This is a genomic window from Streptomyces musisoli (genome assembly GCF_016741855.1).
Lineage (GTDB): Bacteria > Actinomycetota > Actinomycetes > Streptomycetales > Streptomycetaceae > Streptomyces > Streptomyces musisoli.
Window position 1 is genome coordinate 1 of the sequence record NZ_JAERRH010000015.1, and the last position, 115343, is coordinate 115343.

Sequence of the window (115343 nt, forward strand, 5' to 3'; positions counted from 1 at the left end):
GAGCACCGGGCGAGGCGGGGAGCCGACCGTTCATCGGTGCTTTCCTCAGGGTGTGAGGACGACCTTCTCGCAGTGGTCCTTTTTGTTCTTGAACAGGTCGTAGCCGGTCGGTGCCTCGGTCAGGGGCAGCCGGTGGGTGATGATCCGGGTGGGGTCGATCTTGCCCTCCTCGATCAGGCCTAGCAGCGGCTTCATGTACTTGTGCACATGGCACTGCCCGGTGCGCAGGGTCAGGGACCTGTTCATCCAGGCACCCGCCGGGAACTTGTCGATCAGTCCGCCGTAGACGCCTATGACCGACACCACGCCGCCGCTGCGGCAGGACAGGATGGCCTGGCGCAGGGCGTGCGGCCGGTCGGTCTCGGAGCGGACCGCCTGCTTGGCGCGGTCGTAGAGGTGGACGTGGGAGGCGCCGTGTGTGGCCTCCATGCCGACCGCGTCGATGCACTTGTCGGGGCCCCGGCCGCCGGTGAGTTCGAGCAGTGCCGACCGTACATCGGTGTCCTCGAAGTTGATGGTGGTGTAGCCCTGGGCGGCGGCCATGTCGAGCCGGTAGGTCTCCTTGTCGATCGCGATGACCTTTTCCGCGCCCAGGACCCGGGCGCTGTCCATGGCGAACTGGCCGACCGGACCGGCGCCCCAGACGGCGACGACGTCGCCTTCCTGGATGTCGCACATGTCGGCGCCCATGTACCCGGTCGGCAGGATGTCGGACAGGAACAGCACCTGCTCGTCGCTGAGGTCCGACTCGATTTTGAGGGCGTTGGCGTCGGCGAGCACCACGCGGGCGTACTCGGCCTGGCCGCCGGCGAAGCCACCGGTGAGGTGGGAGTAGCCGTAGATCCCGGCGGTGGGATGGCCGAAGAACTTCTCCGAGATACCGGCGTTGGGGTTGGTGTTCTCGCAGCACGAGTACAGCTCCGCGCGGCAGGACGCGCAGGCGCCGCAAGCGATGGGGAAGGGCACGACGACCCTGTCTCCGACGCGCAGTTTGCCGTCGCTGATGCCGGAGCCGACCTCGATGACCTCTCCCATGAACTCGTGGCCCATGATGTCGCCCTTTTCCATGGTGGGGACGTAGCCGTCGAGCAGATGAAGGTCGGAGCCGCAGATCGCCGTGGAGGTGATCTTCACGATGGCGTCGCGGTTGTTGAGGATCGACGGATCCGGTACCTCCTGCACCTCGACCGAGTTGCGTCCCGTCCAGCAGTTCGCCTTCATGCCAGGGCCTCCTTCAGTTCTTCCTCGGTCAGCGGTCGGGCCGGGTGCTGCGGGAACTCGCCGCGGGCCCGCTTGCCGCCGGGTGCGCCCTCGGAGCGGACGACCTCGCCGGTCTCCGCGATCTGCTTGAAGCGGCGCAGGTCGTCGTCCAGCTGCTGGTGCGGTTCCTCGCCGAAGTAGCGCGCCGCGGCCTTGCCCAGCGCTCCGCCGGGCAGGTCGTAGTGCAGGGTCACCCGGATCTCCGTGCCCCGGCCGCCAGGGGCGGGCACGAAGCGGACCTCGCCGGAGTTGTCGATGTCGGCACCGTCCACCGAGCGCCAGGCGATCAGCTGGCCGGCAACCTCCTGCGTGGTTTCGGCGTCCCATTCGACCGCCTTGCCGAAGGGCGCGCTGGCCCGCCAGTGACTGGTGCGCGGGCCGGTGACGCGCACCTCCTCCAGGTGCGCCATGAAGTCCGGCAGCCGCTCCAGGTCCCTCCAGAGGGCGTAGACCTCGTCCGGGGGGTGGGCGACGGTGGTGGTCGCGGTCAGTTCCATGGGGGTGCTCCTACGGGTGCGGGTCACGGCCGCGTAGACGTCCGTGGCCGTGATGGCGGTGACCGCGGCGGTCGCGGCAATGGTGCGGCCGAGGCCACGACCGTTGTGGTTCTTCAGGGCCCGGGCCAGCATCGTCAGGTCCATGAGGTCGCCGCCGACGCGGCCCCAGAGCCAGGCCGGATGCGGCCGTCCCAGCAACCCGGTCGCCGCCGCCAGCTCGCGCACACCGACGGCGGTCGTGGCCGAACGGTGCCGGAATTCGCCGTCCACGCCCAAGGCCCGGGCGAAGCCGGCCGGAGCGGCGACCTGGGGCACGCCCAGGAGCGCACTGGCCCAGCCCAGGCCACGCACGAGCGGATCGTGTCGTAGACGGGAGGTGGAGTGGATGTCTGTCTTCATGAGTGCTCCCCACGTGCGGTGAGGTGAACGGAAGGCGGACCACTTGAGTGAGAAGGTCAAGCACGCATAGCGGATAACACGGGAGTTTCCGCGTGGCCCGCACCCAATCCTCAACTTCCGTCGCCGGACACGCGCAGCCGTCCGGTCGCGGCGCGGACGCGCGCCCTGAGCTTGACGAGTGCTTCCTGAAAGACGAAGGCGGTGTCGTCGTCCGCTGCCGCGATGTCGACCACGACGAGTGCTGGCCTCTGCGACGTGTCGGCCCCTGATCGCCTTTACGTCCTGGGCGACGCCGGGGCATCGACGCGGTTCGCCGGCCCTGGATCCTTCACCTGAAAGGGAGCGCTGGAGGGAGCGGGCAAGCGGTCCGAGTTCTTGACTCTGAGGTCAAGAATGGTGCTAGTGTTCTGATCATGGGAAGGCCCAAGCAGTTCGATCCGGATGCCGCCGTCGAGCAGGCAATGGAAGTGTTCTGGCGGAAGGGATATGCCGGAACCACGCCGCAGGACCTCGTCGACGCGCTCGGCATCGGCAAGGGCAGCCTCTACAACACCTTCGACAGCAAGCATGCTCTGTTCGAGCAAGCGCTCCGCCGCTATCGAGACAGTCAGGCCGTTGCTCTGATCGAGATGTTCGAGGGGCCCGGCACGGTCAAGGAGCGCCTGCGCAGGACGCTCGGATTTCTCGCCGAGATGGATCTCGCAGACCCGGACCGTCGGGGCTGCATGGCCGTGAACGCCGCGGCGGAACTCGCCGGGACGGACAAGGCGGCAACCGAACTCGTCCAGCGCATGTTCGCACGGACCGAAGACGCCTTCCGGGCACTGGCGGAAGAAGGTCAGCGGTCGGGAGAGATCGCACCGGAACGCGACCCCGCGGCCCTGGGCAGCCTGCTACTGAACACCGTCGTGGGCTTGCGGCTCTTGGCACGCGTTGCCGAGACTCCTGATCGCCTTCGTCGCGTCATCGACGCAACAGTCGACTCCCTCTGATCCGAACCGCAGCGCTCGCTCGGTCCGGAGCGAGCGCTACCCAAATTTTGTACCTAAAGTTCAAGAACTGGAGGGTCATGGACCTCAACCTCACTGCCAAGACGGCCGTCGTCACCGGTGCCAGCCGGGGGATCGGGCTCGCCACGGTCCGCACTCTCACCGCCGAAGGCGTCAATGTCGTCGGTGCGGCCCGCACCATCACACCTGAGCTGAAGGAAACCGGCGCGCACACAATTGCAGCCGACCTGAGCACTGCCGAAGGCGTCATTACGCTCATGGACAGCGCCCTCATCGAACTGGGGGGCATCGACCTGCTGGTGAACAACGTCGGGGCCGGAGACGACGTAGAGCCTCTGGGCTTCCTCGACACCGACGACCCCCGATGGACCCGCGTCTTCGACCTCAATCTACTCAGTGCCGTTCGCACCACCCGCGCAGCCCTGCCCAGCCTGATCGAACGCAGCGGATCGATCGTCAACGTCTCCTCCATCAACTCCCGGCTGCCCGCAGCCGGCCCGGTCGCCTACAGCGCGGCCAAGGCAGCGCTCACTGCGCTGGGCAAATCACTGGCCGAGGAGTTCGGGCCCCAAGGCGTGCGCGTGAACACCGTCTCCCCCGGAGTGGTCCGCACCTCCATCTGGGAGGATCCCGACGGCTTCGGCGGCAAGGTGGCGGCCGGAGTGGGGGCGGAGCACGCCGCATTTCTTCAGCGGATCCCGGAAGCCTTCGGCATCACCACCGGCCGGATCACCGAACCCGAAGAAGTGGCGGCCTTGATCGTATTCCTTCTCTCTGACGTCGCCGGCAACATCACCGGCACCGATCACGTCATCGACGGCGGCACGGTCAAGACGCTTTGAGCCAGAGAAAACGCCGGAAGCGCCGGACTGATTCCTATGACGGTGAATGACGGTGAGGACGAGGTCACCTCCCCCACCGCCATAGGACATGACACGATAGTGAGGCAGGATCCTCCGGCCAAGCTGTGAGAGAGCCTCAAAATCAAAGCGGTGCACGCCGAACTCATTGGGACGAGTGGGCTCCGACTCGGCTTACCGTCAGGAAGCACTCACCGGGAAGGACAGCCGCCGTGCACATCGCCATCCTCACCTTCGAGGGCTACAACGAGCTCAACTCCCCGATGCGCTCGGTGTACTCAACCGCATGTCGACGTATTCCTGTGACTGCTCCACCGAGTACGGAGATATCTGCACCAGCGTGAGGGCGGGACGGTCGGCGTCATCTCGTGGGCATGGCGGGGGTGGGGAGGTGAACCTCCAGCACGACTGCGGTGCCGGCCACGATCCGGTCCTCGTGCATGTTGATCTGCTGGCCGGTTTGGACATGCGTCCAGTGAGTGGGTGTGAGAGGAACGAGGCGGACGGTAGCCCGGCCGCCAGGCTCCAGAAAGGGCATGTCCTCGACCCAGAGCCCTGCGATGCTCACCGCAACACCCCCGGTCGGCGAGAGGTTCCCGATGTCCCACATGGGTCGCAGAACACCGTGACCGGAGATTGGTGTCCGTCGGGCCTCCGAGGATGAACGAAGCGTCAGATCCGCCCGGATCATTCCGTTTCGGATCTCGGAACACCGCCAGTGGCACCAAGCCACGCTCCGCTCAAGGCCGAGTTGCTCAGCCGCCTCGGCAAGCTGCTCCCAGAACGTCAAGGGCAGCGGTTGCCCGTCTCCGAGCTCCTCCAGCATGTTCAGCGCGATCTGCCATTCGTCGTCGGCGAGATAGTCCCAGACGTCTTGCACCGAGATGTCGTTCTCGGTAGCGACCTCTTCCGGGACGAGGAGGGAAGCCGATGCGAGCAGCTCAGTGACATCCATGCGGTCATTGTCGACCACGTTGTCAGGCTGCGTCGTCCCGCTCTCGTTCGATGGCGGCGAGGCGGTTCTTGAGCCGGTAACTGGGACCGTTGATGGAGATCACTCAGCAGTGGTGGAGGAGGCGGTCGAGGATGGCGGTGGCCAGCACCTCGTCGCCGACCACCTGTCCCCATTCGCTGAAGGTCAGGATGGTCGAGCCCTTTTCGTAGCGCTTGGCCACCCAGGCCCACGGAATCCGCTCGACGGCGTAGGCGGCTATCACCCGGTCATAGGGGACAGTGGGCGCCCATCCCCGGCACCCGACACCCCGGCCCTGCCGACGGTGGATGCCTCGAAACCGCCCGGGAGGCCACGCACGTCATTGCCGGACGTCGACCTCGCCGTGAAGTTGGAACAGCGCCTGAAGGTCTACGACGGGATCGCCAACCGGACCGGACACGAGCACACCACGGCACCGGCAACACCCCGGTACCAACCGAGCACGGCAAACCCCACGGGATACCGGTCCCACCCCCGGGCTGCCACCACAGGACCGCCGGCGAGACCACCAAGAGCTTTCAGGTTCACACCAGCGACGTAGTCGGATACAGACCTACGACCGGAAGTGGCAGCCATGGGCGAGGAGGTGACGGAAGGTAGGGGTAGGCGTCAGAGGTCACCGATGCAGAGGTTCATCTGGCGCACCCCGGTGTTCGCCGCCGGCTGTCGTCGGTGGGTTCAGTCTGAGTACGGCCGACGGGCGCGGACCCATGTCACCACAACCAAAGCTGCGGTGACGTACATGACGACGCTAGCGTTGGCCACGGACTCGACGTACTGCTCGTATCCGTTTGCGCGAAGCTGAAACGTGAGGAATCCCAGCGCCGTTGCCAGCATCGCGATAGCGGCAGACAGGGAACCGAACGGGATTTTCGCCATTGGCCTTCTTCCAAACTGCGAGACGACTGGTCGCCACCGAGTCTACGTACACGCCGTCAACTCCCAAAGGCGGCCGAGGACTACGCGCGGCGTACCCGAAGGTCAGTGCAAGCCGGCACCGGCCTGGCGCCGGCCCTCGGCCGTCCGCTGCCAGGCACCCGCAGCGACCGACCGCGGCGCCGGTGGCAGCGGTCAGGCGACGAGACCGAGCCGCGGACCGCCCCGGTCGTGCAGTCCTCTGAGAAGGTCAGCACGCCTGCATGCCGCCGGCTCAGGGGGCACTCGACCGGGCGAGACCGGCGCCCGGGAACACCTCCATCAACCGACCTATGTGCTCGGCGCTTTCGCGCTGAGCCGCTCGGCGTGGAAATGGATGATCCGCATCGTCCGCGGTCAAGATGGCGGGGTGGAAGTCACCGTAGCGGTCGACGCGTTCGCCCACGAAGTCCTGCCAGGCGCCGGGTCCCTTTTCGAGCCGGCCCTGCCGGTCACCGGGTCTGCCTGCCGTTCGACCTGGGACGGAGCTGCGAGCACGGGCACGCGTCCCGGGCGGGGGACATCCTCACCGCCGCCCGCTACCACGTGCACCTCGACCACGGCCTGCGCCACACCCCGCCCGGCATCAGCGCCGCAGCCACAAGGCCGCCGGCCGTGACCGCCCAAACTCCCCCACCCGGCCGACCCGACGCTGAACCCGTCCAGGACGTACCCGTACGTGCTCTACGACGACATCAGCTGGCAACTGCTGCCGTTGGAGCTGGGGTTCGGCTCCGGACATGCCTGCTGGCGTCGACTGCGCCGTTGGCACATGGCCGGTGTCTTCGACCAGTTGCACCGTCTCCTGCTCGCGGAGCTGCACGCGGCCGACGCCCTGGACTGGACGCGGGCCTGCGTGGATGCCTCCCACATCCGCGCGAAAAAGGGGGCGAGTAGCCACCGGCCCGTCACCGGTCGACCGCGGGAAGACGGGCAGCAAACATCACCTGATCTGCGACGGTAACGGCACCCCGTTCAAGGTCATCACCACCGCGGCCAACGTCAACGACGTCACCCAGATCCTGGCCCTGGTCGACGGCATCCCACCCGTGGCCGGCAAGCCGGGCCGTCCGCGCAAGCGCCCCGACGCCCTTCTGGGCGACAAGGGCTACGACAGCAACCCCAAACGGCGCGAGTTACGCAGGCGGCGAATCTTGCCGGTGATCTCCCGCAAGGGCTCCCCAAACATCAAGGGGCTGGGCAAACTCCGCTACGTCATCGAGCAGACCTTCTCGCTCCTGCACCACTTCAAGCGCCTGGCCGTCCGCTGGGAAAGACGCCTCGACCTGCACGACGCCCTCGTCTCACTTGCCTGCGGCCTGATTTGCTGGAGACGTCTCAAGAAGGTCCGCAGCAGGTCAGAAGGGCGGCGGCTCGGAGCTGAGTGACTCGGTGTAGCCCAGGGACCACCGTCCAGGAACGATCTCGCAGATCGCATCCAAATCGGCGCGTGTCCGGCCCCGGACGTGAAGCCAACTGTGGACGCCCAGGCCGTCTTGGCGCAGCAGCTTGCCGGGGGCAGAGAACCAACGCACGGGAAACTCTTCCGGACCGGTCCACATCGGGTAGTCCGGCAACTGGATCCGCTGAAAGTGTTCGGGCACCGCATCAAGCAGGTCTCCCGGCAGCTCGCAGGCGTTGTACAGCCGTCCCCCGCCGCCGAACAGCGCCTCGCTCAGTACGAGCTCGACGCAGGCCATGGATACCCGGTCCATGAACGGCACCCAGCCGTGCCGCGCCTGGACGAGCACTGGGGGATCGTCTTGGTCAAGGTCGGTAAGGCGCATGCCCCAGAAGGCGCAGCCCTGGTTCTCGCTGCGGAATACGAGGACACCGCCGCACTCGTCATGCACGAACATCTCGTGAGGCGGCAGCAGTGGATCCTGGTTGGCGACCAGGTCGGTCCGGGCTCCGGCGAGCGTATAGAACTCGTGCAGCGCAGTCGGCAGCGAGCAGCCGAGCACCGCCTCCGCCTGCACCAGTTCCGCCCCAGGCGTGCCGTCGTCCTCGGTCAACGGATCACCCCAAGCACCAGCAAAACTGCGGATGAATGCCCAGGTCCGCTCCCGATCGGAAATCCCGCCGTCCAGAGCCTCGGCCACGTCGAAGCTGCCACTCATGCCACGCAAGGTATCCCAAGCCTGAGCCGCAGCACCGAGAAGCCATCGGGCCACCCATGGGAGAGCGACGCTCCAGTAACGGTCGGCAGCTCACCAGAGCGGCCAGCATGGATCCGACGATCGCCATCCCTCGACGATCACTTCCAAGATCGTGATACGAGCTCTAAGAACTCCTAACAGAATGGGTTTCCCTCCGATTCGCCTGTGGTGGGCCAGGCGAGCACGAAGGAAGATCACTACTCTGCATGGGTGCTTTCCTACGATGAGTTGACTTCACCTGAGCGTGAGCTGTGGGACGCGTTCCCCGAGGGGCGAAGGGTGGACCTGCGTACGGGTACGCCGGAGGAGGACCGGGTCGCCGACGGCGGAGGCTGGGGACCCGAGCGGACGGTGCGGGCGGCGGTGATCGCCGCGTTGTTGCTGGGCGCGAACACCGGGCAACCGGGCGCGGTGGCGCGTCTGAGGCTCACAGGGGCACGGATCTCCGGACGCCTGGACCTGGCCGGCGCGCAGATCGCCCATGCCCTCTGGCTGGAGGCATGCTGGTTCGAGGAGGCGGTAAATCTCCTCGGCGCGTCGACGCAGACCCTTGTCTTCACCGACAGTCGGATACCGGGCATCGAGGCCGACTCGGCCCGCATCGAAGGCAACTTCTCCCTGCGGCACTCCGTGGTGGAGGGCGGCGCCCCCACACCCTTCAACCGCTTGAGCACCGCCCTGTCGCTCACCGACGCCCGGGTGAGTGGCGCACTGCTCCTAAACGGGGCCGAGTTGATCGCACCCGACGGGTGGGCCCTGTCGGCCGGTGGCCTGGCCATGGAAGGGGGTGTCTTCTGCCGAAACGGGTTCGTCGCATACGGGGAAGTCCGACTGATGGGGGCGCGGTTGCCGGGCACCCTGGTCATGCAGGGAGCCCGCTTGGAAGGCCCCGGCCCACGCGGCGTGGCCCTCACCCTCGACAACGCCACGGCCTCGTCGCTCAAGTTTTCCGAAGGATTCACTGCAAACGGCACGGTACGGCTGCGCGGCACCCAGGTCAGGGACAACGTGACCTTCGACGGAGCCGTCCTGAACGGCCCGCCCACCGACGACGGAAACGCCCCGGCCCTGATCGCCATGCATCTGCAAGCCGTCGACCTCGATCTCACCCTCGCCCGACCCCCGTCCGGCACCCTCGACCTGCGGGGCGCCCAGGTGTCGTACCTCCACGAGAACGAGCACAGCTGGCCGGACAGGGTGGAGCTGGACGGCTTCGTCTACGGCTCCATCAAGACGGCGGACGCGAACGACGAGCGCCACGAGGCCGTGGGCGACCGGGAGTCCGTATCCCGACGCGTGGCATGGATACGCAGCAGCCCGGGCTACAACCCGCAACCGTACGAGCAGTTGGCGGCCTGGTACCGCAAGGCCGGGCACGACGACGACGCCCGCCGCGTCCTCCTCGCCAAACAACGTCACCGGCGCCGCACACTGTCCCGGGCAGCCCGCGCATGGGGCCATCTCCTCGACATGACCGTCGGCTACGGCTACCGCCCCTGGCTGGCCGGCGTCTGGCTCCTCGCGCTGATCCTGCTGGGCACGGTGGCCTTCAGCACTGCCTCCCCCAACCCGGTCCAACGAGGACAAGGCGCTCCCTTCCAGCCCCTCGTCTACACACTCGACCTCTTGATCCCCATCGGGGGCCTGGGGCAGCGCACGACCTGGTACTGGTCGAACGACAGCCTCCAGTGGCTGGCCTACCTGCTGATCGCCTTCGGCTGGGTACTGACGACCGCCGTCATCGCGGGTGTCAGCCGCACCCTGCAGAAGAACTAGCGGGCAAGAGCTGAGCGCAGGCGTCGCCAACAGATCAGTGCGCAGCCCAGGGTGAGGAACGCTTCGTGGATGTCGTCGCGTATCTCCCAGCGGATCCGAAGGCGGCGGAACCAGTGCAGGTGAGCGAACGCGCGCTCCACGACCCAGCGGTGGGTGCCCAGGCCAGAGCCGTGCTCGGTGCCGCGGCGGGCGAACAGCGGCTTCACGCCAAGATGCCACACCAGCCGACGGTACTTGTCGTGGTCGTAGCCGCGGTCGGCCAGCACCACGTCCGGGCGGTGTCGTGGCCGGCCGCGCTTACCCTGCACTGGTTGCACCGCCTGAAGCAGTGGGATCAGCCGGGTGACGTCGTTACGGTTGCCGCCGGTCAAGGAAGCGGCGAGAGGGATGCCGGTGGCGTCGGTGATCAAGTGGTGCTTGTGACCGTCCTGCCCCGATCGACGGGGCTTCGTCCGGTCTTGGCTCCCCCTTTAACGCCCGGATGTGAGAGCCGTCGACGGCTGCCCGGGAGAAGTCCAGGGCGTTCGCGCTGCGGAGCTTACCGAGGAGGACCCGTGCAGCCGGGCCCACACCCCGGCCTTGGTCCACTCGGCCAGGCGCCGCCAGCAGGTCATGCCTGAGCCGAAGCCGAGCTCTTGCGGCAGGTGTTCCCAGGCGATCCCAGTGTGCAGGACGAACAGGATGCCCTGGACACCATCCGGTCCGGGAGCCGCTTGCGCCCGGGATGCCGGGTTCGACGCTCGACCCTGGGCAGCAGTGGCTCGATCACCGCCCACAGCTCGTCGTCGACATCCCATGGCTTGGGACGCGCCACTCCCCACTCCCAGATCACCAGGATCGGAGAGGTATCCAACCACCTCAGAGATCATTTTGTTAGGAGTTCTAACGGGCGGACGAGTTGGTGATCGTCGCGGTTCTGCCAAACGTATGAGGTATCCGCAGGGTGGGATCTGCCCCGGAGAGCAATGAACATGCTGAGCTGACATAAAGGCGTCGGGCTCAGACTCCCATCCGCACTCCCACATTCGGCCCATCTTAGGTGGCGTGCGACACCACAGCGGGATAAACATGCCCCATGGGCGAGAGCGAAGGGGAGCAAGAGCAGGGAGGGAAACCTACACTTGGTGAGCGCTTCAAAAGCTTGACCGAACGCAATCTGGCGCTGGTCGTAGTTCTCTACGTCAGTAGCGCCGTCACAGCGGTGAGTACTTTTATCACGGCGTATGTCACCGGCGGACACTGGTATCAGCAACACTTCGATTGGCAAGCTGGCGAGTACGCGAAGCTCGCCAAGCTCCACGCTGGATACACCCTCGACAAATTTACAGAGCAGCTGGGACGACCGTCCATCCAGATCGCGATCAACAAGACGAGCCTGGGGAATCTCACCCAGAGTACTTTCCAGCCTCGCGGTGAATACTGGGTTGACGCCGTGACGGATCCGCACAACCGTGTGGTCGCGTACGCTGTCACATCCTGCAACTCGGACTTCAATCCCTCCTTCACTTACTGGGATGACCAACACAATAGAAACACGACGGTTTCATTGAACAAGACGGGATTTTCATCAGCATTTTCATCGATTCGCGATGCAGGTACGGTGAAAGCCAATTACAGCGGATCCATGGGACCGAAGTACTATTTCGCGATCAAGCCATGGAATGCCTATTCCATCAACAGGTCCTACGCTTGGGGGGTCACGAACCTGTGCCCGTGGAGGGCCATCAAGCCGACTCATCGCAGTGACGCCTGGCTAAATTGGTTCAATCGCCAGGTGCAACGTTTCAATACCGGAGGATATGCCCTTACGGTGGCCGGCGAAAAGCTCGACAAGATGGGCCAGGATCTCATGTCCGAGTATGCCGTCAATACTTATGCCGAAACAGCTCCTACCGTTGATTTCAACGTCTATCCTGAGCAGATCGGCGCGAACCCCATGCTGATCCCCCCCAATTTGTCAAAGCTGCCCTGGAACGGTCCCCCCTGAGTGATCGACTCCTCGCGTCGGATCTTAATAGCAGCTACTGAGGTGGAAGGCGTGCCGTCAATGTGAGCCGGTCGCGCGGCGAGGCATCCGTCGATGATGTTGCTGGGGTACTGGATCTGCCGGAGGCCATGCCGTAGCCGACGGATGAGGTGGTCGGAGTACGAGTCAGGGCCGTGTTCCGATGGCCGGATCTGACAGAACCCTGTCATTGCGGACACGGTCCGGTCGGCGGAAGGATCGGGGTATGCCCGCACCGCGCACCGTCGTCATCGCCGCTTTCCCCGGGGTCGAGTTGCTGGAGGTGACCGGCCCGGCGGAGGTCTTCTCCGTCGCCTCCCGCCTGGTGGGAGGCGACGCGCCTGCCTACCGGGTCGAGATCGCCACCACGCAGGCCGGCCCGCTGCCCACCGCCGCCGGGATCAGCCTGGTCGCCGAGCGGTCGCTGGCCGAGGTGAGCCCTGGCGTCGACACCCTCCTCGTGGCCGGCGCCATGGAGAACGTCGACGGCAGGTACCGGGCCGTCACCGATCCTGACGTCGTCGCATGGCTGGCCACGGCGGCCCCGGCCGCACGGCGCGTCGGCGGCGTGTGCGCCGGCGTCCATCTCCTCGCCGAGGCCGGACTCCTCACCGGTCTGCCCGCCACTACCCACTGGCTCACCGCGGACCAACTGGCCGCACACCATCCAGACGTCGCGGTCGATCCCGAGCCCATCTTCATCCGCGCCGGCCGGACGTGGACCTGCGCGGGCGTGACCGCCGCCCTGGACCTCGCGCTCGCCATGGTGGCCGAGGACCACGGCCCGGCCATCGCCCTCGACGCCGCCCGCGCCATGGTCATGTACGTCAAACGCCCGGGCGGGCAGACGCAATTCAGCGTGCCGCTCTCTCTTCAGGCGAACGCCGACGACCGTATCGACGAACTCCGCCGCTGGCTCGACGACCACCTCGCCGAGCGGATCTCGGTCGAGGCCATGGCCGACCGCCTGAACCTGAGCGTGCGCCATTTCGCCCGAGTCTTCCGCGACTGCACCGGCCGCACTCCGGCCGATTACCTGGAGGCGATCCGGGTGGAGGCAGCCCGCCGCCTTCTGGAGGAGTCCGCGCACAGCCTGCCCCACGTCGCCGCCGCCAGCGGACTGGGATCGGTCGAGACTCTGCACCGGGCCTTCCGCCGTCGGCTGGGCGCAACCCCGGCCGAGTACCGCCGCCGGTTTCGGCCCCACGCAGCCGCCCGCTGAACCGCAGACCGCAACAGCGGTCGCGCCCGCACACCCCAATTATTCGTGAAGGAACACCTCCCTTGTCCCGTACCAAGGTCGTCCCGATCCCCGTCCTGGGCCGGCGAGCCGTCAACGCCTATCTCCTGCTCGGCCGGCACCCGATTCTCGTCGACGCCGGAACGCCGGGCAGCGGCCGGCGGATCACCGAGCAGGTCGCCGCCCACGGGGTAGACCCCGAGGACGTCCGCCTCGTCGTCGTCACCCACGGCCACATCGACCACTTCGGCTCCGCCGCCGAACTGCACCGCCTCACCGGCGCCCCGATCGCCGCGCACACCGCTGATCTGGGCCCCTACCGCACCGGCCGGGCCCGCGAACCGTACCTGCCCACCGGACCGATGGGACGGCTCATGGCCCGAAACCCGAAACTCCACGAAAAGGCCGAACCCTTCGAACCCGACATCCTCCTGCGGGGCGAGAGGGGCCTCGCGGACTTCGGTCTGGACGCCCGCATCATCCCCACCCCCGGGCACACCGCAGGCTCCGTCTCCGTCCTCACCGACGACGGCGACCTGGTGGCCGGCGACCTCATCGCCAACTCCTTCATGGGCCTGATCAAGGGCCGCCCCGCCAACCCGCCCTTCCACGACGACCCGCTCGCCAACCTCGGCAGCCTCCGCGCGATGCTCGCCCTCAAGCCCACCCGGCTCCACGTCGGCCACGGCACCCCCCTCGACCCGGTCCGGGCGGACCGCTGGGCGACGGCTGAACAGCGCAGGCTCGCCCGCCTCGCAGCACGGGGAAAGCTACGGGTCAGAACCCTGGAGCCGGACGACGAACCGGCTCGAGGTGCCGAGTGGCCCTAGCCTCGAGCCCAAGGCCGTGCCACAGCTCCCTCACCGTCGTGGGGGCGGCGCTGGCCGGTGGGTATCGGCGTGCAGTCGCACCGTGGCCCGGGTAGCAGGGCCGCCGGCCTCCGGGCGCACGCGCAACGGAACGCGGTCGGCAAAGGAACGGCGGAAGGAGGGAGCCGCAGCGCGTTGGCCCTTCGCAGTGTGCTGTGAAGCGCGTGGAACCCAGAGCTGGGGAAACGTTCCTCGAGTGAAGCGGGGGGGCCGGTTGGGCGAGGGATGGCGTGCGGTGCTTGCGGCACGGTTCGTCGACGCTACAACGCTGCCTGTGAACTTGACCATGCGGTACGCGTACCGGGCGAGCACTCTCGCTTCCCTCTTCACGCTCCTTCCTGCGGCGATGGCTGCGCCGGTGATGGCCGCCCACGCGGCGGCCGTGCCTGATCCGGTCGTCTTCGTACACGGCTGGAACAGCGACGGCTCGACCTGGAACACCATGGCCGAACGCTTCCGCGCCGACGGTTGGCCGACCGGCCGCCTCCACCAGTGGAGCTACCCCACCAACCAGTCCAACGCGACGACCGCCTCCCAGCTGGCGCAAGAGATCGACCGCGTACTGGCTGCCACCGGCGCAGCCAAGGTCGACCTCGTCACCCACTCCATGGGCGGCCTCTCCTCCCGCCACTACCTCAAGTACCTGGCAGGGGACGCCAAAGTCGACGCGTGGGTTTCCTTGGCAGGCCCCAACCACGGCACAGGCGCCGCCTACTTGTGCGGCGGGGCCTCCTGCACCGAGATGCGGCCCGGATCGTCGTTCCTCAACAAGCTCAACGCCGGGGACGAGACGCCCGGAACCACCCGCTACGCCACCTGGCGCTCCTCGTGCGACAGCGTCGTCACCCCCGCCGACACGGTGGCCCTCGCGGGGGCACTCAACACCATGACGTCATGCTTGCAACACAGCGCCCTCCTCACCGATGCGGCCGTCTACCAGGAGGTCAGGAACCATGTCGCACCGGGAGGCAGGTAGGCGGTCATGACACCGGTGCGCGAGGAGACGGGGGCTGCACGCCACAACGCCCCCAGCGAACCCGGTCGGCCCCAGTGCTCTGGTCGTCCCGGCCGCGCGGCCCCGGCTCGCAGCCGGGCCGGCGGGTAAGTCATCGGTAGTGCTCCGATCAATCCTGGCCCGGGCGGCACCCGGCCGGTCAGCCGGCCGCCGTCGTCCGGGCAAGGTCCACCTCGCCTCGACCCCCCGCGGCGACGACACCGCCCTGGCCCGCCCTGCGCCTTCAACCAGCCGGAGCCGACACCCCCGACGATCACACCCCGCCCGGGCGGCTGGGCTGGGCCGGCTGCCAGGGCAGCGGTTCCTGCTGCTGGAACACATCGGACGGACGTCGGGGCAGCCTCGACATCGACCGCCGTCAGAACCCAAGACCCGAAGCGGTGTCGCGTCGAGGTCCGGGGAGGCCGGCCACCCCGGACAGCACTGCGCCCCGTCCCACGGAGGGCGGGGCGCAGCAGGGGGCGGGGTGGTCAGCCGTTGGCGCAGATCGCGTACACCGAGATCCCGACGCTGCTGTACGCGTTCTGACGCCCGAGGGCGATCCAGCCGTGTCCGTCGTCCGTCGGGAACGAGCCGACGAGGATCGCATCGTTGCCCTGCGCCTCCGCGCCGCCGCCGACGGCGACCTTCCCGGCCGGGCAGTACACCGTCCGCCGCTGGAAGTTCGGCACGTTCGCGTTCGGCAGCTTCACCACCTGGTATCCGTCGACCATCGCGGCCGCCGCACGGGCCGCCTCCGGCTTGGCCGGCGCCCGGCTGTCCGACGCCTGCGCCGCCCACCCGACACCTGACACCAGGGCCACCGCCAACGCGCCCGCCCCAAGAGTCTTCAAGCCTCGCATCGTGCTCCTTCACGTCCGGTGATGCCCCGACGACCGGGACCTCATCGCGACCGCCACTCTGCCGGGCACACACCCCCCAGACCGCCGCGTACTGGACCAAACGCCCGGATGTGAGGAACAGAAGGCACCGGAGCTCGATACGCGCCCAACGCCCGCCCCCGGGCGCCCCAGCCACTACCACTACCACCCCCGAGTCGGTCAGCGCAGCGCCCCTGTTCTGCGGTGCTGGTGGCTGCCTGTCGTTGGGCCTGTTCGCGGATGCGGGACTGCCAGCAGGCGCGGATGACGTCGGCCAGGCCCTCGGCGCCGAAGGTGCGCATCGGCCAGGAGCGGCCCCCACGCGGTGCGCACCTGGTCCGCCGTCACATCGCCTTCGAGCGCGATCCCGATTCCGGCCTCTTGCAGGTGCCGTGCGTTGTGCGCCTGCTCGTCGCCCGCCGACGGCGCCAGGGGTACGGACAACGCGGACTTGCCCAGCGCGGTCAGCTCTGCCGGCGTTCCAGCACCGCTGCGAGAGATCACGACATCAGCGAGTGCCGGCACATCCGGCAGCTCCGGGCCGACGAACCCGGCCAGGTCGTATCGGCCCGCCGGCTCAGGCGACAGCCCGGCGCGGTGTCCGGGTAACAGCTCGGCCATGGGCCGGAGTCGGCAGACCGGTGGAGGTTAGGCTCGGAATGCCGGTTTGGCCGGGCCGGGGATAGGGGTGGAAGGTATGCAGCCCTTGGAGGATGACGCGGGGGTCGGCGCGGTACGGGGGGATCTGGCCGATTTCCGTGACGGCACGTTCCACGCCCCGGTTGTGGGTGTGCAGCACGTGATCAACGCCGTGCCGCGTACTCCGGTGTCGTGGCCGCATCAGGTCGGCACGATTCCCCCGCAGGCGGCGTGTTTCCAGGACCGTGCCGAGGTTGCCCGGCTGACTTCAGCACTCGCCGGCGGGGGCGCGGCGGTTGTCACCCAGGCCGCTCCGGCAGGAGTAGTGGTGGGCCTGGGCGGTGTCGGCAAGACCCAGCTCGCCGCACACTACGCCCGCACCGCCTGGCAGGTCGGCGACTTGGATGTGCTGGTGTGGACCACCGCCACGTCTGCCGATGAGATTCGCAGCGGCTACGCGAGAGCCGCTGCCGAGCTACTGGGCACAGACCCCGGCGACACCACCCGGGCCGCAGACCTTTTCCTGGCCTGGTTACAGCCCAAGGCAGGTCAGGGCACGTGCCGGTGGCTCGTCGTCCTGGACGACCTGAATGTTCCCCACGACCTGAACGGCCTGTGGCCGCCTCCCAGTCCCACCGGCCGGACCTTGATCACCACCCGTCGCCAGGACGCGGCCCTGACCACAGGCCGCCACCTCATCCCGGTCGGCGTTTTCACCCCGGCCGAGTCCCTCGCCTATCTCACCAGTGCCCTGCCCGCCCACATGGAGCAGCCCGACCGGCTTGCCGCCCTCGCCGATGACCTCGGACACCTGCCGCTGGCCTTGTCCCAGGCCGCCGCCTATCTCACGGACACCGGCGTCACCCCGGCCGACTACCGACAGATGCTTGCCGACCGGACCACCGCGTTGCGCGCGCCCGACGCTCTGCCTGACGGGCAGCAGTTGGCGGTGGCCACGACCTGGTCCGTGTCCATCGAGCGTGCCGACGAGCTGGCACCGGCCGGGCTGGCGCGCCCTCTCCTCCAGCTCGCCGCCTTCATGGATGCCAACGGCATTCCAGCCACGGTCCTGACCAGTCCGCCCGCCCGCGTCTACTTGGCCCGTCACCGCACCCGCCCCGATGTTCCCGCACCGGAGCCCGCCCGCCCGCCGAGCGTCGTGACACAAGACCAGGAAGAAGTGCCGGAGCGCGATGTCCTCACCGCCCTGAGCGCCCTTCGCCGACTCAGCCTCATCCAGCACACCCCCACCACCCCCCAAGCCGCGGTCCGCGTCCACCAGCTCGTCCAGCGCGCCACACGCGACGCCCTCACACCGGACCAGCACGACCAGACCGCCCGCATCGCGGCCGACGCCCTCCTCGCCAGCTGGCCCGAGATCGAGCGCGACACCGGACTGGGACAGGCTCTTCGCGCCAACAGTGACGCGCTCGCCGCCCACGCTGCGGACGCCCTGTACCGGCTCGATGCGCACCAGGTGCTGTTTCGAACCGGTACCAGCCTCGGCGAAGCCGGCCACGTCACGGGCGCGATCGCCTACTGGCAGAATCTGCTCGCTGCGGCCAAACGTCACTGGGGGCCGGACCATCCGGACACGTTGCGCACACGAGGGCGTGTGCTGCGGTGGCAGGCGGCCGCAGGAGACCGGTCCGGAGCCGCTGGCGCGTACGCGGTTCTACTCCGGGACATGACATGCGCATTAGGAGCCGATCACCCCGATACCCTGCGCACTCATGGAGCCCTCGTCTGGTGGCAGGGCTGGGCGGGAGACATGAGCGGCGCCGCGAGGGCCAGTGCTGCGCTGCTCCAGGACATGATCAGAGTGCTGGGGGCCGACCACCCCGACACCTTGCGCACCCATGCCACGCTGGCCTGGTGGCGCGGCCAGACAGGAGACCCTGCCGGCGCCGCGGCCACCTACACCGAGGTACTCGGCGGGCGACTGCGCATACTGGGACCGGATCACCCCGACACTCTGCGGACCCGCAGTTACCTCGCGTGGTGGCAAGGCTGGGCAGGGGACCCCGAAGGCTCCGCAGCGGCCAGCGCCGCGCTGCTTCGGGACATGACGAGAGTGCTGGGCCCCGACCACCCCGACAGTCTCCGTACCCGAAACAACCTGCACTTCATGGAAGGGAAGGCAGGAAACACAGACGATGCCGTGCGGGGTTTCGAACGACTGTTGCCCGACTTGGCAAGGGTGCTCGGAACCGACCATCCCGACACCGTTGCTGCTCGGGGCGACCTGGCCTGCTTCCAAATGCGTTGAGGAGCTGGGCCCGCCAAGGCCCGTCGTCGGGCCGGCCTGTGTGTGTCGTCGGGCATGGGACAGTGACGTGAGCACGGAGCACTGATGGGACTTCCTGGATTCGGCCAGAGCTGCTCTTCCTCCTCGGTTGATCTGGTTTTGAAGGGTGTGGGGAGATCGGGGAGTACGAGCCATGAGGGGCCGCCGGCCGTGAGGTCGGCGGCCTCTTGGGAATTGGTGCAGTGGGTGGTGGTCAGCCGTTCCGGGACGAGTCGGTGTCCGCCGTCGTGGCGTTGAGGGCGGCTGGGTCGAAGCCGGCCTCGCTCAGGACGTCGGCGGCCACTCCGCGGCCGACCTGGGCAAGGCCGATCAGCAGGTCGTCGCAGTCGATGTGCTCGGAGCCGTTCTGCTTCGACCGTGCCTCCGCGATGGCGATGGCTTTGCGGGAGTAGGGCGTCCATGCGATGCGTTCGGCTGCTTGGGAGGCGCCCATGCTCAGCCGCGTGCCGACGGACCTGTGGACCGTCTCCGGTGAGACGCCGGCGGACCGCAGGAGCTGGGTGGCGCTGTTGTCCTGTTCGGTCAGTCCCCAGAGCAGGTGCTCAGTGCCGATGTAGTTGTCGCGGTGCTGCACTGCTGCCTGTTTGACCTTTCGAAGATGCCGCCGCCGTGCTGTTCGAGGTGCAACCGGCCCATTGACGTGTCGTTACGGTCACGGGAGTTCAGGCGTAGGCATCGTCAATGACGACTCGTCGCACTGTGCGCAGCGACGCCTGGAGACTGTCCAGATCGGTCGAGCCGAGAGCTAGGCGGAGCGCCTGTGGTGTGTGCTTGGAGGTGGTGAAGGGCTCTGCGGTGCTTACCGAGATGTGCTCACGCGCGAGGGTGGCGGTCAGGCGATCGGCACGTGCGTCGTCGGGCAGCGTCAGCCATGTGAAGTAGGACGAGGGGTGGCTGATCAGTGACAGGCCTGCCAGTTCCTGTCCGGCGAGTGCTTGGCGGGCCTTGGCGTCGTCTCGTTTCTGCGCTTCCAAGTGCTCCACCGTGCCATCCTCGAGCCAGCGGCAGGCGATCGCGGTGGTGAGGGCCGGGGTGTTCCAGGTGGTCGCCCTGATCGCGCGTTCGAGCGACGGCACCCTGGACGGTGGGGCGACGACGAAGCCGACCCGGAGGCCGGTGGCGATGCTCTTGGACAGTCCCGAGACGTAGACGGTGATGTCCGGTGCACTGGCAGCCAGCGGCGGTGGGGGATCCTCGACCAGGTAGGCGTAGGCGGCGTCTTCGATGATGAGCGAACCGTGCTGCCGAGCGATCTCGATCAGACGGGTGCGGTCAGTTGCCGGCATGACCCACCCCAGAGGGTTGTGCAAGGTCGGCATGGTGTAGATCGCGCGCACAGGGCGGGTCGCGCACAGCTTCTCGAGGGCGTCGAGATCCGGCCCGTCGGTGGTTGTGGGTATGGGCTCCAGGTCGAGATGAAAGGCGTGCGCGAGCACCTTGAAACCCGGGTATGTGAGGGCGTCGACCGCGACGACGTCGCCGGCGTTGAGTGCGGCCATGACGGTGATGGCCAGGCCGTGCTGCGCACCGTTGACGATGAGGATCTGGTCCGCGTCCGGAGTGATTCCCCGACGCCTCAGGTGCCGTGCGATCGAGGCCCTGTCCTGGGGACGCCCTCGATGAGGTTGGTAGCGCAGCAGCGAGTCGAGTTCGCCGGAGGTGGCCACCTCTCGCAGTGCCTGTCGTAGGAGGTCGGCTTGGCCGGGCAGCGACGGATAGTTGAAGTTCAGGTCGACCGCGTCTGTAGCGACGACTTGCTGATCGATGCCGTGACCGGCGGGAACCGCGATGTCACGTACGAACGTGCCGCGGCCCTGTTCCCGGCTCACCAGGCCCAGCGCTTCCAGCTCGGCGTACACCCGGGTCGCGGTCACCACGGCGATGCCCTCGCGTGCGGCGAGCCCGCGGTGGGTCGGCAACCGCACGCCTGCGGCGAGCCGGCCTGCCTTGATGTCGGATGCGAGTGCGTCGACCAGGAGTTTGTACCGCGAGGCTGCCACGCACCGAATTGTATCCATGACAATTCTTTGACTGTCCTGTACGTGTGCTCTTACCGTCAGGACCCACTCACCGGGAAGGACAGCCGCCGTGCACATCGCCATCCTCACCTTCGAGGGCTACAACGAACTCGACTCCCTGATCGCGCTCGGTGTCCTCAACCGCATCAAGACCGACGACTGGCGCGTCACCATCTCCACCCCCAGCCCCAAGGTGACCTCGATGAACGGGGTCGTCATCGAACAGATGTCCACCCTTGAGGAGGCGTGCGCCGCCGACGCCGTCATCGTCGGCAGTGGCATCGCCACCCGCGAGGTCGTCGAAGACCGGGCGATCATGAACACCTTGCGCGGCCTGGACCCTTCGCGCCAACTGATCGCGGCGCAGTGCTCCGGTGCGCTCGTGCTGGCCAAGCTCGGCCTGCTCGACGGCATCCCCGCCTGCACCGACCTGACCACCAAGCCCTGGGTCGTCGCCGCCGGCGTCGAGGTGCTCAACCAGCCTTTCTACGCGAGGGACAACATCGCCACCGCCGGCGGCTGCCTCGCCTCGCACTACCTCGCCGCCTGGATCATCGCCCGCCTCGAGGGCAACGACGCCGCCGAGAGCGCACTGCACTATGTCGCCCCGGTCGGTGAAAAGGAGGAATACATCGAGCGCGCGTGGCGCAACATCACCCCCTACCTGCCCGCCCCCGCACCGGCACTCGCCTGAAACGACCAGTGGCAAGCAGCGGCAGCTCTGCCAGCGATGCCGCACCAGGGTGAGGACGAGTTAGGGGGCGGGCACGAGGGCGGCAGCGTTCGAATCGTTCATGAGCTGTGGCAGCACCGGCTGCCGGTGCTCAGTGGTGGTACGCGGCTGTCGCGATCTCGGCGAAGGACCGGATCAACGGGTTGGCGTCACCTTCGTTCCACACCGCCACCACTCGGCTCGGCGCCATGTCGACCAACGGCACCACGGTCAGCTCCGCGGGCAGGTCGTGTCCGAGCGGGGCCAGGCCGACCGTGCCGTTCCACAGCACGGCCTGAAGGCATTCCTGGACGGCGCGCACCACGGGGCCCTCGCGCGGCCTGCCGCCGTTCCAGTACGACTGCCAACTGGGGTCGGTTCCCTGCGGGAACTGAAACCAGCGGCGGTCGCTCAGCTCTGCCAGCCGCAACCGTTCGCAGCGGGCCAGCGGATCATCGGCGCGCAGAACCACGCCGACCGGATCTGCGCGCAGCGTACGCACCGTCAGGGCGGTCTCGTCGAAAGGCGCTCGGGTCAAGGCGACGTCGACCAGTCCGGCACGCAACCCGCACGTCGGGTCGGTCAGATCGGTGTCGCGGATGCGGATGTCGATGCCGGGATGGCGCCGACGGTAGGCGTCGGCCAGCCTGGTCACCCCCGGGTCGGTGCCGTCGCCCAGGAGGCCGACGGTGAGGGTCGTGGCGCCGGCCGCGGCGCACACGCGTACACGGACGCGGTCGGCATGGTCGAGCAGCGCCCGCGCCTCGTCGAGCAGCACCGTGCCCACCGGTGTGAGCGCGACACCGGCAGGCGAGCGGGTGAACAGCAGGGCCCCGACTTCGGCCTCCAACTGCTTGATCGCCCGGCTCAGCGGGGGCTGGCTCATGTGCAGTCGGGTGGCGGCCCGGCCGAAGTGAAGTTCCTCGGCGACCGCCACGAAGTAGCGCAAGGTCCGTAGCTCCACGCTGCAACGATACCCGTCAGGTATCGGCACCGCGGGATAGGTCTTGGACACTGACAAGGCCCGGGCGGTGCACTCGTGAGCATGACCGAAGAAGCCAAGACCACCCCTTCCGACCGGCGGGGCCGCGGCGCCGTTCGCCTTTCGGTGTCCGGGCCCCTCGGGCGACGGGCCGGGCCCTCTCCAGGGTTCTTCCGGCAATCGACGCAATCGACTGGGCCCCGCGAACCGGTGGCCCATGAACGCGAACTATGAACATCGCCTATTGGATCGTCGCGGGACTTCTCGCCCTCTTCTACTTCTACGCGGGCGCGATGAAGGCGGTCCGCAGCGGCGATCAACTCCGACCGATGATGGCCTGGGTCGACCGCGTACCAATGCCCGTCGTCAGGACGCTGGGTGCGGTCGAAATGCTCGGCGCGACCGGACTGATCCTGCCGCCGCTTACCGGCATCGCTGCCTCGCTGGCGCCGGCCGCGGCCACCGGCTTCCTGCTCCTTCAGATCTGTGCGGTCGCCGTCCACCTGACCGGCGACGACCGCCGGATCACACTCAACCTCGGGCTCATGGCCACCGCCGCCGCGACCATCTGGCTGGCCAGCGGGCTGTGATCGAGCACCGTTCACGACCGGTGGATGCGCCTGCCGGCAAACCAATGAAGACGACGAAAGGGAAAAAGTAGGATAGTGTCCACCGTTTTGGATCTTCTCGACCCCGGCGCCCTCATGGATCCTCATCCGATCTGCCGGGAATGGCACGGCCAGGGGCCGGTGATCTGGGACTCCACCATCGAAGCGTGGCTGGTGTCCCGGACTGCTTTCGGTCCCGGCGGGCGTCCGCGGCGGTCGGCCTGCGACCCATGAACGGTGCGGCCACGCCGTACGGGGCCCTTCGGCGGACCGGCCTCGTACGGCGCACAGTGGGCGGGACAGCCCGCTCAGTTCCTGGTCAGCCGGTGTAGGTGGCCGCCAGTACACCCCACGTGCTCGGACCCACGATCCCGTCGGCATCGAGGCGGTACTGCTTCTGGAAGACGCGCACGTAGTAGTCAGTCCGGGCACCGAACAGCCCGTCGACGAAACCAGACTTCTCCGACTCGGCCACGACATACCTGACCAGCACAACCTGGATGGCCCTGACGCAAACCCCCGAGTCGCCGCGGGCAAAGTTACGGGCCGGGATCTCATTGCCGTTCGGGGCGATGCGGCTGCCCACCTGGGCGATGCAGGTGTCGAAGTTGTACTCGGTCGCGTCGGCCGACGGAGTGGCCACCAGCAGCGCGGCCGAGGCGAGGGCCAGGGCGGCGGTGGCCTTCAGCGGGCGGTACGGACGACGTATGGACATGTGATCCCCCATGCACAGTAGTAGAGTTGAAGCGAATGCCATTCATGATCACATAAGAAGGTTCCCTGCGGGAGCTGAGGTAGACAGCCGTGGCTCGTCACCCAAGGTGATCGGTCAGAGCCAAGGACGAAGAACGCCCTCGCTTCTTCAGGCGCGGCGGCCGGCAACTCGCGTGGAACTCCAACTGCCGCTCGCCGACGAGCGCCGCCGCCATGCCTCGGGCATTGCGCAGCACCCGCACTCGATCAAGCAGGTCTTGGCACAGCCGGCCCAGCGCCACAACGGATGGCTCCCCCTGCTCGGACGGCATGACCTAATCTGTCGGAGGCGATGTGACAAGGGGGAACCGTGCAACCACTTGTTCCGGGAGATCCTGCATGGGTGGGGGGCTACCGCCTTCTCGGGCGGTTGGGTGAAGGCGGCATGGGGCGGGTCTATCTGGGTCGCGCGAAGGGCGGCAGGGCTATCGCGGTCAAGGTAGTTCAGCGCGAGTACGCTCAACTCCCCGAGTTCCGAGCTCGTTTCGCCCGTGAGGCCGAGGCTGCCCGGCAAGTCGACAGCGCCTGGACCGCGCCGGTGCTGGAGGCCGACACAGATGCCGCTGTGCCCTGGGTGGCCACGGCATATGTGCCGGGCCCGGATCTGCACACTGTGGTGACCGAGCTGGTTGGTCCTCTGCCCGAGCCGACGGTGACAGCTCTTGGGAATGGCCTGGCGCAGGCTTTGCGTGACATCCATGCGGCGGGGCTCATTCACCGTGACTTGAAGCCCTCCAACATTCTCGTCACCGTCGATGGCCCGAGCGTCATAGATTTCGGCATCGCTCGCGCCTTTGAGACGCTGGCGGATGAAAAACTGACGCGTACCGGGGCGGTGGTCGGTTCACCAGCGTTCATGTCTCCGGAACAGGTTCGCGGGCACAGGCTGACGCCTGCCTCCGACGTGTTTTCCTGGGGCTCTGTCATGGCATTTGCCGCCACCGGCCGTTCTCCATTCGGCACCTCTGACGGCGGGCTGCACGCCTTACTGTTTCGTGTTGCAGAGGAAGAGCCGAACCTGTCCGGGTTGCCCTCACCCATCCGCAGCCTGGTGGCATCGTGTCTGGCAAAGGACCCAGAGGACCGTCCTGCTGTAGGGGAACTCATCGCGCACACGGAACCAACCGCGGATCCCTGGCTTCCTGCATCCCTCCTCGCACACCTGGGACGCGAGATCGCCCGCGTTCTCCACACGGACGTCCCGAGTGGAGAACTGCAGAACAATGAAGCGCCGACCGGACGCAGTAAGACGGTCACTCCGGCAGATACGCCAACCGCGACTGCCACCCTCCCGGCTGTCCCCGCACGACGACCGCTACCACCGTCCCCCTCCGTCCCTGAGAAGTCCCGACAACGCTTCTGGGACACCTCAAGGCGGCGGAAACACCTTTACGTTTGGGTACTGGCCGCCGCCCTGACTGCGGCAGTCGTACCTGTCGTGACGTTTTTGGACGGCCTCGGAAGGCCGAGTTCGCCTTTCGCCGGCTCCTGGGAGTTGAACCAGCCGGTACTGGGCGGAACCTACCGACGACTTGAGATCAGCTCCGACAGCACGCCCGGCGGCTCACCCGTTCGCGTGCTGTTCACCAATTCGCGGGGGAACGTACTGTGCAAGGCGACAGCTCCCGTTCTTGAAAGCAGCAGCAAACGTCTGGCACTAGGGAAAGAGAAGATCACCGAGACGGTGCCTGCGCGCGCGGAGCGTGAGTGCGTAGCCGGACGCGGAGAGTCCTACACGGCGGAACGGCAAGGCAGTGTCCTCCGGCGAGAATCCACATCCACGAAAGACGACAGTGACACCGCCCTGGTCAAGGCAGCCGGCGGCAGCCGACCCATTGGTGCGGCCTTCCTGGGAAACTGGTCCGGATCCGACACGTCGTGGGACTCGTCCTACCAATGGGCCACGGTTGCCGTCCACCAAGGAGAGGTAGGTTCGATTACCGTGTCTTTCGTTCTCTCCGGAGGGGGCGACGGGAAGGCGTGCAAGGGTGAGTCCCCCCTCCTCAGCGCAAAGGATGACTCCCTCCGGCTCGGTCCCGCCGACTTCTCATCCTCTTCGGCACTCGGCTGCTCACCCGTAGGCCTGACCTCGAGCGGATCCTCTGACGAACTCACCTTGCTTCTCAGCGGCAACGCGACCATCACTCTGCATCGGACTTCCTGAACATTTCGCGCGCCGGCTTTCCGTTCGAGCCGGGCGCTGATGCCGATGCCGGCCGCCCCCCCCTGAGGGCGCGAAGGATCTTCTGGCACCAACTGCTGGTACAGCTACCTCAGCTCGTCCGGTGCCAGCACTCAACAATTCCCACCACAGCCTGGCAGCCTACCGACCCTGCCCATTGCGATGGCTTCCAAGTGATTTGGTTCGCTTATCGAACGTTTCATGGAGATCTTGGTGACCAAACACGATCCCCAGCCAATCGACCCGCTGGGGAAGTGGCTTCTGCCGCAAGGTAGACCAGTTGTACGCCGGTTTCCTTGCGAGAGTTCCTCCTGCGCACAGCGCCTTGTACGGGTCGGTAAGGGGTTCGGGCGGGGCGCGGCGCACGACCACGTCGTAGGTTCCGATCAGCAGCTCGCTCCCGTCGCGACCGGACCAGGCGGCTCGCGCCGATCGAGTTGCGGCGGACACCCCCGGGGGGTCGGCCGGTGGCGGGATTCCACAGCCGCGCCGTCCCGTCGTCCGTGCCGGTAACCAACGCCTTGCCATCGGGGCTGAGGGCAACGGCGTTGACGGTACGACGGCACCAACTGGCGGGCGACGTTCCGTTCCGGGCCACGCCGGCGGGCAGCGTGGCCGACGTCGTCGCCCGCTGTCGAGACGTGGTCAGGCGAGCGCGCGACGTTCTCGAGGGGGTGCACCGATCTGGGCACACCGGTCGCCCGACCGCGGCAAGACCGTCCATATGTCACGTCATACGAACGGCCGCCGCTTGGCGCCGCCGCCGCTTCCGTTCAGCGGGATCAGAGTTTCCAGATGGGCACCCCTGACCCAGGAACCCAACAGATCGCGGTGCAGGGCGACGATGTCCTGGCGCAGCGCCAGACCCAGCGCGGCTTTCGTGAACGCGCGGGAGGTGGTGACGAACAAGGCGACATCCGCACCGTGTTCGAGACGGGCGGTGCCGACGAACTTCTGCATGTCTTGGGAGGACACGCTCCGGTGCGGCGCATACTTCTTGCACTGGATGACCAGCTTGCGCCCGTCGGCCAGGTAGCCGATGGCATCCGCGCCCAGGTCACCGCTCTTGCCGCTGACGACGACCTCCGTGCAGCCGTCCCGCCGGCAGAGATCGGCGATGTACAACTCGAACTCCTGCCACGACAGCGCGTCGACCTCGGCCATCGACAACTCCCGCGCTCTGGCCTCCTCCTGCACCCGCCACGCGCGGTCCTGACCGACCGCGCGACGGTGCGCCCTCAACAGTGCCCAGCCTGCTCCCAGCACCACGCCGATGGCGAGCATGGCCACCAGGACAGGCCACACTGCTGACCAGTGCCCGGCCACCCACGCCACGGCGAGCACCGCCGTCGCCGCGGCCCAGCCCAGCAACTGCCTGCGCGTCCGCTTCTTCGAGCGCCGGCGCCGTCGACGTGCTGCCGCCATCACTCCCCAAGCCCCTGATCCGTAGCGTGCACCGACGGGTGTCGCCCGACGCCGAGTTCGCGGGCTCATCGGCTGGCCTGTGTAACGCCGCTCGCAAGCTGCCCCACGATGTTCAGGATCCCCGGGCCCGCCGGAGTGGGCGCGATGAGAACACCCAGCGCCAGGACGATGACGACGGTCAGCTTCTCGTCGAAACGGCTGCGGGCCTCCGTACGCCGCCGCAACCGCCACACGACGATGACTGCCAGCAGTACCGCCACGTCAATGGTCAGCAACGGTCCAGACCTCCCCCACCGACAGGCCACCACTGCCCGGGGACAGCACGACGCCGCCCCAGCCTTCTTGTCTAGCCGCGCCTGAGCGATGTTGAAGACGGGTTACCTGCGAATGGCACAAAGCCATCGGAACTGGCCGAATACCGCGGAGCAGATCGGTCGGCGACTGCACGATGCCGTACAGCTCGACTGCCAGGCAAGAAACGAGACCGGCCGGACGGGCAGGACTGACCCGGTTGAGGGCAGCGACGGCGGGTTCCTCTGCCGTAGCAGAGGAACCCATCACAAACACGGGCAGGTGTCCGCATGTTGCGTGCACGCAGAGGCGCACCGCTGTGGGGCACCATGGGCGTCCAGCCATCCATGCACCGGACGTCGTTGAGGGCCGGAAGGGACTCGGGGTGCCGGGCGACTCGAGCCCCGAAGCTGCCGTCGACTGACACCGAGGTCACGACGTCTCATCGCGGCCTTCGCGTTGGGCGATGACTGCTGCGAGATCGATTCGGATCGCCCTCGTGAGGGGGTCGTCCTCGCCCAACGCCCGAACGCAGTCGGCGAGCGTCTGCTCGTACAGGGAAATGGCATGCTCCAAGTCGCCCGCCTCCCTGTGGGACCGGGCGAGGTTCCCCTGGGTGGCGAGAGTCCCGGGGTGATCAGGGCCCTGCACGCGCACCATGTGCTCTACCAGCTCGGCGTAGGCACCTGTCGCCCCGGCTGCGTCCCCTGCCCACGCCCGCACGCCGGCGAGGTCGTTCAAGGTTGTGAGAGTGTCGGGGTGATCGGTACCCAAGAACCGCTTCTGGACGGCCAGCATCCTGGCGTAGGCATCCACGGCCTCGGCTGCGTCCTCCTGCATCCGGGCTAAGCTGGCCCGGATCGTGAGAGTGTAGGGGTGATCCACGCCCAACATCCGCGTCACGCGCTTCAGCAGGTCACGGCCAGTCTCCATGGCCCCGACGTCGTCCCCTGCTTCCCCCCTTTTCGCGGCAAGCTTGGCCTGAGTGGAAAGAGTGTGAGGGTGATCGGCGCCCAGCACCCGGGTCTGGTCGGCCAGCAGTGCGGCGTAGGCTTCCGCGGCCCCAGCCGCATCTCCCATAGCCTCCCGCCAGACGGCGAGGTTGTTCCGGGTGGTGAGGATGTCGGGGTGGTCAGGGCCCTGTACGCGTAGCCTGTGCGCCAGTAGGTCGGCGTAGGCTTCCGCGGCCCCGACCGCATCCCCTGCCCGGCCTCGCCAGTGGGCGAGATCGCGCCGGGCGGTCAGGATGTCGGGGTGGTCAGGGCCCTGTACGCGTAGCCTGTGCGCCAGTAGGTCGGCGTAGGCTTCCGCGGCCCCGACCGCATCCCCTGCCCGGCCTCGCCAGTGGGCAGCGAGGTCCCGGCTGTGAAAGGTGTCCGAGGACTCAGGGCCATTTACCCGCACACGATGTTCCCACAGGTCGGCGTAGGTTCCCGCGGCCCCGGCCGCATCCCCCGCCTGCCCCTGCCAACGGGCGAGATTGGACCTGGCTTTGAGGAAGTGGGGATGATCGGTGTCCAGCACCCGCTTCATGTGCTCCAGTAGGTCGGCGTAGGCTTCCGCGGCGCCGACCGCATCCCCCGCCCGGCCTCGCCATCGGGCGAGGTTGTTCCGGGTGGTGAGGGTGTGTGAGTGATCAGCGCCCACTACCCGGATCATGTGCTCCAACAATTCGGCATAGGCCGTCGCGGCTCCAGCCGCATCCCCTGCCTCTCCCCGCCACCGGGCGAGGTCGGCCCGGGTGATGAGGGTGTCAGGATGATCGGCCCCCAGCACCCGAGTCTGCTCGGCCAGCAGCTCGGCATAGGCTTCCGCGGCCCCAACTGCGTTCCCCGCCTTCCCTCGCCGTCGGGCGAGCCTGGCCCGGGTGCTGAGGGTGTCAGGGTGATCGGCCCCCAGCACCCGGATCTGGTCGGCCAGCAGCTCGTGGTAGAGCTGCGTGGCAGCCAAGCCGTGATCGTGCTCCAGCATGGCGGCGAGGCCCGCCCGGGTGGCGAGAGTGTCGGGGTGGTCGGCACCCAGCACCCGGATCCGGTCGGCCAGCAGCTCGCGATAGACGTGTTGGCCCCCGGCCGGACTCCATTCCCCCCACACCCGGGCGAGGTCGGCCCGGGTGGCGAGAGTGTCGGGGTGGTCGGCACCCAGCACCCGGGTCTGGTCGGCCACCAGGTCGGCGTAAGCTTTCCCGGTCGTACCCTCCGCTTCCCCTTCCCAGCGGACAAGATGGCGCCGGGCGGTGAGGGTGGCGGGGTGATCAGCGCCGAACTGTTGTAGTACGGCCTCAGTGACGTGGCGGAAGTGGTCATGGGCCGCGGTGGCTTGGCCTGTCTCGCCGAGGCTGGTGCCCATCCGGTACAGCACCGTATGCACGTCCGACTGGTACAGGACCGACCCTGCATGGTGGGCCAGGGCTTGTGCGTTGGCGCGGAGGGTCTGGGCGAAGGCGGTATCGCGTTCGGTGGTCGGCCAGGCGAAGACGAGAGCGTCGGCGGCAGCCAGGGCGGTCCGGTCGTGCTGATGGGGAGTCAGGGCATCCCGGGTGGCGCGCTGGATGAGCTGGTGCACGCGGACGGCCTGCTGAGGGCTGTCGGGGCTGTGGTCGACCAGACTGAGCCGGCGCAGGGCCATCAGGGCGCGCCTCGCGTCCTGAGGGGAGACTGCGACCGGTCCGTCGCTGGGCTCCGCGCCAGTTGAGGTGCGGTGTGCGAGGCACGCCAGCGCGGGCTGGCTGGTCAGGACATCCAGCGGGATGCCGTTGGCGTTGAGGAAGGCGGTGAGCTGGAGCATGGGGCGGGCCAGGCCGACGGGGCGCAGCGTGTCGGCGCGCTCGATGGACAGTGACCAGGCGGCGGCCAGGGGCAGGGTCTGCTCGTCGGGCAGGACGTCGGGGGCGGCGTCGATGAGTTTCTTGGTGCGGTCGGCCAGCAGTTCCCGGTAGGCAACCACGGTCTCGCCGGAGTCGACGATGTAGGCGGCGGCCTGGGCGAGGGCGAGCGGCAAGTGGCCCAGGTCTTCGGCGAGGGCGGCGAGTAGATCGACGTTCTCGGGACGATGGTGGTCGGCCAGCGCGGCGGTGAGGTAGGCGAGGGACTCTTCGGGGGTGAACAGGCCGACCTCGATCAGTCGGCGTCCGTGGCCGGAGAGGGCGCCGTCCTTGCGGCGGGTGGTGACCAGAGTGCGGCCCTGTGGGCTGACCGGCGGCCACAGTCCGTTCAGATCGGCCGGGTCGGTGACGTCGTCGAAGACGACCAGCCACCGCAAGGGTTGTTCCTGTGGTTTGGGCTGCAACCGGGCCAGGAAGGTCTGCGCCGCCTGCTGTGGATACTTCGGGTCGGCACCGCAAACCTCAATGCCGGCCTGTGCGCAACCCGAGGCGGCCGCAGTGGCGTTGTCGGCCGTGATCCACACCAACAGGTCCACCTCATCGCTCTGCCAGGCACTGCGGGCATAGTGGGCGGCCAGCTGGGTCTTCCCCACCCCGCCCATACCTGTCAGCACCCCGGCCGCAGAGCCGACGACGGTGGTCCCGCCTCCGGTCAGGGTCGCAGCCAGCCGTTCGGCCTCGGCCCGGGTCTGGAAGCAGTTGGCCTGTGGCGGGATCCTCCCGACCTGATACGGCAGCGCGGCCGGACCCTGCCCGAAGAAGTTGTTCTGAATGCCTTTGCCGAGCACCGGCCCGTGGAAGGTGCTGTGCCGAGAATCGATGTAGTCACCGTCGCCGCTACCGGGGCGGTCCTCGGTAGTACTCACCTCGACCTGCCACCGTGATCGTGCGCGGTGCCCTGGCCCGCAACCGGCCCATGGAGCGTACTGTGCCGGAAGTCGACGTGGTCCCCCGCCCCGGCTTCCGCTGCCGGTTCCCTGCCCGGCAGTCCCTCCACGAGCTGATCAAGCGCCGCAGCGAACTGCTCATCCCACTCAACGGCGTCCTCCAACGAGCCCGTCAGTCGGCGCCGTGAACGCTCCGTGAGCTCTTGCCACCCCGTCTCGGTTTCCTCTTCAGCCCGTTGCAGTGCCGGGTCCTGATCGAGTTTGCGGCGGACCAGACCGACCAGGTCGTGCACCCGGTCCATCCCCGCGTCCAGCCCCCGGCCGACCTCGGCGTCCGCCCGCCCCGCTACCCGGTGGCCCTTACCCACCAGCCACGCACACGCGTACCCGACTGGAATCTCCACGCCCGTCATCACGCCCCCGGCCCGTCTCCAGTGACAGCAGGTCCGACCGTACCTGCACTGTACGGACCGGGACCCCCCTCACGATCGAACGGTCAAACCCGAAACCGCAACGATCGCAACCCGGTGACACCTGCGAAACCGGAGTGTCCCGAGTCCGGTGGAGTCACATCACTTGGTTTACAGCGCAACACCTACGGCCCCGAACGGCGCTGACAAAGCGGAGTGGGAGGCCACGGCAAGTTCCAGGAGCGGCTGCGGGCGCACCGGCCGGAACCGCGCCCTGATGTTCGACCTGGCCGACAGCCGGAGTTCGCCGCGGCCCCGGTTGACCGGACGGTGTTGGATGCGAGTACCGCCGCCTCACTCGAGCTGCTGCCTCCGCGAGGGGCCCGTGCACACTCGATACTGCGGCCGGCCCGGGAGGTACTGGGCTTGTTCCTGTCGGCTGAGACCCCGGTGGAGAGCATGGCAGATCCGGTCGATCACTCCGGTCGGGCTGGGTACGGTCAGCTTCCACAACTGGATCGTCCCGTCTCCGCTGCCTGCGGCCAGCGTGCGCTGGTCGCTGCTCATGGCCATTGAACTCACTTGCAGCCGACGCCCCCTCAGCGTGTCGCGGACGGTGAGGGTGGATACATCCCACAGGCGCACCGTTCCGTCGTCGTGGCCGACGGCGAGGGTGCGGCCGTCGGCGCTCAGTGCGACCGATGCGGCGTTGTCGGTGAGGAGTGCGCGACTGCGGCCGGTGGCCACGTCCCAGAGCCTGATGGTTCCGGATGCGTCGGCGGATGCAAGCGTGTGCCCGTCACCGCTGAAAGCGAGTGCCGCTACGACGCCCGTATGCCCGGTGAGGACCGCACGGCGCTTGCCGGTGGCCACGTCCCACAGTCGTACGGTCGCACCGGTGTCGCCTGTGGCAAGGACGCGGCCGTCGGGATCCAGGGCCGCCGTCACAAGAGCGACGGATCGCGAGTGGCTCTGAACCGTCGTTCGGAGCATGTGGTCGGTCGCGTCCCAGACTTGCACGGTGCGGCCGTCGGCGTCGGTCAAGGCGGCTATCACATGACCGTCCGGGGGCAGGCTCACTGATGTGGCCAGGGCGCTGGAGACGACGGTGCGGGTGCCGTGGGTCCGTTGGCCGGCCGTGTCCCACGTGCTGACTCCTCCGGCGGCGTCGCCGGTCTCCAGTGCGCGGCCGTCCGTGGTGAAGACCATGGACGTAGCGGTGTCGGCGGTCTTCCAACTGGCTCGGGCCGCCCCCCGCCGGGTGTCCCACAGGCGGACCGTGCGGTCGCGGCTTCCGGTGGCCAGCACGGTTCCGTCAGGGCTGAACGAAACAGAGGTCACGCCGCCAGTGTGTCCTTTGAGGACTGCACGGCTTTCGCCGGTGGTCACGTCGTACAGCCGTGCTGTGTCGTCTGCACTGCCCGTGGCCAGCAGGCGCCCGTCGGGGCTGAACCTCACCGCGCGTACCGGACCCTTGTGACCGGTGAAGCGTGCGTGCAACGAGCCCGTCCCCGTGTCCGAGAGCTGCACATCACCCAGCTCATCGCCCGCTGCCAGCAGTTTGCCGTTCGGGCTGAAGGCAATCGACACCGGGGCACCAGGGCGCGTGAACCGGATGGTCCGGGTCGTCCCTCTGGACAGGTCACGCACCCGGATCACACCGTCGGAGCCGCCGGCCGCGAGCAGGCGGCCGTCCGGGCTGTAGGCAATCATCGTTGCCGTGTCGGTGAAACCGAGCAACGTGGCCCGGAGCGCGCCGGTGGCGACGTGCCTCAACCTGACTGTGCCGTCAGAGGAGGCAACGGCCACGGTGCGGCCGTCGGGGCTGAACGCCACCGGTCCCGTCTCGGCGTGATCCGTGACCGTCCAGACCTTCCTGCGCGTCGGGTTGCTCAAGCGCAGCGTTCCTCCGGTGTGTCCCGCAACCAGAAGGTGCCCGGCCTTGCCGTAGGCGATCGTTCTCACTCCGCGGGCGCGTGTGCGCAAAGGCGTACGCGCCGTACCCGTTCCCGTGTCCCACCGCAGAATCGTGCCGTCCGAGCCGCCGGCGGCCACGGTACGGCCATCAGGGCTGAAGGCCACCGCCTCGACGGGGCCGGCGTCTCCGGTCAAGCGCTGCCGCACCGGGAGCGCTGCCGCCGCGTAGAGACTCGAGGTGGCCTCGGCCGTAGGGCTGATCCGGTACGCCTGGACGGCCAGGAGCGAGGCGAGGTCGGGGTCGTAGCCCAGCAGAGCGGCCGACCGCGCGGCCAACTGCCGTGACAGGGCTGCCTTCTGCGCAGCGACGGCCTGCTGTCGCCGGTGTTCACTGATCCGGGTCTGGCTCCATGCGATCGCGCCTGCGGTCATCGCGACGACGAGCAGGACGGACAGCGCGGCGATGAGCTGGCGTCGGCGGCGGGTCGTTCGCACAGCCGCGCGTCGTTCCCGTTCACGAGCGGTGATGCTGCCGGTGAGGAAGTTCCGCTCCAAGCGGGTCAGCTCTTCGACGGTGTCAGGGTCTCTGAAGGCTTCCTCTGCGGCGGCGAGCCGCACCCCGCGGTACAGGGCTCCCGGGTCGCGGTCGAGGGCCTTCCATTCGCTCGCGGCTTCGGTGAGCTGACGGTGCAGGCGCAAGCGTGCGCGGGCGCCGTCGATCCACTCGTGCAGCCGGGGCCAGCCCGTGATCAGTGCCTCGTGGGCGAGATCCACGGTGCCGTCGGCGAGGGTGAGCAGCCGGGCGTTGGCCAGACGTTCCAGGACGAGGGCGATGTCGTGCCGGGAGGCGGCGCCGACGTCGAGTTCGCTGCGGTCGACGGGGCGCCCGGTGTCCTGGGAGTCCTCGCCGGGGACGATCAGCCGCAGCAGGATCAGCCGGGCCAGCTCGGCGTGGCCGGGAGAGAGCTTGGTGTAGACCTCCTCGGCGCTCTGCGCGATCGCACCGTGCACGCCGCCCGCCGCTTCGTACGCCTGCATGGTCAGCGCCCTGCCGCGGCGCCGCCGCCAGGTCTCCCGCAGGGCGTGTGAGAGCAGCGGCAGGCCGCCTGGCGTGCCGTGCACCTCCTCCACCAGGCGAGCGGTCAGGCCGCGCTCGACGATCAGTCCGGTCGTCTGTGCGGGCCTGACGACGGCTTCGCGCAACTCGGCCGGGCTCATGGGGCCCACCAGCAGGTTGGCCTCCCGCAGAGCCACGGCGAGGTCGCCGTGCTCGGCACAGCGTCCGTAGAAGTCGGCGCGTACGGCGATGACGACGCGCAGCCTGCTGTCCGGGTGCCGGGCAGCGAGCAGGGCGTCGATGAAGGCGGTGCGCTCGTGCGGGTCGCGGCCGAGGGTGAAGACCTCCTCGAACTGGTCCACGACGAGGACGGTGTCGCCGTCGGCGTCCTTGGGCTGCAATGCCTCCGCGTGAGTGCGCAGGGGGTGATCGCCCGGGGTGAGGATGCGGATCGCCGCCAGGGATGGGCCCTCGGCGCGTAGTTTGGGGATCAGCCCGGCCCGCAGCAGCGACGACTTACCGCTGCCGGACGGGCCGACGACCGCCACGAAGCGCCGGCGCAGCACCAGTTCCTGTGCATCGGCCACCAACTGGTCCCGCCCGAAGAAGCGCTCGTGGTCGTCGGGTTCGAAGCGAACCAGCCCGAGGTAGGGGGACTCGGTGACACCGTCTTCGCGGTCTCGGACCGCCGACTCCTCGGCGGTCTCGTGCCAGCGCCGCTCCCACTCCTCCACATCGCCGTCGCAGGCCCGGGCATAGGCCAGGGCGAGGTCCAGTGACGGCAGTTGCTCACCGGCGGCGGCCTGGGAGAGCGCGCTCACCGAGTAATGGGCTCGGCGCGCCATCTCCCGGTATGTCAGACCGCCCGCTTCCTGGCGCAGCTTGCGCAGCTCATACGCGAACCGCTGCACCGGCCCCGCACCTGGGTCCACCGGCCTCTCACGACGCCCCACCGGCCTGATTCCCCTCATGCCCCTGGCAATCACCGCGACGCAGAGTCACCCGCGTCCCGATCACGCTAGGAGCCGGTCGCATGCCCGACAAGTACCGAATCAGCCCGGCCGGAGGGGCGGAACCGGCACAGCCGTGATTGTTCACTGTGGCGGAGGGGGGCTGCTGAACAACGGTGCGGGCGGTGAACTCGATGACGCACAGCACGGACCGAGCTACAGCCGGCCCGACCGCATCCGCCACGGAAATCGCCGGACGGGGGCAGCGAGCACGCGCCTACAGGGCGCAGTGCTCACTTCGGTAGCGGCGGCGGCAGTCATACCCGGCCGTAGTTCTGTCCGTGGCTTCCTGTGCTGACCGCTCCACCCGTGATGAGACAGGGGAACACCTTGCGGAAGCTCAAGATCGTATCGCTGGCGGCATCCGCCTTGCTGGCCGGAAGCGGCATGGCCGCCGCGACGGCAGGACCGGCCGCGGCCTCGGACGCGCCTGCCGCCGCAGCCCGAACCGCCTCCGGCCCTCGCATCATGGCAGCGCCGTCCGACTGTCCGAAGTACTACTTCTGTGGCTACAAGTACGCGAACTACACGACGCTGGCGTTCAAGTTCAAGGACTGCTACCTGCAAGAAATCCCGGACGGCCTGAACAGCGGCGGCTCCTGGTACAACAACCAGTCCAACGGCACCAAGGCGAAGATGTACGACAAGAACAGGCACCTCATCTACACCACCCCCGGCGCGCCCTACGGCGACCCCAACGGCAACTGGGCCCCGGTCTGGTACGTCGACGCCTGCTGAGTGCCCGCGTCTGAGACCTGCACGAGAAGGGACCGGTTGATCGAACCGATCGGGTGAGTGGGAAGCGTGGCTCGGGCCGGGGCTGCTTCCCCGCGGGGCACCGATCCGGCGGTTCCGTATTTTTGCAGGCTGAGCGTCACCAGTGGTCCGCCGGTACTCCCGGCGGACCACTGCTGTTCCGTACGGTCGGTCCGCCGGCAACCGCTCACCCGGATCACCCGACTCGGCACCGGCGACAGGCGAACGTCCGCAACTTCGGTTCCGTCACCTGGGCTTGCGGCCCGAGCACGGTCATGCCGCAGCGATCCGCCGCCTTGTCCTCCAGGCCCCGGCTCCGCTGCTCCCTCACCGACGATGAACGCTCGACTCCTACGCGCCGAAACATGGGGAAGCCAAGGCCTGTTCCGTGGCCGGCGGGAACAGCCGGTCCAATCGGCACTGTTGCACCAGTCGGGGGAACAACGCCTGCCGGCGATTGGGACCGAGGCGTTTCACAACAGGAGGACTTCTTCATGAATGACCGGCCCTTGACGCTCATGGCGGTGCACGCACACCCCGATGACGAGGCCACCGGAACGGGAGGTGTCCTCGCGCGGTACGCGGCGGAGGGCATCCGCACGGTCCTTGTGACGTGCACCGACGGCGGTTGCGGTGACGGACCGGGGGGTGTCAAGCCGGGCGATCCCGGGCACGATCCGGCAGCCGTCGCCTCGATACGGCGTCGCGAACTCGAGGCTAGCTGCGACATTTTGAAGATCAGTCATCTGGAGATGCTGGGCTACGCCGACTCCGGGATGATGGGCTGGCCGACCAACGACGCCCCCGGATCCTTCTGGCGGACTCCCGTGGAGGAGGGCGCTGCCCGACTCGCCGAACTCATGCGCCGCTACCAGCCCGATGTGGTCGTCACCTACGACGAGAACGGCTTCTACGGCCACCCCGACCACATCCAGGCGAACCGCATCACGATGGCGGCGCTGACGATGACCGAGCCGACCCCGAAGGTGTACTGGACGACGGCGCCGCGCTCGATGATGCAGCGGTTCGGGCAGGCCATGCGCGAGTCCGGTGCGGACTGGCAGGAGCCGGATCCCGCCGAGGCCGCCGCGATGGCCGAGATCGGACTGCCCGACGAGGAGATCACCACCTGGGTGGACACCAGCGCGTTCGGCGGCCAGAAGTTCGATGCGCTGGCCGCACACGCCAGCCAGGGCGAGAACATCTTCTTCCTCAAAATGGGCCAGACCAAATTCACCGAGTTGATGGGCGTCGAGACCTTCGTACGTGTCCAGGACACCACCGGCGCGGCCGTGCCCGAGAACGACCTCTTCGCCGGGCTGCGCTGATCCGCCCGCCTCATGGGCCTGAGAAAGCTCAGGCCCATGAGGCTCGACGTCTGTCCTGCCGCCCTCTTCATCGCCCGGGACGAATCCGATTCCTCGTGTTCAGCCGGGCCACGATGGACAACGGCCGTCAGTGGGGGGACGGCTGCGGATGCGTGTGGGCCTCGCCGAGGGCGGCGGCGATCGCGGCGAGGAGTTCGATGACCGGCCCGTCGTCGCGGATCGCGGCACGCAATCGGCTCTCCCCCGCATGCCCCGCGGCCAGTTCACGCTGACGGCGGGTGTGGAGGCCGTCGAGGTAGAGGGACATCTCCTCCAGGGCATCGGCGAGGGCGTCGAGGTGGCGGACGGCCTGTCCGGCGGAGCCGGTGAGCGCCGCCGGCGCATGGTCGGCGTAGAGGGCCAGCGCGGGGATGCGGGCCGTGCAGGGTGTGCGGTGCGTGGTCAGCGCCGCGCTCAGCACGATGAGCCTCTCCAGCGTCTGCAACAGCCGGACCGCATCGTCGAGCGCGGCCGGGTCGTGGCCCGGCTCGCGGTGCGCGTTCCGGCAGGCGGTATGGGCCTGGGCGAGTGCCTCTTCGGCCGCGCGGCGGGCGCCTGCCGTATCCGGTCGCACGCTCCGGCCGGGCAGCAGACCGAGGACGGTGTCCAGGTAGGCGGTGGTGCCGGCGACCGCGCGGGCGGTGTGCGTGGCAAGACGTGCATGTTCCCAGCTCGGCCACAACAGGCGACTGCCGAGCAGGGCCGCACCCGTACCCAGCACGGTCATGGCAATCCGCACGGCCGCGTCCGACCAGTCACCCGGGTGGGACACATCACCGATCAGCAGAACCAAAGGGGTACCGAAAACGACCCAGAAGGCGTAATTGACCGGCCGCAAGGCGAAGCCCGCGGTGATCAGCGCGAAAAGGATCAGGCTCAGGGTGGTCGGCTCGTGCACGACGGCGACCAGCAGGGCCGCGCAGCCGCCGCCGACGACGTTGCCGATCACCCGTTGGGCGACGCGTTCGCGGGTGGCCGCGTACTGCGGGCGCAGCACTCGCAGGACGGCCAGGGTCGCCCACTCGCCGTGCGACAACGCGACCGCCTGCGTCAGCAGGAAAACCGCGCTGCTGACCGTGGTGGTGCGCAAGGCGTGCCGGACGGTGCCCGCCGGAAGGGCCGCAACGGTGCGGATACCGGGTATGCCACGCCAGAGGGCTGCCCAGCGGGACGCCGACTCGGTGGGCGGCGCGGCGGCGGATGCGGGGGGCTGCGCAGGGTGAGTGGCGGCGGGTGCGGGGGCCGGTGCGGGAAGCCGGATGGCCGCCAGCTCGGCAAGGGCGCGGGCGTCCTGCTGAGCTGCTGTGATGGCGGTGGTGATACGGGCCAGCAGGCGGCGCTGCCGGCCGGCGCGCGCCGAGTCGGCGTAGGCCTGGGTGCCGGCGGCGACCTGCGCGCGCATCCGGTCACAGGCGGCCTCCAGAGCGGCCAGCGCAGTTTCCAGCTCACCACTGGCACCACCGCCCGTATCACCAGCACCGCCACCGGTATCACCAGCACCGCCACCCACACCCCCGGCACCGCCACCCGTACCGCCGGCACCGCCACCCGTACCGCCAGCACCGCCACCCGTATCACCAGCACCGCCACGGGTACCGCCACCCGTATCACCGGCACCGCCTCCCGCACCCCCGGCACCGCCGCCCTCGCCGCCCACACCGCCCCCACCGCCCGCACCGCCGGTGCCCGTTGTGGGGCGGCGGGTGAGGGTGTCCGCCAAGCGCAGGAGGTGCTGCCCGGCGCTGCGGATGGCCGTGGTGCAAGGCGTGCGGACGGCGGCGGGGGGTGGGCCGGTCGCGGCCAGCGCGATGGCGAGGTCGGCCAGAGTGGCGGCACGCTCCACGAGCGGGTCGGCCAGGGCCGCCAGGCGCTCGCTGCCCCGCGGGCCACGGAGTTCACGTGCGGCTTCCTCGGCCCTGCGCAACGCGGCGGCGGGATGCGCGCGGGCGGTGCCGACCGCGAACACACCGGCGGAAGAGGCCGCGAGGACGCTCAAGGACCGGCCGATGAGACGGTAGGGCTGGGCGAGCACAGCGAGCACGTCCCGCACTCGGGCAGGAGGTGTCAGCACCGCGGTCGCGGCGGCGTACCACAGGCCTCCCAGCAGGACCAGCACGCTCGTCTGGGGCCGGGCCCCGTCGGCGGCGGCACCGCCCGCGGCGACCAGCAGCGCGGTGGCGGGCATCGTGCCCAGTCGCTCCAGCACCGGGTGGATGCGTGAGCCCGCCGCCGCAAGGAAGACCAGCACTGCGAGCAGGACCAGTGTGAGGGGGAACAGCGCGGCCGTGGCCGCTCCCGCGGCGAACACGGCGGCGTCGGCAACGGCAGCGACCAGCAGACCACGGGTACGCGGCCGGCGGGCACCGCCCTTGTTGGTGAACGCCGCGAGATAGGCACCCATGGCCGCCCAAGCCCCCGCCGCCGCCTCACCCGCGGCGACCCCGGCCAGCAGCAGGGCACTGATCGCAACCCCGTTGCCCAGCCCCGCCACCACAGCCGGCCGGCTACCCGGCGCAGGAGCGAACAATGCCGACAGTCCGGCCCCGCACCCACCTCCGACGCGCCCCATCACGCGCCTCCGAGGCGGCCCCTACCCACCGCCTGCCCCCTCACCGCAACCCTGGACCCGGCGCCCCCGCGGACTCCCGATCTCCATACCGTCATCGTCCCCCACGCCGGGCAGCCAGGCCTGTCACCGCCTCCCGGCACGACCAGGCACCACACACGTCGGAAACTCTGACCGGGGCTGTCCCGCAGTCGTCGCCCAGCAGCCGTTTGCCCGGCGGGCCGGACTCCTCCGTGCCGCCTACCGCACAGTCCCCCGCTCTCTCCCCCAGTCGTCCGATCGGCCGGACCGTGCAGCGTGTCCAGACTGGCAATAGATCCACCGCCCCCCACCACCACAGCACGGAAGAACCACAGATCATGACCACTCAGTACGCTCCCGCCCCTGGCCGAGACGGTTTCATGATTCAGCAGATAGCCGACCGTTTCGAGGTCTACGACCCCCGCGGAGAGTTCCTCGGGGAATACCTGGTCCGAGGTGCGGCGGAAAAGCGGGTGGCCGTCCTGGCACAGCACGCCGAACGCACCGCCCGACACAGGCGGTGAACAACCAGCCACCAGCAGAGGAGTCCATCCGACCTCGTCACCCCCACACACAGCACCCCGCACAGCAGACCGCATGGCGTCCGTGCCCCTTGATGGCACGCTGGCGCCCATCGGTCAGGACAACGCCCGCCCTCCGCCACGCTCCGGCCCTGAAATCAGGTGGACGGCTCAGTCTCCAGACCAGCCCCAAAAGTAGATCTCCTGCGGCGTCCCATGGACGTCGTGCAGTATCGCGCAACGGCCATACCCGCGCTCACCGGCGAGATCCTGAATCGCCGGGACGTGTGCACGCGTCAGCCGTTCCGTGCCCGTAACCCTCCGGGCCTCTTCCGCGGTCACCGGCTGAACCGCACAGATCTCGGGCTCCTCGTCTTCCCGTTGGACGTGGAAGACATCGAGAATCGAGTGGGTCCCGGAGTGCTGCGTCCACTCGTCGGCCCACAGCTCTTGCAGGCTCAGAGGCCGCGGTCGGCGCTCCTCCTCAGGAAGCCAGTCACCGCCTCGCACCCAGTAGTAGTCACCGGCGAGGAACACCCGCTGCCGCAACTCCTCGAGCGCGGCATCGGTGTCCTCCTGGTACGGCACGTAGTAGTCCCAGGCCGAAGCGCCCATCCCGAACCCCCTCGGAGTCAGCTGCCCACGCAGAACCACGTCACGAAAAACGCTAGCGGTCACCTCTGACAGACCATGGAGACCGAACGACAGACCCCCTCATCGACTGCTGTGACTGCTGTCCCCCGAACACCCACCGCGACCGGTCGTCCGATTCCGTCACACCAGGCCGATTCCGTCACACCAGTCCGCAGCGGTGAGCGGCACGCTGATCGCGCGACAGATCCAAGCCGACCAGGCCCGCGGCGCGTCACAACCGGAACCGTCCCCACACACAGACTCCGGGAAATCCGGGCGGCCCCCACGGGAGCAGGCAGGCCGAAGGACGCAGAGGGACGACGGGCAGCAGGCGAGCCGACGGAAACAGCCGGGTCGACGGGACCGAGGGAACAGGCGGGCCGGGCGGGTCTGCCGCCGCATCTCACCCCGAGGGTCAACATGCGCGCTGCGGTGGGCTGTTCTAGCGTCGAAGACAGGAGGGGCCATCCTGCCGAGCCGACAGGCGCCGGGATCCGGACCACGATGGAGCACCGGCTGCTCCGCTGCTCGGCACGCCGAACACACCACGTCCCCACCCCGCAGAGCAGGTGCTTTTCATGCGTACGCCGGCCCGTTTCCTCGGTGTCCTCACCGGGATCACCCTCGTCCTCGGCGGCGCGGCCCTGATCGCCCCCGCCGCCCAAGCAGACATCCCGGCCTGCACCAACATGGTCCAGCAGACAGGCGTCACCGTCTCCGACACCGTCACAGCCGCATGCACCAAGGGTGTGCACAACGACCTACGCGGCTGCGTGACCGCCCTGACCGAGGCCGGCGTTCCGGGCGGCGCCGCGACCGGCGCCTGCCGGATGGCAGCCAACCCCCCGTGAGGAGCCACCCCGACTGAAAATCCCCGCGGACAGCCGACCATCAGGGGCGAGACGGCAGTCATGGGCAAGAGCCCCTCGTCACCGCTCCCGGGCGAACACAACCCGCCACCAGCCATGGACGCCCCCTCTGCCCGCCGATTCCCGGCCACCTCACGCCTCACGCCGCCCGCCGGCAGTGAGTCGGCCTCACGGCACGCACCACTCCAGGCCCCGGCAGCCACCTCTCGCACCGGTCACTCGGAGCGCTTTCCCGAGGCAGGAGGTCCGGCCGCGGCCTACTCCACCAGGCAGCACGCAGCCAGCCGCGGCAGCCGGCGCGCCATCTCCCCCTCGCCATCGAAGTCGAAGGCCCAGGCAGGATCCAACTGCGGATACCGGATGGTGAAAGCGTCTGCGGGCAGCTGATCACGGTCGCCTGCACATGGGCGTCCCAGGCGATGCCCAGCACTCCCTCATCCTCCAAAACGAGGCCGCCGGCCGCTGAGGCCCGCACGACGGGCAGCTCCGAGGGCATCACAACACACCCGCAGCAGCGCCCGCCCGCCCCCACACCCCCACAAACGCCCGGCCCCCATCCCACCCCGCTGCTACCCGACGGCAGCGCACACAACGGGCCACCACCAGCACCCCGTCACACAAAACCGGCACCCCGCGCGGACTGCCCCGCACGGAATGCCGGCCCTGCCTTCAACCCTCAGCCCTGGGTACCACCCTGCGTGTTCCCACTCCCGCCACCCTGAGTACCGCCCTGCGTGTTGCCACTACCCCCACCCTGAGTGCCGCCCTGCGTGTTGCCACTACCCCCACCCTGAGTGCCGCCCTGCGTGTTGCCGTTACCCCCGCCCTGGGTACCACCCTGCGTGTTCCCACTCCCGCCACCCTGGGTACCACCCTGCGTGTTCCCACTCCCGCCACCCTGGGTACCACCCTGCGTGTTCCCACTCCCGCCACCCTGAGTGCCACCCTGCGTGTTGCCGCTACCCCCACCCTGAGTACCGCCCTGGGTGTTGCCGCTCTTCGGCGTGTTCTTCGACGAGGCGCTGTCCTTGGAGTAGGCGTGCCCTGAGCTGTCGCGGTGGGAGCTGTTGTGCTCAGAGCTGTCATGCCTGCGAGAGCTGTCCCGGTAGGAGCTGCCCTGATGGTGCTGGTGGTTGCTGGAATGCACGGTCATGTGGTGCTGCGCCATCGGCGCCGCCTCCGCACTGGCCACGCCGAAACCTCCGGCGGCCAGAGCGGCGATGCAGGAAATACCGGCGATACGGGCAGCGTGACGTCGGGCGTTGAACATGAGAAAACCTCGTGGATTATCCGGGCCTGTAGGGGAATCGCAGTTCCTGTGAACGAAACCTGCTCATTCATTTCAGCCCCTACGACGGCCCCCGCGTCTCCTCCGTCCGGTGGACCAACAGGCTGACCCACCCATCCACCGCCTCGGCACATCGCGGCGATGCCGGGACGGGGGACACCCCCACCAGGGATCCGTCACCCGTTCGGGCCGCCGGGCACGGCACAAGAGTGCCTGCGCGTGCGGCCGAGCCGAAGCACGCGAACGCTGGATTACACGGGCTTCGAAACGAGGAGCGAGGTGTCGGTGATCGTAACGGTGGTGTCGATGCCGGAGCTGACCGTCACCCGTACGGATATTGCGGAGGCTCGCACCCGGCTGGCCACGGACCACTTCGTGCTCGTCGACGTCGAACTACCCGAGGAGGCACAGCCCGGAACACCACAGCACGAGACACAGGCACGGACACCCCAGCAAGACCGGATGGAAGGGCAGCGGCAAGCGCCACAGGAAACGGAGTCGCTCGCCGCGCAGCTGGGCCTGGACGCCGCAAGCCTGGACTGGTTCGGCAGAGCGGGTGAGCCGGCGCGGGCCGAGTACCGCAAGGAAGGAACCGGTCTCATCGTGCCCGTGGTCCACGAAGATCAGATCATCCACATCCATGCAGTGGTGACCGAACGTTTCCTGGCCACCACGCACCGCGGCCACGCCTACCTGGCCAGGACCATCACCGACGTACTGCGGCATGAACGGCCCACCGACCCCGTGGCCGTGCTCTTCCTCCTCCTCGGGGAAGCCCTGGGCACCTACCGCCAGGCCGCCGTGCAAGCCCTGCTGGAAACCGAGGAACTCGAAGACGACATGTTCGAAAAACGCAGCCCCGAGCAGGTCTACCGCCTGGCCCAGCTACGACGCCACTCCGCCCTCCTGCACCACTCCCTGCGCCCTTTCCTCGAAGTCACCGACCAAATCCTCACCCGACGGATGACCAGCCCCAACTTTCCCGAGGAGCGACAACGGCTCGCCCGCGAATTCCAGACAAGCGGCCGACTGGTGCTGGCCGACATCGAATCCCTCCAGGAAGCCACCCGTCGCGCATTCGCCAGCTACTCCTCACTCATCGCCGGCGAACAGAACGGCGTGATCAACCGGCTGGCCATCGTGTCCGTCGTCTTCCTGCCCCTGTCATTCCTCACCGGATTCTTCGGCATGAACTTCACGTTCCTGACCGACAAACTGGAAAGCAAAGACGAGTTCTGGCTACTCGCCGTGGGCCTGCAAGTGCTCGTACTCTTCGCCTCCCTCTACATACTCCATCGGACCCGGATCTGGCGCAGCCTACGTGAAAACGAATAACCGAAACCGACCAGACGAGCCCGGCCGGCAGCCCGGAAAGATCCGCATCCCCCTAGCGGAAACGGTCCTTTTTGCGTACGGGTACACCGGATGCAGACCAGACAGCCCCCGGGGACCGGACGGCCCGCCGCGTACCGGCCGCCCTGGCCACTGCCCGCGGCCTAAAATGGTCACCCCGCCGGGTGCAGCAGCCGGCGAGATGACCGCCCCGGCGCAGCCCCGCAACGCCACCGGCTCACGGCCGGACCGCCAACGGGATCCCGGCCCGGCCGCACCAGGCGGCCGCCCGGCGGAAGACGTCCCTCCGTAGGCCCTGGGGCGGCCCGGGGGTATTCCGCTCTGCCCACGTAGCCACGGCCGGGAAGAGGACGACATGACACCTCCGGACGCGTTTCCGCCCTCCGAACACCCCCCTGCCACTCCGGGGAACGCAGCCCAGACACCGGCCCTGCACCTTCAGCGGTCGTTCAAGTGGCAGGCCCTGCTCCGGCTCGCCATCGTCCTCGCCTGCATCACGGACCTGGCGGTGTTCCCGCCGTCCGAACAGCTACCGCTCTCCATCGCGCTGGCCGCCGCCTACACCCTGTGGACCCTGGCCACCCTGTGGGCGGCCTTCACCTCCCGCCCCCCACTGCCCAGCTGGATCTACCCCCTGACCGACCTGACCCTGCTGACCACGCTGATGGCTGTCTCCGGGAACTTCTCCGACCCGAACTGGAGCTCACCGCTGTCAGCCGACATCTTCCTGTTCATCCCCGTCCTCGCCTCCTTCCAGATGCGGCCCGTCCTCACCGCCGTCTCCGGAATCCTCGCTGCCGCCTGCTACGCCCTCGGCACGGGCCTGGGCCACCTCGAGCACCCGTACTGGCACTACACAGCCGTCCACACCCTGTTCATCCTCGTGGTCTGCGCCGGCTGCGTGCTCCTCTCCGACGTCCAGCAGCACCGAGTGCAATCCATACGAGAACTCGCCGAACACCGCCTATGGCTGCTGGACCGCATCATGGCCACGGAGGAAACAGAACAACGGAAAATCGCCGAGACACTCCACGACGGAGCCCTGCAAAACATCCTCGCCGCCCGCCACTTCATCGACGAAGCCGTCACCACCCCCCAGCCAACCGACGCACTCCAGCGCGCCGACGAAGCCCTCACCCAGGCCAGCAGGCAACTCCGTACCTCGGTCCGCACCCTCCACCCCGAGGTTCTCACCACCGGAGGTCTCGTCCCCGCCCTTCAACACCTCACCGAGCAGGCATCCGAACGAGGAAAATTCCACGCGGAAATCCACACCAGCATCACCACCGCCGGCACAGCCGACCGGCCCCTGTTCTGGCTCGCCCGAGAAATACTCGAGAACGTCGTAAAACACGCCCACGCAAAAAACGTCACCGTCACACTGCAACCACACGACCACAATCCGGAAAACATACAGCTCACCATCACCGACGACGGAATCGGCATCCCCCAGAACGCCCTCACCCGAAGCCTTGCCAGCGGACACATCGGCCTCGCCTCCCACCGCGCCCGCATCGAAGGCATCGGAGGCACTTTCACCATAAGAAACAACACCACCGGCGGCACCACCGTCGAAGCCGTCGTACCTCAGACCTGATCCACCCATGCCGGTCCGGCCCTGCTCACCCGAGAGGCCCCGACACTCACTACGCCGGCAACAAGCACCCATCGCGTAAACCGCCGATGACCACACAAGGGCAGCACACCCTTGCAGACGAAAGGTCGGACTGCCGTGACAACGCCGAATCCCGCCCGGATCACCGTGGTCATCGCCGACGATCATCCGCTGTTCCGCGAAGGCATATCACGCGCACTACAGCTCAGCGGAACCATCGACGTCATCGCCGAGGCAGAAAACGGCCGCGATGCCCTCGACATCATCCGCCGAGAACAACCTGACATCGCCGTACTCGACCTCCGCATGCCGGAACTCGACGGCATCGCCGTCCTTCACGCGCTCACCAGAGACAACATTCCCACCCGCGTCCTTCTCCTCTCCGCCTTCACCGAAAGCGCCTCCGTCTACCAGGCCATCGAAGAAGGAGCCGCAGGCTATCTCACCAAAGACACCAAACGCTCCGAGATCATCAGCGCGATCCACACCATCCATCACGGACAAACGGTGGTGCCACCCGACGTCACCACGGGTCTCGCCGAACAAATCCGCAAACGTCGCACCCAGAGCGCCCCGACCCTCACCGCCCGCGAACAACAAGTTCTCCAGGCGATAGCCCGCGGCCTCAGCACACCCCAAATCGCCCAAGAACTCTTCCTCGGTGCCAGCACCGTCAAGACCCACACCCAACACCTCTACGAAAAACTCAACGTCACCGACCGCGCCCAGGCCGTCGCCGAAGCCATGCGACGCGGACTGCTCGAATGACCGCCCTCGCCCGTCCCCGCAGAGGACACCCGAGCACGCCCCCCGCGGGAACATCGACCGCAGGTTTGGTGCGACGTCGCTCTCCAAGGGCCGACCGACGGCCGGTTCACCTGCCGTACAGGTAGAAGCGGGCAGGGACGAAGACCTCGTGACCTGTGAGGAAGCGGACCCGTACCCCCGCCTTGGTCCACGTCGTGGACTTGATGCCAGGGGCCCCCAGGTCCGGGGAGACTTGTACCCAGTGTCCGTAGGACAGGCCGGGGTCCCGGCCGATCACCACCCCGTACGTGTGCCGTCCGGACAGCGTGTGCTTGTGCACCAGCCCCAGGTAGTGCGTCGATTCGTCGTCGTAGGCGACTGACGAGGGCGCCGTGCTCCGGTACGTCACCTCGGTGCGCGGCCACCACAGCACGGTCACCGCGCCGACGGTCAGCACGACACCCACGAGGATGCCCACCGCGAAAGCGCCGATTCTTGCCCTGCGGCTGGTCGGCCGCAGGCTGTGGCCGAGCTGGTCGACAGCGAACGTATCGATGGCACTTCTCCAAAACCGCGGTTGCTCCGCGATGGACGGTCACGGAGCCGGACTTTTCGAGAAGGACGCGGAAGGCGCCCGTTCGGTTGTGGGCCAGGCCGTGAGACGACGAAGTGGGGGCGCCGGGCGAGCCCGCGGCGCGGCTGTGGCGGCAGCCCTGTTCGGGTGACTCAGCGGCCTGCGCCGGCGCCGAAGTGGAAGTCTCACTGCATGAGCAAGACCGCACTGATCGTCATCGACATGATCAACACCTACGAACATCCGGACGCCGAGCTGCTGCTCCCTTCGGCGCGGAGGGTCGTACCGGTGCTGACCGAGCTGCTGCACCGTGCGCGGCAGCACGGAGCCCCGGTCATCTATGTCAACGACAACTTCGGGGAGTGGCGCTCGCACCACGGCGAGCTGCTGGAACACGCTCTGGCCAGTCCCCATGCGGCCCTCGTCGAGCCGCTGTGCCCCGACGCCGACTCCCTTTTCGTGCTCAAGGCCCGGCACTCCATCTTCTACGAGACGCCCCTGGGGTATCTGCTCCAGCAACAGGGGATCGAGCACCTGGTGCTCTGCGGACAGGTGACCGAGCAGTGCGTGCTCTACTCCGCCCTCGATGCCCACATCCGCCACCTGGAAGTGGTCGTCCCCCGGGACGCCGTCGCCCACATCCACCAAGACCTCGCAGAGGCGGCACTGCGCATGATGGAAAGGAACATGGGTGCACGCGTGTGCATGAGCCGGGAACTCTGGACATAGCTCCGGCAGGCGCCGCGACGCGGGAGGGCGCGACCCAGGCGCAGACGTCCGATGGCAGTCGAGCCCTCGGCTGCCTCGCCCTGACGGCACGGAAAACCCCGAGGACTGGCGTGTCGTCGACCACGTTCTCAGTGAGCCGTGGCGGCTGATCGACTGCCTCACCGTGCTGCGCCCAGAGGACGTGAGTGCTGTGCTCGCTGGGCCTGTCTCAGGCCTGGGCGTGGGGGCGTGAGACGACGAGTGTCCTCAGCATGGCGGCGCCCGCGACGACGGCGGCGAGATGCAGGACCGCGGCGACGGCGAGATTCTCCGGCAGGGTCACGTCGGCCGGGTGGACCAGCGCGACCAGCAGCGTGATGGGCAGTTTCCAGCCGCTCCACGCAAACAGCGAGCCCGACCCGAGCCAGCCGAGGCCCAACAGGAGCCGGTGGCGCAGCCCGGCGGGGCGTGCGCGAGCGAGCGTCCAGGTGGCGGCCGCACCGGCGAGCGCCCAGAAGGCGCCCACGCCGGTCAGCACGTATCCGTTGGTGTCCCGCTCGTCCGGGCGTGAGATTCCCAGCGTGCCGCCGACTGCCCAGTACAGCCAGACCAGCCCGACGACGACCGCGACGACGGCCACCCATGACGCCCTCGCAGCTTCGACTGCGCGGCGCCGCTGGGAAGCGGCGCCGGGACGTGGCGCGTCGGCACCGTCGCCGTCCCCGACTCGGCCGAGGAATGCGTGCGGCCAGCGGCGCCGCAGGTAGGCGGGCAAGGCGACGGCAAGTCCCAGCCCCATCCCGACGAAGCTGAACTGGACCAGCGCGGCCTCCCAGCCGGGCATGACGGCCTCGTCGCTCCCACCACCGCCCGAGCCACCGTGGGCGGCGTCCAGCAGGGCGCTGAACACGGCGTACGGAAGGATCGACACCAGGAACCCCGATCCCGTCCAGGCGCAGAACAGCACCAGCCGCCCAGGTATCCGCATACCCCAGGGCCGCACCAGAGCGAGCGCCGTCGCGATCCCGATCCCCGCCATACCGATGGTCACCGTATTGAGCAGCACCCATCCGGTGATGTCGAAACCCTTGCCGATCGGTGCCACGCCGAGAAGCGAGCCCACCACCCACGTCACTTTGATCAGCAGGTACGGCGACAGGGCCAGCGCCGCCCCGTACGCCGCGCCCCGCCCGACTCGATCCCAGCGTTCCACCCCGAAACCACCTTCCCTCCACGGGAATCCAGCCTCGCGCCTCCCTCACGTGCGTACGTCCACCGCTGGGGGTGTTCTCCTCCCCCACCCGACGGATACCGCCCTCGTCATCCAGGCCGACCGGCACTGAGGGGCCGGACAGTGCCGCGACGACGGCCTGGCTGAGGTGGGGAGGCCGGCCGCGCCCGCCGCGTAGTCGTCGTGGCCACCCGTCAGGAGTCGCTCTCCAAGCACGTCCGCAGGCACCGCCGCCCTACGACGTCCGCAGGCACCGCCGCCCTACGACGTCCGCAGGCACCGTCGCCCAACCGAGGTATCCCGCTCGGCAGCCGCAATGGTCCGGCTCGCCCGGACGAAGCACCCCAGGGCGCTCAGTCGGTGCTTCGGGGGAAGAACGTGACCGGTGTGTCACCCGTGTACTGGAACTCGCCGCCGGGCGGGCAGTTCGCGTCCGGGTCGGTGCCGAGCCCGTCACAGTGCTGTGCGCTCAGCCGCATGAAGACCGTGGTGGTGTGGGCCCCGGCGCTGAGCGGGTGCAGCGGGGGCGTGGCGAAGCTGGCGATGCGGACGTTGGCCTCGGAGTCCAGATCCACGCGGCGCAACACCTGTTTCCCGGTGAAGACGTAGCTGCGTTCCTGCGCGGTGCCGATGTCGTTGACGACCCGGATACCGCGGAACTTCGACACGAAGTCGTCCATGGGAGCGCGACGCGCCGGTTTGTAACCAGGGGGGTACACGGCGCCCTTGGCGCTCGCCGCCGTAACCCATGCCGGGAAGGTCCGGACCCACTTCTCGCCCACGAACGCCTCGCGGCACGGGGGCGGACCGATCAGCCGCTGGGGGACGCCCAGGAACTCGTTGAGGTCGACCCCCTCGAACACGCAGGCGTGCTCGGCCGGCGGCTGGGCGGCCCGCGTCGAAAGCGTCTCCTGTGCCTGCGCGGTGCCGCCTGTCAGGGCCGCCGACAGGGCCAGTACGGCGGACACCACGGCGGTGCGCCCACGGGCCCTACGCCGTTGTGATCCGAGGTGTTCCGTGAGCGGGCCCTCGCGCTCATCAGCCGGTGTGAAGGATCCGGAAGCGGTCGGGGGCCGCCGGATCCCGGTCGACGACTTGGACCGGTGTCCATGCCCATTGCCAGACGTTGATGCCCGGCGTACGGGAGAACCGGATCGGTCCGCGCGTGCCCTCGACTTCGACGCGCGGCCATGATTCGGCGGTGCGCGCCCGGTCCAGGCCGTGGGAACGCAGCACAGCGGCGAGGACCGCGATCGTGTCGTATCCCTCGAAGGCGACGAAAGAGGGTGCTTCGGCCAGCCGCTCACGGAGGGCCGTCCCGACCCGTGCTCCGAGTGGGCCGAGGCGCTCGGGCAGGTAGCGCAGGAACGGGATCGAGGCGCCTTCGTCGCCCAGCAGCGTCGCCCATTCGGTGAACTCCGGTTGCCCGGCCGGAGCACCGATCATGGTCTCGGCGAGCCGCCGGTCGCTGCGGACCGCCCTGACGATCGGCACCGCCGGCTCCGGATGGCCGACCAGGAGAAGGAGGGCTGTCGCGCGATGGCCGGCGAGTTCGTCACACACGTCCGTGGGGGCCAGCGCGCGCATGTCGAGTTCCAGGACGGTGCCGCCGCGCGGGGCGAGGTGGTCCCGCAGAATGCGTGTCCCGGCTGCCCAGTAGACACTCGGCTCGGTCGCCACGGCGATCCGCCTGTCTCCCGCGCCGAGGAGGAAGTCGGCGTAGATCCGCCAGCCGTGGGACTGCGCCGGAGCGAGCCTCGCGACCCACTCCGTGGGCTGCTCGGTGAGCCCGTCGAGAACCGCCGACGAGCAGAGGAACGGCAGGCCGAGGGCGTCCGCCCTGGCGGCAGCGGCGCGAGCGACGACGCTGTGGTACTCACCCGCCAGGGCCGCCACGCCGAGGCCGGCCAATTCGTCCACGGCCGCCACGGCCCGCTGTGGATCGGCCGCGGTGTCCCGGACCACCAACTCCAGTGGTCTTCCGAGGATCCCGCCGGCGTCGTTGACCTCGCGAGCGGCCAGCTCGAGGCCGGCGAGCAGGTGTCGGCCCGCCTCGGCCCAGCCGGGCCGCGTCAGCGGAACGAGAGCGCCGATCCGGACGGATGAACCGCCGGCCCGCTCCGAAACAGGCGGGGATGACGGCGTACTCATGCGGCGGTGTCCCCCGCGTGCCGATCCCGTCCCGGCCTGCCGTGAGCGCAGAACGGCAAGGGCCGGTAGTACGCGTTCATCTCATCCCGCCGCGGCGGGCGCACCTGGGTGATCATGCCGGACATTGCATCCACGGCAATTGCCGGCAGGCAACCGGTTATCGGATCGCCGAGTCATGAAGACCGTATGAGTCCGCCGGTCGGCCGTCAGTCGGCCGCGTCCCTCGGACTATTTTGTTCAGGATGATGCTGCCCTTCCCGCTCGAAGCAGCGTGTGGCCAGGGGCCGGCCCTCGGGGAACGCCATGCTTGCCCCCACCCGCGCTTCCGGCGGTCGTGCGCGGCCGCTACCACGGCTGGGCCGGAGACCCGTCGGTCTCCAGCCCCCAACGCGTCAGTTGCCGCGCGCCGTCCGTGTCCCCCGCCTGCTCCCGCAACTGGGCCAGCCACGCCAGGGCGCGGGTGTCTCCGATGTCGGCGGCCCGCAGGTACAGCCGTCGCGCTCCGCGATCGTCCCCGGCCTGGATGCGCAGCCGTGCGAGCCCCAGCAGGGCCCGGTTCTGCCCGGCGTCGGCGGCCCGCAGGGCGAACCGTTCCGCTCCGTCCGCGTCCCCGGCCCGCACGCGCCACTCCACCAAGTGGGCCACGGCCCGGTTGTCACCGGCCTCGGCGGAGCGCAGGGCGATTCGTTCGGCGCCCTCCCCGTCCCCGGCCCGCTCCCGCAGCTCGGCCAGCTCCGACGTCAGGTCCCGGGAGGCTCCGGCCTCGACGGTTCGTACGGTGAGCTGTTCCGCGCCTTCCTTGTCCCCGGCCCGTTCCTGCCGGTGTGCCAGCCAGGCCAGGGCCTGGGTGTTACCGGCGTCGGCGGCCTGTTCGTACAACGGCTCCCCGCCCCGGACGTCCCCGGCCTTCTCGCGTGCCTGCGCCACCTCCGTCAGGGCCCAGGCGTGTCCGGCCTCGGCGGCCCGCAGGGCGAACCCCTGCGCCCCGTCGAGGTCCCCGGCCCGGATCCGCAGCTGTGCCAGGCGCGCCAGGGCCCTGGTGTCTCCGGCCTCGGCGGCCCCCTGGTACATCCGCTGCGCGCCGCGGGCGTCCCCGGCCCGGAGGCGCGCCTCCGCCAACTCCACGAAATCCCTGCGCGGCCCGGCGTATTCGTGGTCGAAGCCCAGCAGGGCGAGCCGTTCCGCCCGCTTGGTGTCCCCGGCCCGTTCGCACACCTCCGCCAGCCACTGCGCGGCCCGCTTGTCCCCGGCTCCGACGGCGCGCACGGCGAGCCGTTCCGCGCCCTCCACGTCCCCGGCCTTCTCGCGCAGCATCGCCCTGCGTACCAGCGCGTAGGTGTCTCCGGCATCGGCGGCACGCGCGTACAGCGGTTCCGCGCCCCGGATGTCGCCGGCATCCTCGCGTGCTTGCGCCACTTCCGTGAGGGCGCGGACGTTGCCGGTGTCGATGGCCCAGCGGCAGAGCCGTTCCACATCCTCCGTGTCTCCGGCCCGCGCGTATCGATCCACCAGCGGCACCAGGGCCTTGGGGTCTCCGTTGTCGACGGCCCGCAGGTACAGGCGTTCGGCGCCCTGCGTGTCGCCGGCTTCCTCGCGCCGCGCCGCCAGATAGGCCAGTATCGGCATGTGGCTGAGGGGTTTGGCCGCCCGTAGGGCGAATGCCGCCGCTCCCTCGATGTCGCCCGCCCGCTCGCACTGCTCCGCCAGCCACGACAGCGCCTGTTCGTTGCCGGCCTCGGCGGCCAGCACGTAGAGCCGCCGCGCGCCGCGGTCGTCCCCGGCCTGCTCGCGCAACTCTGCCACGCTCACCAGGGGCCGGGTGTGCGTCGTGGTGTTCCCGGCCTCGGTGGCCCGCAGGGCGAAGGGCTCCGCCCCCTCGGCGTCCCCGGCCTCGATGCGGGACTCCGCCAGCCAGACCAGGGCGCCGATGTCCCCCGCGTCGGCGGCCAGCAGGTACAGCCGCAGCTCCCCTTCCGCGTCCCCGGACCGCTTGCGCTGCCGCGCCAGTTGGGTGAGGGCCTGGGTGTTCCCGGTGCCGGCCACGCGCAGCGCGAACCGTTCCGCGCCGTCGGTGTCCCCGGCCTTCTCGCACAGCCACGCCAGACGGTTCAGGGCCCGGGTGTCCCCGGCGTCGGCTGCCCGCAGCGCGAACGGCTGCGCGCCCCGGACGTCCCCGGCCTGGATACGCAGCCAGGCCAGTTGATTCAGCGCCCGGGTGTCCCCGGCGTCGGCGGCTCGCAGGTAGAGACCGGCCGCCACACGGTAACGGCCGCGGAAACGGGCTGCGTCCGCGAGAGCGTCGAGGTCCGTCGCGTCGGCCGCGTACTCGCGGGCGGCAGACCAGAAGGACTCGGGCGGGACGGTGTGGCGGCGGGCCGAGCGGGCGTGGTGGTCGAGGTAGTCGCTGAGGCGGTAGACGCCCGGGAGGGCACCCATGCCGTCGGGGTTGGCCACGGGTTCCAGCGCCGAGGCCACGCCCCTGACCTTCTCGCGGGCGTAGGCGAGGGCATGGGTGAACCAGGTGTCGGGCGCGGTGGCGCGCTGCTCCTCGGTCAGGTAGGCGGGGGCGGCGGCTTCGAGGAGCGCAGCCGGCAGGGGTGAGCTGTGGCCCAGGCGGCGGGCGTCCATGGCCGCGGTGATGACGGCGTGCCCGTACGGGCCGTGGGGTTCGCCGGGCTGCTGGTAGTGGTCGACGAGTTGCGGGCCGGCCGCGAGGGTCTGGGTGATCCTGCCACCCGTGCTGGACGCCATGGCCGCGGCCAGTGACGGATCGCGTTGTACCCGCGGGTCGTCGAGGGAGTCGGCGGGGAAGGCGGCCGGGACGTCGACCACTACGGCCTGGTCGAGCAGGGCCCGGGCGTTGGGGTGTGCCTCGGTGTCCTGTCCGGGTCGGGGTGTGGCGGTGAGGGCGCGATGGTACTCGGGCCACAGCGTGCCCAGGAGTACGACCGGGCCGGCTTCCTCCAGGCGGCCGCGCATCGCGGCGGCTGCCTCCTCTCCGGCCAGCGGGTCGGCGAGGTAGTTCTGCGCCTCGTTGAGCCACAGGACGGTGCGCGGTGCGAGGGAGCCGGTTTCGAGCAGGGCGACGAGCCCCGCGCCGGTCTTGGGAAAGACGAGCTGCCAGCCGGACAGACAGCCCTGGACGGCTTCGAACGCGGCACGGGTCTTGCCCGTGCAGGACGCCCCGCGCACGAGCACGAGCAGTGCCTGCTCGGTGTTCGCCGCCGCGAGCAGGTGGTGGCGCAACCGCCGGTCGTGGTCGCGTTCGAGATACTCCGGGAGTACGAACTCCCCCTCGCCGTAGGGCGAGTTGGTGCCACGGATCGCGGGATGGACACCGAGTTGCTCGGCTCTCCAGTCCGGGACCGGCCGAGGGCGGTCGGGGGGAGGGTTGCCGTGGGCACGGGCGAGGTGCACATGGACGCGACCGGCCATGCCGATGGCGATGCCGCCGCCTTCGGCCTGGGCGGTCACGCCTCCCGTGCGCGTCGTGCCGGCAGGTGCCCCTGCCCTGGTGGGCTGCTCGTCGCCCGGTCCGCTCAGCCCTGGTGCGGATCCGGCGGCGAAGGGTGGGTGATGTGCGCACCTCCGTGCACGATCCCGGCCGCGATCGAACCCCCTTCGGCGCGCACGGTCACGGGGCCGTGGACGGCCAGACCTCCCGGCCCGGCCGACACGTCGGCGGTCGGGGCGTGGTGGCTGAGCAGCTCCCGCAACTCCTGTGCCGCGGCAATCAGTTCGGCGTCGGCCAGGTCTTCCAGGCGGGCCTCGATCCGGGCCTGCCAGGCCGCCTCCTGCCGGATGCGCACGCGCTCCGTGTCGCTCGGCCCCGCCGTCTCCAGTTCGCCCGCGGTCCGGTCGAGCCGCTCCAGTTCGGCGTGCTCCCGTTGCGGGTTCCCCCGGCCGAACCAGCGAGCCGCTCCTTCGCGGAACCCGGCCCAGGCCTCCGTGCCCGCGGCCTGCACCACCGCGGTGCCTCCCGCCGCGGCCAGCGCGGTCAGTGCCTCAGGCAGCATCCTCGCCCACCCTCCTGAGCTGTCCGATCAGCCCCGGGACATTCCCGTGTCACCGAGGCCCTGCACGCTTCACTTCATCAGACACGAGCCTCTGCTGCCTTCGGTTCGGAGAATCCAGGTCGCATACGGTGGACGGAGTCCGTGGGGAGTCACGCTCGGGGGGCCTGGAGCCCTGCGGCTCGGGGGGCCCAGCTACATCGCGGGGTCTGGGGCTCGTGAGGCCAGGTAAACGGGGGCCAGGGGTCGGGAGGTCCAGGTACACGGGGGGCGGGGGGCCAAGGTGTCGGGAAGGCCAAGCACACGGGGGCCAGGGGGTCGGCAAGTCCAGGTACACGGGGGGCCAGGTGCACGGAAGTCCTGGGGCCCGGGACTGCCCCTCTCATGGCCGAAGCGGCGGGGGCACCGCGACTGCGTACGCGGCGGTGCCGGCCCCTGTCGCCGCCGGTACGGGACCGTGGTCAGACCGCTACGAGGCCCGCAACGGGACCATCCGGGCCGCCCTCACCCTCCGCCCGGCCTCCGAAGCGCGAGGGCGGACGCCCATCGCCGGAGCCGGCGTCCTGCGACCGATGTGGAACATCGGAAACCGAACCCCGACCGGCGAACCGGCTCTCGACGTCGCCGGGCTCTGGGTCGAACTCGCGCCCTCCCTGGAGTCCGGGGGCCGAGCCTCGGTTTCGACTTGCTCCGCTCGATCCCTCGCAGTGGCGGCACCTTCGGCCCGGCCAAGTGATCAGGCATCCTCTCGCACTGAGCTGTCGCGGACGCACACCGCGAGGGCCGCGACGTCGTCGTTCAGTCCACCGCCACTGTGGTGGAGGAGATCCCGGTGGAGCGTGTCGAGCAGTGCCCTCGGCCCAGCCGACGCCTGGCGACGCATCCAGTCCTGGAGGGCGAAGAACTCACCGTCGCTGTTGCGGCTCTCGATGACGCCGTCGGTGTAGAAGAGCAGCCGGTCACCGGGGGCGCAGACGACGGTGTCGGTCGTGTAGTCGGTGCCGATGAGAGCGGCGAGGTTGAGCATCGGCGATGCGGTGGTGGGGTCGAGGACGTGGAGCTTGCCGTGATGCAGCAGCAGTGGGGGTGGGTGTCCGCAGTTGAGGAGCCTGATGTGGTCGCCCTGGTGCGGGAACTCGGCGAGTACCACGGTGGTGAACTGCTCCAGCAGGTCACCGGTGGGCAGCGTGCAGCTGTGCCGGACGCTGCTGGCATCTAGGCGGCGGACGATGCCCTCCAGGGTCGGCTCGTCGTACGCGGCCTCCCGGAAACAGTTGACCACCGCTGCGGCCGCCCCGACTGCCGGCAGGCCCTTGCCCCGCACATCGCCGATGATCAGTCGTACACCGTACGGCGTGGCGACGGCTTCGTAGAAGTCTCCGCCGATGCGGGCCTGCGCGGCGGCTGCAAGGTACATCGATTCGACCTCGATGCGACCGACCTTGCGGGGCAGTGGACGCAAGAGCACTTTCTGCGCCGCGTCCGCGACGAGGCGTAGCTGCAGGAAGGCCTGTTCCCGCTGGATGCGGACACGGCACGCGTACGCGGCGGCCACGGTGACGGCCGCGATGGCGCCCACGGTGAACCAGGTGCCCAGATCGGGGTAGACAAGGCTGAGCCCGATCATGATCGCTACGCATACCACCCCTAGCAGAATGGTGGGCAACATGGGCCAGACCGATGCCGCGAGGGCAGGTACGGCGGTCAGGAGGCGGCTGAAAGCGATCTTTCTGGGAGTGGAGAACGCCAGGCTCGTGATGACCACAGTCAAGATCACTGGTGAGAGCAGGGCGAGACTCCACCGCCTACGGAACGGACCACGAGGCCACATCCACCCAGTCCAGGGCACGAAAGACAGCATAATGGCATATTCCAGGCATAGTGACTGGGGGCGCGAGTGCAGCCGCCACTTGGCCCACGCCAGGCCCCCGGAGGCGGCATCACGGAGCGGCCCGAAACGGCTGACCAGGGGTCTGTTCCTTGGTCCCGCGCGGTGGGCCGAGCCGGTGCCGCAGGCCGGTACGCCTACTCGCCCGGCGCACTGGTCCGGGATGCCGGTGCGGCCAGCGCGGCCAGGTGCCGCAGCGAGTTGGCGAGGTGCTCGGGGCCGAACGGCGGGAACTGGATGTACTCCCGGATGAACGGCGGCACCGCCGACCAGTCGTAGGTGAGCGTGACCTCGGTCTCGGACGGACCGAGCGGCACCAGGTCGTACCGCCAGATCCAGCCGCCGAACTCCAGACGCCCGTCGCCCTTCTCCTGCCCGGTCAGCCAGCCGATGGCGCGCGGCGGGTCGAGTACCTGGACCTTGTTGGCCACCTGGTACTCACCGTTCGGATGGTTGGCGTGATACATGTCCATCCGGAAGATCTGCCCCACCTCGGTCAGCGGCGCCCGGTCGACGGGTTCCTGAACCCAGCCGGTGCCATCGATCGCGGAATGGGCCGCCGGGTCCGCCAGCACCGCGAACACCCTCTCGGCGGGCACCTCGACGGTCAGGGTTGCGCTCACGTTCTCCAGGTCCATGGTGTGCACGCTCCTCGTGTCATCTCTTCTCGGACATCCGCAGGCGCGGAAGGGGGACGTTCCCACCATGCAGACCCCGGGCCGAGGCGGAACTCATCGGTCGCGTGAGCGTGAGCGGAACCCGCACCCCGTGCCACCGTCACCCCGGCCGGATTTTCCATGAACGCTCAACCGGTTGCCCGCGCGCCGCCCGCGTCGGCTCAAGTTCAGCTCAAAGCGGCGGCATCACCCCTGGCGGCTGGCGCAGACTGCCGGGCAGGACCACGTCAACCAGGGGAACAGGCATGAAGAATGTGCTCGCACGAGCCACGCTTCACATTCGGGACATCGTCTCCGGCCGTCAGCGCCTCAAGAAGTACAGTCACCCGGAGGCACACCGCCACCACCACAACCGCGACACCGGCCTCGCCCGTCACTACATCCCAACGGCGCCGCAGGTGCCCATGAACGGACCCGGCGGCATGTAGGAGCCGGCGGCATGTAGGACCCGGCCACGCGCGCCGACGTGTCACCTCAAGGCGGGCGGCACCTCACGGCACGGAGCGTTCAGTACCAGGCCGCTTCGACCACGGCAGAGCCCGCCGACGCGACCCGCCCGTGCTCCGGCCCGCCGCCGCCCTGGCCCCCACCGCATCCCCGGCACCGCCCCGACCAGTCGGGGCATCGCATCCTCAACACCGATCCGACCGGCCGGGTCCTGGAGACAGGGCCCGGCCGAGCCGTGCGCACGCAACTACTTTTGCCTCACGAAAGTACATGCAAGAATGAGGGGGAACTCGGCGACCGAAAGACGGGGGCGTTCATGTCGAGCAGCGAGTACTACGCATCAGTCAGGGCCCAGGGCGATCTGCGGGCCGCGGAGCGGGCCAGGCTGACGGCCAACACGCCGCCTCCCCTGCCCGCGTGGTGGGCACCCATGGCGGGCATCACGCATGGACTCGGGATGGCCCTGGTCGCCGGGCCACTCCTGTACGAGGCGGACGGCGGCGCCCGCAGGCTCGCGCTGCTGCTCGTCACGCTCGCCGCGCTGGCCGCCTTCCCGGTCATGTGCGCGGTCCGGGTGATCCGGATGCGGGTCCGCTCCTGGCCACCGCGTGGCACCCGCAAGCAGCGCATGCTCCTCGAAGGCCTCCCGGTGGTCGCCTACGGAGTCGCCGCACTCGCGTTCCTCGCGTTCGGACAGAGCGTGGGCGCCGTCGCCCTGGGAGTTCTCGGCGGAGGCTCCCTGTGGTGGCGGGAAAGCCGTAAGAACGCCCTGTGCGCCGAAGCCCAGGCGGCGCTGAGGGCAACCGGGAGGGCGGAATGACCCCAGCCGAGCCACCGGCGCTGGACCAGGTCATCCACCATCCGACGCGGCTGACCACGATGGCCTTCCTCGCCGGCTGCGCCGAGGCCGAATTCTCCGCGGTCCGCGAGTACTGCCAGGTCTCCGACGCGAGCGTCAGCCGCATCGCGACCGCCTTGGAGGAGGCCGGTTATCTCAAGATCCGCAAGGGAGCAGTCGGCCGCCGCCCGCGCACCTGGCTGTCGCTCACCCCGGCCGGCCGCAAGGCGCTCAAGAACCACCTCGCCGCACTTCAGGCCATCGCCGACGCGGCACAGGCAGCGGGCGCGGAGGCGGACCGGTCCGACGACTGAGCCACGATCGGCGGAGCCGGGCGGGCACGCGATCGGCGCTCAGCCACCATCGGGGAAGCCAGGCGGGCCCGCGATCGGCGCTCAGCCGTGGTCGGCGGAGCCAGGCACGGCCGCGGTCGGCGGAGCCCGGCAAAGGCCGCGGTCGGCGAAACCAGGGGGAGCCTCGATCGGCGCAGCGGGGGGCTCGGCCGGGCCGTCACATACCTGCCGGATGTCGCGAGGTTCTCCGCGGTGTCCACCGACCCGGACGCGTCGCGGTGGGCCGACCACGCTCGACTGCTCGGCCGGGGCGAACTCGCCGGCATGTTCAGCTGCCCGGCGACCCCGCCTGCGGACTGGGAGCCGGTCTTCGTCCTCGAAGGCCGCCAGATGATCTGGTCCGGCAGCGGCGGGCCCGAGCACGCTCAGGCCGAGCCCGGCGCCGGCGTGGTCGAACTGGGCGCGGGGAGTGTGCCGGCCTGATGCCGCCGGAGGCCGCCGGCCCGGAGGACCCGCGGAGCGGACCGTGGGCCTCGGCCGTCAACCTTGCGCCTGGGCATCCTGCGCGCGGTCACACATGATCCGCATGAGTTGCTCCGCCTGGCTCTCGGAGCCGGCCTCGTCGCGGACCGGCCCGTAGTGCATCTCGATGACGACGGTTCCGACGCGTGCCCTCGACATGAGGTGCCGGCCGACCTGGCTGGGGTCCGCGAAGTACTCGTCCGCGACCTGGTACGAGGTCGTCGTGCTCTCGTCGCCGAACTTGCGTGCCGGGAAGGGGTGTTCCTTCATGCCTCCGGGGTTCTGCCGCGCCTTGACGATCTCGGCGTAGCCCTCGGCCGCGAGCGTGGTGTCCGGGCAGGCGTACGCCACGAACCGCACTTTGAGATCGTTGTTGCCTGAGCCGCCCGCCGCCTTGTGTTCGGCCCTGCCCTCGTGGCACTTCCCTTCGCCACCCGCGCCCGGCGGTATGGAGGACGCCCACATTCCGGGCAGGTCCGTCAGTCCCGGCATCATCCGCTCGGTCTGGGCCACGCTCAGCGCCCGTGCCGTCACGGTTTGGCCGTCGCCGCCGGACGGTGGGTCGTCGACGACGAGCCGCACGCCCCCGTAGACGATGAGAGCGACGACGATCAGCAGAGCGGCCGTCAGGCTCAGCAGCCCACCCGTGGTGTTCGGCTTGTTGACGGTGACCGGTCCTAGGGAGATCTGACTGCCGCGTATCTTCCCGCCGTTGATGACGACGCTGCCGGTCGTACGGCTCACCGACGTGTTCAGGTGCGCCGCCAGTGTGCTCCGGAGTTCCGGGTCCGCCTGCGTCTCCTCACGGAGAACCGCCTCGGCCTCCCGGCGCGCCTCGGCGTCGCCCGGCGCAGCCTCCAACCCGGCCAGAGCGGCCTGGCCCCGTGACGTGGCTCCCAGACGCTCACGGACGGCCCGTACGACCGCGGCCCCGGCTTCCTGGCCGACGTTGGTCGCCGTTCCCGTCAATGCCGCGGCCAGCACTCCCACAGCCACAGCAGCAAGATCGGTTTCCACGAACCCCCCTGTATCACGTGGCAATCCGGAGACATGTTGTTCCCCCACTCGACGAGGAGCACACCGTTCCGCAAGACGGTCCGGAAACGATCGCCGTGAGCGAGAGCTTCGCTGTCCCGGCCGCCGAGCGTTCGGGGCGGAGCGGGTGTCCGGGCCGTTCGTCGTCCGCCCCATCGGTGAGGCCGCGAAGGGGCGGCCTAGGATCTCGGCATGGCAAAGCGTGCGGTACATCGGAGGGCCCGGAAGATCCTGGGCGAGGAGCCCGTGGCACTGGTGTGGTGCGAGATCCACAGGCCCATCCCCGCACCGCCGAAAGAGGTGCACCGCGCGGCGGGCAAGGGACGGTTGAAGCCGGGGCACCATTGGCTGCTGTACGTCGGGGCGGTCGTCTTCTTCTTCGTCGTCGTGCCGATGATGCTGATCGACAAGCTGGGCGCCCGTCTCGGGCCCCGGCCACGGCGGACCCACGGATCGCAGGGGCAGCCGCAGGCTCCACGCACCACCCGCCGCTCCGCGTCCGATCGCGAGCGTGCCCGTGACGGCCGGCAGGATCCGGCCAACGGCGTATTCGACGGCGACTGGCACAAGACCGCGGGACAACTGCTGCTGCGATGGTACGGGCACTCCCCCAACCCCAAACGTCTGGTCGTCCTGGCCCGTGACCGCGTCTGCATCGCCACCTCCCCTCGCCGTCGGCTGTCGCCCACCAAGGCCGACGACTTCCGGACCTTCGCGGAGTTCCCGCTCGACCAGGTCCGCGTCGAAGGGGAAGCGGGCCAGCCGCGCGGTTTCGCCACGTTCAGGCTCTGCTTCGCCGACGGCTCCTGGCTGGAGGTAGGACGGCTCGCCGAACCGGATGACGCCGACCACTTCCTCCGCACGGTCGGCGACTGATCAACACGCTGCCTCGAGCGGGCCCTTTCCCCTGACGTGCCGTGGTGAGGCCGGATACGCGCGGGGGGCCGGGCTGACGCTCCCGATCGGTCTTTTCGACGCCGATCTGAGCGACAGTCCGGCCCTACGAGCCCTGGAGAGGCTTCCCGCCGGTCCACGCACGGGCCCTGCGGTACCTAACCGGCCGCGGGCCCGGCAGCCGCGAAGTCGTACACGTCGAAGTCCGTGAGCGGACGGTATCCGAGGCGCCGGTAAAGGGCGTTGCTGGTGGGGTTGGCCGCGTTCGTGTACAGCACGACCTCCTTGGCGCCCGCGGCGAGCGCGGCGCGGCTGACCTCGACCGTCACGGCGCCCGCGTAGCCTCGGCCACGCAGGTGGGCCGGCGTGTAGACGGGGTCGACGCGCACCTGGCCGGCGACCATCGGGTTCACGCCCGCCATGGAGACGGGCGTGCCGTCCGGGGTTTCCCAGAAGGTATAGCGCTTCTCGGCGAAGCGCGTGCCGGCCCAGGAGGCGGCGTCGATGGTGACGGTCTCCCCCACGTCCGCGGCGAACTCACGGCACCAGCGCATGAGGTGCTCATGGTCCTGCCGGCGGGCGAGGCGGCCGCGGCCCTCCGGGAACGGCTCCGGTGGGGTGAGCGCGGCGAGACGGTACAGGTGGAGCCGAACGCGGAGCGCCGAGGTCGCGCCCGTGTACCGCTGCCAGGCCTCGGTGAAGGCGATGGCGGTGCCGCGGTCGGCGGTGACGGAGGGCAGGGAGTGACCGAGGGCGACCAGGCGGGCTGCCAGGGTGTCGGCCTGCTCGGGAGTGAGGGAGGTGACGCTCAGGCCGCGGGACGGGAAGCGGTGGAAGGTGGCGTGGACCTCGCCGTCCCGCTCCAATCGGCCGAAGACCGGGCCTTGGGTGCCGTATGCGGCCGGCCCTAGTGTGCGGAGCTTCTCGGTCAGGGACAGCGGCGTGGTGTGCAGGGCGGGGCGCGAGCGCAGGAAGTCCCCGGCTCGGGCGAGGAATTCGTCGACGTCTTCCGTGAGGTGCCAGTCATCCGGGCGCATGCTGCATGCTCCCCGATGGACTCGGCTGCGGGAAGACGCATGACCGGAACTGAATGACCGTCAAGCCCGGCCGTGTCGCCGGCCGCTCGCCATGCTGCCGCGGCGGGAAGCCGCTGCCCGCTCCACCGACCGCGGCTCAGTACATACGGCGGCGAGCCCGGAGCCGAGCGCAGCCGCACAGGCGCCGTGGCCGTGGGGCGTGGCGGCGCCCCCGGTGTCGGTGGGCAGGCGGTCGCCTCACTGTCCCGGCAGCAACCAGCCCACGTCCGCCCGCTCCCAGCCGGCCGAGACCAGCGTGTCCGCGGCGCCGGCATCACCCAGCGCCAACGCGGCCGCGGCCGAGACCTCCGCGACGGGGTCATCGGCGGCGAGCGCCCGCAGCAGCACGCCGGCCCTCTCGTCCCGTTCGCCCCGCGCCGCCACGAGCAGAGCGCCTGCCGTGCGTGTGGCGGGATCCTCCTCCTCCATCATGTCGGGGAGTACGTGCCTGATTCCGTCGAGGACTTCACGGGTGACCTCGTGCCAGCGTCCCTCGCCCGCGTCCACCGCCCTGATGATGCGCAGAGCCAGGCCGAGCGCCCGTCGCCGGACATGACAGTGCGGTGCCCCCACTCCCACTGCCGCGCCGATCTGCGTCAGATAAACGAAGGCCAGTGCGGCGGCCGAGCACAGCTCGCTTTCGGGGGCCAGGAGCGTGTCCAGTTCGGCGACGGCGCGCCGGGCGTCGTCGGCGTCCCACGACAGCAGTTCCGCGAGGCGCCGCGGCACGACCTCGGGGTCGGCGTCCGTCGCACAGGCCGCGTCCTCGAAGGAGACCACGCTCAGCATGAGTTCACGGGCCGGCCACAGCGCGTCGGCGTCGAGCCGGACCACGGCGCTTCCGCTCGGGCCGCCTACCGTCAGGCGCAGGTCCGCGTCCAGCCGCACCCCGGTGATGCCGGGTCCGAGGTCGAGGTCGGCGCGTTCACCCGACGCGATGTCCCACAGCGCCACCACCTCGTCGCGCCAGCACGCGGCGAGGACGGTTCCGTCGGCGGTGGCGGTCAGCGCGAGGCCGCTGAGTTTCGGACGCTGACGCGCCACTTCGAGCGGTCCGTCGTCGGAGTCCGGCAGCCACACGTACAGCGTCCCGTTGCGGTGTCCGCTCGCGATCAGCGGTCCCTGGCCAGGAACGTCGAGGCAGGCCAGGGCCGTTGCGGGTCCGGCCTGCGGGTGGGCGGTGACCTGGGCGGCGTCGCCGTCGAGCCGGCGCACCCGCAGGGTGCCGTCCTCGTCGCAGGTGACGGCGAGCGTTCCGGAGACGGTCCAGGAGTCGGTGCCGTCATTCGCCGAGGACCGCTCGGTGCCTGATGCCATGGGTTCCGGAGATGTCGTGAGCACTGTCCAGCGGCCGAACTCGTCGGTGTCACCGGCGGCCAGCGCGATGGGCTTCGGGGCTTCCTGTACGGAACGGGGGGTATGGATCCGGTCGGACCAGTCGAGTCCCATGCGGGCGCCCAGCGTCAGCAGCGCCTCGGTGGTGCGGCCGTACACGATCAACTCGAAGTCGCCGTAGCCGGTGTCGTGGAACACGAGTGCGTCGGGCGCGCCGTAAACGGTGATGTGCTGCCCGAGTTCACGCCATGGCTGGAGGCCCAGCGTGGGCAGTTCTTCCTTCACCCACGCCACGATCCGTTCGGTCTCGTCGCCGCCGTACACCGTCCAGCCGTAGTACGACGGCAGCCGCTGCACGGCGAGTTGCAGGAAGAACTCCGAGAGGGACCCCGCCTGGAGCGCCCACTCCTCCTCGGCGACGGAGACCAGCACCCGCGGGTCCGGCAGTCCTGCCTCGGCCGCCGGATACCCCCACTCGTTGCAGTACTCGTACTCGGCCTTGAACACGCACATCCGGCGGTCGGCGCCGGCGGGCACCAGGGTCGTGTCGTCGGGCAGGCCGCCCGCGACGCCGTAGCCGCCCGGGTCGGGCCGCAGCGTCGGCGGGTACTCGGGGTTCGTCCAGTACAGACGGGGGCTGTGCGTGAAGGAGTTGTACGGCAGCTCCCACCACTCGTCCAGCGCGGACGGGATCGGCAGGCTCAGGTCCACGCTCTCGAACGGGTCGTCGTCGCCCTCGTCGCCCTGCGCCTCGCCCTTGAGCCGGCGCAGGTACTGCCGGTGTTCGCTCTCCGACCAGCGTTGCCACGGGACGGCGTCATCGGGGACCTCGTAGCCCCACTCCTCCTGGAAGCGGCGCAGGAGTTCCCACCGCGGTGCCGTGTCGGCGAGGTGCGCGGCGAACTCGTCCGGAGACATCCGCTCACGGTCATCCCATCGCGGCATCACGCTCCTGAGCCGTTCCGCGAAGCTTCCGTAGTCGATCATCCCGCTCATCGGGGCAGCCTATGGCATGACAGCGGATCGCCTGGCACTGCGTGAGGTGCTCACCGGCCGAGGCGATGTCCTCCGCAAGCGGGAGGACCTTCCCCCGGTCAGAGCTCTGGTTACTTCCGGGGTAATCGACGAGGTGTCCCCGGATGGACGAGAGTTGGCACAGACGCGGTGAAACGCCATCAACGGGGAAGGACTCACTCACCATGCCGTACTTCGAGGGCTCCGACGGGACACGCCTCTTCTACACGGACTGGGGTCAGGGAAAGCCGGTGGTCTTCGTGTCCGGGGCCTGGCTCAGCAGCAGTGCGTGGGAGTTCCAGATGCTCCCGCTGTCCGAAGAGGGCCTGCGTTGCGTCGCGTTCGACAAGCGGGGCCACGGCCGCTCGGACTGGGTCGGCCACGGCTTCGACTACGACACGCTCGCCGATGACCTCGCGGCGCTGCTCGACCACCTCGACCTGCGGGAGGTGACCCTGGTCGCGCACTCCATGGGCGGCGGCGAGGTGATCCGCTACCTGACCAGGCACGGTTACGACCGGGTGAGCCGGGTGGTGCTGCTCTCGGTGACAGCGCCGTTGATGATCTGGACGCCGGACAACCCCGAGGGAGTCCCGCAGGACGCCTTCGACGCCCTGATGGCGGTGCGGACCAAGGACCGCCCGAGGTGGATGGCGCAGAACGCACAGGCGTTCTTCGCGACGCACCTCGGCAACAGCCTCTCCACGGAGCTTGTTGAGTGGACGGTTCAGCGCTGCCTCGACTGCTCGGCCAAGGCCGCCGTCGAGGTGATCAGGACCGGCTGCTGCACGGACCTGCGGGAGGAAGCGGGCGCGCTCCGGGTACCGACCCTGATCATTCACGGCGACGCCGACGCCTCGGCCCCCATCGATCTGTGCGGGCGGCGGATGGCGAAGCTGGTGCCGGACAGTATCTACAAGGAGTACCCGCTCGCCGGACACGGGCTCTTCATCACCCATGCCGAACAACTCAACCAGGACCTGGCCGACTTCATCGAGGGCACCTCGGTCTGAGGACATCCGATTCGTCGCGGGCGCCCGGTCCTGAGGACAGCACCCGCCCGGCCCGCACGTTCCACTGGTGGCCGGTGGCTCCCGCTGCCGGCCCACACGTTCCCCCTGCGACAACCCACCGAGTTGCCGTCGGCGGCGACGGTGCCGTATTGGACCTCGCGAATAACGGCCGGAAATGGCCGACCGGCCATCGGTACGCATGCCACGCAAAAGGCAGTGGGGGCAGATGATTTGACGCCGAGGAAGGTGTCGATATCCAACCGAGATCTTCTGTGCGCCGACGGCACCTCCAGGACTCATGAACGTATCACGACTGTCGCGTACCCGTCAGGTGAAGATCTAGTAAAACGCCCACGACCAGGGGTGTTTACAGTTTCGGGCCGTGTTCGGTTTGTCTCCATTGCGTGCGGAAGACTCCCCTCCGGTTCGTTGGGCGCATAAGCGAAGTTGACCCAATTCCGCCTGCCCACCGCGCGTACGTGGGCCCTTCGTTCACCTTGACGATCTTGATTTGGCTCGTATTTAGTCAGCGCTTACATGACTCAAGGGCCGCCTTCCTTCGGTGCGCCCGCTGACAACTAGGGGTGGGTGTGCGTACGCGTACACGTCTGACAGGAGCGTTGGCCACAGCGGCCGGCGTGATCCTGGCCGCAACGGGGATCGTGACGCTGGGGTCGCCACCGGCGGCCGCGACCACGTGCACCGGTGGAACGTCCAGTGACTTCAACGGCGACGGAGTGACCGACACGGTCATCGCCGACCCGGACGCCACGGTCAACGGGGTCAAGAACGCCGGACTCGTACGAGTCGTACTCGGCGGCGGCAAGGGTGTCTCGGAGATCTCACAGGCGACCCCCGGCATGAACGCCACGCCGGAGACCAGCGATCACTTCGGCTTCTCCCGCACGTCCTACGACGCCGACGGCGACGGGTGCACGGACCTTGTGGTCGGCACCCCCTTCGAGGACGTCGCCCAGTCCGGCAAGCAACTGGTCGACGCCGGAGCGGTCTACGTCATCCACGGCTCGCCGACGGGCATCGGCGCCGGATCGACGATCGAGGGGTACACCCAGACCCAGCTCGACCCGACCACCTCCACCGAGGCCTACGACTGGTTCGGCTACACGGTGCGGGCGGGCACGACCTCGACCAACAAGCCGTACCTGGTGGTCGGCGTGCCCGGTGAGGACGTCACCGTGGACGGCAAGACCCACGTGGACGCCGGCTGCATCGAGTACGTCCAGGGCACGACCGTGGTGCCGGTGAACGAGGACGACCCGGGCGTGCCCGGCACCGTCGAGGGCAACGACCGGTTCGGCTACTCGGTGGGCGGCACGAACCGGTACTTCGCGGTCGGCTCCCCCGGCGAGGCCATCGGCGACCAGGAATTCGCGGGCGGTGTCGCGATCTTCAGCCACACCCTGTCCGGCGGGCTGCCCACCCCTCTCGTGGGCATCGACCAGGACACCGCCGGGATCGGGGGCGTCCCCGAGACCGGTGACGGCTTCGGCACCTCGATCTCCATGACGAACTACCGGCCGAGCGACCAGACGTACAACTCCGACGCCATCCTCGCCATCGGCATCCCGGGCGAGGACGTCGGCACCGCGGCGGACGCCGGCAGCGTCGAGGTGGTGCGCGTGCAGCCGTCCGGCACGGTCACCCAGGTGACGTCGTTCGACGCCGGCAGCACGGACGTCGAGGGGAACCCGGTCCCCGGTGACTTCATGGGCCAGCGGGTGACGATCGCCAACACCGACACCAGCGTCGTCACCTCGGCCGCCAACATCCGCCTCGCCGTGGGCGTCCCCGGCAAGGACACCGCCACCGTCAAGGACGCGGGCGCGATCCAGGTCTTCCGTCCGCTGGACACCGCCATCGGCGCGAACGACCGGCTCCTCACCCGGGGTTCGGGGCTGCCGGGCACCGCCACGGCACGCGACTACGTCGGCATGGCCCTGGCCTCCGGCACCACGAACCTCTACGTCGGCGTGCCCTTCAGCAAGGCCGCCGACTCCTCGAAGGGCACGCTCTACGTCCTGCCGTGGACGGACGCCGACGGAACGACCAGCACCGGCACCAAGACGTATCTGCCCGGCCAGGACGGGCTGCCCGATGCGGGCGAGGCGTTCGGAACGGTCGGATGAGCGACGGCCACCAGACTTCGGGCAGAAGGAACAACCGCTTCATGAAGCTCCGCAGACCCGGCAGAGGCCGCAGCGCCGCCGCCGTCACCACACTCGCCGCACTGCTGGCGACCGGGCTCGGTGCCGCACCGGCCGAGGGCCAGGCCGCCACGACGGTGACCAGGACCAGCCACTCGGCCAAGACCACTCCGGCGCTGACCGCGTCCGCCGCGCAGACCGCGGCCGCCCGGTCGGGCCACCGGGTGGAGATCCTCAGCCTGCGCGACGAGCGCAGCACCACCTACGCCAACCCCGACGGCACGTTCACGGTCAGCGAGTACGTCCAGCCGGTGCGCACCCGCGTCAACGGCAAGTGGACGCCCATCGACACCACGCTGGTCCGGCAGAAGAACGGCTCGTACGCGCCGAAGGCCGCACTGTCCGCGATGGCGTTCTCCGGTGGCGGTGACACGACGTTCGCCGAGATCCAGAAGGACGGGCGCTCACTCTCCCTCGACTGGCAGGAGAAGCTGCCCAAGCCGAAGGTCCACGGTTCCACCGCCACGTACCTCGACGTCCTGCCCGGAGTCGACCTCAAGGTCACCGCGAGCGCCGAGGGCTTCTCGCACGTACTGGTCGTCAAGAACGCCAAGGCGGCCGCCAATCCGGAGCTGGACAGACTGCGGCTCCCGGTCGACACCTCCTCGGTGAAGCTGAAGGAGACCGGTGACGGCGGCCTCACCGCCACCGACACCGGCGACGGCGGCACCGTCTTCGAGGCACCGCAGCCGGTGATGTGGGACTCCAGCCACGCGCCCGTGGACGCACCCGCCACCGACGACGAGAGCACCCAGACGCCCCCCGAGGGCGCCCAGGTCGCCGACGTCGACGTGGACGTCACGTCGGACACGATGACGCTGACGCCCGACGACGGCCTGCTCTCCGACAAGGACACGGTCTACCCGGTCTACATCGACCCCGTGGTCAAGACCGCCAACCGCAGCTCCTGGACCATGGTGTCGTCGCACTACTCCGGCACCTCGTTCTGGAAGTTCGACGACGACGAGGGCGTGGGCCTGTGCCCGTCCGACGTGTCGTACCGCTGCTCCAGCTCCTCCGACGTGAAGCGGCAGTTCTTCGCCATTCCGACCGGCACCTTCGAGGGCAAGCACATCGTCAGTGCCGAGTTCGCCGTGACCCAGGTCTTCACCTACAGCTCCAGCGCCCGCGAGGTGCAGCTGGCCAGGGTCAACAGCACCGGCGCGAGCGCGATCAGTTCGTCCACCACCTGGTCGAACCAGCCCTCCTCCAAGGACACAATCGCCAGCAAGTCCCCCACGGAGACGGCGGGTTCGTGCACGTCGACCAACCAGAACGTGCGCTTCGGCGTGACCGGGACCATCCAGAAGGCGGCCGACAGCGGCTGGGGCACCACCACCTTCCGCCTCAAGGCGGGCAGTGAGTCCGACACGTCGTACTGGAAGCGGTTCTGCGGCAACGCGCATCTCGAGGTGACGTACAACCGGCCGCCGCTGGAGCCCGCCCAGAGCGACCTCAGCATGGTCCCCGGCGACACGTGCGAGTACGGGCACGCCACCGAGCACTACGTGACCGAGGCGCCCACCCTGTACGCGGTCATCAAGGACTACGACCACAACGACACCGGCTCCAACAGCGAGAGCCTCCAGGCGCACTTCAAGGTCTGGTGGACCAGCGGCTCCACCGAGGTCGTCCACTACGCGACGACACCGAAGAAGAGCACCACGGGCACCGGTCAGACCGGCCAGGCCACGTTCAAGTACACCGTCGGCAGCGACATCAGCGGCGACAACGAACCGGGCTTCTCCATCCCGCAGAACACCACCATCGCCTGGTCGGTCCAGGGCTTCGACCAGGAGGACTACGGTCCCTGGTCAACCGACGGCGACCAGACCCGCTGTGAGTTCATCTACGACAACACCAAGCCCAAGTCCGCCACCATCACCTCGGCCGCCTACCCGGCCGACGACGCCTGGCACGCGGGTGTGGGCGACTACGGCTCCTTCACCATGGACTCGCCGTCCGCCGACGTGACCGCGTACTCCTACTACTTCACCGGCCCGCAGGCCGACACCACGAAGAAGAAGGTGACCCCCGCCACCACCGGCGGGCCCGTGACCGTGCGCTGGATGCCGCCGAGCGAGGGCTCCTACACCCTGCACGTCACCGCCATCGACGGCGCGGGCAACCCGCAGAACACCCCGACGGCCTACGTCTTCCTGGTCAGCGACGGCCGCGCGCCCGTGGCCGGCTGGACCCTCGGTGACGCCAAGGGCGCCACGAAGGCGGCCGGCAGCAGCGGATCGCCCGACGCCACCGCGGGTTCCGGGGTGACCTTCGGCGCCACGGGGCCGCTCGGCTCGACCGACACCGCGGCCTCCTTCGACGGCACCGGGAACGCCTACCTCGACGCGGGCGCGCCCGCCGTCGACACCGGCAAGACCTTCTCGGTGAGCGCCTGGGTGATGCTGCCCTCGCTGCCCACCCAGAACATGACCGTCGTCAGCCAGGACGGCACGGCACAACCGGGCTTCGAACTCGGCTACGACGTCGACTCCGCGTCCTGGACCTTCCGCATCCCCATCAGCGACATGGAGACGCTCGGCACCTGGAAGGTCTCCGGCGCGGCGGCCATCCCCAACAGCTGGACCCACCTCATCGGCGTGTACGACGCCGAACTCGGCAAGATGATGCTGTACGTCAACGGTCACCTCGTCGCCGACGACGTCCAGGCCCGCCACACCGTCTGGAACGCGACCGGCGCCCTGCAGATCGGACGCAAGCTCTCGCCCGCCGGCTACATCAACCCGCTTCTGGGCAGCGTCGCCGACGTCAAGCTCCACGACCGGGTCATCCCGCCCACCGAGGGGCAGGAACTCGGCGGGATCCAGCCCCACCAGCTCGCCTACTGGCAGCTGGACCAGGCCGCCGCCGGCGTCTCGCCGGAGACGAACGGCGGTACCGGGCTCTCCCTGGGCGGCGGTGCCTCCGTGTACGTACCGGACGACTCCTGCGACCCCGAGGCCGACCCGGACTGTGTGCCGCCGGCCGCCCCCCTGTGGGGCGACGGGAACCTGGTCCTCAACGGTACGGGCGCGTACGCCACCCGTGCCGGGACAGGACCGCTCTCCGCGCAGGACAGCTTCACCCTGACCGCCCGAGCCCGGCTCGCCTCGGCCGACCCGGCCGTGGACGAGACGGTGCTGTCCCTGGCCGGCGCCAACGGCAGCGCGATCAAGGTCAGGTACCAGACCTCCAGCGACCGCTGGCAGCTGGTGGTGACCAGCGCCGACTCGGCGTCCCCGGTGACCACCACCGTGCTCGACAACGCCGACCCGCCCAGCTCCGAGGGCGACGGCGACCACCTCGCGCTGGTCTACAACGCGGTCTTCGGTGACGTCCTGCTGTACGTCAACGGCACCGCGGTGGCCGACGCGTCCTGGGACAACACCTGGGACTTCAGTACGACGAGCCTCCAGGTCGGCCGTGCGCTGACCGGGAAGACGGCGGGTGAGTACTTCTCCGGCGCCGTCGACGAAGTGCGCATGTACCAGGGTCCGCTGGACGCCTCACTGGTGACGACCGTCGCGGTCCTGCCGGGCGGCGCCAGCATCGTCGAGACCTCGGCGTAACCCATCCGACGCATGGGCGGGCGGCCACGGTGCCGCCCGCCCATCTCGGCATGCGCACCTTTCCTCCATCCTCCCTGATCCAATGGAGAGTTCATGTCCTCGCCTCCCTGGTTCCGGTCGTTGCGACCGGCCCGGCGAAGCGGCCGACGGCGGACGGCGCTGGTCCTCGGACTGGCCCTGTCCATAGGGCTGCTTCCGAGCTACACGCCCCAGGCCGTGGCGGCCCACGACGGCTTGACCAAGCCGAAGACGCAGACGAGCCTCGACAAACCGGTCCGCGGCGAGAACGCCACCGCCAAGACCTTCAAGAAGACCGACCAGGCCGGGAAGGCCGCGGTCAGGAAGACGCACAAGGCGCACTGGCCCGAGGCCGGCAGTGCCGAGGTGCGGCTGTCCGGCAAGGCGGCCAAGGCCGAGGGCCTGCCGCTGACGGCGAAGAGCGCCGGCGGCAAGAAGGGCGCCCACTCCGTCCGGGTCCGCATGCTGAGCCGCAAGGCCGCGCAGGCGGCGGGCGTGGACGGTGTCCTGTTCACCGTCGCCCGCAGCGACGGTGCCCTCGCCAAGGGCGCCGCCCGGGTCACCCTGGACTACTCGGACTTCGCCGGTGCCTTCGGCGGCAACTACGCCTCCCGGCTCCGGCTCGCCCAGTACCCGGCCTGTGTCCTGACCACCCCGCAGAAGAAGTCCTGCTCCACGCCGACGTACCTGAAGAGCAGCAACGACGCGGCGCGGCAGACGGTCTCCGCGACCGTGCAGGCGGCCGGCGACACCTCCGGGCCGTCCACCCAGCTGATCGACGCGGGTGCCACCGGTTCCGCGGCCACGGTCGTGGCGGCCACCTCGGGCAGCGGCGGTGACGGCGGCGACTACAAGGCGACCAGCCTCTCGGCCTCGTCACAGTGGGGCGTCGACGCCAGCTCGGGCGCGTTCACCTGGCAGTACCCGATGAACGTCCCGCCGGTCCCCGGTGGCCTTCAGCCGACGGTCGGACTGAGCTACAACTCGCAGTCCATCGACGGCCAGACCGCGACCACCAACAACCAGGGCTCGTGGGTCGGCCAGGGCTTCTCCTACGACCCCGGCTACATCGAGCGCAGCTACAAGGCGTGTGCCGACGACGGCCACGACGACACCAACGGCGACGAGTGCTGGGCGTTCGACAACGCCACGCTCTCCCTCACCGGCGGCAGCTCCGGTCAGCTCGTCAAGGACGACAAGACCGGCGAGTGGCGGATCGGTTCGGACGACAACTCCAAGGTCGAGCACCTGACCTCCGCCACGAACGGCGACAACAACGGCGAGTACTGGAAGATCACGACTTCCGACGGCACCCAGTACTACTTCGGACTCAACCGGCTGCCCGGCTGGGCGACCGGCAACGAGGAGACCAACTCCACCTGGACCGTGCCGGTCTACGGCGACGACTCCGGTGAGCCCTGCTACAACGCCACCTTCGCCGACGCCTACTGCACCCAGGCCTGGCGGTGGAACCTCGACTACGTCGTCGACCCGCACGGCAACGCCATGTCGTACTTCTACGGCACGGAGACGAACTACTACACGCAGGGCCTGAAGACCACGGAGAACGGCAAGTCCTACATCCGCGGCGGCTACCTCAAGCGCGTCGACTACGGTCAGCGTGACGGCAAGGCGTACTCCACCAAGCCGGCCGCCCAGGTGGTCTTCAGCACCGCCGAGCGCTGCGTCGGTTCCCTGACCGACTGCTCCGCCGGCGCGCTGAAGGACGACACGGCCGCGGACTGGCCGGATGTCCCGTGGGACCAGAACTGCCAGTCCGGCACCAAGTGCCCGGGCCGGAACTCGCCCACCTTCTGGACCCGTAAGAAGCTCACGAAGGTCACCACCCAGATCCGCACCGGTGACTCGACGTACTCGCCGGTCGACGAGTGGAGCCTCACCCACGTCTTCACCGACAACGGCGACGGGTCCAAGTCGCTGTGGCTGAGCAAGATCGACCACACCGGCAAGACGGGTACCGCCGCCTCGGTGCCGTCCGTCGAGCTGTACGGCATCCAGTTGCCCAACCGCGTCGACGAGACCGGCGACAACCTCCAGCCGTTCTACCGCTTCCGCCTGTCGGCCGTGCAGAACGAGTCGGGCGGCGCGCTCAGCGTCAACTACGCCGACAAGCAGTGCACGCCGGGCAACGTCCCGGCGGAGGACTCCTCCACCAAGCGCTGCTTCCCGGTGAAGTGGAGCCCGCCGGGTGTCACCGACCCTATCGTGGACTGGTTCCACAAGTACGTGGTCGACTCGGTCGTCCAGACCGACCTGACCGGCCAGAACCCCGACCAGGTCACCTCGTACACGTACCTCGGCGACGCCGGCTGGCGGAAGACGCCGGCCGACGGCATCACCAAGACCGAGGACCGCACCTGGAGCGACTGGCGCGGCTACGGCAAGGTCCAGGTCGTCACCTCCGCCGGCACCAACGACCCCGCCAACACCAAGACCGAGCACGTCTTCTTCCGGGGCCTCGACGGTGACGTCGACAAGAGCGGCCAGACCCGCTCCGCCACCGTGACCGATTCCAACGGCGTCTCCTACGAGGACACCGACTGGAAGGCCGGCCAGGAGCTGGAGACGATCACCTACAACGGTTCGGCCGTCACCGAGAAGTCGGTGACCGTGCCGTGGACCGCGGTGACCGCGACCGAGACCCACGACTGGGGCACGCACAAGGCCCGTTACGTCGCGACCGGTTCGACCGACGCGTACACCGCGCTCGCGGTCGGTGGCTGGCGGCACACGGCGTCGACGACGACCTACGACGACGCGACCGGCCGCGAGGTGAAGGTCGACGACGCCGGCGAGGTCGGTGTCGCCGACAACCAGTGCACCCGCACCGAGTACGCGGACAGCGCGAGCGCGCACATCTACTCGCTCGTCTCGCGGGTGGAGACGGTCGGCGTCGGCTGCGCCACCACCCCCGACCGCTCCAAGGACGTCATCTCCGACGACCTGACCTACTACGACGGTTCGACGACGCTGGGCGCCGCCCCCACCAAGGGCGACATCACCATGACCAAGCGGCTGTCGGCGCACGACGGCACCACGGCCACGTACCAGACGACCGCTTCGACCACCTACGACGACTACGGCCGTCCGCTGGTGGTGAAGGACGCCGACACCGTCTCGTCCGCGACGAAGTACACGTCCTCGACCGTCTACACGGACACCTACGGCCTGGCGACCAAGGCGACGGTCACCAACGTCAGCGGCTGGACGACGTCTACGGAGTACGCGCCCCAGTGGGGCCAGCCCACGTCGAAGACCGACGAGAACGGCAAGCGGGCCGACCTCGCCTACGACGGCCTCGGCCGTCTGGTCTCGGTCTGGCTTCCGGACCGGCCCAAGGCGAACGGCCTCACCCCCTCCATCAAGTACGAGTACCTGATCCGCGGGGACTCCGGCCCGACCGCCGTCCACACCCAGAAGATCCAGGCCGACGGAACGACGTACGGCAGCGAGTGGGCCCTGTACGACGGCTTCCTCAGGCCCCGTCAGGAGCAGACCGAGGGCCCCGGCGGCGGACGCATGATCGCCGACACCCTCTACGACGGCTCCGGCCGCGTGGTGAAGGTCAACAGCACCTACTACGCCTCCGGTGCTCCGTCCGCGACGCTCTTCCAGCCGGTCAACGCCGACCTGGACGCGCAGACGATCACGGAGTACGACGGTGCGGGCCGCACCACGGCGACCATCGCCAAGGTCCAGGGCACCGAGAAGTACCGCACCACGTACGCCTACGGCGGCGACCGCGTCACGACCACCCCGCCTTCGGGCGGCGTCAAGACGACGGTCGTGACGGACGCCCGCGACCGCATGGCCACCCAGGTCCAGTACCCGGCCGGCGGCACCGCGGTCACCACGTCCTACGGCTACAACGCGGCCGGCCGGCTGACGAAGGTCACGGACGACAAGGGTGACATCTGGTCGTACACCTACGACCAGATGGGCCGCAAGAAGACCGCGACCGACCCCGACACCGGCTCGGCCTCGTACACGTACGACGCCATGGACCGGCAGACCTCGGTCACGCTCAACGGTGACAAGACGTCCACGGTCTACGACGACCTGGGCCGCGCGGTCTCGACCTGGCAGGGCGACGCGAACACCGGCACCAAGCTGTCGGTGACCAAGTACGACACGGCTGCCAAGGGCGAGCTGTACGGCGTCTACACGTACAAGGACGGCGCGGTCTACTCGTCGGTGACCTACCCGGTCCTGGACTCGGACAACGACTACAAGCCGACCTCGACCAAGTACTTCCTGTCCAAGACGGCCGAGCCGCAGCTGGGCGGCACCTACGAGTTCACCACCCAGTACAACCGGGACGGCACGCTCCAGGGCGAGGGCCTGCCGGCGGCGGGTGATCTGGGCGCCGAGGCGCTGTCGTACGTCTACGACGGGCTACAGCGTCCGACCGGCCTGAACACCTCGCTCGCGGGCGGCAGCTACGTCTCCGCCGCGTCGTACTCGCCCACCTCCAACCTGGAGCAGCTGGAGCTGTCCACCGGGGTGTCGGGTGCGCCGAAGACGTGGGTCACCAACTCCTTCGAGGCGGGCACCGACCGGCTGACCAACTCCCGGGTCGACGTCGAGGGCGCGTCGAGCGTCGCGTACGACGCGAACTACACGTACGACGACGCCGGCGACATCCTCTCCATCGCGGACACGCCGACCGGCGGCACGAGCGACGTGCAGTGCTTCGCCTACGACGGCCTCGGACGCCTGTCGTCGTCCTGGACGTCCTCGGTGACGTCCAACGACGCCAAGGGCACCGGCGGCACGGACGCGTCCTGCGCGTCGGGCGCCTCGTCCTCGACGGTGGGCGGCGTCTCCCCGTACTGGACCGAGTACGGCTACGACTCGATCGGCAACCGCACGAGCGAGGTGCGGCACGGCCTGAACGGCGCGCCGACCTCCAGCCGGACGTACGCGTACGGCAAGGGCTCGGGCCCGGACGGCAAGGACTCCGGCCCGCACACGGTGTCGTCGGTCGTGGAGAAGACGGCGGCGACGGCCAACACGCCGGAGGTCACCTCCCAGGACAGCTACCGGTACGACCTCTCGGGCAACACCACCAAGCGCATCCTGGACGGCGACACCCAGTCGCTGGACTGGGACAAGCAGGGCGAGCTGACCACGGTCACGAACGCCGACAACTCGGTGACGACGTACAAGTACGACGCGCAGGGCTCGCGGATCCTCCGGGACTCCCCCACCGAGAAGACGTTCTACCTGCCGGACATGGAACTGCACCTGGACAAGTCCACGTCCCAGGTGACGGCGACGCGCTACTACACCTTCAGCGGCACCACGGTGGCGATGCGGGAGGCGGACGGCGTCCACTTCCTGGCCTCGGACCATCAGGGCACCGCGGAGCTGGCGGTCGACGCCAAGACGGGTGCGACCACCCGTCGCCGTTCCGACCCGTTCGGCAACGAGCGGGACGAGTCCTCGTCGTCGTCCTCGGGCTGGGTCAACGACAAGGGCTTCGTGGGTGGCACCATCGAGGCATCCACCGGACTGGTCACCCTCGGTGCCCGCGAGTACGACGCCGACACGGGCCGCTTCATCTCGGCCGACCCGGTCGTCGACTACACCGACCCGCAGCAGATCAACGGCTACGCGTACGCCGACAACAGCCCCGTGTCGAACAACGACGCGTCGGGTCTGCGGCTGGCCAACTGCGTGGGCGGCTGGAACGAGTGCGGGCCCGGGCCGTCGAAGCACCGGGGCGCGTACACCGACGACCCCGGCGGCCACCCCATGAGCCGTTCGGGTGGCAACACGACGTACACGCCGGCGCAGGCCAAGGCGGACGTAGCCAAGATCGAGGAGGACTCGGCCAAGCAGAGGGCGATCGCGATCGCCAAGGAGCTCGGCAAGATCGCCGCCGACGAGCTGGGCATCACCGACGCGCTGGACTGCTTCACGACCGGCGCCCTCGGCGCCTGCGGCAACACCGCGCTCAACGTCGTGTCCTCCTTCATGGGAGGCGGACCGCTCGCCAAGCTGGCCAAGAAGTACCTGTTCCGCTGGGACAAGGCGGCGGCCCTGGCGAAGCGGGTCTGGGGCCTCGGCAAGAAGCTGATGTCCTCGTTCAACGACTGGCGCAAGAGCCGCAAGGAAGCCAGACGGCTAGAAGCGGCCGCCAAGGAGTGCAACAGCTTCACACCCGGCACGCTGGTGCTGATGGCCGACGGTTCGACCAAGGCCATCGCGGACGTGAGAATCGGCGACAAGGTCCTGGCCACCGACCCGAAGACGGGGAAGACCAAGCCGGAGACCGTCACCGCCGAGATCAAGGGCACCGGCCGCAAGCACCTGGTCAAGGTCACCGTCGACATCGACGGCGAGAAGGGCTCCCGGAAGGCGTCGGTCACCGCGACCGAAGGCCACCCGTTCTGGGTTCCCGCACTGCACGCCTGGCTGCGCGCGACCGACCTGGAGGCGGGCGACTGGCTGCGCACCAGCGCCGGGACGCGGGTGCAGGTCACGGCGGTCAAGCGATGGAGCGCCCAGTCGGTTGCGCACAACCTCACCGTCGCGGACCTGCACACGTACTACGCGGTGGTCGGCGGGACACCGGTTCTCGTACACAACGATCCGGTGGACGTGTGTATCCTGCCGTCTCACGGGATCGACTCGGCGAAGTACCCGGAAACCGCGCAACATGTCGCGGATGCCCAGGCGAACGGTCACTCCAGTGTTCTGACGATCGACCGTGCCGGTGCCAAGCAGAACCGAAAGGACTCCCTGCGCGGCATCAAGACGAAGAAGGGCAAGGACCGTGACGAATACCCGCCCGCCATGTTCAAGGAGGGCGGTACGGGTGCCAGTGTTCGTCATATCGATCCCAGCGACAACCGAGGGGCCGGCTCGACCATGGGCAAGGCGCTCGAGCAATACCCGGACGGAACGAGAGTCGTGATCTATGTCAAGTAAGGATGCTCGGCGAGAGCGCATGTCACCCATCGACCGCCTGCTGGAGATCTCGTCTCCGGCCCTGGCGGACGAGGTGGGGCAGGCCGGTGGATCTCTGGGCGAACTGCTTCGGCGCCGTAACGGTTTCTACGCATTCCTCGGGGCTCTGCACGTATACCCCACGGTGTCCGGCGGCGACGAGATCTCCCAGTCGGACTGGAACTCGGAAGACCTCTGGAAGGGGCAGTACCCCGGCCTCGGCCAGGAGTACACGGCTTTCGCGGAGGACCTTTTCGGCGGCCAGTTCCTGTACTCGGAGTCCGGTGTGTTCCAGCTGGATCCGGAGACCGGGGAGATCGAGGAGATCTCGACCGACATCGAGGGTTGGTGCGCCGCCATCCTCGAAGAGCCGGAGATTCTCACCGGGTATCCCCTGGCAGAGGAATGGCAGGAGCTGCACGGGCAGCTGCCCGCCGGGAAGAGGCTGGCTCCGAGGAAGCCCTTCGTTCTCGGGGGCGAGTTCGCGTGCGACAACCTGATGCTCGTGAACACGGTGGAGAGCCTCAGGTGGCGCGCGGAACTCGCCGCGAAGATCCGTGACGTTCCGGACGGGGGGCAGATCGTCCTTCGTTACGAGTGAGTCTCTCGCGAGATCCACTCCATGCCTCGGCTGCGGGGGAGTCTCACCGGTGGACGACCGGTGGGGCTCCCCCGCCCGCATGAGCGGACCGGCGCCCGCGCGGAGTGTGCGGCACCCGGCGCGGGGTGTGCGGACCGGCGCCTGCCCGGGGTGTGCGGCACCGGGTGTGCGGGTCGGTGCGTGGGGCCCGCCGGTTCGCCGACTTCGGGACACACCCCCCGCTCGGCTTTGACACACACTTCCGCCTGACTTCGAGACACACCTCCCGCTCGGCTGCTGAACCTGGAAGCCGCGGAAACCGGGTCATCCCTGGTAGAGGGCGGCAAGGGTCCGCACCGTCTCGGTGATGCGGTCGCGGAGTTCTGCGGGTGCCATGACCTCGACGTCGCTGCCCAGCCGCAGGAACTCCCCGTGGGCGTGGTCGATCGATTCGATGGGCACCCGGGCCTGCGTCCATCCGTCGCCCGCAGCTGTCACGCCCAGCCGGCGGCAGCCCTCCGGGGTGAGCCGCACCAGAGCCTCCCCGGTGTGCAGCCGGGCACGGAAGTCGGCCAGACAACCGTCCCAGTACGCGGCCAGGCCGAAACCGTCCGGGATGACGAACTGCTCTTCCAGACGCTGGAGTTCGATGATCTGGTCGACCCGGTAGGTGCGTATGCCGGACGGTCCCCCGGCGACCAGGTACCAGCGACCGGCCTTGAGTACGAGCCCGTACGGCTCCACCCGCCGCTCGATCTCCTCCGGCGCCCGCCAGCGCCGGTACCGCAGGACCACCGCACGCTGCTCCCACACCGCGGCGGCGACCTCGCTCAGGTGAGGCGTACGGTCGGCGTCGCCGTACCAGCCGGGGGCGTCGAGCAGGAAGCGTTCCTGGATCCGGCCGGCATGCTCGCGCAGCTCCGCCGGCAGGGCGGCCCGCAGCTTGAGCTGGGCGGTGGCGAGCGCCTCGCCGAGGCCGAGTTCGGCGGCGGTGCCGGGGAGTGCGGCGAGGAACGCGGCCTGGGCCTCGTCCGCGGTCAGTCCGGTGAGACGGGTGCGGTAGCCGTCGACCAGTCGGTAGCCGCCCGCGTGTCCGGCGTCGCCGTACAGCGGGATGCCTGCGCCGCTGAGCGCTTCGACGTCCCGGTAGACGGTCCGGACGGAGACCTCCAGTTCGTCGGCCAGTTGCCGGGCGGTCATCCGTCCCCGGTTCTGGAGCAGCAACAGCAAGGTGACCAGCCGGCTCGCGCGCATGCCGCCAGTATCCACTGACGTGGGATGTCAGCGGAGTGGCCCTAACCTGCGGCGCATGAAGCCGAACTGGACCATGGACCTCACCCGCACCGGGCGGGCCGACGCATGAGCATCGTCGAACTCCGGCAGTACACCCTGCATCCGGGAGCCCGGGAGACGCTGATCGAGCTGTTCGAGCGGGAGTTCGTGACCGGTCAGCAGGCGGCCGGCATCACCGTCGGCGGCCGTTTCCGGGACCTGGACGACCCGAACCGCTTCGTCTGGCTGCGTGCCTTTCCCGACATGGTGCACCGCCGGCGCGCGCTGGAGGCGTTCTACACGGGCCCGGTCTGGTGCAGGCATCGCGATGCGGCCAACGCCACCATGGTCGACAGCGACGACGTCCTGCTGCTGCGCGGTCCGGGCTTCGAGCCGGAGCCGGGTGGCCGCGAGGTGGCCGCGACGATCTGCCGGCCGTCCGACGCGGCTGCCTTCGACGCGTACGCCGCCCGGCACCTGGGCCCGGGCCATGCGCTGCACCGCACCGAACACGCCGAGAACGACTATCCCCGGTTGCCCGTCCGTAGCGGACAGGACGTCCGGGTCTGGTTCGGGCCGGCCGAGCCACCACCGTGGCCGATCCGGCGGCTGCGGCTGGAACCGGTGCCGACATAGGCCGACGTCCCGCCGCGGCCGATCCGGCGGCTGCGGCTGGGACGGGTGACGACGCAGGTCGACGTTCCGCCGCGGCCGATCCGGCGGCTGTGGCGGCGGCTGGGACTCGTGAACTACGTAGGTCCGCGCCGCTACGAGGTCGGGTCTGCCGCGGGCCGGGTCTGCCGCGGGCCGGGTCTGCCGCGGGCCGGGTCTGCCGCGGGCCGGGTCTGTCGCGGGCGGCATCGCGCGGCGCTGGTGAACGGGCGGCGCCCGGCGCTCACGATCGGACGAGAGGCCGCCAGTACTGTTCCGTGCCCTTCTCCCTGACGGTGTAGCCGAGTTCCTCGGCCGCCTGCGTCAACCGGTGAACGTCACGACCGGACTTGCGTTTCAGCGCCTCCCTGCGAGCGGCCAGCACGGCACTGGCCTCCGGGCGCGGGACGTCCGAGCCGGGATCCCACTTCTGGAACAGTTCGGCGTAGGGGTCGCTGCCGTGCCAGGGATATCCGTGTCTGCGGAAGGCGGCGGCGATGCTCTGGCCGGGGGCGGCGTGGGCGCCTCTGACCACTTGCCTGGAGTCGTGGTCCAGGACGACCAGTTGTCCTCCGTCCAGGAAGACGGCCGACACGTCCTCGCGGTCGATGGCCTGACGCCAGTCGTCGGTCCCGGCCTCGACCCGGACGTCTGTGAGCGTGACGGTCAACGACTCCGAGAGGGCGACGAAGGCGAACACGACCCCGAGCACGAAGCCGCCGCCCATGAACGCCATCACCTGCCAGGTCGCCTCGGCGGAGGCGAGGAACTCGAGGACGACCCGGAACGGAAGCTTCGGCCAGTCGATGATCTGACGAGCCAGAAACGGCAGGAAGAGGCCGAGCGCGGTGCCGAACAGCGGCATGCCCACCAGAACCAGTATCTGATCGGAGCGCGGGTGGCCCAGCACCGTGGCGGCAGGGGCGTCGGGGGCGGATGTGGAGACCTGTTCGTGCGGCTGTCTGCTGGCCATGTCTCGCATGCTAAGAGCGTCCGGGCGGAAGCGGGCAGTAGCCGAAGGTCGATGAACCGCAGACCTTCGGCAACGGGGTGCCGATGCCGAGGGACCAAAGATCGAGGCGCCGATGCCGAAGGACTTAAAGATCGTGGTGTGGATGTCGGGGGACGAAGGACCGTCGACGTCGATGCCGGGGACGAAGGACCATCGCGGTCGATGCCGGGGGGCGAAAGACCAGCGCGGTCGATACCGGGGGGCGAAGGACCATCGCGGTCGACGCCGGGGGACGAAGGAAGGACCGTCCGGTGTCCGGCGCGTCCGCGCACCGTATGCAAAGCGCGCTGGACGGCCGCCCCGGGTCGGTTGCGGCAGCCCGTTCCGTACCCTGGCGGCATGCGCATGCGTCCCACTCTGAGCTGGATCCCGCCCGAGGATCTGCCGCCGGGTACCACGGATCTGAAGCCGGTCGCCAATGCGCTGAGCAACGGTGACGTGCTGGTGCTCAGCGGGGCGGGCCTCTCCACGGAGTCGGGCATCCCCGACTACCGGGGCGAGGGCGGGAGCCTGCGCCGGCACACCCCGATGACATACCAGGACTTCACGGCCGCCGCCCAGGCCCGGCGGCGGTACTGGGCCCGCAGCCACCTCGGCTGGCGTACCTTCGGCCGCGCCCGCCCCAACGCCGGGCACCGGGCCGTGGCGGCGTTCGGGCGACACGGCCTGCTCTCGGGTGTGATCACCCAGAACGTCGACGGCCTGCACCAGAACGCCGGCAGCGAGGGCGTCGTGGAACTCCACGGAAGCCTGGACCGGGTCGTCTGCCTCTCGTGCGGCGCCTTCAGCCCGCGCCGCGAACTCGCCCGGCGGCTGGAGGAGGCCAATCCGGGCTTCGATCCGGTGGCCGCCGGCATCAACCCGGACGGTGACGCCGACCTCACCGACGAGCAGGTGGCGGACTTCCGTGTGCTGCCCTGCACGGTCTGCGGCGGCATCCTCAAACCGGACGTGGTGTTCTTCGGCGAGGCCGTTCCACCGCAGCGGGTCGAGCACTGCCGCCGACTGGTCCGCGAAGCGTCGTCACTCCTGGTCCTTGGCTCCTCGCTGACGGTGATGTCCGGGCTGCGGTTCGTCCGCCAGGCGGCGCAGGCCGGGAAGCCGGTGCTGATCGTCAACCGGGACCCGACCCGCGGCGACCCGCACGCCCTCACCCGCGTGGCGCTCCCGCTGGGTACGGCACTGACCACCGTGGCGGACCGGCTGGGCGTCCCCACCGACGGCCCGGCGGCAGCGCCGGTGCGGCCGTGAGAACGCGCCCGTAACGGACGGCCCGCTGCCGCGCCCTCACACAGGTGGCGATGGCGAGCCTTGACACCGACACCGCCGATGCGGGCCCACGCCGTGGCGCGTCGGCCGGCTTCACGACGCCGCCATCCGTCAACTGACGCCGCCATCCGTCAACTACTCGCCGGCGCCTGCCGGAATGCGACGGTTACTGCACAGCACCCGAAGTGGCACACCCGCGCGCGAGCAACCCCTGGACGCGCCCTGGTTACTTGCTCAATGATTCGACGCACGGAATGTGGCAGCTCGAACCAATGCCTCAGAGATGCAAACGAAGCCGGCACCTGGGAGACTGGGAGCGGAGGAATGTCTTCGTTGTTCACGTGACTCCCGGTCGGGAGAGCATCCCGGACGGCACCCGAAGGGCGGCCGTCCGGTGATTCCCGGGGTCACGTCCAGGTCAGGGCAGGGCACATGTCCTGGACGCTTCAGTCTCTGGTGGAACGGCGACCAGCGCAACAAGGGCGTCTGCAACGCGTTCGACAGGGAGTTCGACGCCCAGGGCAGGCTGGTGCGCGGACAGCCCCATTCCGGACCCAGCTGGAACTTCTTCCTGATGGCCGATCCGGACAAGGGCATCTGAGTCGCCATCAGCGTTCTGTCGCTCTTTTCGGAGGCGGCCCATGCCTTTCGAGATTCTGTCCGACGTGACGACCACACAAAATCAATGGCGGTTCTGCGTCAACTGCCAGGGTCTGTTCTGGAACCCCGAGCAGTTGCCTGACGGCACGCCGAGGCCCAACAGCGGCTGGGGAGGCTGCCCGGGAGGTCACTTCAACGGGGCGGGCCACGTGGCGGCGGGATGGGAGTTCTACCTGCCGGCCCGCCCGTAGTACGGCTCCGGACCAGCCCCCGGCCCAGCCCCGGCAGCCGACCGGGGGTAAGGCGCTGCCCGTCACCGAGTTCTACGACCAGGGACATCTGATTCGACTCCTGCCGCGCGGGGCTCCCAGCCGGAATCGGCAGCAGGCTGGGAGTCCCGCCTGCCGGCCGACAACTACGGATGCGTACCATGCCTGAATTTGACAACGCGAGCAATCATGTCCACCTGGCGGCGACCTTCTTGCTGGAGGATCTGCGTATCCGCAGATTCCGCTACCACCTGCTTCGCCTGAACAGCGTGCTCACGGCGGCCGATGCCGAAGACTTGCAGGAACTGGCCCGGCAGGCGTTCCAGAAAGGTGCGGCGGCGGACGCGGCAGACAAGATCAAGGAACGGAGCGACGCAAGCCCGCTCGCCCGCACGATCGCCGACATCACGAGGACCGCGGCGCTGCTGTCGCCCGGACGGGAAAAGGAAGAACTCATGGGCGCCCTGATGGGCGCCTACCTGTCGACATCAGGTATCCAGGGTGTCGACAGGTCCTTGGTTGCGTGCCTCGGAGCCATTGCAGGGGCGATCACGCTCAAGGGGAAGTCGATAAGGGACGATCTCCCCGAAGTCCCGTTGTCCGAGTACCTGAGCACCGCAGACTGACAGCGGCAACGCGACGGGCGCGCCGAAGCGTCACTTGCAGGTTTCCCGGCCCACCGTGGACCTTCACTCACCGTTGACCTTCACTCACCGTTGACCTTCACTCACCGTCGATCTTCACTCACCGTCGATCCTCGAGAGGCGGCAGCCATGAATCCCGCATGGCAGGCACGGCACGGTCTGCCCTTGGCGCAGTACCAGACCGAATTCGACACACTCGTCCGTCAGGGGTTCCGCCTCCTGGACGTCAACGGCTACAGCATCAATGGTGCCGATCACTACGCCACCGTCTGGGAGCAGTCTCCGGGCCCACCCTGGGAAGCCCATCACGGACTGACGAGCGACGAACACACCAGGCTCTTCCAGACGTTGCCCGCCCAGGGTTTCCGTCCGGTCTCCGTGAGCGGTTACGACAGGTCTGGCCGGCCCCGTTTCGCCTCCTTGTGGCAGAAGACCCCGGGGCCTGCCTTCGAGGCCCGGCACGGGATGACCGCCGACCAGTACCAGGCGGCGATCGACGACTGCACGGCGCGGGGGTTCCGCCCGGTCGATCTTTCCTGCTACTCCGACGGCGGCCAGGTGCGGTTCGCGGCTGTCTGGGACCAGTCCCCCGTGCCGGCCTGGGCCGCGCGGCACGGCATGACGACCGCCGAGTACCAGGCGGAGTTCACACGCCTGGCGGCGCAGGGCTACGTCCTCTTGCGCGTGACCGGATACGAGGTGTCCGGGAGCACACGGTACGCGGCGATCTGGGTCAAGGGCCGCGTGGTGACCTGGCAGGCCCGCCATGGCCTGTCCTCGACGGAGTACCAGTCGGCCTTCAACGATCTCCTGAGGCGCGGCTACCGGCTCACGAAGATCAACGGTCACACCGCGGGCGGACGTACCTCGTACGCGGGAATCTGGCACAAGCCGTATCTCTCCGACGACGACGAGACGTTCATCCGTCAGACCGTGACCACGTTCATGTCCGGGCACGGCATCCCGGGCGCGTCCGTCGCACTCGCCGATTCGGGGAGGTTGGTCTTCGCCCGGGGATATGGAGTGGTCGACCCGGCCACCGGCGCCCCGGTCACCACCGGCCACGTGTTCCGTATCGCCAGCGTCAGCAAGCCGATCACGGCCGTGGCGGTCTTCCGGCTGATCGAACAGGGGCGCCTGCGCCTGAACGACCGCGTCTTCGGTGCGAACGGCATCCTCGGCACCACCTACGCCACACCGCCGTACAGCACGAACATCGACCAGATCACCGTGCAGAACCTCCTGGAGCACACCAGCGGGTGGGCCGGCTCGCAGGACCCCATGTTCCGCCACCTCGACCTGTCCCAGCACCAGTTGATCGACTGGATGCTCGGCCGTGACACGACCGGGGCGTTCAACGCGCCCCTGAGCCACACCCCCGGCACGACCATCGAGTACCTCAACTTCGGCTACTGCCTGCTCGGCCGCGTCATCGAGCGCATCACGGGCCTGCCCTACGAGGCCGCCGTACGCCGACTCGTCCTGGAGCCTTGCGGCATCATCGACATGCACGTGGCCGGCGACACCCTCGCCGACCGGCGGGGCAACGAGGTCGTCTACACCCCGCAGGGTACGCCGGGCCCGTACGGCATCCGCGTGTCGCGCATGGACGCGCACGGTGGCTGGCTGGCCTCGCCGACGGATCTGCTGCGCTTCCTGACCAGGGTGGACGGCTTCCCGGAGAAGCCGGACATCCTGTCGGCCGGCTCGCTCACGACGATGTACACACCGACCACCGCCCGGACGCCCTCCGGCGACCCGTCCGGCTACGCCAAGGGCTGGGCCACCAACGCCGCGGGAAACCACTGGCACGACGGCGACCTCCCCGGAACCGCATCCATCCTCGTCCGCACGAGCGGCCATCAGGGCTGGGCGGTCGTCGTCAACTCCCGTGACGACACACGCCTGGACACCATGCGCAAGGACCTGGACGACGTCATGTGGTCGGTGGTGCAACACATCACGGACTGGCCCGCACACGACCTGTTCTAGCTTCGCCGCGGTGAGGACGGCTGTCGGCGTGGAGGGACGGCTGTGATCGGGCGGCCGGGCGGTCTGTCAGAGATCCTGTCAGAGATCAGAGGGTGAGGAGTCTGACCAGCAACACCGTCACCGTGCCTACGGTGAATATCGATCCCAGCACGGTGAACACCAGGTCGACCGAACCCTTGTCCCAGCCCTTGATCTCGAACCGCTGTGGGGCTTTCGGGTCGTATCGGACCGTGACGTGTGCTCCGACGCGGAAGCCGTTGCCGATCGCGGTGCGGCCGAACCTGGACGAGTACTCGCACGCCGTTCCGTCCAGGGTCGTCCAGGCCGCGACCGGGTGGTGGAACGTGTAGCCCCCGTCGTCGTCGCGCCTGGCCTCGTGGCGGACGATCCGGGCCGTGGCATCGACACCGGTGCGGCGGAGCACACTGGCGCGGCGGAGACCGTACACGCCGAAACCGAGGAAGACCACGCCGATCGCCAGGGGGATGAGGGAGAAGAGCCATTCACGTTCCATATGCCATGCGACGCGTGTGCCGGGCACTTCGGTTGCGTGTTCGAGCAGCAGTGGCACTTCCGGCGGGGCCGCAAGGCCACCGTCGGAGGTGCGGCTGCGTGCGGCTGCCGCTCGAAAGGGTGAACTCGCCCACGCCTGGGAACTCCCGCCCCCATTCCTCGTGCGACACGTCACCAGTTGGGCCTCGCCACGTTGCCGTAGGCCCAGCTGGGGCCCTTGGACATCTCGAAATGCAGGTGGGGACCCGTGACGTTGCCCGTGGTGCCGACCTTGCCGAGTTGCTGCCCCGCGGCCACCTTCTGACCGGACCTCACCTGGCGTTGCGAGAGGTGGCAGTAGGTGTAGACGTGGCCGTTGTCCGCGTGCAGGCCGATCCACTGCCCGTAGGCTCCGCCCGAGCCGTTCGACCAGGCGATCCTGCCGTCGCGTACGGCGACCACCGGCGTGCCGGAGTCGGCGGCGAAATCCTGGCCGGTGTGCCGGCCGACCCCGTCCGGTTTCCAGGCGTACGGGCCGCGGGCGAAGAAGCCGAACGTCACCCGGTGCCCCGGCACGGGCGACGGCACGCGCCGCTTGCCCGGGGTGCGGCCACGGCCGCCGCCGTTGGAGGGCGCGGCGACGGTGCAGTCGACGCTGAAGCCGGCGTGGCGGCCGAGGGCGGTGAGCGAGGCGCAGCCGGGTATGCCGTCGGCGGCGGCTCCGGTGAAGCCCTGGGCGCGTTGCTCGGCCCGGTAGGCGGCCTTGGTCTGTTCGCCGAAGTGGCCGGTGGCGCCGTCGGGAATCCTGTGCCCTCGGGCGATCAGTGCTTTTTGTACGGTTCGTATGTCTGCGTTGGTCTTGCCGAACCGAACGTTGGACAGGGCGACCATGGCGGCTCGCTTCCTCTCGTCAGTCCCATGGCGTCAGGACCACGGATCGGGACGCGTTCACCCGGATCGGGCCGATGGCAGCAGACGGTTCCATGCAGCCGGTGGACGATGACGATTCGGGCCGTCGCGAAGGTGCCGTGCGGCAGTCGCGTGCCGGCCAGTCCTCGTAGACCGCCCCTCCCGAGAAAGGATGGATACCGAGGAATCGATTCTTATTTTAGTGCTCTCCGAGGGGGCCTGCCACCGGACTTGCGGCCGCACCGGTCGGCCATGACGTGCGAGAACGACCTGCCGCAAGTCCGCCATGATTACAGCGTGTATTCGTGCGGTAGTAATCCGTTTCACGGGGCAGAAAACGCGGCATCCATTCCGTTCGCCCATGTCCGGGGAGGGCGGAAAGAATCCGGCCGAAACCTGAGACGCCCCCGAAATCCTGGGGAACCCCCGATTTTCACCGGGCAGTCGGATAGCTTCTGGCATCCGGCCCGTGTCCATGGCTCAGGCGTTCGATGTGCGGACTCAAATGCCGACCGTGCCGAAGCCGAAGGTAGGGTCCTGCCGACGGTCGGGTGCCGGGGAAGGGCAGGGAGCCGGGATGGGTGCGTCGTCATGGCGGTACATCGAGCCTTACGCCGGAGATGTCGCGGCTTCCTTGGCCGCCGTTCGGCAGCGCGAGTTCGAAAGACTCTTCGTCCATGACACACGCTGGGACGACCTCCGGCCCGCGGGGCAGTCGTTCACCTCCGTCGGCGACCTCGATGATCTATGGGAAGACGAGGCCCTGGGGGGCGAAGGGACACACACGATCATCGACGTGTGGCGGGTGATCGACGCCGAGGATTACGACGATTCCCACACCGTGCGGCCCCTGCCGGAAGAGGAATGCATCGAGATCTTCGGAACCTCGCAGCCGACCCCGGCGGATTTCGAACGCGCCCAGGATCGCTACGCCGCGGGGCAGCCGGGCTCGGAGGAGCTGTGGGGGATGCCTCGCTGGTCAGCGTGGTGCAGCCCGCTGAGGGGCACCGATGGCTCGATCACATCCATCGCTTTTTGGGGCAGATCAGGCGATTAGCTTCCCCGGCCGTGGCCGCTGATCTCCATGCGGGCCACGGCCTGACGTCGCCGGCGGGCTACGACCGTCTCGGGTCCGCACGACCGCTCCCGGACGCGCACCCCGCCCCGACCAGGCCGACCGGCACCCCGCGGATCCTGCCGTCGCGACCAGGCCCCCGGCCCGCCGCACGCGGGATCCGGTACCCGCCAAGTCCGCGGCACCGCACCGCCGTCGGTCCACGGTCCGGCATTCGGACAGATGCAACTGGTCTCCGCACACCCGCTTGACCGATGGACCTGCGGCAACGTAGCTTCAACGCACCGACTCGTGGAGCTGCTGGAAGGAGGCGAGGTCGGATGTCGATCATCTCCGAGCTGTCTCGCCTCGCTCACCAGATCGCCTGGGCTCCGGGTCGTGTAGCACACGGCTGCTGAAACAGCCCCTCCTCCGGCGTGCCCTTTTTCGGCCCCGGCATCTTCTTGTCTCTCTCACCGGCTGCGGCACGTCCTTGCGTGCAGATCTACGCTCCGGGTTCTCGAGCTGCGCCACCGAAATAGAAAGCTCCCCAAATGGCGACTAGGACAATCACATCGACCGCGCTCCGAAATGAGGATGTGCCATGGTAGCGGCGCGGATCACGGTCAACGGGAAAGAAACGCCGATTTCACCGGCTGCTCCCCACACCACGGTGCTGGACTTTCTGCGTGAGCGTGGCCTCACGGGCACCAAGGAGGGCTGCGCCGAGGGCGAATGCGGCGCCTGTTCGGTCCTGGTGGCCCGTCCCGGGGTGAACAAGCCCACCGACTGGGTCGCGGTCAACGCCTGCCTGGTCCCGGTCGCGGCGCTCGACGGTCAGGAGATCGTCACCTCCGAGGGTCTCGCCACCGCCGGCGAACCCGGTACGCAGCCCACGCTGCACCCGGTGCAGGAGGAGATGGCCGTCCGCGGCGGCTCCCAATGCGGTTACTGCACACCGGGATTCGTGTGCAGCATGGCCGCGGAGTACTACCGGCCCGACCGCTGCGCACACGCGGAGTCGGCCGACAGCACCGACCCCGAGCACGGTCCGAACGGTTTCGATCTGCACTCGCTGAGCGGAAACCTGTGCCGCTGCACCGGCTACCGTCCGATTCGCGACGCCGCGTTCGCCGTCGGCGCGCCCACGGAAGACGACCCTCTGGCGCAGCGCCGCGAGCAGGACCCGCCCGCCCCGGTGGCCACCGAATACACCCAGGACGAGAGCGTGTTCCTGCGGCCGGGCAGCCTGGCCGAGACGGTGCGGCTGCTGCGCGAGCGACCCGACGCCGTGGTTGTCGCCGGCAGTACCGACTGGGGTGTGGAGGTGAACATCCGTTCCCGCAGGGCGTCTTGCGTGGTCGCCATCGACCGGCTGCCCGAACTGCGGTCCCTGCGTGTCGAGTCCGACCACATCGAGATCGGAGCGGCCCAGACCCTCACCGAGATCGAGCGCCGCCTCGACGGCAGCGTCCCGCTGCTGGCACAGCTGTTCCCGCAGTTCGCGTCGCGGCTCATCCGCAACAGCGCGACCTTCGGCGGCAACCTGGGTACCGGCTCCCCCATCGGTGACAGCCCGCCGGTGCTTCTCGCGCTGGAGGCGTCGGTGGTGCTCGCCGACGCCGACGGCGAGCGCGAGGTCCCGCTGGCGGACTACTTCACCGGCTACCGGCAGAGCGTGCGCCGTCCCGGCGAGCTGATCCGCGCGGTGCGCATCCCGCTCCCGCTGTCGCCGGTCACGGCCTTCCACAAGATCGCCAAGCGGCGCTTCGACGACATCTCCAGCGTGGCGGTCGCTTTCGCCCTCGACATCGAGGACGGGATCGTCCGCAAGGCACGCATCGGTCTGGGCGGCGTTGCCGCCACCCCGATCCGTGCCCTCGCCACCGAGGCGGCCCTGGAGGGCGAGCCGTGGTCGCCGGAGACCGTCGAGGCCGCGGCCCAGGTACTTCAGGCCCAGGGCACGCCGATGAACGATCACCGCGCCAGCGCCGAGTACCGCGCCGCGATGCTCGGCCAGAGCCTGCTGAAGCTGTACGCGCAAACCACCGAGGCGGTGTCGTCATGAGCCATTTGTCCGAGCGCCCCGAAAAGCCCGTCGTCGGCGTTTCGATGCCGCACGAGAGCGCCAACCTGCACGTCACCGGAACCGCGCTCTACACCGACGACCTGATCTACCGCACCAAGGACGTCCTGCACGCCTACCCGGTCCAGGTCATGAAGGCCCGCGGCAGGATCACCGCGCTGCGCACCGAGCCCGCGCTCGCCGTGCCCGGTGTGGTCCGCGTCCTGACCGGCGCCGACGTGCCCGGCGTCAACGACGCCGGAATGAAGCACGACGAACCGCTCTTCCCCGACGAGGTCATGTTCTACGGCCACGCGGTCGCCTGGGTGCTCGGTGAGACCCTGGAGGCGGCCCGGCTCGGTGCGGCGGCGGTCGAGGTGGAACTCGACGAACTCCCGTCCCTGGTAACGCTCCAGGACGCGATCGCGGCGGGCAGCTACCACGGTGCCCAGCCCCTGATGGTGGCCGGCGACATCGACGCGGGCTTCGCCGACTCCGCGCACGTCTTCACCGGCGAGTTCCAGTTCTCCGGCCAGGAGCACTTCTATCTCGAGACGCACGCGGCGCTGGCCCAGGTCGACGAGAACGGGCAGGTGTTCATCCAGAGCAGCACCCAGCACCCGTCGGAGACCCAGGAGATCGTCGCGCACGTCCTCGGGCTGGCCAGCCACGAGGTGACGGTGCAGTGCCTGCGGATGGGCGGCGGCTTCGGCGGCAAGGAGATGCAGCCGCACGGTTTCGCGGCCGTCGCCGCGCTCGGCGCCAAGCTGACCGGGCGGCCGGTCCGCTTCCGGCTCAACCGGACCCAGGACCTGACCATGTCCGGCAAGCGGCACGGATTCCACGCCACGTGGAAGATCGGTTTCGACGCGGACGGCCGCATCCAGGCCCTGGACGCCACCCTGACCGCGGACGGCGGCTGGAGCCTGGACCTCTCCGAGCCGGTGCTGGCCCGAGCGCTGTGCCACATCGACAACACCTACTGGATCCCCAACGCGCGCGTCGCCGGTCGCATCGCCAAGACCAACACGGTCTCCAACACCGCCTTCCGCGGCTTCGGCGGACCGCAGGGCATGCTGGTGATCGAGGACATCCTGGGCCGCTGCGCGCCGCTGCTCGACCTCGACCCCATGGAGCTGCGCGAGCGCAACTTCTATCAGCCGGGCCAGGGCCACACGACACCGTACGGGCAGCCGGTCACGCAGCCGGAACGGATCTCCACCATCTGGCAGCAGGTGCAGGACGACGCCGGCATCGCCGATCGCAAGCGCGAGATCGCCGCCTTCAACGCCGCGCATCCGAACACCAAGCGGGCGCTCGCGATCACCGGTATCAAGTTCGGCATCTCGTTCAACCTCACCGCCTTCAACCAGGGCGGCGCGCTGGTGCTGATCTACAAGGACGGTTCGGTCCTGATCAACCACGGCGGCACCGAGATGGGCCAGGGCCTGCACACCAAGATGCTCCAGGTGGCCGCGACCACGCTGGGTATCCCGCTGCACAAGGTCCGGCTGGCCCCGACGCGCACCGACAAGGTGCCCAACACCTCTGCCACCGCCGCCAGTTCCGGGGCGGACCTCAACGGCGGGGCGGTGAAGAACGCCTGCGAGCAGTTGCGCGAGCGGCTGCTCCAGGTGGCCGCCTCCCAGCTGGGTGCGAACGCCTCGGACGTGCGCATCGTCGAGGGCGTCGCCCGCGCCCTGGGCAGCGACAAGGAGCTGGCCTGGGACGACCTGGTGCACACCGCGTACTTCCAGCGGGTCCAGTTGTCGGCGTCCGGTTTCTACCGGACCGAGGGGCTGCACTGGGACGCGAAGTCGTTCCGGGGCTCGCCGTTCAAGTACTTCGCGCATGGCGCCGCCGCGACCGAGGTGGAGGTGGACGGCTTCACCGGCGCGTACCGCATCCGGCGGGTGGACATCGTGCACGATGTCGGCGACAGCCTGTCCCCGATGATCGACATCGGTCAGGTCGAGGGTGGTTTCGTGCAGGGTGCGGGCTGGCTGACGCTCGAGGACCTGCGCTGGGACACGAGTGACGGGCCCCACCGCGGCCGGCTCCTGACCCAGGCCGCGAGCACGTACAAGCTGCCGAGCTTCTCGGAGATGCCCGAGAAGTTCAACGTCAGGCTGCTGGAGAACGCGACCGAGGAGGGCGCGGTCTTCGGGTCCAAGGCGGTGGGTGAGCCTCCGCTGATGCTGGCGTTCTCGGTGCGCGAGGCGCTGCGGCAGGCCGCCGCGGCGTTCGGGCCCGCGGGAGCCAGCGTGGACCTCGGCTGTCCCGCGACACCGGAGGCGGTGTACTGGGCGATCGACGCGGTCCGCAGGGGCGACGTGGAGCGTCTCGGGGACACTCGCGACGACGGCGGGATCCGCACCGGCGCAAACGCTCTGAGCAATGCCTGACACGACATGGGTGGCCGCGGTCGCGCGGTTGCGGGCTCGCCGGGAACCCGGCGTGCTCGTGACCGTCGCGACCGTGCGCGGCCACGCGCCACGCCGCGCCGGTGCCAAACTCGTCGTGGGACCGACCGAGACCTGGGGTTCGATCGGCGGCGGCAACATCGAGGCCGTCGCGATCGACCGGGCCCGCGAGCTGATCGCCACGCCCGATCCGGAGCCGGAGCTGATGGAGTTCGCCCTCAACGACAAGGTCACCAGCCGGCACGGCGTGCAGTGCTGCGGCGGAGCCGTCTCCGTACTGCTCGAACCGCTGCCGGTGGTGCAGGCGGTGGCGATCTTCGGCATCGGTCACGTCGGAATGGAGCTGGCCCGCATCCTGGCCCGCCACAGTCTGGATCTGCACCTGATCGACACCCGCCCCGACATGCTCACCGACGAACGGCTGGGCGTGCTCGCGGATGCGGTGGCGCAGGTCCACGTGCACCACGTACCGCTCCTTCCGGAGGAGGTGCTCGCGGAACTGCCGCCCGGCACCCACGTCCTGATCATGACGCACGATCACGCCGAGGACGCGGCGCTGTGCGACGCCGCCCTGCGTACCACCGATCTCGGCTCGATCGGGTTGATCGGCTCGGCCGCCAAGTGGGCACGGTTCAAAAAGCGCCTGGCCGACGAGGGCGGCCACGACGCCGCCACCATCGACCGGATCAAGACCCCCATCGGAATACCCGAGATCACCGGCAAGGAACCCGCCACGATCGCGGTGAGCGTCGCGGCGGACCTGCTCCGGACCTTCGAACAGGACCGGCACTGGGCAGTGCCGAACACCGTTCCCGGGGCCCTCGAACGGAGCAGCCGGTAACGGGAGATGGCGCGGCCCGGGTTCGGGCGGTCCGGGTTCGGGCGGTCCAGGCCGGGACGTCCAGGCCCGGTCGTCCGGCGCAATGCATCGGCATCACCGGTCGGATGCGGGGTCCCCGGCATCCGGCCCGAGGCCGCGGGCGAGCCTGAAGAGCCACGATGAACGGCCGCCACCACGGGGGTGCGGTCGATACGGTCCGTGCGGCAGCGGCGGTCTTGTTCGTCTGGTCAGGCGGCCTGGTCGATGTCCGGGCGGGCTCCGCGTGCGGCACCCGCCGACGCGGCCACCACGCACGCCACCGCGATCCACTGCGGCAGGCGCAGCGACTCCTGGAGCACGACGAGGCCGATGAGGGCCGCCATCGCTGGTTCGAGGCTCATCAGGATGCCGAAGACGCGCGGTGGGATCCTGCGCAGTGCTTCCAGATCCAGCGAGTACGGGATCACCGACGACAACAGTGAGACGCCCAGCCCCGCCATCAGGACCCACGGCTGCAGGAGCGCCGTTTTGCTGTCGGCCACGCCGAACGGCACGGCGACCAGTGCCGCGACGGCCATTCCCAGGGCCAGACCGTGGCCTTCGCTGGTGTGGCGGCCCAGCGCCGCGCCGACCAGGATGTACAGGCCCCAGCAGGTTCCTGCGGCCAGGGCGAACAGGAGCCCGGCGAGGTCGAGGTCGCCGCGTCCCTCCATCAGCAGGACCACACCGCCCGCCGCGAGCAGGGCCCAGAAGGCGTCCAGCCATCGCCTCGACCCGGCCAGCGCCACCGCCAGTGGCCCGAGGAATTCGATGGTCACCGCGATCCCCAGCGGAATCCGGGCCAGCGCCAGGTAGAAGCACAGGTTCATCGAGCCGAGGACCACGCCGTAACCGAGTACCACTGTCCACGCGCGACGGTTCATCCGCAGCGACGGCCGCCACCACAGCATCAGCACCGCAGCCGCGAACAGCAGTCGCAATGCGACCGTCCCGAAGCTGCCGACTTCGCTGAACAGGTGCTTGGCCAGGGCCGAGCCCACCTGGACGCTGACGATGCCGAGCAGTACCAAGGCCGGTGGCGGGATCGCGCCGAAGGTCCGTGCGGCCGGCGCACCCAGGAAGGACCGGAAGGACGGCCCGGGTTCGGTCCTGTCGACGTTCATGGTGGCCACCCGGGGAGTATCGACGATCGGGCGCCGCAACTCACCTGAATTTCCGGGGTGCCTAACTCTTGCCGGCCAACGACCTCCTGGCCGCCAACGCGCGCGGCCGGCGTCTCCTCCCCGGTATCGAGGAGTGGCCGGAACCGCGCCGCAACAACGCCCGTACACCTTCCTCCACCCCGCGGCGCGCAGCCTGTACGGCAACTGGGAGGACGTCGCCGCGGCCACGGTCGCCCATCTGCGCGCGGCCGCCGGGCGGTACCCGGACGCGCCCGATGTCACCGGGGTGGCCGGCGAACTCGTAGTGAGGAGTTCGCCGACCTGTGGCAGCGGTAAGAGGTGCGCGACCGCACCAACGGGCGCAAGCACTTCACCCACCCCGCCACCGGGCCCATGGTCTTGAGCTACGAGGCGTACGAGGTCGCCCGCACCGACGGCCACCGGCTGATCGTCTACCAGGCCGAGCCGGGCAGTACCGACCACTACGCGATGGTCTTGCTGGAGCATGCCGACACCGCGCGCGAAAGTGCGCCGCAACCCCCTGTGTAGCCTCGCATGATCTCGAAGTGGACGGGCTTCTGTTACTGTCACCTCGGCGCGGGGAGCGCGCGAACACGGATGCGGACCTGGGGGGTTGATGAATATGGCCGTCAACGGCCCTTCCCAGCATGCCCCTTTCCGGTCCGCGCGCTGACGCGAGGCGGTCCGGTCGTCATCACGACCAGGAGACATCCGTGCAATCCACCCCTTCGCAAGATCTCACCGAGCTGACCACCGAGCGGCTCGTGCTGCGCAGTTGGACCACGGCCGATGCCGACGCCGTCCTCGCCGACGACGGCCGGCGGCCGGCCGACTGGGCCGAGGACTTCCCCGCCGAGGGCGACCGCGTCATCGCGGGCCTCTTCCACGACCACCCCGTCTGGCTCGACGCCTACGGCCACCGGCTGATCATCGAGCGGGACAGTGGCCTCGTCGTGGGTTCGATCGGCCTGTTCTGGCCACCCGCCGAGGGAGTCCTGCAGATCGGCTACGGCGTCGTCGCCTCCCGGCGCGGCCGGGGCTACGCCACCGAGGCCACCCGGGAACTCGCCGCGTTCGCCCTCGCCGCGGAGGGCGTCCACAGCGTGGTCGCCGGGGTGGAGCTGACGAACCCGGCCTCCGTCCGCGTCCTGGAGAAGGCCGGCTTCGAGCGGCGCGACACCACGCCCGCCGACGAAGCCGAGGGCGTAGCCCGCTTCGGAATCACACGGTCGGACCGACTGGAGTAGCGGCTCGGTGGGCCGGCGCCCCGGCCGCCGGCCCACCCTCTCCTGACGTCGGCCCAGTCCCTCTCAAGAGACGTTCGGCCAGACGCAAGTGCCGCCCAGGAGCAGGTGGGCGCCGGCCCAGTGGGCTACCGCGGCATGTCGATGGGCTGCGGGCTCGGCATCCCGCTCATCTCCGCCGAGCCCCGCAGCCGCGCCGCGGTGCTGGGCCTGCTGGGTGCGCAGGGGCTGACCGAGGACGCCGTGCGGATCGTCGGCCCAGAATGAACCCCATGGACCGTCTGCTGCACCTCGACCGCACCCTCGACGAACTGGACCCGCCCCGCTGGACGCCTCCGGGCGCCGACGCGACCCATCTGGTCCGCAGAGTGCACGCGTTGCGGCGGGTCCCGCTGGGCGAACTCGGTCCGGCGGATCTGCGCACCCTCGTCTCGCAGCGGGTGGCGCTGCCGTACGTCCTGCCCCTCGCGGTGCGTCTGCTGCTCGAGGAGCCCCTGCTCGACGCGTACTTCTACGAAGGCGACCTGCTGCTCGCCGCCGTCGATGCGCCCGCCTCCGCCTGGGCCCTGCTGCCGGACCTCGCCGCCCGGCTGCGGACCGTGCTCACGACACTGCCGGAGGCGGCGGTCGCCGTCCTGCCCCGCGGCGCCACCGAGCAGATCGCCGGCTTCGCCGCACGGCACGCACCACCTCACTGACGCCAGCGCCTCGCCCGCCTGCGGACAGCAAAGTCGTGGCCCTCAGTAACACTGCGCTCTGGCGAGAACCGGCCTCACGCGGCCCTCAGTAACGCTGCGCTTTGGCGAGAACCGGTGTCAGTCTCGGCTCCGGCGGCTCGTGGCTGAACGCAATGGGCTGTTCCTTCTTCCCCGGCTTCAGGTTCTCCGCGCCGACGTACCGCGTCTCGACCACCTTGCCGTCGGAGTTCTTGAAGTCGACCTGCACGGCGTAGGAGGCATCACTGCCGGTCTTGTTGGTTATGGTGACCAGGACAGCGAGTACTCCGCCGCTCTGCGCCCTCGGTATCCCCGTCATGGCGACCTCGGAAAGGGCATTGCCCCGCCCTTTGACGTTCTGCAGCTCCTTCTCCGCTGCCGCGCTTCTGCGCTGGGTCTCGGCTTCCACAGAGGCTTCGAACTCGGAGGCACGCGCCGAGGCGGACGACGCCGCGGCGGACGCGGAAGCCCGGGCCGAGCCGATCGCCGATGCGGCCGAGGACGCCAGGGCCGACGGGGGCGTACCGGAGAAGGATGAGGCGTTCGGCGTACTGGTGGTGCCGGCCGTGGGCGAGGTAGCGGCGTTCTGGCCGTTTCCACCGCCACAGGCCGCAAGCCCGCCGGCGAGCAGAAGGCCGCCGAGAGCGCTTCCCACGAGGATCCGGCGGCGGGCCCTTTCAGAGCCTTTGAGTCGGGTCACAGACATGGTGCCGTCCAAAGGGTTCGATGGTCCTGTGCCTCCATGGTCAGCACGGGATTCGGCGCCCGCGAGTCGGGGACACCCGCGCTCCTGCCCGGCCCCCACCTGGCGCACCGCAGGCGGGTCACACATGGAGACGGCCGACCGCCCCGCCTCGCGCGCCCGCATGCCTGCGACCGGGGGGCGTGCACGTGCCCACGACCTGGGATCCGCGGTTCCCGCCCTGCAACCAGCTCGATCCGCCGCGCTTGCGCTCGTCAACCGTGCCCTGGATGGGGCACCGTGGAAGATGTGGACGTCCGGGGAGACGCTACCGACGTGCGACAACCGTGGCAGTCGAGCTACGCGCTGCTGGTGATCCCTCTCGCGCTCATCGCGGTGATCACGGTGGTCGACCAGCTGGTCCCGGCCGACATCCATCTCGGTCCGCTGCTGGTCATCGCGCCGGCGATCACCGCCTCCTTCGCCGGTGCCTGGCTGACGGGTCTGATCGGGTTCCTGACCGTAGGGGCGCAGGCCTACATCGGCTGGCATTTCGGCGTGCTGTTCTCCCGCAATGTGCTGGTGCAGATCCTCGCCCTGGCCGTCCTGTCCGCCCTGACCGTGTTCTACTGCGTGATGCGCGAGCGCCGCCAGCGTCAGCTGGCGCAGGTACGCATCGTCGCCGAGGCCGCGCAACACGTCGTGCTGTGGCCGCTGCCGGAACAGATCGGCTCGATGCGGATCGCCTGTCTGTACCTGGCCGCGGAGGCCGAGGCGCAGATCGGCGGTGACCTGTATGCGGCGACCCCCACCGACAGCGGTGTGCGGGTCATGATCGGCGACGTTCGTGGCAAGGGCCTGTCCGCCATCGGCGAGGCCGCGCTCCTCATCGGGGCCTTCCGCGAGGCCGCCCACTACCACACCTCGCTGCCCGCGCTGGCGGCCGCTCTGGAGCAGAGCGTGGCCCGCAACCTGCCCGAGCTGGGGCCCGAGGAAGACCCGAGCGAGCGCTTCGCCACCGTGATGCTGGTGGAGATCCCTGATGACGGCCACGTCACGCGGATCCTGAGCTGCGGCCACCCCCCACCCCTGCTGCTCCGTCCCGGGAGCGCGGTCACCGTGCCCGTGCACCCGGCGCCCCCGCTCGGTATCCATGGGCAGGCGCCCGCGGACTACACCGTCGACGTGTTCTCCTTCGAGCCCGGCGACACGCTCCTGCTCTACACCGACGGCGTCATCGAGGCCCGGAACACCGGCGGAGACTTCTACGCGCTCCCGGAACGGGTCGCCCAGTGGGCCGGCGCCAGCCCCGAGAAGCTGGTGCACCACATCCGCCGCGATCTGCTCGACCACGTCTCCGGACGCCTCGACGACGACGCCGCGCTCATCGCGCTGTGCCGTACGCCGATCCCCCACCGGCCCCATCGGCACGGGCCGGGCCTGCACGTCGGCGGGCTCGGTCATGGCACCAAATCGGTCCCTCACTGAGTGGCACCATGCCGCCGGGCCTCGCGGCCGGGTAGCGGATGCTGCGCGCCGAGCCGCGGTCGGTGGACTGCCTTGCGCGCACACAACTCCTGAAGCCTGCCGGTCCCGTGCGCCTGCCCCTACGGAATGCGGCGGCTTTTAACAGGGCCGCCGCGCCCCGTCAAGTCCCGAATTCCAGGAACATGAGCCGCCTGCGGCGTTTTGGCGTAATGGAAGCAGGCCGGAAACACCAGCCGGCCGGACAGAAGAATGATCCGGGACGCTACCTGGCGCAATCCAATCCACTGGAGCCCGGAACCGGTGACAGAAATCCTGAAAATTCAGGGTGCACAAAACCGTTTCAGTAGAGGAGACAATCATGAGCCGCGTTTCTCGAAAGCAGCGTTTCGCCATGCTGGCCGCCACGGTCACTCTGGCCGCAGGTGGAGCCCTTCTGCCGTCCGGCGCGTTCGCCGCACCGGCGGCCCCGCACACACAGGCCGTAGCCGCGGCCGAGGCCGGCAATCACCACACAGACCAGAACAAGGTCACGACCATCATCAAGACCTCCACCAAGACCAATACCAAGCACCTGCGCGGCGGCAAGCTTCAGATCACCATTACCAAGACCACGGCCGTCATCAAGATCAAGGACGGTGACGTGATCTCGAAGAAGGTCACCGTCGTCAAGCGCCAGAAGATCGTCGACATAGATTTCCAGGACAACAATCGCGTCCGGAACGAGGGAAACATAGACGACGAATAAGCGATAGGTCACCTGTTTCGGCCCACGACTGGTCTGGCCAGGGCCCCATGACAAGGCAGCCCGGCCGGACCGGCTGGCCCACAAGCGAACCGGACACAGCTGACCCACACCTGAACCGGACCAGCTGACTCACAAGTGAATACGGGAGACGGCCATCACCCGAGGTCTCGGCCCTCGCACAGCTCAGCACCGGCAGCGCCTCGCGTGCCGACGCGGCGTGCGAGGGCCGGCCTGATCGATGCGGCCCGCGGGCTGCCCGCCAACCGACATCTCCCCCAGAGGTCGGTACGCCACTGGCGACGAGCGGCCAAGGGATCCGGCCCATCCGGTCCTGGCGGACTTCCGTACCGCTGAGAGCCGGACGTGGAGCCGGATGCGGAGCCCGATGTGGCATCGGATCCCAGCCATCGGCGTCTCAGGCACGCGCTGTGTGCCGGAGGTCCGCAATCGCTGGTGTGAGGGATACCGGTACACGGATCGGCTCTGGGATCGTCGTGGCGGAGACGCCGGGACTTTCCGGAACGTCGGCCCCCACAGGACGGATGACATACGAGATGACGCGATGGACGATCAGCCGCGCCCAGCGGCTGGTGCTCGCCGTGGTGACGGGCATGTGTGCGCTGGCGGGCACAGCCACGGCCGCGCCGGCCCCGATGCCGACTCGGGACGGGGACACCGAGACGGCCGCCTCCGGCTATCTGAACCTACAGCAGTGCGTCTACTACGCGGACCCGCTCGCCGACCACTTCACGACGGTGCTCACACCCAGCGGCGACGGCCGGTACTCCACCGGCACGAAGCTCTCCAACGCCCCGGACACGCAACCGACATGCGGCCCGGGCAACGGCAACCACGTGCCCGTCTCGCTGCTGCCCGGCGTCAGGGCCCTGGACCTGCATGCGGGCCGCTACCTCAACATCCACCAGTGCGACTACTACTACAGCCGGAACACCGACCACTTCGCCGGCTTCGTCACTCCTGGCGGCGACAGCCGGTACGCGACGGGGACGAACGTCTCCAACTCCCCCGACACCGGCGTGGCATGCGGCCTCGGTAACGGCAACCACGTGCCCTACCGCCCGCTTTCGGGCGTCAAGTCCCTGGACCTGACCGCGGGCCGCTACCTCAATCTGCACCAGTGTGTGTACTACTCGGAGTCGGACACCAGCCACCTGACGACGTTGGTGCCGACCTCCGACAGCCGGTTCACGACCGGTACGGAGGTCTCCGACACCGCCGACGGCAGGCCTGACTGCGGCCCCGGCGACGGAGACCACGTGCTCGTCCCGCTGCTGTCAAGCGTCAAGAGCTTTCCGTTGGTCTGACGGTCGTCCCGTGACAGGGCATGCCCAGGCTCGCCAGGACTCCACTTCCCGTGGCGTCGGGAGGAAGGAGCAGCAGGAGGCGGGCGGAGGGGTTCTCGATCCCTCCCGTCGCGGAGCCCGGGCTGTCGACGACGTGCATCAGCTCTCGCCAGGTCAGCGTGTGCCCGTTCAGGCTCCCGTCCCAGCCGGCAATGCGGCGGGCACTTCGCCAACTGCTGCGGAGGTGGAGAGAAGTGGGGGCAGCCGGTGGGTGGGCCAGGACAAGGGGCTTGGCCGCGGTGTCGCAGTGGACGATCCGGCCCGGGAGGCCGACGCGCGAACCGGACCAGGATTTCCGCACGGAACCGGATCTTACCCACGGTCCGGGCTCCGCCTAGCCTCGGACCACATGCACAACAGTCCGACAACGACAGGTGGTACGCCGGTGATCGTGATAGCCCATCTCAGCGACACTCACATCGACAGTGAACCGCGCAGCATCGAGCGCACCCAGGCTGTCATGCGTTACCTGGAGGACCTGCCGTACGACTTGGACGCGGTCCTCGTGACCGGGGACATCACCGATCACGGTCTGCCGTCCGAGTACGAGCAGGCCCGTCGGCTCTTCTCCTCGCGGCACCCGGTGATGCTCTGTCCCGGCAACCACGACAGCCGTGACGCCTTCCGCACCCATCTCCTGGCGCAGGAGGGTGCGACGGCTCCGGTCAACCAGGTGCTCCGGAGCGCTGACGTGGTGATCGCGGTGTGCGACTCGTCGGTGCCGGGCAAGGACGAGGGTTTCCTCTCGGACGAGACCCTGGCGTGGCTCGAAGACGTACTGGACCGGACGTCCGATCGAACGCCGGTGCTGATCGGGTTCCACCATCCGCCGGCGCAGTTGCACGTTCCGTTCGTCGACGGTATCCGCCAGTTCGGTGCCGAGCGGCTGGCGGCCCTCGCCGACCGCCACCGCAACATCGCGGCGTTCCTCTGCGGCCACGCCCACACAGCGGCGGCAACCGTCTTCGCCGGGCGCCCGCTGCTGGTGGCCCCTGGAGTCGTCTCCACGATACGACTTCCCTGGGAACACGGCGCGCACCCCCGGGACCACGTCCACCTGGACCATGCGCCCGCTCTCGCCTTCCACATCCTGGACGACGCAGGACGGTTGACGACGCACTTCCGCCAGGTCCGTGTGTAAGGGAGCCGCAACGCCCCGTCCCGGAGCCCGCTGCTGAGACATGAGGCGTGCTCTAGGCAGGTGAAGGCGCTGGTGGCGTCGCTGCACGACGGCACGCCGGCAACGCCGCGTCGACCGCCTGGCACCGGGGGTCGAGGGGCGCCCGGCTCAGCGTTGCTCGTGGGTCGTGCGGGTGATCAGGTGGGCGAGTTCGGTTACGTACGGTGGCTCGAAGAGGGTCAGGTGGTCTCCTTCCAGTACATGTCGGGTCAGTTGTCCGGGGGCGCAGACGCTGGTCCAGGCGTGGGTCGCCGCGGCCAGGAGGTCCGGGTCCTGCTTGTCGGCCTGTACGAGGGTCACCGGCCCCGCGTACGGAGCCGGGCGGTAGGCGCGGGCGGCTCGCAGGTGGGCGCGGTTGGTGCGCCGGCGCAGCTCCAGGTGGAGACGTTCCGCTGCGGTCGCCGCCTCGTGCGGGCCGCCGTACAGGCCCGGTTCCTCCTGGTCCTCGCTGTCGTCCCGCTCCGAGAGCCGGTCCGCCGGATAGCTCTCGACGAGGAAGAGCATTCCCGGCCGCTCGCCCTGCTGTTCCAGCAGCCGGGCCATCTCGAAGGCCACGAGCCCGCCCATGGACCAGCCCAGCAGAAGGTACGGCCCGGTCGGCGCAACGGTGCGCACTGCCGCCAGGTAGCGGGCGGCCAGCGCCTCGACGGTGTAGTGCGCGGCCTCCTCCTGACCCTGCTCATCCAGCGCGGCAGACGGACTCCGGAGGGCGTAGAGCGGGCGTTGCAGCTCCGTACCGGCGGCGAGATGGCGGAAGCCGGTGACCTCGCCGCCCGCCGGATGGACGCAGAACAGCGGGACGCCCTCACCCCGGGGCCGCAGTGCCACGACGTCCTCCGCGGCACCGGAACGGGCGGCACCGCGCGCGGCGTCCTCCGCGGCGTCGGGGCGGGCGGCACCGCGCACGGCGTCGTCGGCGGCGCCTGGGCGGGTGGCACCGCCCTCCTTCAGCAGGCGGGCCAGGTGCCGCACGGTCGCCGCCCTGCCGGACCCGCCCTGTTCGGGTTCCGGCTCGGAGAACAGGACGGGTACCTGTAGTGCGGTGCCGAACTCCGCGTTCAGCCGTGCGATCAGCCGTACGGCGAGCAGGGAGTGGCCGCCGAGGGCGAAGAAGTCGTCCTCCGCCCCCACCGGACCGGTGCCGAGCAGTTCCCCGAACACGCGGGCCACGGCGGCCTCCACAGGGTCCCCCGGCGCTGTCCCGGTCCGGCCCGGCGCGGGAAGGTCCGGCCCGGTGCCGTCCGCCCCGGTGAGGGCCGCCCGCACCGCGACCGGGTCGACCTTGCCGTTCGGTGTGAGGGGCAGCGCGGCGACCTCGGCGAACGTCCGCGGTACCAGGGGCGCCGGCAACCGCTCGGCCGCGAAGTCCCGCAGGTCGGGCACCGGTCCGGCGGGGCCGGTGACTACGCACGCGGCGAGGTGGTCGCCGCGCGCCTCGTCCGAGACCAGGGCCACCGCCGCGTCGCGCACGCCGGGGTGGCGCACCAGCACGGACCGGACCTCCTCGGGCTCCACGCGGATGCCGTTCACCTTGAGCTGGTCGTCCACCCGGCCCAGGTACCGGATCAGGCCGTCCGGGCCGACACAGGCCAGGTCGCCGGTGCGGTACAGGCGGCTGCCGGGTTCCGGCCCGAAGGGGTGGGGCACGAACCGTTCCGCGGTGAGGTCCGGGGCGCCCAGATACCCCCTGGCGAGACTCGTTCCACCGATGTAGATCTCTCCCGGGACTCCCACCGGAGCCGGTTCGAGGGAGTCGTCGAGGACCAGCACCTCGGCGTGGTCCATGGGCCGGCCGATCGGGACCGGGCCGGAGACGTCCGCGGGGCCCACCTCGTGGACGCACACCCCTACGGCGGTCTCGGTGGGGCCGTACTCGTTGAAGACCCTCGTGTCCGGCGCGTGGGTCCGCCAGGCGGCCACGGCCTCCGCGTCCAGGGCTTCACCGCCGACGACGAGTGATGTCGCCGTGCCGGCGAAATCCTCCTCCGCCAGGCCGTGGTTCACCACCTTCAGGTGCGACGGGGTCAGTTTGAGCACATCGAGGCCGGACCGGTCGGCCAGGTCCGACGAGAGGACGAGAGCGTCGCGGCACGCGGGGTCGAGATGCACGGGGCGGCCTGTGATCAGGGGCAGGAACAGACTCGTCACGGTGAGATCGAAGCCGATCGAGGAGTGCGCCAGCGCGCCTCCGGTCACGTCACCGCCGTCCCGGCCACGCCCGCCACGGCCACCGCCGTCGCCCGCGCGACCAGGGCCCCCGCCGTGACGTCCGCTACGCCCGCGCCCTCCGCCGTCACCGTCCCCGCGCACACCCGCCTCGGCATCGCCGTCGCCGCTTCTGCGCACACGCCCGCGACCATCGCCCTCGCCGCCGTCGGTATAGGCACGCGCGCTCCACATGAGGTAGTCGCACACGGCGCGGTGCGGGAGCATCACTCCCTTCGGCTCTCCTGTGGAACCGGAGGTGAACATGATGTACGCGAGGTGGTCCGGGCCTGGCTCGCCCGTCGGGGCGGGCTCGGCCGCCGGGTCCGTGTCCTCGGCCGGCAGGGCGCGCAGATCGACGTACTCGACCCGCTCGGCGGCGGGCGGCCGCGGCGGCCGGTCGGTGAGCAGCAGCCGGCATCCGCCTCGCTCGAGCAGCTCCGTGGCCCGCAGGGCCGGAAGTTCCGGATCGAGCGGCACATAGGTCCCGCCCGCCTTGAGCACGGCGAGCAGCGCCACGACCAGCGACGCCGAGTGCGCGGCGCTCACCGCGACCGGTGTCTCGAGGCCGACGCCCCGTGCGCGCAGTACCCGGCTCCACCGGTCCGCCCGTGCCTCGAGTTCCCGGAAGGTCAGCCTCTCGTTCCCCGCCACGACGGCGAGGGCGTCCGGCGTTCGGCGCGCCTGCCCTTCGACGAGCCCGTGCAGCACCTGTCCGGCCGACGGGGCGCGGGGTGGGGTCCGGCGGGGAGCGGCCGCGGGCTCCAGGCGTGCCTCGTGCACGGGAGCGGCGGGCGCTGCGAGGAGCCCGGCGAGCAGCGTCGCGTACTGGCCTGCCAGGACACGCACGTAGGTCCCGTGGAACTGCTCGGCGTCGTAGTGCCAGGTCGTCGTGGCCTGCCGGTCGCCCAGCGCACAGGTCAGCCGCAGGGCGTGCCGCTCGGTCTCGACGTCGTCCCACAGCACGCGGAAGGTCGCGCCGTGCCCCGGACCTCCGGCGGCGGGGACGGGCCCGGTGGTCTCGTCGCAGACGAAGCCGATGCCGTGGCCCGCCGGGGCGGGGAGAGCGGGTGCGGGAGAGTCGGGCACATGCTCCTCGGCCTCGGTCAGGGCGCGTTCGGCGCGTGCGGCGAGGGCGTCGAGAACGGGAACGGGGGCGAGCCGGGCCGTCACGTCGGTCCACTGGGCGAAGGGACCGAGGCAGTTCGTCGTCTCTTCGAAGTCGCGGCCGGAGAAGAGCGTGGCGACGGTGACGTCGTCCTCCCCGCCGATCCGCGACAGCAATGTCTGCCAGCAGGCCAGCAGCACCGCACCCGGGCGCACCCGTCGTCGGCGGGCATAGGCGTGGACGGCTGCCGTGAGGCCGTCCGGCAGCGACGCGGTGACGGTACCCCGGTCCGGTACGCCGGTGCCGGGGTGCCGGCGCAGCGGCATGGCCGGCCGTCGGGCGGCGGTGCCGTGCGTCGCCGTGAGCGGGGGCGGCGCCCCGAACTCCTGGTGCTGCCATTCGGTGAACTGGCTGTACTGGAGGACTTCTTCGGTGGGTGGACGGTCCGCGTACCGTGCGGCGAGCTCCCCGGCGAGCAGGCGCAGCGTACGGCCGTCGGCGGTCAGGGGGGTGGTGGCGAGCAGCAGGGAGTGCCGCCGGGGGCCGAGGGCGAAGAGGATGGCACGCAGGACCGGGTCGCCCGGTGCGCCGTACGGCAGGTTCCGCAGGGCGCGGGCCTCCTCGTCGATCCGGCGTTCCTGCGCGGCCTCGTCGAGGTGGTGGAGGTCCTCGACCGACCACTGGGGGCGCTGCGGGTCCGTGTCCTGGACGACGAGCAGGGCGGTGCGGACACCGGGCACCCGTCGACAGGCCGCGCGGAGGATCTCGTGCCGGTTCGCCGTCTCCCGCAGTGCGGCGGCCAGGCGGTCGCCGTCGAGGTCGCCGTCGACGGCGAGGAGCAGCTGGGCCCAGCCGGGCGACGCGTGGAGTTCGGCGAGCCGCCACAGCCGCTGCTGCTGGTAGGACAGGCGGTACCCCTCGACCGGTCCTCCCTGGCTTTCGTACCCTTCCCGGCGGGTCCTCGTCGTCACTGGAACCTCACCATGCCGCCCATGGCGACGAGGAGTTCGCGTTCGCCGTGGAAGGGGTTGCGGGCGTGGGCGGTGAGGATGTTGTCCAGCAGCATCACATCGCCGCGCTCCCAGGGGAAGCTGATCTCCAGTTCCCGGTAGACGCGCAGGATCTCGTGCATGGCCTCGTCGGGTATCGGGGTGCCGTCGCCGAAGCGGCAGGTTCGCGGGAGTTCCTCCGGTGACATGGTGGCCAGCAGGGAGTCGCGGACGCTCGCGCTCAGGCAGGCGGTGTGCCAGTGCTGTGCCTGGTTGAACCACGACCATTCGCCGGTGCGCGGGTGACGCAGCACTGCGGGGCGCACGGCGGTGGTGCGCAGCCGGTCGCCGTGCCACTCGTAGCGCAGCCCCTGCCGGGCGCACCGGGCCTCGGCCTCGGCCCGGTCGCCGGCGCGGAAGACGCTGCGCCAGTCGAGGCCGAGTCCGGTGCCGTAGGTGCGGATGTACATGACTCCCTTGGCGGTGAACTCCTGGCGCAGTGCCGGGTCGAGCCGTCGGTGGACGGCGCGGCTGTCGACCACGGGGGTCTCGCCGCCGGACTCGGCCGGCCGGGCGCAGCAGAACCAGATGCGGGTCGGCCCCTCGTCGTTGAAGGAGTTCTCGTTGTGCCAGAGCAGCTTCTCCTCCGGCGGGAAGAACACCGGGGTGTAGACCTTGCCGCCGAGTGCGGCGCGCGGGTGTTCTCCGTTCTCGCCGAAGAGGTCGTCGACGAAGACCGAGGCGAAACGCTCCAGTGCGTCGGGGTGCGTGATGCCGAAGCCGCGGAAGAGGAGGGCGCCGTGCCGTTCGAGGTCGGTGTCCAGGCGGTCGCGGTGTGCGCGTGCCCAGGTCACCGGATCGACGTCGGGGTGGGCCGGCCGCAGGACGAGCGGCAGGTCGGCGCCGTCCCCCAGGGTCTCCCGTACGACGACGTCGTTCGGGGCCATGGCCACCCGGGTGGGCGTGATGCCGCGCAGGGTGCCGGGGCCGCGCCGCCTGACGCGGCCCGGTGCGGTCCCGCCGGTGACGGGGGGTGCGGTGGTGGGCAGGGGCGCGTCGGCGATCGAGGCGTCGGGGCGGGCGGCCATGTCCGCGACCAGCGCGAGGTACTGCTCCCGCAGCTCCGCCATGGTCGACGCGTCGAAGAGGTCGGGGTCGTAGTTGAGGAACCCGGCGAGTCCCTCGTCGTCCTCCTCCAGGACCAGGGTGATGTCGAAACGGCTGGTGTCGATGAGGGCCACGGAGAACGGGCTCAGCTCCAGCCCGGCCATGGTGTCGGCGGGTCGCCGGTTGCTGTTCAGCACGAACTTGATCTGGAACAGCGGGCTCTGGTTGCGGGTGCGGGGCGGGCTGAGGGCCTTGACGACCTCCTCGAAGGGGAGGTCCTGGTGTGCGTAGGCGTCCAGGGCCAGGGCCTTGGTTCGGCCCAGCAGTTCGCGCCAGGTGGGGGCACCGGTGAGGTCGGCGCGCAGCACGATCTGGTTGACGAAGAACCCGATCAGCGGTTCGGTCTTGGTGTCGGAGCGGCCCGCGACGTCCGAGCCGACGACGAGGTCGGTTTCCCCGGTCCTCCGGTTGACCACCGCGTACAGGGCGGCGAGCAGCGCCATGAACAGGGTGCTGTCCTCCTGGCGGCACAGCGTGCGCACGCCGTCCGCGGTCGAGGCCGGTATCCGGAACCGCACGCCCTCCCCCCGGTGCCGCGGGTCGGCGGGGCGGGGCCGGTCCAGGGGCAGCCCGGGCAGGTCGAGGATGCCCTGGAGACGCCGGGTCCAGTGCTCCACCAGGCGGTCGAAGTGGCCGGCTTCGGCGAGTCGGCGCTGCCAGATCGCGTAGTCGGCGTACTGCACGGGCAGTTCGGGCAGCCGGTGCGGCCGTCCTTCGCGGGCCGCCGTGTACAGCTCGGCCAGTTCGTCCCGCAGTACCGCGGCGGACCAGCCGTCCACGGACACATGATGGGCGGTCAGCAGCAGGACGTGGTCGGTGGTGCCGAGTCTGAGCAGGCCGGTCCGCAGGACGGGGCCGGCTGCCAGGTCGAAGGGCTGCGCGTACTGTTCCCGGGCCAGCCGCCGTGCCTCCTCCGCGCGCTGCTCGGGCGGATACCCGGTCAGGTCCGTGACCGGCAGCGGGACGGGTTCGCAGGGCAGTACGGTCTGGTACGCCATCCCGTCCCGGGAGGTGATCACGGTCCTGAGGACCTCGTGGCGCCGGACGATCTCCGTGACCGACCGCCGCAGCAGGTCGACGTCGAGTTCGCCGGTCAGCCGCAGGAAGACGGGGAAGTTGTACTGGGCCGTGTCCGGGTCCAGTTGGTGCAGGAACCACAGGCGCTCCTGCGCGAAGGAGGCCTGTGTGCTCTCCGCCCGCTCGACGGGCGCCAGCGCGGGCAGTGCGGGGGGCTGTGCCTCGGCGGTCAGGCCGTCGACGAGGCACGACAGCGCGCCGAGGGTGGAGGCGTCGAAGGGGCCGCGGACCGGCACCTCCACCTCGAACTCCTCCCGCAGCCGGAAGACCAGGCGGAAGGTGAGCAGGGAGTGACCGCCGAGGTCGAAGAAGTCGTCCTGAGCGCGGATTCCGTCGCGGCCGAGCAGTTCGCTCCAGATGGCGGCCATCCGCCGCTCGGTGGGGGTGAGTTCCGGCTCGCGCTCCGCTCCCGGGTCCCTTCCGGTGCCCTCCTCGGCCGGTGTCTTGGAGACGGCCAGGAGGTCGGTGAGCGCGGCACGGTCCACCTTGCCGTTGGCGTTGAGCGGTATCCGGCGCAGCACCACGTACCGCGAGGGGAGCAGGGGGTCGGGCAGCCGGTCGCGGAGCCGTGCCTCGACGGCGGGCAGCGCGGCGAGCGCGGCCGGGCGCCACAGCGGCCGGGTCGCGATCCGGTCGGTGGGCACGGCGGCACCGGCCGGTGGCAGCGGTTCGGGGTCCAGGCCCGCCCGGTACAGCAGGACGTCGAAGGAGCCGTCCGGGTGTCCCGCGGCCCAGCTCGGTTCGGTCCGGTACCCGTGGCGTTCGGCCAGTGCGCACAGCTCCTCCGGGTCGACGCCCGGGGCGACGGCATCGGGGGCGGCGCCGGAGAGCCGGGCCAGCAGTCGCAGGTCCCCGTCCAGGCGGGCATTGGGGATGCCGCGGAGCGCGAGCCGGTCCGGTCGCCCGGTCTCGAGCAGGGCGGCCAGCGCGCCGAGGCCGAGTCCCTCTGCCCGCCAGTCCCGCCACTCGGGCGCGGCGGAGGCGGGGGCGGCGGCAGGGCCGGCGGCCGCGGTCGCGGTGCGTTCGGCGGCGACGGTGATCACGACGTCGTAGCGGTAGCAGTTCAGCTCGTGGCCTGCCGTACCGCGCTTGAGCAGGACGCGTACGGATTCCACCCGCGGCCGTCCGGCCGGCAGCGCGGCGAAGAGCCGGGGGTCGAGGCAGAGTTCGTTCTCGGCCTCCATGCGCCAGGCGGTCTCGGCGCGCAGGGCGGTGTCGGGGGTTCCCGGCCTTGCGCGGTGTGCGGCCACGGACGCGTGGAACGCCTCCAGCAGGACGAGGCTGCGCAGGTCACCGAGGAACACGTGCCCGCCGTCGGGCATCGCGTCGATGGCCTGGTCGAGAACTTCGAACAGGTAGTCCACAGAAGGGAAGTACTGCACCACGGAGTTGAGGATCACCGTGTCGTACGTCTCGCCGGGGCGGACCGCGCGATGGGCGGGGCCGGCCCGCAGCACGATCCGCTCGGCGCCGCCCGGCCGTGCGTCCAGTGCCTCGCGCAGGTTGTCGATGACCCGCTCGGACAGGTCGACGCCCTGGTAGTAGGTGCAGTCGGGGGCGACCCGGGAAAGGATCAGACCGGTGCCGCAGCCGATCTCCAGGGCCCGGCCGGGGCGCAAGGACCGGATCCGGTCGACCGTGGCGTCCAGCCACTCCCCCATCCCGGCGGTGTCGATGGGCTCTCCGGTGTAGCTGCTGTTCCAGCCCGCCAGGTCGAACGACGGATCGGCGGGACGTTCGGCCGAGCCGTAGGTGTCGTCGTACAGCGTCTGCCAGCGGTCCACCCAGTCGGACGCGGCGGCCGTGGCCGAGGCGCCCGCCTCGTCGGTGCGGGGGCTGACGAAGGCGACCAGTCGCCGGGACTGGGGGGTGGGGCCGTGGGCGATGACAGCGGCGTCGCGGACGGCGGGGTCCTGGGCCAGCGCGGCGGCCACCTCGTCCGGTTCCACCCGGTGGCCCCGGATCTTGACCTGGTCGTCCAGCCGGCCCAGGTACTCGAGGTCTCCCGTGGCGAGCCGCCGCACCCGGTCGCCGGTCCGGTACAGGCGGCCGCCCGGCTCGTCGCCGAAGGGGTCGGGCACGAAGCGTTCCGCAGTCGGGCCCGGACGGTTCCAGTAGCCGTGGCAGACGCCCGCACCGCCGACGTACAGCTCACCGGGCGCACCAGGCGGAACCGGGTTCATCGACTCGTCGAGGACGTACAGCCGTGTGTTGTGCACGGGCGTGCCGATGGGTATGCGGCCGAATCCGTCCACGGGATGCACGCTGTGGTGGGCGGCGCAGGCCACGGCCGTCTCCGTGGGTCCGTACTCGTTCACGATGCGCGGGCCGCCCGGTGCCGTGCGCCACGCCGCGAGGCGCTCTTCGTCGAGTTCCTCGCCTCCGACGACCATGGTCCTGGTCCAGGCCGCCGCGCGGGCCGGCGCCCCCGAGTCCTCGAGCATCCTCAGGTGCGAGGGGGTGAGCTTGACGAAGGCGAGGCCGGTGTCCGCTGCCGCCGACGCGCGCAGGGCCTCGCCGGGCGTGCCGGAGTCGCCGGCGAACAGCAGCCGCCCGCCCGCCAGCAGGGGTGCGAACAGGCTCGTCACGGTCAGGTCGAAGGAGAGCGACGAGTGCACCGGGACGGCGCCGTCGGCCCCCGGCGGCAGATACGTCTCGACGGCCCACAGCAGGTAGTTGGCGACTTGCCGGTGGGAGAGCATGGCACCCTTGGGTCCGCCGGTCGAGCCGGAGGTGTACATCAGGTACATCAGGTCGTCGGGGGTGACGTCGGCCTCGGGCGGCGTCCCGGCCGCCTCCCTCTCCACTGTCTCCGGGTCGACGGTGACCACCCGGACGCCGGGTCCCCGCGCCAGATCCCGCAGCCGCGCCTCGGCGAGCACGAGCGTGGCACCGCTGTCCCGCAGCATGTGGTCCAGCCGGGCCTTCGGATAGGCCGCGTCGAGTGCCACGTACGCGGCACCGCTCTTCAGCACCGCGAGCAGCGCGATGACCGCCTCGGGGGTTCGCGGCAGCAGCACGGCGACGACGGAGCCCGGGCCCGCGCCGAGCGCGCTCAGCCGTCGGGCCAGCCCGTTGGCGCGGTGGTCCAGCTCCCGGTACGTCAGATCGGGGCGTCCCGGGGCCGACACGGCGACCTCGTCCGCGCAGGCCCGCGCGCGTGCGGCGATGAGCCGCTCCACGCGTAGGTCGGCGGGCCGGGCCACGCGGGTGCCGTGCGCGGAGCGCAGCGTCCGTTCCGTCTCCTCGGCCGGCATCAGGGGCAGCTCGCCGATCCGCGCGGCCGGATCGGCGGCCACGGCGGCGAGCAGGACGGTCAGGGAGCGGGCCAGCCGCTCGCCGGTGGCCGTGTCGAACAGGTCGCGGGCGTGGATGAGCCGGCACTCCAGACCGGCACCGGTCTCCCAGATGTTCAGGTCGAGGTCGAAGCGGGCCGCGTCGTGGTCGAGATGGTCCAGCTCGGTGACGCCGACCCCGCCGGGCAGGGTGCGTACCGGGCGCGGCGGTGTGTTGTGCAGGGTGAAGTTGACCTGGTAGACGGGATTGCGGCCGGGGGCGCGGTCGGGGTTGAGCCGCTGGGCGATCAGGTCGAGGGGGACGTCCTGGTTCTCGTACGCCTCCAGGCAGGTGGTGCGGACCTCGGCGAGGAAGTCCTCGAAGGTCGCCTCGCGGTGGATCCGGGAGCGCAGCGGGAGCGAGTTGGCGAAGAATCCGACGATGTCGTGGAAGCCCCGGTAGCGGCGGTTGGCGACCGGGGTGCCGACGACGACGTCGTCATGGCCGCCGTGGCGGGCCAGTACGATCTGGAACCCGGCGAGCAGCACCATGAACAGTGTCGTGCCGGTGCGCGCCGACGTCCGCTTGAGCGCGTCGCGGACGTCGGCGGGGAGCGTGAACACGGTCGACTCGGCCCGGCCGTCCGGCTTCGGTGGCCGGGGGCGGTCCGCGGGCAGCGGCATGGGGTC

Annotated in this window: 88 protein-coding genes and 6 pseudogenes (1 of these 94 running past the window's edge); 53 read left to right on the forward strand and 41 right to left on the reverse strand. The window is 69.5% G+C overall.

Going from position 1 to position 115343, the window contains the following annotated elements:
* Positions 1-45: 45 nt before the first annotated feature.
* The 3 genes from JK361_RS29875 to JK361_RS41515 form a co-directional block, all read right to left on the reverse strand.
* Positions 46-1221 carry a zinc-dependent alcohol dehydrogenase gene (locus JK361_RS29875; protein WP_201824008.1) on the reverse strand — a complete coding sequence of 392 codons (1176 nt, stop codon included), beginning with the start codon at positions 1219-1221 and terminating at the stop codon, positions 46-48.
* The gene (locus JK361_RS29880; RefSeq protein ID WP_201824010.1) at positions 1218-2156 is read right to left on the reverse strand and encodes an SRPBCC family protein; all 939 of its coding nucleotides are present in this window, start codon (positions 2154-2156) and stop codon (positions 1218-1220) included. Before JK361_RS29880 ends, JK361_RS29875 begins: the two co-directional genes overlap by 4 nt.
* A 110-nt stretch (positions 2157-2266) precedes the next feature.
* Positions 2267-2389, reverse strand: a complete 123-nt coding sequence (locus tag JK361_RS41515; protein ID WP_307787347.1) for a hypothetical protein — start codon at positions 2387-2389, stop codon at positions 2267-2269.
* A 180-nt stretch (positions 2390-2569) separates the two neighbouring features.
* Here JK361_RS41515 and JK361_RS29885 point away from each other — a divergent pair, with 180 nt between their 5' ends.
* Positions 2570-3148 (forward strand): TetR/AcrR family transcriptional regulator, encoded by a 579-nt coding sequence (locus JK361_RS29885; RefSeq protein WP_201824012.1) that lies wholly within the window; start codon positions 2570-2572, stop codon positions 3146-3148.
* A 77-nt stretch (positions 3149-3225) separates the two neighbouring features.
* The gene (locus JK361_RS29890; protein ID WP_201824014.1) at positions 3226-4008 is read left to right on the forward strand and encodes an oxidoreductase; all 783 of its coding nucleotides are present in this window, start codon (positions 3226-3228) and stop codon (positions 4006-4008) included.
* 379 nt (positions 4009-4387) lie between these two features.
* Here the strand turns inward: JK361_RS29890 and JK361_RS29895 are convergent, their stop codons facing one another.
* The 3 genes and pseudogenes from JK361_RS29895 to JK361_RS42175 all read right to left on the reverse strand — a co-directional run bounded on the left by JK361_RS29895 (position 4388) and on the right by JK361_RS42175 (position 5899).
* The gene (locus tag JK361_RS29895) at positions 4388-4981 is read right to left on the reverse strand and encodes a hypothetical protein (RefSeq protein WP_201824016.1); all 594 of its coding nucleotides are present in this window, start codon (positions 4979-4981) and stop codon (positions 4388-4390) included.
* Positions 4982-5003: 22 nt separating this feature from the next.
* Positions 5004-5195: pseudogene (locus JK361_RS42430) on the reverse strand (ATP-binding protein); the annotation flags it as partial.
* Between the two features lie 503 nt (positions 5196-5698).
* A complete protein-coding gene (locus tag JK361_RS42175) occupies positions 5699-5899 on the reverse strand; it encodes an SCO3870 family protein (protein WP_222996131.1) in 201 nt (66 codons plus the stop codon).
* Positions 5900-6614: 715 nt separating this feature from the next.
* On the opposite strand from JK361_RS42175, the gene JK361_RS42685 reads away from it, so the two are divergent.
* Positions 6615-6899 (forward strand): hypothetical protein, encoded by a 285-nt coding sequence (locus JK361_RS42685; RefSeq protein ID WP_372448753.1) that lies wholly within the window; start codon positions 6615-6617, stop codon positions 6897-6899.
* Positions 6796-7323, forward strand: coding sequence for an IS5 family transposase (locus JK361_RS29905; RefSeq protein ID WP_201824018.1), 528 nt, complete (start codon positions 6796-6798; stop codon positions 7321-7323). The genes JK361_RS42685 and JK361_RS29905 overlap by 104 nt, the downstream gene beginning before the upstream one ends.
* Here the strand turns inward: JK361_RS29905 and JK361_RS29910 are convergent.
* Positions 7294-8055, reverse strand: a complete 762-nt coding sequence (locus tag JK361_RS29910; RefSeq protein WP_201824020.1) for an SMI1/KNR4 family protein — start codon at positions 8053-8055, stop codon at positions 7294-7296. The genes JK361_RS29905 and JK361_RS29910 overlap by 30 nt on opposite strands.
* 249 nt (positions 8056-8304) lie before the next feature.
* Between JK361_RS29910 and JK361_RS29915 the strand changes: the two genes are divergently transcribed.
* The gene (locus JK361_RS29915; protein WP_201824022.1) at positions 8305-9870 is read left to right on the forward strand and encodes an oxidoreductase; all 1566 of its coding nucleotides are present in this window, start codon (positions 8305-8307) and stop codon (positions 9868-9870) included.
* Here the strand turns inward: JK361_RS29915 and JK361_RS29920 are convergent.
* A pseudogene (locus JK361_RS29920) lies at positions 9867-10684 on the reverse strand (IS5 family transposase). The gene JK361_RS29915 and the pseudogene JK361_RS29920 sit on opposite strands and share 4 nt — an antisense overlap.
* A 261-nt stretch (positions 10685-10945) precedes the next feature.
* Between JK361_RS29920 and JK361_RS29925 the strand changes: the two are divergent.
* The 4 genes from JK361_RS29925 to JK361_RS29940 all read left to right on the forward strand — a co-directional run bounded on the left by JK361_RS29925 (position 10946) and on the right by JK361_RS29940 (position 14960).
* Positions 10946-11857: an ETEC_3214 domain-containing protein gene (locus tag JK361_RS29925; RefSeq protein ID WP_201824024.1), complete on the forward strand. Its 912-nt coding sequence runs from the start codon at positions 10946-10948 to the stop codon at positions 11855-11857.
* Positions 11858-12101: 244 nt separating this feature from the next.
* Positions 12102-13097, forward strand: coding sequence for a GlxA family transcriptional regulator (locus tag JK361_RS29930; RefSeq protein WP_201824026.1), 996 nt, complete (start codon positions 12102-12104; stop codon positions 13095-13097).
* Between the two features lie 62 nt (positions 13098-13159).
* The gene (locus tag JK361_RS29935; RefSeq protein ID WP_201824028.1) at positions 13160-13945 is read left to right on the forward strand and encodes an MBL fold metallo-hydrolase; all 786 of its coding nucleotides are present in this window, start codon (positions 13160-13162) and stop codon (positions 13943-13945) included.
* Between the two features lie 325 nt (positions 13946-14270).
* Positions 14271-14960, forward strand: a complete 690-nt coding sequence (locus JK361_RS29940; protein WP_201824310.1) for an esterase/lipase family protein — start codon at positions 14271-14273, stop codon at positions 14958-14960.
* A 509-nt stretch (positions 14961-15469) separates the two neighbouring features.
* Here the strand turns inward: JK361_RS29940 and JK361_RS29945 are convergent.
* Together JK361_RS29945 and JK361_RS41525 are read right to left on the reverse strand one after the other, a co-directional pair.
* A complete protein-coding gene (locus tag JK361_RS29945; protein WP_201824030.1) occupies positions 15470-15841 on the reverse strand; it encodes a hypothetical protein in 372 nt (123 codons plus the stop codon).
* Between the two features lie 198 nt (positions 15842-16039).
* A pseudogene (locus JK361_RS41525) lies at positions 16040-16453 on the reverse strand (glycosyltransferase); the annotation flags it as partial.
* A gap of 112 nt (positions 16454-16565) precedes the next feature.
* On the opposite strand from JK361_RS41525, the gene JK361_RS29955 reads away from it, so the two are divergent.
* Entirely contained in the window at positions 16566-18767 is a 2202-nt protein-coding gene (locus JK361_RS29955) for a tetratricopeptide repeat-containing protein (RefSeq protein ID WP_201824040.1), read from the forward strand.
* A gap of 232 nt (positions 18768-18999) precedes the next feature.
* Here the strand turns inward: JK361_RS29955 and JK361_RS42435 are convergent.
* Together JK361_RS42435 and JK361_RS29965 are read right to left on the reverse strand one after the other, a co-directional pair.
* Positions 19000-19395: pseudogene (locus tag JK361_RS42435) on the reverse strand (Clp protease N-terminal domain-containing protein); the annotation flags it as partial.
* Between the two features lie 73 nt (positions 19396-19468).
* Positions 19469-20806, reverse strand: a complete 1338-nt coding sequence (locus tag JK361_RS29965; protein WP_201824041.1) for an aminotransferase-like domain-containing protein — start codon at positions 20804-20806, stop codon at positions 19469-19471.
* A gap of 88 nt (positions 20807-20894) precedes the next feature.
* Here JK361_RS29965 and JK361_RS29970 point away from each other — a divergent pair, with 88 nt between their 5' ends.
* Positions 20895-21518: a DJ-1/PfpI family protein gene (locus JK361_RS29970; protein WP_201824048.1), complete on the forward strand. Its 624-nt coding sequence runs from the start codon at positions 20895-20897 to the stop codon at positions 21516-21518.
* Positions 21519-21648: 130 nt separating this feature from the next.
* Here the strand turns inward: JK361_RS29970 and JK361_RS29975 are convergent, their stop codons facing one another.
* Positions 21649-22500: a LysR family transcriptional regulator gene (locus JK361_RS29975; RefSeq protein ID WP_307787349.1), complete on the reverse strand. Its 852-nt coding sequence runs from the start codon at positions 22498-22500 to the stop codon at positions 21649-21651.
* 248 nt (positions 22501-22748) lie between these two features.
* On the opposite strand from JK361_RS29975, the gene JK361_RS29980 reads away from it, so the two are divergent.
* A complete protein-coding gene (locus JK361_RS29980; RefSeq protein ID WP_201824050.1) occupies positions 22749-23108 on the forward strand; it encodes a DoxX family protein in 360 nt (119 codons plus the stop codon).
* 337 nt (positions 23109-23445) lie between these two features.
* Here JK361_RS29980 and JK361_RS29985 read toward each other — a convergent pair whose 3' ends face one another.
* Positions 23446-23841: a peptidoglycan-binding domain-containing protein gene (locus JK361_RS29985; protein ID WP_201824052.1), complete on the reverse strand. Its 396-nt coding sequence runs from the start codon at positions 23839-23841 to the stop codon at positions 23446-23448.
* Positions 23842-23938: 97 nt separating this feature from the next.
* The gene (locus JK361_RS29990; protein WP_201824054.1) at positions 23939-24151 is read right to left on the reverse strand and encodes a hypothetical protein; all 213 of its coding nucleotides are present in this window, start codon (positions 24149-24151) and stop codon (positions 23939-23941) included.
* Between the two features lie 71 nt (positions 24152-24222).
* Between JK361_RS29990 and JK361_RS29995 the strand changes: the two genes are divergently transcribed.
* Positions 24223-26043: a serine/threonine-protein kinase gene (locus tag JK361_RS29995; RefSeq protein WP_372448754.1), complete on the forward strand. Its 1821-nt coding sequence runs from the start codon at positions 24223-24225 to the stop codon at positions 26041-26043.
* 217 nt (positions 26044-26260) lie between these two features.
* Here JK361_RS29995 and JK361_RS42690 read toward each other — a convergent pair whose 3' ends face one another.
* The 4 genes from JK361_RS42690 to JK361_RS30010 form a co-directional block, all read right to left on the reverse strand.
* Entirely contained in the window at positions 26261-26785 is a 525-nt protein-coding gene (locus JK361_RS42690) for a hypothetical protein (RefSeq protein WP_372448755.1), read from the reverse strand.
* A gap of 8 nt (positions 26786-26793) precedes the next feature.
* A complete protein-coding gene (locus tag JK361_RS30000) occupies positions 26794-27486 on the reverse strand; it encodes a restriction endonuclease (protein WP_201824058.1) in 693 nt (230 codons plus the stop codon).
* Positions 27487-27551: 65 nt separating this feature from the next.
* A complete protein-coding gene (locus JK361_RS30005; protein ID WP_201824060.1) occupies positions 27552-27761 on the reverse strand; it encodes a hypothetical protein in 210 nt (69 codons plus the stop codon).
* A 448-nt stretch (positions 27762-28209) separates the two neighbouring features.
* A complete protein-coding gene (locus JK361_RS30010; RefSeq protein WP_201824062.1) occupies positions 28210-31527 on the reverse strand; it encodes a tetratricopeptide repeat protein in 3318 nt (1105 codons plus the stop codon).
* A gap of 62 nt (positions 31528-31589) precedes the next feature.
* On the opposite strand from JK361_RS30010, the gene JK361_RS30015 reads away from it, so the two are divergent.
* The gene (locus JK361_RS30015) at positions 31590-31736 is read left to right on the forward strand and encodes a hypothetical protein (RefSeq protein WP_201824064.1); all 147 of its coding nucleotides are present in this window, start codon (positions 31590-31592) and stop codon (positions 31734-31736) included.
* Between the two features lie 576 nt (positions 31737-32312).
* Here the strand turns inward: JK361_RS30015 and JK361_RS30020 are convergent.
* Positions 32313-35843 (reverse strand): nSTAND1 domain-containing NTPase, encoded by a 3531-nt coding sequence (locus JK361_RS30020; RefSeq protein ID WP_307787350.1) that lies wholly within the window; start codon positions 35841-35843, stop codon positions 32313-32315.
* A 567-nt stretch (positions 35844-36410) separates the two neighbouring features.
* Here JK361_RS30020 and JK361_RS30025 point away from each other — a divergent pair.
* Both JK361_RS30025 and JK361_RS30030 read left to right on the forward strand, forming a co-directional pair.
* The gene (locus JK361_RS30025; RefSeq protein ID WP_201824073.1) at positions 36411-36680 is read left to right on the forward strand and encodes a hypothetical protein; all 270 of its coding nucleotides are present in this window, start codon (positions 36411-36413) and stop codon (positions 36678-36680) included.
* A 512-nt stretch (positions 36681-37192) separates the two neighbouring features.
* Positions 37193-38026 carry a PIG-L family deacetylase gene (locus tag JK361_RS30030; protein WP_201824080.1) on the forward strand — a complete coding sequence of 278 codons (834 nt, stop codon included), beginning with the start codon at positions 37193-37195 and terminating at the stop codon, positions 38024-38026.
* 127 nt (positions 38027-38153) lie between these two features.
* Here the strand turns inward: JK361_RS30030 and JK361_RS42440 are convergent, their stop codons facing one another.
* The gene (locus JK361_RS42440) at positions 38154-40559 is read right to left on the reverse strand and encodes an FUSC family protein (RefSeq protein ID WP_201824086.1); all 2406 of its coding nucleotides are present in this window, start codon (positions 40557-40559) and stop codon (positions 38154-38156) included.
* Positions 40560-41032: 473 nt separating this feature from the next.
* Here JK361_RS42440 and JK361_RS30040 point away from each other — a divergent pair, with 473 nt between their 5' ends.
* A complete protein-coding gene (locus JK361_RS30040; protein ID WP_201824094.1) occupies positions 41033-41176 on the forward strand; it encodes a hypothetical protein in 144 nt (47 codons plus the stop codon).
* Positions 41177-41344: 168 nt separating this feature from the next.
* Here JK361_RS30040 and JK361_RS30045 read toward each other — a convergent pair whose 3' ends face one another.
* Positions 41345-41788 carry a hypothetical protein gene (locus JK361_RS30045; protein WP_201824096.1) on the reverse strand — a complete coding sequence of 148 codons (444 nt, stop codon included), beginning with the start codon at positions 41786-41788 and terminating at the stop codon, positions 41345-41347.
* A 596-nt stretch (positions 41789-42384) separates the two neighbouring features.
* On the opposite strand from JK361_RS30045, the gene JK361_RS30050 reads away from it, so the two are divergent.
* The 4 genes from JK361_RS30050 to JK361_RS30065 all read left to right on the forward strand — a co-directional run bounded on the left by JK361_RS30050 (position 42385) and on the right by JK361_RS30065 (position 47699).
* The gene (locus JK361_RS30050; RefSeq protein WP_201824098.1) at positions 42385-42657 is read left to right on the forward strand and encodes a hypothetical protein; all 273 of its coding nucleotides are present in this window, start codon (positions 42385-42387) and stop codon (positions 42655-42657) included.
* Positions 42658-44242: 1585 nt separating this feature from the next.
* On the forward strand, positions 44243-45298 hold the full coding sequence (locus tag JK361_RS30055; protein ID WP_307787351.1) for a magnesium transporter CorA family protein: 1056 nt from the start codon (positions 44243-44245) through the stop codon (positions 45296-45298).
* A gap of 373 nt (positions 45299-45671) precedes the next feature.
* On the forward strand, positions 45672-46913 hold the full coding sequence (locus JK361_RS30060; protein ID WP_201824101.1) for a sensor histidine kinase: 1242 nt from the start codon (positions 45672-45674) through the stop codon (positions 46911-46913).
* 135 nt (positions 46914-47048) lie between these two features.
* On the forward strand, positions 47049-47699 hold the full coding sequence (locus tag JK361_RS30065) for a response regulator (protein WP_201824102.1): 651 nt from the start codon (positions 47049-47051) through the stop codon (positions 47697-47699).
* Between the two features lie 106 nt (positions 47700-47805).
* Here the strand turns inward: JK361_RS30065 and JK361_RS30070 are convergent, their stop codons facing one another.
* Positions 47806-48156, reverse strand: coding sequence for a hypothetical protein (locus tag JK361_RS30070; RefSeq protein ID WP_307787352.1), 351 nt, complete (start codon positions 48154-48156; stop codon positions 47806-47808).
* Positions 48157-48444: 288 nt separating this feature from the next.
* Between JK361_RS30070 and JK361_RS30075 the strand changes: the two genes are divergently transcribed.
* Together JK361_RS30075 and JK361_RS41530 are read left to right on the forward strand one after the other, a co-directional pair.
* The gene (locus JK361_RS30075; RefSeq protein ID WP_201824104.1) at positions 48445-48981 is read left to right on the forward strand and encodes a cysteine hydrolase family protein; all 537 of its coding nucleotides are present in this window, start codon (positions 48445-48447) and stop codon (positions 48979-48981) included.
* Positions 48982-49093: 112 nt separating this feature from the next.
* Positions 49094-49165, forward strand: a pseudogene (locus JK361_RS41530) (chloramphenicol phosphotransferase); the annotation flags it as partial.
* Positions 49166-49189: 24 nt separating this feature from the next.
* On the opposite strand, the gene JK361_RS30080 reads toward JK361_RS41530, so the two are convergent.
* The 5 genes from JK361_RS30080 to JK361_RS30100 form a co-directional block, all read right to left on the reverse strand.
* On the reverse strand, positions 49190-50173 hold the full coding sequence (locus JK361_RS30080; RefSeq protein ID WP_201824106.1) for a hypothetical protein: 984 nt from the start codon (positions 50171-50173) through the stop codon (positions 49190-49192).
* Positions 50174-50544: 371 nt separating this feature from the next.
* Positions 50545-51162, reverse strand: coding sequence for a hypothetical protein (locus tag JK361_RS30085; protein WP_201824108.1), 618 nt, complete (start codon positions 51160-51162; stop codon positions 50545-50547).
* Between the two features lie 67 nt (positions 51163-51229).
* Positions 51230-52342 carry an ABC transporter substrate-binding protein gene (locus JK361_RS30090; RefSeq protein ID WP_201824109.1) on the reverse strand — a complete coding sequence of 371 codons (1113 nt, stop codon included), beginning with the start codon at positions 52340-52342 and terminating at the stop codon, positions 51230-51232.
* Between the two features lie 345 nt (positions 52343-52687).
* Positions 52688-55816: a tetratricopeptide repeat protein gene (locus tag JK361_RS30095; RefSeq protein ID WP_201824111.1), complete on the reverse strand. Its 3129-nt coding sequence runs from the start codon at positions 55814-55816 to the stop codon at positions 52688-52690.
* A gap of 65 nt (positions 55817-55881) precedes the next feature.
* On the reverse strand, positions 55882-56358 hold the full coding sequence (locus JK361_RS30100) for a hypothetical protein (RefSeq protein WP_201824113.1): 477 nt from the start codon (positions 56356-56358) through the stop codon (positions 55882-55884).
* A 470-nt stretch (positions 56359-56828) separates the two neighbouring features.
* On the opposite strand from JK361_RS30100, the pseudogene JK361_RS41535 reads away from it, so the two are divergent.
* Positions 56829-57093: pseudogene (locus JK361_RS41535) on the forward strand (hypothetical protein); the annotation flags it as partial.
* Here JK361_RS41535 and JK361_RS30105 read toward each other — a convergent pair.
* Both JK361_RS30105 and JK361_RS30110 read right to left on the reverse strand, forming a co-directional pair.
* Positions 57092-58186: a PP2C family protein-serine/threonine phosphatase gene (locus JK361_RS30105; RefSeq protein ID WP_236053823.1), complete on the reverse strand. Its 1095-nt coding sequence runs from the start codon at positions 58184-58186 to the stop codon at positions 57092-57094. The pseudogene JK361_RS41535 and the gene JK361_RS30105 overlap by 2 nt on opposite strands.
* A gap of 194 nt (positions 58187-58380) precedes the next feature.
* Positions 58381-58881 carry an SRPBCC family protein gene (locus JK361_RS30110; protein WP_201824123.1) on the reverse strand — a complete coding sequence of 167 codons (501 nt, stop codon included), beginning with the start codon at positions 58879-58881 and terminating at the stop codon, positions 58381-58383.
* A 284-nt stretch (positions 58882-59165) separates the two neighbouring features.
* Here JK361_RS30110 and JK361_RS30115 point away from each other — a divergent pair, with 284 nt between their 5' ends.
* From JK361_RS30115 to JK361_RS42695, 4 genes are all read left to right on the forward strand, one after another.
* Positions 59166-59348: a hypothetical protein gene (locus tag JK361_RS30115; protein ID WP_201824125.1), complete on the forward strand. Its 183-nt coding sequence runs from the start codon at positions 59166-59168 to the stop codon at positions 59346-59348.
* Positions 59349-59683: 335 nt separating this feature from the next.
* Positions 59684-60187, forward strand: coding sequence for a hypothetical protein (locus JK361_RS30120; RefSeq protein ID WP_201824127.1), 504 nt, complete (start codon positions 59684-59686; stop codon positions 60185-60187).
* The gene (locus tag JK361_RS30125) at positions 60184-60519 is read left to right on the forward strand and encodes a transcriptional regulator (RefSeq protein ID WP_201824128.1); all 336 of its coding nucleotides are present in this window, start codon (positions 60184-60186) and stop codon (positions 60517-60519) included. Before JK361_RS30120 ends, JK361_RS30125 begins: the two co-directional genes overlap by 4 nt.
* A 231-nt stretch (positions 60520-60750) precedes the next feature.
* Complete coding sequence (locus JK361_RS42695) at positions 60751-60981, forward strand: hypothetical protein (RefSeq protein ID WP_372448756.1); 231 nt, start codon at positions 60751-60753, stop codon at positions 60979-60981.
* 57 nt (positions 60982-61038) lie between these two features.
* Here JK361_RS42695 and JK361_RS30135 read toward each other — a convergent pair whose 3' ends face one another.
* Entirely contained in the window at positions 61039-62016 is a 978-nt protein-coding gene (locus JK361_RS30135) for a hypothetical protein (protein ID WP_201824129.1), read from the reverse strand.
* A gap of 231 nt (positions 62017-62247) precedes the next feature.
* Here JK361_RS30135 and JK361_RS30140 point away from each other — a divergent pair, with 231 nt between their 5' ends.
* Positions 62248-62931, forward strand: a complete 684-nt coding sequence (locus JK361_RS30140) for a hypothetical protein (protein ID WP_201824130.1) — start codon at positions 62248-62250, stop codon at positions 62929-62931.
* A 176-nt stretch (positions 62932-63107) separates the two neighbouring features.
* On the opposite strand, the gene JK361_RS30145 is transcribed toward JK361_RS30140, so the two are convergent.
* Positions 63108-63986: a GNAT family N-acetyltransferase gene (locus JK361_RS30145; RefSeq protein WP_201824136.1), complete on the reverse strand. Its 879-nt coding sequence runs from the start codon at positions 63984-63986 to the stop codon at positions 63108-63110.
* Positions 63987-64223: 237 nt separating this feature from the next.
* Complete coding sequence (locus JK361_RS30150; protein WP_201824139.1) at positions 64224-66356, reverse strand: WD40 repeat domain-containing protein; 2133 nt, start codon at positions 66354-66356, stop codon at positions 64224-64226.
* A 203-nt stretch (positions 66357-66559) separates the two neighbouring features.
* On the opposite strand from JK361_RS30150, the gene JK361_RS30155 reads away from it, so the two are divergent.
* From JK361_RS30155 to JK361_RS30175, 5 genes are all read left to right on the forward strand, one after another.
* Entirely contained in the window at positions 66560-67387 is an 828-nt protein-coding gene (locus JK361_RS30155) for an alpha/beta fold hydrolase (protein WP_201824141.1), read from the forward strand.
* Between the two features lie 620 nt (positions 67388-68007).
* On the forward strand, positions 68008-69534 hold the full coding sequence (locus JK361_RS30160) for an integrin alpha (protein ID WP_236053802.1): 1527 nt from the start codon (positions 68008-68010) through the stop codon (positions 69532-69534).
* Between the two features lie 41 nt (positions 69535-69575).
* A complete protein-coding gene (locus tag JK361_RS30165; protein ID WP_201824143.1) occupies positions 69576-73184 on the forward strand; it encodes a LamG-like jellyroll fold domain-containing protein in 3609 nt (1202 codons plus the stop codon).
* A 93-nt stretch (positions 73185-73277) separates the two neighbouring features.
* Complete coding sequence (locus tag JK361_RS30170) at positions 73278-80159, forward strand: polymorphic toxin-type HINT domain-containing protein (protein WP_201824145.1); 6882 nt, start codon at positions 73278-73280, stop codon at positions 80157-80159.
* 19 nt (positions 80160-80178) lie between these two features.
* The gene (locus tag JK361_RS30175) at positions 80179-80778 is read left to right on the forward strand and encodes a hypothetical protein (RefSeq protein ID WP_201824147.1); all 600 of its coding nucleotides are present in this window, start codon (positions 80179-80181) and stop codon (positions 80776-80778) included.
* 303 nt (positions 80779-81081) lie between these two features.
* On the opposite strand, the gene JK361_RS30180 is transcribed toward JK361_RS30175, so the two are convergent.
* Complete coding sequence (locus JK361_RS30180) at positions 81082-82011, reverse strand: helix-turn-helix transcriptional regulator (protein WP_201824149.1); 930 nt, start codon at positions 82009-82011, stop codon at positions 81082-81084.
* Positions 82012-82116: 105 nt separating this feature from the next.
* On the opposite strand from JK361_RS30180, the gene JK361_RS30185 reads away from it, so the two are divergent.
* Positions 82117-82665, forward strand: coding sequence for an NIPSNAP family protein (locus tag JK361_RS30185; RefSeq protein WP_201824151.1), 549 nt, complete (start codon positions 82117-82119; stop codon positions 82663-82665).
* Between the two features lie 259 nt (positions 82666-82924).
* Here the strand turns inward: JK361_RS30185 and JK361_RS30190 are convergent, their stop codons facing one another.
* Positions 82925-83653, reverse strand: coding sequence for a YqeB family protein (locus JK361_RS30190; protein ID WP_201824153.1), 729 nt, complete (start codon positions 83651-83653; stop codon positions 82925-82927).
* Between the two features lie 378 nt (positions 83654-84031).
* On the opposite strand from JK361_RS30190, the gene JK361_RS30195 reads away from it, so the two are divergent.
* The 5 genes from JK361_RS30195 to JK361_RS30215 all read left to right on the forward strand — a co-directional run bounded on the left by JK361_RS30195 (position 84032) and on the right by JK361_RS30215 (position 88466).
* Positions 84032-84943: an NAD-dependent protein deacetylase gene (locus JK361_RS30195; protein ID WP_201824155.1), complete on the forward strand. Its 912-nt coding sequence runs from the start codon at positions 84032-84034 to the stop codon at positions 84941-84943.
* A 412-nt stretch (positions 84944-85355) separates the two neighbouring features.
* The gene (locus tag JK361_RS30200; RefSeq protein WP_201824157.1) at positions 85356-85562 is read left to right on the forward strand and encodes a hypothetical protein; all 207 of its coding nucleotides are present in this window, start codon (positions 85356-85358) and stop codon (positions 85560-85562) included.
* Between the two features lie 40 nt (positions 85563-85602).
* Positions 85603-85812: a hypothetical protein gene (locus tag JK361_RS30205; RefSeq protein ID WP_201824159.1), complete on the forward strand. Its 210-nt coding sequence runs from the start codon at positions 85603-85605 to the stop codon at positions 85810-85812.
* A gap of 179 nt (positions 85813-85991) precedes the next feature.
* A complete protein-coding gene (locus JK361_RS30210; protein ID WP_201824161.1) occupies positions 85992-86456 on the forward strand; it encodes a hypothetical protein in 465 nt (154 codons plus the stop codon).
* A 147-nt stretch (positions 86457-86603) separates the two neighbouring features.
* A complete protein-coding gene (locus JK361_RS30215; RefSeq protein WP_201824167.1) occupies positions 86604-88466 on the forward strand; it encodes a serine hydrolase in 1863 nt (620 codons plus the stop codon).
* A gap of 85 nt (positions 88467-88551) precedes the next feature.
* Here the strand turns inward: JK361_RS30215 and JK361_RS30220 are convergent, their stop codons facing one another.
* A complete protein-coding gene (locus tag JK361_RS30220) occupies positions 88552-88980 on the reverse strand; it encodes a DUF3592 domain-containing protein (RefSeq protein ID WP_201824169.1) in 429 nt (142 codons plus the stop codon).
* Positions 88981-89150: 170 nt separating this feature from the next.
* Positions 89151-89849, reverse strand: a complete 699-nt coding sequence (locus JK361_RS30225) for a M23 family metallopeptidase (protein ID WP_201824171.1) — start codon at positions 89847-89849, stop codon at positions 89151-89153.
* 595 nt (positions 89850-90444) lie between these two features.
* Between JK361_RS30225 and JK361_RS30230 the strand changes: the two genes are divergently transcribed.
* The 4 genes from JK361_RS30230 to xdhC all read left to right on the forward strand — a co-directional run bounded on the left by JK361_RS30230 (position 90445) and on the right by xdhC (position 96250).
* Positions 90445-90924, forward strand: a complete 480-nt coding sequence (locus JK361_RS30230) for a hypothetical protein (protein WP_201824173.1) — start codon at positions 90445-90447, stop codon at positions 90922-90924.
* Positions 90925-91525: 601 nt separating this feature from the next.
* The gene (locus JK361_RS30235) at positions 91526-92989 is read left to right on the forward strand and encodes a xanthine dehydrogenase small subunit (protein ID WP_201824175.1); all 1464 of its coding nucleotides are present in this window, start codon (positions 91526-91528) and stop codon (positions 92987-92989) included.
* Entirely contained in the window at positions 92986-95391 is a 2406-nt protein-coding gene (gene xdhB, locus JK361_RS30240) for a xanthine dehydrogenase molybdopterin binding subunit (protein ID WP_201824177.1), read from the forward strand. The genes JK361_RS30235 and xdhB overlap by 4 nt, the downstream gene beginning before the upstream one ends.
* Positions 95384-96250 carry a xanthine dehydrogenase accessory protein XdhC gene (xdhC, locus tag JK361_RS30245; RefSeq protein WP_201824184.1) on the forward strand — a complete coding sequence of 289 codons (867 nt, stop codon included), beginning with the start codon at positions 95384-95386 and terminating at the stop codon, positions 96248-96250. The genes xdhB and xdhC overlap by 8 nt, the downstream gene beginning before the upstream one ends.
* Positions 96251-96477: 227 nt before the next feature.
* Here the strand turns inward: xdhC and JK361_RS30250 are convergent, their stop codons facing one another.
* A complete protein-coding gene (locus JK361_RS30250; protein WP_201824186.1) occupies positions 96478-97392 on the reverse strand; it encodes an EamA family transporter in 915 nt (304 codons plus the stop codon).
* Between JK361_RS30250 and JK361_RS42700 the strand changes: the two genes are divergently transcribed.
* The 5 genes from JK361_RS42700 to JK361_RS30275 all read left to right on the forward strand — a co-directional run bounded on the left by JK361_RS42700 (position 97391) and on the right by JK361_RS30275 (position 99355).
* Complete coding sequence (locus JK361_RS42700; RefSeq protein ID WP_372448757.1) at positions 97391-97795, forward strand: MmyB family transcriptional regulator; 405 nt, start codon at positions 97391-97393, stop codon at positions 97793-97795. The genes JK361_RS30250 and JK361_RS42700 overlap by 2 nt on opposite strands.
* On the forward strand, positions 97732-97941 hold the full coding sequence (locus JK361_RS42190; protein ID WP_201824189.1) for an MmyB family transcriptional regulator: 210 nt from the start codon (positions 97732-97734) through the stop codon (positions 97939-97941). Before JK361_RS42700 ends, JK361_RS42190 begins: the two co-directional genes overlap by 64 nt.
* A 185-nt stretch (positions 97942-98126) precedes the next feature.
* Entirely contained in the window at positions 98127-98660 is a 534-nt protein-coding gene (locus JK361_RS30265; RefSeq protein ID WP_307787353.1) for a GNAT family N-acetyltransferase, read from the forward strand.
* Positions 98661-98765: 105 nt separating this feature from the next.
* Positions 98766-98924, forward strand: coding sequence for a hypothetical protein (locus tag JK361_RS30270; protein ID WP_372448758.1), 159 nt, complete (start codon positions 98766-98768; stop codon positions 98922-98924).
* Positions 98925-98929: 5 nt separating this feature from the next.
* Entirely contained in the window at positions 98930-99355 is a 426-nt protein-coding gene (locus tag JK361_RS30275; RefSeq protein ID WP_201824192.1) for a contact-dependent growth inhibition system immunity protein, read from the forward strand.
* Between the two features lie 85 nt (positions 99356-99440).
* Here JK361_RS30275 and JK361_RS30280 read toward each other — a convergent pair whose 3' ends face one another.
* Positions 99441-100079 (reverse strand): hypothetical protein, encoded by a 639-nt coding sequence (locus JK361_RS30280; RefSeq protein WP_201824327.1) that lies wholly within the window; start codon positions 100077-100079, stop codon positions 99441-99443.
* A gap of 312 nt (positions 100080-100391) precedes the next feature.
* On the opposite strand from JK361_RS30280, the gene JK361_RS30285 reads away from it, so the two are divergent.
* The 4 genes from JK361_RS30285 (at position 100392) to JK361_RS30300 (ending at position 104793) form a co-directional block, all read left to right on the forward strand.
* Positions 100392-101543, forward strand: a complete 1152-nt coding sequence (locus JK361_RS30285) for a PP2C family protein-serine/threonine phosphatase (protein ID WP_307787354.1) — start codon at positions 100392-100394, stop codon at positions 101541-101543.
* A gap of 358 nt (positions 101544-101901) precedes the next feature.
* Complete coding sequence (locus JK361_RS30290; protein ID WP_201824196.1) at positions 101902-102288, forward strand: hypothetical protein; 387 nt, start codon at positions 101902-101904, stop codon at positions 102286-102288.
* Positions 102289-102842: 554 nt separating this feature from the next.
* Positions 102843-103613 (forward strand): hypothetical protein, encoded by a 771-nt coding sequence (locus JK361_RS30295; protein ID WP_201824198.1) that lies wholly within the window; start codon positions 102843-102845, stop codon positions 103611-103613.
* 424 nt (positions 103614-104037) lie between these two features.
* Positions 104038-104793 carry a metallophosphoesterase gene (locus JK361_RS30300; protein WP_201824329.1) on the forward strand — a complete coding sequence of 252 codons (756 nt, stop codon included), beginning with the start codon at positions 104038-104040 and terminating at the stop codon, positions 104791-104793.
* Positions 104794-104940: 147 nt separating this feature from the next.
* On the opposite strand, the gene JK361_RS42195 is transcribed toward JK361_RS30300, so the two are convergent.
* Both JK361_RS42195 and JK361_RS30310 read right to left on the reverse strand, forming a co-directional pair.
* A complete protein-coding gene (locus JK361_RS42195) occupies positions 104941-109116 on the reverse strand; it encodes a non-ribosomal peptide synthetase (RefSeq protein ID WP_201824200.1) in 4176 nt (1391 codons plus the stop codon).
* Positions 109113-115343: the 3' portion of a non-ribosomal peptide synthetase gene (locus JK361_RS30310; RefSeq protein WP_201824202.1), read on the reverse strand. Its footprint extends 759 nt past the window's final position; the window shows 6231 of its 6990 coding nt (coding positions 760-6990); its start codon lies beyond the right edge, outside the window; it ends in the stop codon at positions 109113-109115. The genes JK361_RS42195 and JK361_RS30310 overlap by 4 nt, the downstream gene beginning before the upstream one ends.

Excerpts from the sequence above, each read along its gene's own strand:
- JK361_RS29875 (WP_201824008.1), bottom strand. The coding sequence starts at position 1,221 with ATGAAGGCGAACTGCTGGACGGGACGCAACTCGGTCGAGGTGCAGGAG.
- JK361_RS29880 (WP_201824010.1), bottom strand. The coding sequence starts at position 2,156 with ATGAAGACAGACATCCACTCCACCTCCCGTCTACGACACGATCCGCTC.
- JK361_RS29885 (WP_201824012.1), top strand. The coding sequence starts at position 2,570 with ATGGGAAGGCCCAAGCAGTTCGATCCGGATGCCGCCGTCGAGCAGGCA.
- JK361_RS29890 (WP_201824014.1), top strand. The coding sequence starts at position 3,226 with ATGGACCTCAACCTCACTGCCAAGACGGCCGTCGTCACCGGTGCCAGC.
- JK361_RS29895 (WP_201824016.1), bottom strand. The coding sequence starts at position 4,981 with ATGGATGTCACTGAGCTGCTCGCATCGGCTTCCCTCCTCGTCCCGGAA.
- JK361_RS42175 (WP_222996131.1), bottom strand. The coding sequence starts at position 5,899 with ATGGCGAAAATCCCGTTCGGTTCCCTGTCTGCCGCTATCGCGATGCTG.
- JK361_RS29905 (WP_201824018.1), top strand. The coding sequence starts at position 6,796 with ATGCCTCCCACATCCGCGCGAAAAAGGGGGCGAGTAGCCACCGGCCCG.
- JK361_RS29910 (WP_201824020.1), bottom strand. The coding sequence starts at position 8,055 with ATGAGTGGCAGCTTCGACGTGGCCGAGGCTCTGGACGGCGGGATTTCC.
- JK361_RS29925 (WP_201824024.1), top strand. The coding sequence starts at position 10,946 with ATGGGCGAGAGCGAAGGGGAGCAAGAGCAGGGAGGGAAACCTACACTT.
- JK361_RS29930 (WP_201824026.1), top strand. The coding sequence starts at position 12,102 with ATGCCCGCACCGCGCACCGTCGTCATCGCCGCTTTCCCCGGGGTCGAG.
- JK361_RS29940 (WP_201824310.1), top strand. The coding sequence starts at position 14,271 with ATGCGGTACGCGTACCGGGCGAGCACTCTCGCTTCCCTCTTCACGCTC.
- JK361_RS29945 (WP_201824030.1), bottom strand. The coding sequence starts at position 15,841 with ATGCGAGGCTTGAAGACTCTTGGGGCGGGCGCGTTGGCGGTGGCCCTG.
- JK361_RS29980 (WP_201824050.1), top strand. The coding sequence starts at position 22,749 with ATGAACATCGCCTATTGGATCGTCGCGGGACTTCTCGCCCTCTTCTAC.
- JK361_RS29985 (WP_201824052.1), bottom strand. The coding sequence starts at position 23,841 with ATGTCCATACGTCGTCCGTACCGCCCGCTGAAGGCCACCGCCGCCCTG.
- JK361_RS29990 (WP_201824054.1), bottom strand. The coding sequence starts at position 24,151 with ATGCCGTCCGAGCAGGGGGAGCCATCCGTTGTGGCGCTGGGCCGGCTG.
- JK361_RS42690 (WP_372448755.1), bottom strand. The coding sequence starts at position 26,785 with ATGGACGGTCTTGCCGCGGTCGGGCGACCGGTGTGCCCAGATCGGTGC.
- JK361_RS30000 (WP_201824058.1), bottom strand. The coding sequence starts at position 27,486 with ATGGCGGCAGCACGTCGACGGCGCCGGCGCTCGAAGAAGCGGACGCGC.
- JK361_RS30025 (WP_201824073.1), top strand. The coding sequence starts at position 36,411 with ATGGCAGCGCCGTCCGACTGTCCGAAGTACTACTTCTGTGGCTACAAG.
- JK361_RS30030 (WP_201824080.1), top strand. The coding sequence starts at position 37,193 with ATGAATGACCGGCCCTTGACGCTCATGGCGGTGCACGCACACCCCGAT.
- JK361_RS30040 (WP_201824094.1), top strand. The coding sequence starts at position 41,033 with ATGATTCAGCAGATAGCCGACCGTTTCGAGGTCTACGACCCCCGCGGA.
- JK361_RS30045 (WP_201824096.1), bottom strand. The coding sequence starts at position 41,788 with ATGGGCGCTTCGGCCTGGGACTACTACGTGCCGTACCAGGAGGACACC.
- JK361_RS30050 (WP_201824098.1), top strand. The coding sequence starts at position 42,385 with ATGCGTACGCCGGCCCGTTTCCTCGGTGTCCTCACCGGGATCACCCTC.
- JK361_RS30060 (WP_201824101.1), top strand. The coding sequence starts at position 45,672 with ATGACACCTCCGGACGCGTTTCCGCCCTCCGAACACCCCCCTGCCACT.
- JK361_RS30075 (WP_201824104.1), top strand. The coding sequence starts at position 48,445 with ATGAGCAAGACCGCACTGATCGTCATCGACATGATCAACACCTACGAA.
- JK361_RS30090 (WP_201824109.1), bottom strand. The coding sequence starts at position 52,342 with ATGAGTACGCCGTCATCCCCGCCTGTTTCGGAGCGGGCCGGCGGTTCA.
- JK361_RS30100 (WP_201824113.1), bottom strand. The coding sequence starts at position 56,358 with ATGCTGCCTGAGGCACTGACCGCGCTGGCCGCGGCGGGAGGCACCGCG.
- JK361_RS30105 (WP_236053823.1), bottom strand. The coding sequence starts at position 58,186 with ATGTGGCCTCGTGGTCCGTTCCGTAGGCGGTGGAGTCTCGCCCTGCTC.
- JK361_RS30110 (WP_201824123.1), bottom strand. The coding sequence starts at position 58,881 with ATGGACCTGGAGAACGTGAGCGCAACCCTGACCGTCGAGGTGCCCGCC.
- JK361_RS30115 (WP_201824125.1), top strand. The coding sequence starts at position 59,166 with ATGAAGAATGTGCTCGCACGAGCCACGCTTCACATTCGGGACATCGTC.
- JK361_RS30120 (WP_201824127.1), top strand. The coding sequence starts at position 59,684 with ATGTCGAGCAGCGAGTACTACGCATCAGTCAGGGCCCAGGGCGATCTG.
- JK361_RS30125 (WP_201824128.1), top strand. The coding sequence starts at position 60,184 with ATGACCCCAGCCGAGCCACCGGCGCTGGACCAGGTCATCCACCATCCG.
- JK361_RS30140 (WP_201824130.1), top strand. The coding sequence starts at position 62,248 with ATGGCAAAGCGTGCGGTACATCGGAGGGCCCGGAAGATCCTGGGCGAG.
- JK361_RS30145 (WP_201824136.1), bottom strand. The coding sequence starts at position 63,986 with ATGCGCCCGGATGACTGGCACCTCACGGAAGACGTCGACGAATTCCTC.
- JK361_RS30150 (WP_201824139.1), bottom strand. The coding sequence starts at position 66,356 with ATGAGCGGGATGATCGACTACGGAAGCTTCGCGGAACGGCTCAGGAGC.
- JK361_RS30155 (WP_201824141.1), top strand. The coding sequence starts at position 66,560 with ATGCCGTACTTCGAGGGCTCCGACGGGACACGCCTCTTCTACACGGAC.
- JK361_RS30165 (WP_201824143.1), top strand. The coding sequence starts at position 69,576 with ATGAAGCTCCGCAGACCCGGCAGAGGCCGCAGCGCCGCCGCCGTCACC.
- JK361_RS30170 (WP_201824145.1), top strand. The coding sequence starts at position 73,278 with ATGTCCTCGCCTCCCTGGTTCCGGTCGTTGCGACCGGCCCGGCGAAGC.
- JK361_RS30175 (WP_201824147.1), top strand. The coding sequence starts at position 80,179 with ATGTCACCCATCGACCGCCTGCTGGAGATCTCGTCTCCGGCCCTGGCG.
- JK361_RS30180 (WP_201824149.1), bottom strand. The coding sequence starts at position 82,011 with ATGCGCGCGAGCCGGCTGGTCACCTTGCTGTTGCTGCTCCAGAACCGG.
- JK361_RS30185 (WP_201824151.1), top strand. The coding sequence starts at position 82,117 with ATGAGCATCGTCGAACTCCGGCAGTACACCCTGCATCCGGGAGCCCGG.
- JK361_RS30190 (WP_201824153.1), bottom strand. The coding sequence starts at position 83,653 with ATGGCCAGCAGACAGCCGCACGAACAGGTCTCCACATCCGCCCCCGAC.
- JK361_RS30195 (WP_201824155.1), top strand. The coding sequence starts at position 84,032 with ATGCGCATGCGTCCCACTCTGAGCTGGATCCCGCCCGAGGATCTGCCG.
- JK361_RS30205 (WP_201824159.1), top strand. The coding sequence starts at position 85,603 with ATGCCTTTCGAGATTCTGTCCGACGTGACGACCACACAAAATCAATGG.
- JK361_RS30210 (WP_201824161.1), top strand. The coding sequence starts at position 85,992 with ATGCCTGAATTTGACAACGCGAGCAATCATGTCCACCTGGCGGCGACC.
- JK361_RS30215 (WP_201824167.1), top strand. The coding sequence starts at position 86,604 with ATGAATCCCGCATGGCAGGCACGGCACGGTCTGCCCTTGGCGCAGTAC.
- JK361_RS30220 (WP_201824169.1), bottom strand. The coding sequence starts at position 88,980 with ATGGAACGTGAATGGCTCTTCTCCCTCATCCCCCTGGCGATCGGCGTG.
- JK361_RS30225 (WP_201824171.1), bottom strand. The coding sequence starts at position 89,849 with ATGGTCGCCCTGTCCAACGTTCGGTTCGGCAAGACCAACGCAGACATA.
- JK361_RS30230 (WP_201824173.1), top strand. The coding sequence starts at position 90,445 with ATGGGTGCGTCGTCATGGCGGTACATCGAGCCTTACGCCGGAGATGTC.
- JK361_RS30235 (WP_201824175.1), top strand. The coding sequence starts at position 91,526 with ATGGTAGCGGCGCGGATCACGGTCAACGGGAAAGAAACGCCGATTTCA.
- xdhB (WP_201824177.1), top strand. The coding sequence starts at position 92,986 with ATGAGCCATTTGTCCGAGCGCCCCGAAAAGCCCGTCGTCGGCGTTTCG.
- xdhC (WP_201824184.1), top strand. The coding sequence starts at position 95,384 with ATGCCTGACACGACATGGGTGGCCGCGGTCGCGCGGTTGCGGGCTCGC.
- JK361_RS42700 (WP_372448757.1), top strand. The coding sequence starts at position 97,391 with ATGGTGGCCACCCGGGGAGTATCGACGATCGGGCGCCGCAACTCACCT.
- JK361_RS30250 (WP_201824186.1), bottom strand. The coding sequence starts at position 97,392 with ATGAACGTCGACAGGACCGAACCCGGGCCGTCCTTCCGGTCCTTCCTG.
- JK361_RS30275 (WP_201824192.1), top strand. The coding sequence starts at position 98,930 with ATGGACCGTCTGCTGCACCTCGACCGCACCCTCGACGAACTGGACCCG.
- JK361_RS30280 (WP_201824327.1), bottom strand. The coding sequence starts at position 100,079 with ATGTCTGTGACCCGACTCAAAGGCTCTGAAAGGGCCCGCCGCCGGATC.
- JK361_RS30290 (WP_201824196.1), top strand. The coding sequence starts at position 101,902 with ATGAGCCGCGTTTCTCGAAAGCAGCGTTTCGCCATGCTGGCCGCCACG.
- JK361_RS30295 (WP_201824198.1), top strand. The coding sequence starts at position 102,843 with ATGACGCGATGGACGATCAGCCGCGCCCAGCGGCTGGTGCTCGCCGTG.